Source organism: Streptomyces sp. NPDC034086 (genome assembly GCF_055575515.1).
In genome coordinates this window covers 329,014-442,215 of record NZ_JBVISM010000003.1, presented here as the reverse complement: position 1 = coordinate 442,215, position 113,202 = coordinate 329,014, and the positions used below count along the sequence as shown (strand labels likewise).

Genomic DNA, 113,202 nt, shown 5'->3' with positions numbered 1-113,202 from the left:
CACCGGGTACTCGAGGTACTGCATGCCGCCGTACTTCGGGTCGGTCACGATGTCGGGGAACTTGTCGCGGTACGGCACCATGCCCTCGGCGAAGCCGCGGGCGGAATACAGGTGCGGGATGTCGGAGTAGCAGGCGTGGGTGTACTGGGAGCCTGCTCCGCGGAACCAGGCCCAGTCGTAGCAGGGCACCTTCTGCGCCATGCCGAGCGCGAACATGCCGAGGGCCACGAGGACCACGACGCGGACCGGGTTCAGCCAGAGCCCGGCCGGCCGGGCGCGGCGGCCGGCCGGTCCCCCGATGAACTCGCTGCCGGCCATGGCGACCTCGTCCTGCTGCGTGGGCGGGACGGGCCGGTCCTCGTGCACCTTGGTCATGGCGCCCATCCTGCCGTACCGCGCCGCGCACGGGGGAGGGCCGCCGCACGGTGTGCGACGGCCCTCCGGGTAGGGGACGGGGCCGGGATCAGCCGGAGGCGCCCATGATGCTTCCCCAGCTGGTCGACCCGCCCGGCCGGCCGGGGCGGGGAGTGGTCGGGGACGGCATCGTGCTGGTGCCGCCGTCCGGGAAGCCGCCGGAGGTGGTTCCGGCGTCGGTTCCGGCGTTCTGACCGCCGGTGACCGTCGGGTCGCAGTTCAGGTTCCAGGGCCTCGGCTTGCAGGACGGCTTGCCGTTGCCGGACGGCGACGGGGATACCGACGGAGAGGTGCTGGGCGAGGGCGAGACCGAGACGGAGGGCGACGGTACGGCCGAGGGCGTGGGCTGCGGGGCTCCGGCCGCGTCCGCGATGACGCCGATGTCCTCGGCCTCCGGGAAGTCCTTGACCGGGGTTCCCTTGAGTGCCTCGCGCATGTACTCGGTCCAGATGGCGGCCGGGATGTCACCACCGTGGATGGAGTCGACCCCGCCCACGTGGTTCATGGACATGAGCTCCTTGTTCTTGGAGGTCGGGTCGTTGCGGAAGAGGGCGACCGAGGTGGACAGCTCGGGGGTGTAGCCGACGAACCAGGCCGACTTGTTCTGGTCGGTGGTGCCCGTCTTGCCGGCCGCGGGCCGTCCCAGCTTCTTCGCCTTGGTTCCGGTGCCGTTCTCGACGACGTTGCGCAGCACCTTGGTGATGTTGTCCGCGATGGAGTCGTCCATGGCCCGGGCCTCCTTGGGCGGCTCGAAGCCCGGCAGCGCCTTGCCGTCCTTGACGACCTTCTTCACGGAGAAGGGCTCGCGGTGGGTGCCGGAGGCGGCGAAGGTGGCGTAGGAGTCGGCCATGCGGATGGCGCTGGGCGTCGAGGTGCCGAGGGCGAAGGAGGCGTTGTTGTTCTTGTCCATCGACTCCTCGAGGATGCCGGTGGCCTTGGCGACCTCGCGGACCTTGCTGTGGCCGACGTCGAAGACGAGCTGGGCGAACGGCACGTTGATGGACTTCTCCATCGCCTCGTTGAGGGTCACGTAGCCGTAGGGGTACTCGCTCTCGTTCTTCTGCCGGAACGGCGTCCCGTCGTTGGCGAGCAGCGGCTTGCCGTCCCGGTTGTTGATCACGGTGCGGTCGTTGGCGTTGTACTTGCTGTCGACCGAGATGCCCGAACCCTTGGAGTTCTGCGTGCCGTACTGCATGGCGGCCGCGAGGACGTACGGCTTCCAGGTCGAGCCGACGGGCACGCCGGAGGTGTTGGCGTTGTTGGCGAAGTACTTGTGGTCCCAGCCGGGGCCGCCGTACAGGGCGACGATCGCGCCGGTCCTCACGTCCACGGAGGCGGCACCGACCTGCACGAAGGTGTCGTACTGGGGCCGCTTCTTCTCGTCGAGGAAGTCTTTGCGCGTGTCCTCGACCGCCTTGACCAGGGCGTCCACCCTGGGCTTCTCGAAGGTGGTGGTGATCGTGTAGCCACCGAGCGCCATCTTCTCGGCCGTGATGCCGGTGGTCTTCATGACGTACTGCTTGGCCACCTCGACCAGGTACCCGGTCTGGCCGGACATGCCGCGGGCCTGCTCGGAGTCCACCCGGGCGGGGAACTCCCGGTACTTGTCCCGCTCGGACTGCGCCATGCGTCCCACCGCGACCTCGCGGTCGAGCACCCACGCCCAGCGCAGCCGGGCGCGCTTCTCGTTGGCCTCGGGGGTGGCGGCCGGGCCGATGCCGCCGTCCGGGTTGTAGAGGTTGGGGCCCTTGAGCATGGCGGCGAGGAAGGCGCTCTCGGACGGGTTGAGGTCCTTGGCGTCCTTGCCGAAGTAGGCGCGGGCGGCGGCCTGGATGCCGTAGGCGTCACGGCCGTAGTAGGCGGTGTTGAGGTAGCCGGCGAGGACGACGTCCTTCTCCTCGGTGACGCCCAGCTTGATCGCGATGAAGAGCTCGGTGACCTTGCGCTTGAGGGTCTGCTCGGAGTCGAGGTACGTGTTCTTGACGTACTGCTGGGTGATCGTCGAGCCGCCCTGGGTGGAACCGCCCGTGGCCATGTTCACCACGGCCCGTGCGATGCCCATCGGGTCGACGCCCTTGTCCGTCTCGAACGACTCGTTCTCCGCCGCGATCACCGCATTCCGCATGGACAGGGGAATCTGGTCGATCGGGACGATCTGCCGGTTCGTGCTGCCGCCGGTGGCGACCATCTGGGTGCCGTCCGCCCACTGGAAGACGTTGTTCTGCGCCTTCGCGGCCTTGTTCGCGTCCGGGGTGCCCACGCTGGCGATACCGATTCCGGCGCCCGCGAAGATCACCGCGAAGAAGCCCAGGAAGGTCCCGGAGACCAGCTTCCAGGACGGTACGAAACGCTTCCAGCCGGCCTTGCCCGCGCGCGGGTAGTCGATGAACCGGCTGCTGCCCTTGTCGCCCCTGCCTCCCTTCCCGCCTGCGCGTCCGCGTCCGGCAGCGGCCCGCTGGGCGGCTCGCCGGGCATCGGAACGGCCTCCGTGCGCACCGTGCTCCGCGTACGGTCCGCCGGGCGGTGCGGCGGGGGCGCCATGACCGGGCCCGGCGCCCCTGCCGGGGTGCTGCGGTGCGGCTCTGCGGGACGCGGCGCGGCCGCCGCCCTGGGGCTGCGGCGGTTTACGGCGGTGCTCGCTCATCGAACGACTACTCCTCGGGCAGGCGAGTGGCCTGGAAGCGGCAGGTGATTCCGGTTCCCCCCGGTGGTCCTTCCGCACAGCCTACGCACGGCCAAAACCCAACCAGTGCCGAAGTTCACCCCAAATCAGGCAACTTGCGTCGCGCGAATCGGTGATGTGACGCCGGTCACCACGTCACCGCTTGTCGCCGGGAGCGGGCCGTTCTATCGTCTGGATGTATCGAGCCGATACATCAGCTCGACATAAACTCCGGGGCAGAGAGGGGCAGGCGGATGAGCAGGCGCTCAGGCATCCTCGAGTTCGCCGTCCTCGGCCTGCTCCGTGAATCCCCCATGCACGGTTACGAGCTCCGCAAGCGGCTCAACACCTCGCTGGGAGTGTTCAGGGCGTTCAGCTACGGGACTCTCTACCCCTGCCTCAAGACTCTGGTCGCAAACGGCTGGTTGATCGAAGAACCGGGGAACGCCCCGGAAGACGCTCTCGCCGCTTCACTCGCAGGGCGCCGCGCCAAGATCGTCTACCGGTTGACGGCAGCAGGTAAGGAGCACTTCGAAGAGCTCCTGTCCCACACCGGCCCAGACACCTGGGAGGACGAGTCCTTCGCCGCCCGCTTCGCCTTCTTCGGCCAGACCGAACGAGACGTGCGCATGCGGGTGCTGGAGGGCCGCCGCAGCCGGCTGGAGGAGCGCCTGGAGAAGATGCGCGCCTCGCTCGCCCGTACACGGGAGCGCCTGGACGACTACACGCTCGAACTCCAGCGGCACGGAATGGAATCCGTGGAGCGTGAAGTGCGCTGGCTCAACGAGCTCATCGAGAGCGAGCGGGCGGGACGGGATCGGCGACGATCCGGGCCGCCCGACGAAACTGCAAAGTGAGGCCTGTATTTCGCAGGCCTCGTTCCGAGAACAAACAGGGAGCAACCGGAATGGGTTCGGTTCGCGTAGCCATCGTAGGCGTGGGCAACTGCGCCGCCTCGCTGGTGCAGGGCGTCGAGTACTACAAGGACGCCGACCCGGCGTCGAAGGTCCCCGGTCTGATGCACGTCCAGTTCGGCGACTACCACGTGCGTGACATCGAGTTCGTCGCCGCGTTCGACGTCGACGCGAAGAAGGTCGGCCTCGACCTCTCGGACGCCATCGGCGCCAGCGAGAACAACACCATCAAGATCTGCGACGTCCCGAACTCGGGCGTGACCGTCCAGCGCGGCCACACCCTGGACGGCCTGGGCAAGTACTACCGCCAGACCATCGAGGAGTCCGCCGAGGCTCCGGTCGACGTGGTCCAGGTCCTCAAGGACCGCCAGGTCGACGTCCTGATCTGCTACCTCCCGGTCGGTTCCGAAGAGGCCGCGAAGTTCTACGCCCAGTGCGCCATCGACGCCAAGGTCGCCTTCGTCAACGCCCTCCCGGTCTTCATCGCCGGCACCAAGGAGTGGGCCGACAAGTTCACCGAGGCCGGTGTCCCGATCGTCGGCGACGACATCAAGTCCCAGGTCGGCGCCACCATCACGCACCGCGTGATGGCGAAGCTGTTCGAAGACCGCGGTGTCCGTCTCGAGCGCACCATGCAGCTCAACGTCGGCGGCAACATGGACTTCAAGAACATGCTCGAGCGCGACCGCCTCGAGTCGAAGAAGATCTCCAAGACGCAGGCCGTCACCTCGCAGATCCCCGACCGTGAGCTCGGCGAGAAGAACGTCCACATCGGCCCGTCCGACTACGTCGCGTGGCTCGACGACCGCAAGTGGGCCTACGTCCGCCTCGAGGGCCGCGCCTTCGGCGACGTCCCGCTGAACCTCGAGTACAAGCTCGAGGTGTGGGACTCCCCGAACTCCGCCGGTGTCATCATCGACGCCCTGCGCGCCGCGAAGATCGCCAAGGACCGCGGCATCGGCGGCCCGATCCTCTCGGCCTCCAGCTACTTCATGAAGTCCCCGCCGGTCCAGTACTTCGACGACGAGGCCTACGCGAACGTCGAGAAGTTCATCAAGGGCGAGGTCGAGCGCTAGTCACCCCAGGGGTCCTCGGACACCTGGTCTTCGACCGCTCTTCCACCGAGGGTCCCCGGGCAAAGTGTCCGGGGACCCTCGGTGTGTGTGACCCTTGCCCTCATGCCCGTCGTAGGTGATCTGCGCATACTCCTGCGCCTGAGGGACTTCCGGAACCTGCTCGCCGTACGGCTGTTCTCCCAGGCCGCCGACGGCGTCTACCAGGTCGCGCTCGCCACCTACGTGGTCTTCTCCCCCGAGAAGCAGACCTCCCCCGCGGCCATCGCCTCGGCCATGGCGGTACTACTGCTGCCCTATTCGGCGATCGGACCCTTCGCCGGGGTGCTGCTGGACCGGTGGCGCCGGCGTCAGGTCTTCCTCTACGGCAACCTGCTGCGGGCCCTGCTCGCCGGTGTGACCGGCCTGCTGATCGTCGTCCAGGTCCCCGACTGGCTCTTCTACGCCTCGGCCCTGTCCGTGACCGCGGTCAACCGCTTCGTCCTGGCCGGGCTCGCCGCGTCCTTGCCCCACGTCGTCCGCGCCGACCAGCTGGTCACCGCCAACGCGCTCTCTCCCACCGCCGGCACGCTCGCGGCGGTCGCCGGCGGGGGTCTGGCCTTCCTCGTCCGGATCCTGGCCTCGGGGTCCAACGCCCTCGTCGTGCTGCTCGGAGCCGCCCTCTACCTGTGCGCGGGACTGGTCGCCCTGCGCCTGGCCGTCGGGCTCCTCGGCCCCGACCACCGGAGCGGGCCCGACCATCCCACGTTCGCCGAGGGGATCGCCCTGACCGTGCGCGGCATGGCCGAGGGCCTCCGGCACCTGGCGGGCCGCCAGGAGGCCGCGCGGGCACTGACCGCGATGACCCTGATGCGGTTCTGCTACGGCGCGCTGACGGTGATGCTGCTGATGCTCTGCCGCTACTCCTGGTCGGACAACGAGTCCGACGGGCTGGCCCTCCTCGGGATCGCCGTCGGGGTCTCCGGGGCCGGGTTCTTCGCGGCGGCCCTCGTCACGCCCTGGCTGGTGAACCGGCTCGGTCCGCTGGGCTGGATCGTCGTCTGCTCGGCGGCCTCGGCCGTGCTGGTACCCGCGCTCGGGCTGTTCTTCGCTCCCGAGCCCATGCTCGCCGCCGCCTTCGTCCTCGGCCTCGCCACCCAGGGGGCCAAGATCTCCACCGACACGGTCCTGCAGTCCCGGGTGGACGACGATTTCCGGGGCCGGGTCTTCTCCGTCTACGACGTGCTCTTCAACGTCGCCTTCGTCGGGGCCGCCGCGGTGGCGTCCCTCATGCTGCCCGCCGACGGCCGCTCCGTCGCCCTGCTCGTCAGCGTGGCCCTGACCTACGCGGCCACGGCCGGAGTCCTGCGGCGGGGCGGCGTTTCACGTGAAACATCGCCCCGCTGACATGCACGGGAGAGCCGGCGCCCACGCGGCGCAGCGCTGTTGCCCGAGGCCGATGTTTCACGTGAAACAGCGCTGCGGTGGATCACACGTCAGGCCTGCGGAGCCTGGTCCGCCCACCATTCCTTGAGGGCCGCGACCGCCTCCTCGCGGTCCATCGGCCCGTTCTCCAGCCTCAGCTCCAGCAGGTGGGCGTACGCCTTGCCGACCATCGGGCCCGGGCCGATCTCCAGGATCTGCTGGATCTCGTTCCCGTTGAGGTCGGGCCGGATCGCGTCCAGCTCCTCCTGTTCCTGGAGCTGCGCGATCCGCTCCTCCAGGCCGTCATAGGTCCGGGAGAGGGCATTGGCCTTGCGCTTGTTGCGCGTGGTGCAGTCCGACCGGGTCAGCTTGTGCAGCCGGTCCAGCAGCGGACCCGCGTCACGGACGTAGCGCCGGACGGCCGAGTCGGTCCACTCCCCGTCGCCGTAACCGTGGAACCGCAGGTGCAGCTCCACCAGCCTGGACACGTCCCTGACCATGTCGTTCGAGTACTTCAGCGCCGTCATGCGCTTCTTGGTCATCTTCGCGCCCACCACCTCGTGGTGGTGGAAGGAAACACGGCCGTCGCTCTCGAAGCGGCGGGTGCGGGGCTTGCCGATGTCGTGCAGCAGGGCAGCCAGGCGCAGCACCAGGTCCGGTCCGTCCTCCTCCAGGTCGATGGCCTGCTCCAGGACGATCAGGGAGTGGTCGTAGACGTCCTTGTGCCGGTGGTGCTCGTCGCGCTCCAGCCGCAGGGCCGGCAGCTCCGGCAGGATCCGGTCGGCGAGGCCGGTGTCCACCAGCAGCCCCAGGCCCTTGCGGGGGTGTGCGGACAGCAGCAGCTTGTTCAGCTCGCCCTGCACGCGCTCGGCCGAGACGATCTCGATCCGGTCGGACATCGCCTTCATGGCCGAGACGACCTCGGGGGCGACCTCGAAGTCCAGCTGCGCGGCGAACCGGGCGGCGCGCAGCATGCGCAGCGGATCGTCCGAGAAGGAGTCCTCCGGCGTGCCCGGCGTCCGCAGCACACCGGCGGCCAGGTCCTCCAGGCCGCCGTGCGGGTCGACGAACTCCTGCTCCGGAAGAGCGAGGGCCATGGCGTTGACGGTGAAGTCCCGTCGGACCAGGTCCTCCTCGATCGAGTCGCCGTAGGAGACCTCCGGCTTGCGCGAGGTGCGGTCGTACGCCTCGGAGCGGTAGGTGGTCACCTCGATCTGGAACCCGTCGCGCTGGGCCCCGACGGTGCCGAAGGCGATGCCGACGTCCCAGAGCGAGTCCGCCCAGGGCCGCATGATCTTGAGGACGGCCTCGGGACGCGCGTCGGTGGTGAAGTCGAGGTCGTTGCCGAGACGCCCGAGCAGCGCGTCGCGGACGGACCCGCCGACCAGGGCGAGGCGGAAACCCGCCTCCTGGAACCGGCGGCCGAGCTCGTCGGCGACAGGAGCGACCCGCAGCAGTTCACTGACCGCGCGGCGCTGCACCTGACTCAGGGCACTGGGGTTGTCTTCATTGGCGTTCGGCACAACAGAAAAGGGTACGTGGCCCGCCCGGCGCGGGCTCCCCCGTTTCACCGGCACCCCGCCGAGGGCCGCGCCGAAGCGGAACCGATCATGTGGAGCAAGGCGCGGCACTCGCGCACAGCGCTCCTCGTTACCATGCGTGGACGCAGAACCGACGACCACTGACACTTCGAGGGACGGGCGAACGCGTGGCCGAGGCGGCAGAGATCCAGGGGACGGCCTCCGTCCCTGCCCGGCGCCGCTGGCTGCGGCGGGCAGTCGTCCTGCTCAGCGGGACGCCGGTACTGGCCGCCCTGATCTACGCCCCCGCACCGCCCGCCCAGGCGGCCGAGTCCTCGGTCGACGTCCAGCTGACGGAGGTCTCGCCGAGCGCTCCGGTCAAGACCGACACGCTCACGATCACCGGCACCGTGGTCAACAACGGCTCGGAGACGATCAAGAACGCCCATGTGGGCCTGCGGGTCGGACCCAGGCTGGGGGACCGGTCGGCGATCGGTGAGGTGGCGGACCGCAAGGGCTTCCGGCCCGGTGTGGACCCCGGTGAGATCGACTCGGCCTTCGCCGTGAAGATCGACTCGCTCACCTCCAAGGTGGGCCGGCAGTTCACCATCAAGGTGCCGGTCAACAAGCTCGACCTCGGCGCGGACGGGGTGTACCAGCTCGGGGTCTCCCTGTCCGGGTCGACCGACGGCCGCCCGCACGAGCAGGTTCTGGGCATCCAGCGGACCTTCCTGCCCTGGCAGCCGGACCCGGCCGCCAAGCGGTCCTCGCTGGCCTACGTGTGGCCGCTGATCTCCACCACGCACGTCACGGCGGAGACCGGCTCGGACGAGCTCCAGACCCCCGTCTTCCTCGACGATTCCCTCGCGGACGAGCTGCGGCCGGGCGGCCGTCTGGAGCGGATGGTCGCGCTCGGCAAGGACCTGCCGGTCACCTGGGTGATCGACCCCGATCTGCTCACCGCGGTCGACGCCATGACCAAGGGCTACCGCGTCCGCAGCCCCGGTCCGAACGGCAAGCCCGTACAGGGCCGGAACAAGGCCGTCGCCGAGCAGTGGCTGAGTGCCCTCGAAGCGGCCGTACAGGGCAAGAAGGTCGTCGCGCTGCCCTTCGCCGACCCGGACATCGCCTCCCTCGCCCACCGGGGCAAGGACGTCTCGGGCACGCTGGGCCAGCTGAGGCCGGCCACGGACAAGGCGAAGCAGGCCGTCGAGACGGTGCTGCACGTCACCCCGTCCACCGACTTCTCCTGGCCGGTGGACGGTGCCATCGACCCCGCAATCGTCAACGTCGCCACCTCGGCCGGCGCCCACCACGTCCTCGCCCGCAGTGACAGCCTCCAGGAGACCGGCGCCCTCGGCTACACCCCCTCGGCCGCCCGTCCCATCGGGGCGGGCACCACCGCCGTGGTGGCCGACGCTGATCTCTCCACCGCCTTCGAGGGCGATATGGCCACCGCCGGGAACTCCACGCTCGCCGTCCAGCGGTTCCTGGCCCACAGCCTCGCCCTGAACCTGTCGAACAGTGACGAGCAGCGCAGCTACGTGGTCGCACCCCAGCGCCGGCCGACCGCCAGCCAGGCGGATTCGATGGCCGTCGCCCTGCGCGGGCTCCAGGCGGCCCGCTGGACGCAGCCCTCCGACCTGGAGGCGGCGGCCGCGGCGAAGCCCGACCCGGGCGCCGCGACCCAGGTCCCGGGCGCGGGCCAGTACCCGGAAGCCCTGAGCAAGCAGGAGCTCCCGGTGTCCGCCTTCGAGAAGATCCGCACCACGCAGACGACCCTCGACCACTTCAAGGTCATCCTCTCGGCGCCGGACCGCGTCGAGATCCCCTTCGGCAACACCATGAACCGGGAGATGTCCACCTCCTGGCGCGGCCGCCCCGAGGAGGCCGCCGGCTACCGCGAACAGGTCCAGTCGTACCTGGTCGGGCTGACCGACAAGGTCAAGGTCATCCCCAAGTCCAACGCCACGCTGTCCGGCCACAGCGCGACCATCCCGGTCAGCGTCCAGAACAGCCTGGTCCAGGACGTCCAGAACCTCGTGCTGCGGGTGAAGTCCGCCAACCCCACCCGTCTGATGTTCGGTGACAGTGGTGAAACGGAAGAGGAAGTCACCGTTCAGGGCGGACACAGCCAGACGGTAAAGTTCACCGCCAACGCCACCGCGAGTGGTCCGGTCGAGGTCACAGCACGCCTTTTCACCAAGGACGGCGTGCCGTACGGCAAGGAACGCAAGTTCACGGTCGAGGCCACCGAGATCACCCCCACCGTCATGCTCGTCATCGCCGGCGGTGTGCTCCTCCTCGTTCTGGCGGGCATCAAGATGTACGCCAGCCGCAAGCGCGTCGCCGCGCGCGCGGCCGCCGAGGAGAGCACGCAGCCGAGTGACGAGTCCACGGACACCGGACCGCAAAGCGCTGAGGGGTCCGGCACGGGTGAGACAGTGGACCGTTGAGCGATGCCGTGGCCGGTCGGCCTGGGGACGATGAGGTGGGGTTGCGATGAACGCGCCGTACGACGGTGACCGCGCGCGGGGCACTGGTGGGCCCATGCCCTCCCAGGGCACTGCCCCGGGCGCTCCGGTGCCCGGACAGGTTCCGGCGCCCGCGCCCGCGCCGGACCACGACCCGTACGTCCAGGACGCCTACGACTACGACCCCTACCGGTCGCAGGACCTGTCGGCCCAGGACCCCGTGACCGAGGCCCTCTACGACCGGGCCTCGCACCCCCCGCCGCCGCCGGGCACCTACCAGGAGCCGGGTCCGCTCTACGCGGCCCCGCAGGCACCCTCGCACGGCCCCGACCCGCGCGTCTGGGCCCAGACCCCGCCGCCCGAGCCGGACGGCCCCTCCCGCCACCTGCCCTACGGTGACCACGCGACGACGACGCAGTTCGTCGGAGTGGACTCGCTCGTGACCAGCGCGTCGGAGGAAGACCCGGAGACCGACGCCTTCACGCACCTCTACCGGGACCAGCAGGCGGTTCCCGGCGCCCCGGCCGAGGAGGCCCCGGTCGCGGCCCCCGCGCCGAGCAAGCCCGCGGGCAAGGCCGCCGGCCTGCTGAAGTCGAGCGCCCTGATGGCAGCCGGCACGATCGTCTCCCGCATCACCGGCTTCGCCCGCACCCTGGTGATCGCCGGCGCCATCGGCGTCGCGTCCCTCAACGACTCCTACCAGGTCGCCAACACCCTGCCGACGATGATCTACGTCCTCGTCGGCGGCGGCGCCCTCAACGCGGTCTTCATCCCCCAGCTCGTACGGGCCATGAAGAACGACGCCGACGGCGGCGAGGCCTACGCCAACCGCCTGCTGACCCTCGTGGTGGTCCTGCTGGGCGCGGTCACCACCATCTGCGTGTTCGCGGCCCCGCTCTTCATCGGCATGATGTCGCAGAAGATCGCCGACAACCCGCAGCGCATGGACATCGCGGTCGCCTTCGCGCAGTACTGCCTGCCCACCATGTTCTTCATGGGCGTGCACGTGGTCCTCGGTCAGATCCTCAACGCCCGCGGCCGGTTCGGCGCGATGATGTGGACCCCGGTCCTCAACAACATCGTGGTCATCGCCACCTTCGGCGCCTTCATCTGGGCCTTCGGCGGCTTCACCGCCACCGGGGTCTCCGAGGCGACGATCACCCCCGAGGGCGTCCGCCTGCTGGGCCTCGGCACCCTGCTCGGCCTCGTCGTCCAGTCCCTGGCGATGCTGCCCTACCTGCGCGACGCCGGCTTCAGGATGCGGCTGCGCTTCGACTGGAAGGGCCACGGCCTGGGCAAGGCCGCCGGTCTGGCCAAGTGGACGTTCTTCTTCGTCCTCGCCAACCAGCTCGGCCTGGTCGTCGTGACCCAGCTCGCCACCTGGGCCGGTGAGATCGCCGACAAGCAGGGCCACGGCGGTACCGGCATCACCGGCTACAACTACGCCCTGCTGCTCTGGCAGATGCCGCAGGCCATCATCACCGTCTCCGTCATGACGGCCGTGCTGCCCCGCATTTCGCGCTCGGCCCACGACGGCGACGCCGCGGCGGTCCGCGACGACATCTCCTACGGCCTGCGCACCTCGGCCGTCGCGATCGTGCCCTGCGCCTTCGCCTTCCTCGCACTCGGCGTCCCGATGGCGACGCTGCTCTACGCCAGCACGGGCGCCGACGACGCCACCAACATCGGTTTCATCCTCATGGCCTTCGGCCTCGGCCTGATCCCGTACTCCGTCCAGTACGTGGTCCTGCGCGGCTTCTACGCCTACGAGGACACCCGGACCCCGTTCTACAACACGGTCATCGTGGCCGCCGTCAACGCGGGCGTCTCCGCCCTGGCCTTCTTCGTCCTGCCGGCGCGCTGGGCCGTCGTCGGCATGGCCGCCGCCTACGGCCTGGGGTACGCGGTCGGTGTCGGCGTGGCCTGGCGCCGCCTGAAGGCCCGCCTCGGCGGAGACCTCGACGGCGCCCACGTGATGCGTACGTACACCCGTCTGATCGGCGCCTGCGTCCCGGCCGCCGCCGTGGCGGGCGCCGCCGCCTACGGGGTCACCCGGTGGCTGGGCAACGGAGCCCTCGGTTCCCTCGCCGCCCTGGTCGCGGGTGTCATCGCCCTCGGCGCCGTGTTCCTCCTCGCCGCCAAGCGGATGCGGATCGAAGAGCTCAACTCCATGGTCGGAATGGTCCGCGGACGTCTGGGGCGCTGATGCGCACAACCGTCACCCCCCTTCGTGTGTCGTGCATAGCGGCGGACTGTGGGCACAATTGGCATGGCTTCGCAGACTGGCCGACAGCGCGCAACGGATGGGGAGGCAGGGACGACGGTGGCGGAACGTAGCACGGCTGCCGTCGACGTGGCCGACAACAGCGGCGAGCAGCCGCTGGCCGCAGATGCGGCCAAGGCCACGGCCGACGGGGTGGACGCCCAGAACGGAAAAGCCTCGGACGGACCCATGCCCGAAAAGGACGGCGAACGCAGAAGCGCGGCGCCCACGGCCGCACCGGAACTCCACAGCGGGCACAAGCTCGCACGGCGCTACCGCCTGGAGGAGTGCGTCACCCGTTTGGACGGGTTCAGCAGCTGGCGGGCCATGGACGAGAAGCTGCGCCGCGCGGTGGGGGTCCACCTGCTGCCCGCCGACCACCCCCGGGCCCGCAGCGTCCTGGCCGCCGCCCGCTCCTCCGCCCTGCTCGGCGACCCGCGCTTCGTCCAGGTCCTCGACGCCGTGGAGGAGAACGACCTCGTCTACGTCGTCCACGAGTGGCTGCCCGACGCCACCGAACTGACCTCCGTCCTCGCCGACGGCACCCTCGAACCCCACGAGGCCTACCAGCTGGTCAGCCAGGTCTCCCAGGCGATGGCCGCTGCCCACCGCGAGGGCCTGGCCCACCTGCGCCTGACACCCAGCGCGATACTGCGCACCTCCTCGGGCCAGTACCGCATCCGCGGCCTCGCCGTGAACGCCGCCCTGCGCGGCATCACCAGCGACACCCCGCAGCGGGCCGACACCGAGGCCATCGGCGCCCTGCTGTACGCCGCCCTCACCCAGCGCTGGCCGTACGAGAACGACGCCTACGGGCTGCGCGGCCTGCCCAAGGGCGTCGGTCTGCTCGCCCCCGACCAGGTCCGGGCCGGCGTCCACCGGGGGCTCGGCGAACTCGCCATGCGCGCCCTCGCCAACGACGGGGCCACCGCGTCCCGGCAGGAGCCGCCCTGCACCAGCCCGGAGGAGCTGGCCAAGGCCGTCGCCGCGATGCCCCGCATCCGCCCGCCCGAGCCCGTCTTCACCGCGCCGCCGGAGTACCAGCACACCACCTACCAGCAGGGCACCTACGGCAGGCCCGTCCCGGCCGGCCTGCCCTCCACGCAGGCGGTCGCCTCCGTCCCCCCGCCACCGCTGCAGAGCCGCACCGGCCGGGCCCTGAAGTGGGGCGTCGCCGCCCTGCTGATCGTCGCCCTGGGGCTCGGCAGCTGGCAGCTCGCCGACACCCTCCTCCGCGGCAAACCGGACGGCGGCGAGAACACCCAGACACAGCAGCAGGGCCCGAACGACACGGCTCTGAAGAAGGAACCCGTCCCGCTCTCCATCAAGGACGCCAAGGAGTACGCGCCGGACGGCACCCCGCAGAACGCCACCACCGTCGGCATGACGTACGACGGGGACAGTTCCAGCTACTGGCGGACCAAGAGCTACGCCGACGGCCCCGAGTTCAAGATCAAGGACGGCGTCGGGATCGTCTACGACCTCGGTTCCGAGCAGGACGTGAGCGAAGCGTCGATAGCGCTGAAGTACCAGGGCGAACGCAACACCCTGGCCCTGTACGCCACCGACACCCTCAACCCCCAGGGCAAGGTCGGCTCGATGAAGAAGATCGCGGGCACGACCACCAAGAGCAACAACGTGAAGCTGACCGTTGAGAAGCCGGTCAAGACGCGCTACGTCCTCCTGTGGATCACCGCCATGCCCTACGCCCCCGACGAGGACTACAGCAAGGCCGGCTACAAGCAGGGCATCACGGACGTGAAGTTCAAGGGCTGACGCGAAGCAGGGAGGGGGCTCACCGTTGGACGACTCCGCGACCGGCGAGCGCAGCGACCAGGATCTCCTGGCCCTGCACGTCGCGGGCGATCCCGACGCCTTCGGCGAGCTCGTACGGCGCCACCGCGACCGGCTCTGGGCCGTCGCACTGCGCACGCTCGGCGACCGCGAGGAGGCCGCCGACGCCGTCCAGGACGCCTTGGTCTCCGCCTACCGGGCCGCCCACACCTTCCGGGGCGATTCCGCCGTCACCACCTGGCTGCACCGGATCACCGTCAACGCCTGCCTCGACCGGGCCCGCAAGGCCGCCTCCCGTCGGACCGCCCCCCTCGACGACACGGACCGCCTGGAGCGGCTCCTGGAGCCCCACGAGTCCGCCGAGGCCCCCGCTGAGCGCCAGGACCTCCACCGCCAGCTCCTGGCCGCCCTGGCCACCCTCCCCGCGGAGCAGCGGGCAGCCCTCGTCCTGGTCGACATGCAGGGGTACCCCGTCGCCGAAGCCGCCCGCGTCCTCGACGTCCCCACCGGCACCGTGAAGAGCCGGTGCGCCCGCGGCCGGGCCAAACTCCTCCCGATGCTCACTCATCTGCGCGCGAACGCCGGGGATAACGGCACCTCGGAGCGGGGAGGGAACCGGACGCCGGGGACAGCCGTCCCACCTGCGGCAGACCCCAGGAATCCCCAACCGGATCCAGACGCTGTGAAGGGCGGAGGTGGACGACCGTGAGCCCCACGAGCGGCACGACCGGCACTGCCGGGACGACCTGGCACCCGGAGGTCTCGGAGATCTCCGACCTCACCGAAGGGCTGTTGCCCCCCTCCCGCACCGCCCAGGTGCGCCGCCATCTCGGCGGCTGTGCCCTGTGCGCCGACGTCCTCGCCTCCCTGGAGGAGATCCGGTCCCTCCTCGGCACCCTGCCGGGGCCGCCGCGCATGCCGTCCGCCATCGCCGGCCGGATCGACGCCGCCCTCGCCGCCGAGGCGCTCCTCGACTCGACTACCTCCCGGACCGAGGCAGCCGCCCCCGACCCGCGTCCCGTCGGCGATGTTTCACGTGAAACATCGCCGATGACCGCCAGCCCCTCCGATCGCTCCGGCCGCTCCGATCGCTCCGGCCGGACCGAGGCCCACCGGCCCACTGGTCACCCGTCCGGCCCAACCGGTCCCGGCCGTCGCCGCGCCCGGCGCCGTATCGCCGTCCTCAGCGGCCTCGCCGGGGCAGCCGCCTGCGCGCTCGGCGTCTTCCTGTTCACCGGGCTGGGCGGTACCGGCTCGCACGACACCGCCACGCGCAACGACACCGCGAGGGCCTCCGCAGGCTCCTCTACCCCCGGGGGGTACACGGCTCAGGGGCTCCGCCAGAACGTCCGGCAGCTCCTCGCCGGGGAAGCCGCCGGAAACGCCCCGAAGACCGCCCCGGGCGAGACCGACAAGTCCCTGGGGCTGGAGGACACCTCCCCCGGCCTGGCACCCGCCGACCGGCTCGCCTCACCGCAGTCCGAGCCGGACCGCACACCGGTCCCGCCCTGCGTCCAGCGGGGAACGGGCCGCACCGAGGCACCCGTCGCCGCCGAACGCGGCAGCTACCAGGGCACTCCCGTCTACCTCGTCGTACTGCCCCACCCGGGTGACCCGGCCCGGGTGGACGCCTACCTCGTGCCTGCGGGCTGCGCCGACCATGCGGTGCCGTCCCCGGCCAAGCCCCTGCTGACCAGCACGTATCCCCGCAACTGACGGGCTCGCGGGGTGACGACCCGCCCTTTGGGGGACTGGAGGGGACAAGCGGGGAATGTGCGCGCCGTAGGATCCGTTGGGTGGGGTGAGAGTCCGCACCGGCCCCCGGTAGGCAGCACGAAGTCCGCAGAGACGAGGAAAGAACCCGTGAGCGACGTACGAAACGTGATCATCATCGGCTCCGGGCCGGCCGGTTACACGGCCGCCCTGTACACCGCACGCGCTTCGCTCAACCCCCTGGTCTTCGAAGGTGCCGTCACCGCCGGCGGCGCGCTCATGAACACCACCGAGGTCGAGAACTTCCCCGGCTTCCGGGACGGCATCATGGGTCCGGACCTCATGGACAACATGCGCGACCAGGCGGAGCGCTTCGGCGCCGAGCTCGTCCCGGACGACGTCGTCGCCGTGGACCTGACCGGTGAGATCAAGACCGTCACGGACACGGCCGGCACGGTGCACCGCGCCAAGGCCGTCATCGTCACCACCGGTTCCCAGCACCGCAAGCTCGGCCTGCCCAACGAGGACGCCCTCTCCGGACGCGGTGTCTCCTGGTGCGCCACCTGCGACGGGTTCTTCTTCAAGGACCAGGACATCGCCGTCGTCGGCGGCGGTGACACCGCGATGGAGGAGGCCACCTTCCTCTCCCGGTTCGCCAAGTCCGTCACGATCGTCCACCGCCGTGACAGCCTGCGCGCCTCCAAGACCATGCAGGACCGCGCGTTCGCCGACCCGAAGATCAAGTTCGCCTGGGACAGCGAGGTCGCCGAGATCCACGGCGAGCAGAAGCTCTCCGGCCTCACCCTGCGCAACACCAAGACCGGTGAGACGTCCGAGCTGCCCGTGACCGGCCTGTTCATCGCTGTCGGACACGACCCGCGCACCGAACTGTTCACCGGCCAGCTCGACCTGGACGACGAGGGCTACCTCAAGGTCGACGCCCCCTCGACGCGTACCAACCTCACCGGGGTCTTCGGCGCCGGTGACGTGGTGGACCACACCTACCGTCAGGCCATCACCGCGGCCGGCACCGGCTGCTCCGCCGCCCTCGACGCGGAGCGCTTCCTCGCGGCCCTCGCGGACGCCGAACCGGCGACCGCGACCGTCTGATCCCGCCCCCTCCCCACACCCCACACCCCGTAGAAGAGAAGGAGGCCGCTGTGGCCGGCACCCTCAAGAACGTGACCGACGCGGACTTCGACGAAGTCGTCCTGCGCAGCGACAAGCCCGTGCTGGTCGACTTCTGGGCCGAATGGTGCGGCCCGTGCCGCCAGATCGCGCCTTCGCTGGAGGCCATCGCCGCCGAGCACGGCGAGGAGATCGAGATCGTCAAGCTCAACATCGACCAGAACCCGGCCACGGCTGCCCGGTACGGCGTCATGTCCATCCCGACGCTGAACGTCTACAAGGGTGGCGAGGTCGCCAAGACCATCGTCGGCGCCAAGCCCAAGGCCGCCATCCTGCGTGACCTCGAAGGTTTCATCCAGGCCTGACAGGCATGAAGGCCTGACAGGCCTGAGGACCCAGGCGCTCCGCTCATCGGTAGCGGGGTTTCACGTGAAACGGGGCCGCCCCACCAGGGGCGGCCCCGTTCCGCGCCGGCTGCTCACAGCGGGCGCAGTGCCGGTTCCTTGCGGGCCCTGGCTCCACCCAACAGGCGGTCCAGGGCCAGCTCCACGTCTTCCTTCCACGACAGGGTCGTGCGCAGCTCCAGCCGCAGCCGGGGGTGGGCCGGATGCGGGCGTACGGTCTTGAACCCCACCGACAGCAGGTGGTCGGCCGGCAGCAGACAGGCGGGCCGCTCCCACCGTGCCTCCCCGAACGCCTCGATGGCCTTGAAGCCTCGCCGAAGCAGGTCCTTCGCGACCGTCTGGACCATCACCCGGCCCAGCCCCTGCCCCTGATACCCCGGCATGATCCAGCCCGTGATCAGCTGTACCGCGTCCGGAGACACCGGGCTCGTCGGGAAGGACGCGGCCCTCGGCACATACGCGGGCGGGGCGTACAGCACGAACCCCACCGGGACCTCGTCCACGTAGACCACCCGGCCACAGGATCCCCAGTCCAGGAGGACGGCGGAGATCCAGGCCTCCTTCTCCAGCTCCGGAGTTCCCGCCTTCACGGCGGCCTCACCGGTGACGGGATCCAGCTCCCAGAACACGCAGCTCCGGCAACGCCGGGGCAGGTCCTGGAGGTTGTCCAGCGTGAGCGGTACCAGCCGACGACCCATGACCACATCGTAAGCACTGCCCCCTGCTTCTTCGAGTGTGGACATCTCGAAGAAGCAGGGGGCAGTGAGGGGAACGACCCGGGTACTACTCCCCGGAGAGACCCTGTTCGAGAACGCGGCCCTCGCCCGGTGCCAGGGTCCCCAGGATCCGCTCCAGGTCCTCCATCGATGCGAACTCGACGGTGATCTTGCCCTTCTTCTGGCCCAGGTCCACCTTCACCCGGGTCTCGAACCGGTCCGACAGACGCGTCGCCAGCTCACTCAGCGCCGGAGACACCCGAGTCCCCGCCCGCGGGCCCTTGGGCTTCACGGCGCTCGCCGGCTCCGAGCCCATCAGCTGCACGATCTCCTCGACCGAACGCACCGACAGGCCCTCGGCCACGATCCGCTGGGCAAGACGGTCCTGCTCGTCCGAGTCCTCCACCGACAGCAGCGCCCGCGCGTGCCCGGCAGACAGCACTCCCGCGGCCACCCGGCTCTGCACCTTGGGCGAAAGCTTCAGCAGACGCAGGGTGTTCGAGACCTGCGGACGGGATCGACCGATCCGGTCCGCCAGCTGGTCGTGGGTGCAGTTGAACTCCCGGAGGAGCTGGTCGTACGCGGCGGCCTCCTCCAGGGGGTTCAGCTGGACCCGGTGCAGGTTCTCCAGGAGGGCGTCCAGCAGGAGCCTGTCATCGTCCGTCGCCCGGATGATCGCGGGGATGCGATCCATCCCGGCCATACCGCAGGCCCGGAATCGCCGCTCGCCCATGATCAGCTCATAGCGGCCGGGCTCCGTCTCGCGGACCACCACGGGCTGGAGCAGGCCCACCGTCTGGATGGAGGAGACCATCTCCGCCATGGCCTCTTCGTCCAGCTGCTCCATGTTGCGCGGCTGGGACGGGTTGGGCGAGATCGCGTCCAGGGGAAGCGCCGCGAATCTCGCCCCCGGCACTCCCTCGATCGCCGGCCGCGGCGCCCGCTCCTCGACCGGGTGCGATGTTTCACGTGAAACATCGGCCTGCACCAGAGCGGCGAGCTTCGCCGCGGCGACCCCCCGCTCCGAGGGCAGTACCGGCAGCGCCGACGGAGACGTCGACCCCGTACCCATCACCGGCTCCTGAGGAGCGGCCGGGATCAGCGCGCCGAGCCCCCGCCCCAGGCCCCTACGTCGCTCGCTCACTGGATCCCCTCCGCCACACTCTGCGTGCTGTTCATGCCCGCGCCCAGATGGGCGTGCTGGGCGTCGTAATGGATTCCGGCACCCCGCAGCGCCATCTCGCGCGCTGCCTCCAGGTAGGAAAGGGCACCGCTGGAACTCGGGTCGTACGTGAGAACCGTCTGCCCGTAGCTCGGAGCCTCCGAGATCCGCACCGACCGCGGGATGCTCGTGCGCAGCACCTCCTTGCCGAAGTGGGTGCGCACCTCATCCGCCACCTGCGAGGCCAGTCGCGTCCTGCCGTCGTACATCGTCAGCAGGATCGTCGACACGTGCAGGGCCGGGTTCAGGTGGGCCCGCACCAGCTCGACATTGCGCAGCAGCTGTCCCAGGCCCTCCAGCGCGTAGTACTCGCACTGGATCGGGATCAGCACCTCCGCCCCGGCCACCATGGCGTTCACCGTCAGCAGGCCCAGAGAGGGCGGGCAGTCGATGAGGATGTAGTCGAGGGGCTGCTCGTACGCCTGGATCGCCCGCTGGAGCCGGCTCTCACGGGCCACCAGCGACACCAGCTCGATCTCCGCGCCCGCGAGGTCGATCGTGGCGGGGGCACAGAACAGGCCCTCCACGTCCACCACCGGCTGGACGACCTCCAGCAGGGGCCGGCTGTCGACGAGCACGTCGTAGATGGACGGCACCTCCGCGTGGTGGTCGATGCCCAGGGCGGTGGAGGCGTTGCCCTGCGGGTCGAGGTCGATGACCAGGACCCGGGCACCGTGCAGGGCCAGCGAGGCCGCCAGGTTCACGGTCGTCGTGGTCTTGCCGACGCCGCCCTTCTGGTTGGCCACGACCATGATCCGGGTCTGCGCCGGCCGCGGGAGGGCGGTACCGGTGCGCCCGATGGCCTCGATCGCCTGCTGGGCGCCACGGCCGATCGGGGTGTCCTCGATGTCGTCGTTGTCCACGAGGGACGGGGAGGACGTGTCTCCCCCCGCTACCGCCGGGGGTGTTCCCAGGGGGACTCCCCCACCTGGCGATTCAGAGCGGGGACCGGGGACCGGATCGGCCATCGGCCCCGCGAGGTTGGCGTCGGACCGCACGGTGTCACTCTCCTCGGCAGCGGGCTCGCGATGAACAGAGACTGCCATGCCACCCGGGTCGCGAACCAGCGGGGCCCGTTCTCCTGTGGATGAATCCACCGTTGTGGACAACTCCGTCACCCCCGCGTCCTTACGGTCGCGGGGGGCCGCAGCAGCACGGCCGCGGCTGATGATTCCGTGCAGCAGAGAGCGACGTTTCACGTGAAACACGATGCCCGGACGGAGTCTGCAGCCCGCTACGACACTCCGAAATCCATACCTATAGGGCCCAACCCTCCCCGAAGGACACCCCCGGCGGCACGGATCACCGACGCCTGCGCGTCCGCCCCACCCGCGCGGCCTTAGCCCGCTTGGCCGCGAACCTCACTCCGCCGGGGCTTTCGCCCACCTCCACCCGGACCACCGTGGACAGGGGGTCGACGACGCCCTCGCCCACGTGGAGCACCGAGGTCTTCACCACACCGAGCTTGGTCAGCGCCACCTTCGCCGCGACCAGCTCCTCCTCGGCGGTGTCACCCTTCAGGGCCAGCATCTCCCCGTAAGGACGCAGCAGGGGCACACCCCATCCCGCCAGCCGGTCCAGCGGAGCCACGGCACGGGCGGTCACCACGTGCACCGGCTGGAGCTTGCCGAGTACTTCCTCGGCCCGGCCGCGCACCACGGTGACGTGGTCCAGCCCGAGCAGCTCCACGGCCTCCTGGAGGAAGGTCGTCCGGCGCAGCAGGGGTTCCAGCAGAGTGATCTTCAGGTCCCGCCGCACCAGGGCGAGCGGGATACCGGGCAGGCCGGCACCCGAGCCCACGTCGCACACCGTGACGCCCTCGGGCACCACCTCGGACAGCACCGCGCAGTTCAGCAGGTGCCGCTCCCACAGCCGGGGAACCTCACGCGGCCCGATCAGGCCCCGCTTGACCCCCGCGTCCGCCAGCAGCTCCGCGTACCGCACCGCTTCCGGGAAAAACTCACCGAACACCGCGCGCGCCTGTTCGGGCGCCGGGGGCGCCTCTTCAGGCGCTGCGGGAAGCTCCGCTGCCTCCGTCACGGGGACCGTCCTTCCGTACAGAACCGCTCACGCCAGAACCGTGTCGTTCAGCCGTGTCGTTCAACTGCCAGGCTTACAAACTTCGGCCCCGCCTGCGACACAGGCGGGGCCGACGCACCACATTCCGGTCAGGCCGGGAGCACAACGACGAAGCGCTGCGGCTCCTCGCCCTCGGACTCGCTCTTCAGACCGGCGGCCGCCACGGCGTCGTGGACGACCTTGCGTTCGAAGGGGGTCATCGGGGCCAGCTTCAGCGGCTCGCCCGAGGCCTTCACGTCCGCTGCGGCCTGGGCGCCCAGCGCCGCCAGTTCCTCGCGCTTCTTCGCCCGGAAGCCCGCGATGTCCAGCATCAGCCGGCTGCGGTCGCCGGTCTCCCGGTGCACGGCGAGACGGGTCAGCTCCTGGAGGGCCTCCAGGACCTCGCCCTCGCGGCCCACGAGCTTCATCAGGTCGCGGCTGGAGGAGTCGCTGACGATCGACACCGCGGCACGGTCGGCCTCGACGTCCATGTCGATGTCGCCGTCCAGGTCGGCGATGTCCAGCAGACCCTCAAGGTAGTCGGCCGCGATCTCACCCTCCTGCTCGAGGCGGGTCAGGGTGTCGCCACTCTCAGCGGCGGCGGTGGTGGTGCCTTCCGTCACGGGAGGGACTCCTTCTACTTCTTGGAGGGCTTGCTGGGGGGCGTCTGACGCTTCGACTTCGACTGCCGCTTCGGCTGCTGCCGCTTGGTGGCGACACCGCCGCTCGCCGCGTCCGAGTCGGCCGTGGCCTCAGAACTCTTGATCACGGAACCGTCCGGCTGCGCGGCCATGCCCTGCTTCGTCAGCGCGGTGATGAACTTCCGCTCGTTGTCGTTGCGGTCCGGACCCTTGGCCACGATCGCCGCGACGATCTTCTTCTTGCTGCGGCCCTTGACGTTGCCGTGGGTGCTGACGTGCTTCAGCAGGCGGGTCAGGTACTGGTCCTGGGCCTTGCTGCCCGGCGTCGGGTTCTGGTTGATCACGTACATCTGCTGGCCCATGGTCCACACGTTGGTGGTCAGCCAGTAGACGAGGACACCGACGGGGAAGTTGATGCCCATCACGGCGAAGATCACCGGGAAGATGTACATGAGCATCTTCTGCTGCTGCATGAAGGGCGTCTTGACCGAGAGGTCGACGTTCTTCTGCATCAGCTGGCGCTGCGTGTAGAACTGCGACAGCGACATCAGGATGATCATGATGGCGGTCACGACGCGCACGTCGGTGATCGAGGCGTTCAGGCTCGCGACCTTGTCGGCGGAGTCCGTGAACTTCGCGGCCAGCGGGGCACCGAAGATGTGGGCCTGCCGGGCGCTCTCCAGCAGCGACTGGTTGATGACACCGACGGTCTTGCCGTTGGCGATGCTCGCGAGCACGTGGTAGAGCGCGAAGAAGAACGGGGACTGCGCCAGGATGGGAAGGCACGAGGAGAGCGGGTTGGTACCCGTCTCCTTGTACAGCTTCATCATCTCTTCGGACTGACGCTGCTTGTCGTTCTTGTAGCGCTCCTGGATCGCCTTCATCTTCGGCTGGAGCGCCTGCATGCCCCGCGTCGCCTTGATCTGCTTCACGAAGAGCGGGATCAGGCAGATGCGGATCAGGACCACCAGGGACACGATGGACAGGCCCCAGGCCCACCCACTGTCCGCACCGAAGACCGCCCCGTACAGCTTGTGGAACTGGACGATGATCCACGACACGGGTGTGGTGATAAAGCTGAACAGACTGGCAATCGTGTCCACTAATCAGGCTCCTTGAGCATTGCGAGATCTACGCAACGCACTGCGCAGCTGCTCGTGCCAACGCGGGCGTTTCCGGGGTGGGACATGATCCACACCGCCCGGGGACCACGGATTGCACCGCAGGATCCGCCAGGCGGTCAGAGCCGTCCCCTTCACCGCACCATGCCGGTCGATGGCCGTGAACCCGTAGTGCGAACACGACGGGTAATAGCGGCACACCGGCCCGAGCAGCGGACTGATCGTCCACTGGTACAGCTTGATCAAAGCGAGCAGCGGGTACTTCATCGAGCCACGCCTCCCAGCAGCCGCGCCAAGGCGGCGTCCAGGTCGCGGGCCAGCTCGTCGACACCGGCGTCAGCGGCTCCGGGCAGGGCCCGCACCACCACCAGGCTACCGGCGGGCAGCTGTGCCAGCCGATCACGCACGAGATGACGGAGCCGGCGCTTGACCCGGTTGCGGACGACGGCGATGCCGACAGCCTTGCTGACGACGAAACCCGCACGCGGCGAGGGATCTGCATCCCCCGGCTCGTGCGGGTCCGTGGCACCGCTTGTACGTAGGTGGACGACGAGGAACGGGCGACCGGCCCGGCGTCCTCGACGCACCGCGCTCGCGAAGTCCTCGCGCCGCCTCAGCCGATTTTCGGGAGACAGCACGACGTCACGACCTGCGCGTTGTTACGCGGAAAGGGCGGCGCGGCCCTTGCTGCGACGGTTCGCGAGGATCGCGCGACCGGCACGGGTACGCATCCGGAGACGGAAGCCGTGGGTCTTGGCACGACGGCGGTTGTTCGGCTGGAAGGTGCGCTTGCTCACTCGGGGGCTCCAGAGAATGAATCGTTGTGGCGGTACATCGCCTGGCTGTCACCGTGCGCCCACGAGGAACTCGCGTGTTCGCCCGAGTGGACACCGCTAAACGATCACAATGCGTGATCTTCGCCCATCGGTAGGCAGGCGGCAGCAGCCATCGACAACTCGACCTCGTTACGGTACGCGCGGCTACGCCATCCGGTCAAACCGAGCGCCCCTGCCCCACACTGTGCACAGGCTGTGGACAACGACTTGAACCCTGGCCACCGGCCTGACTACCGTTGACTGATCCCGGATTTTTTGTCCCGACCGTCCCAAAGAACCACACATTCGTGGGACGGGACCTGTGAGAGAGCGTGCTCTGTGGCTGACGTACCTGCCGATCTTGCCGCAGTGTGGCCACGCGTGCTCGAGAAGCTGCTCGGGGAGGGCCAGCAGGGGATCGAACCCAAGGACAAGCAGTGGGTGGAACGATGCCAGCCGCTGGCCCTCGTCGCCGACACCGCCCTGCTCGCCGTCCCCAACGAATGGGGCAAGCGCGTCCTCGAGGGCCGTCTCGCCCCCCTCATCAGCGACGCGCTGAGCCGCGAGTGCGGCCGCCCGATCCGCATCGCCATCACGGTCGACGACTCCGCGGGCGAGCCCGCCCCGCCGGCCCCGCCCGCCTCCTCCCCCCGCGAGGGCTACGAGCCGTACGGCGGCCAGCGCCCCGGCGCCGGCGAGGACCTGCCCGCTGCCCGCCCCGCCTACCCGGACTACCAGCAGCCGCGCCAGGAGCCCGGCTCCTGGCCCCGCGGCGGCCAGGACGAGTACGGCTGGCAGCAGCAGCGCCTGGGAGGCTTCCCCGAGCGCGACCCGTACGCCTCGCCGCAGCCCGGCTACCTCCAGCAGCCCGACCAGGGCTACGACCAGGGCGGCTACGAGGGGCAGAAGTACGAGTCCCAGAAGTACGACCCCCAGAAGTACGAGCAGCCCTCGTACGAATCCCAGCCGTACGAGCCGCAGGGCTACGAGCAGCAGCAGTACGAGCAGTCCGCCCCGCGCTCCGCGCCCGGCCGCCCCACCCCGGCGCCGCCGCCGTCGGCGCCCTCCGGCGGCTCCACCTCGGGCCCGCTCGAGCCGACCGCCCGGCTGAACCCGAAGTACCTCTTCGACACCTTCGTCATCGGCGCCTCCAACCGCTTCGCGCACGCCGCCGCGGTGGCCGTCGCCGAGGCGCCGGCGAAGGCGTACAACCCGCTGTTCATCTACGGGGAGTCGGGGCTCGGCAAGACGCACCTGCTGCACGCCATCGGGCACTACGCGCGGAGCCTCTACCCCGGCACCCGCGTGCGGTACGTGAGCTCGGAGGAGTTCACCAACGAGTTCATCAACTCCATCCGCGACGGCAAGGGCGACGCCTTCCGCAAGCGGTACCGCGAGATGGACATCCTGCTCGTCGACGACATCCAGTTCCTCGCGAGCAAGGAGTCGACGCAGGAGGAGTTCTTCCACACCTTCAACACGCTCCACAACGCCAACAAGCAGATCGTCCTGTCCTCCGACCGGCCGCCCAAGCAGCTCGTCACCCTGGAGGACAGGCTCCGCAACCGCTTCGAGTGGGGCCTGATCACGGACGTCCAGCCGCCCGAGCTGGAGACCCGGATCGCGATCCTGCGCAAGAAGGCCGTCCAGGAGCAGCTCAACGCCCCGCCGGAGGTACTGGAGTTCATCGCCTCCCGCATCTCGCGCAACATCCGCGAGCTGGAGGGGGCGCTGATCCGCGTCACCGCCTTCGCGAGCCTCAACCGGCAGCCGGTGGACCTGGGGCTCACGGAGGACGTCCTCAAGAACCTGATCCCGGGCGGCGAGGACAGCGCCCCCGAGATCACCGCCTCCGACATCATGGCGGCCACCGCCGACTACTTCGGGCTGACCGTGGACGACCTGTGCGGGTCCTCCCGCAGCCGCGTCCTGGTGACCGCGCGGCAGATCGCCATGTACCTGTGCAGGGAACTGACGGACCTGTCGCTGCCCAAGATCGGGGCCCAGTTCGGCGGCAGGGACCACACCACCGTCATGCACGCGGACCGCAAGATCCGCGCCCTGATGGCGGAACGGCGCTCCATCTACAACCAGGTCACCGAGCTCACGAACCGCATCAAGAACGGCTGACTCGGGCCCCGTGGAGGCCTGCTGGCGGCCCCTCACACCTCACGACAGGGCGCTTCCGGCGTGGACCGGGGGCGCCCTTCTTCGTCCGTGCGCCCCTGCTCTGTTCGAATGCGCCCCCGGGAGGGGCCGTCATCCACAGATTCCCCCGGTTTCTTCCGTCCACAGCCTGAGGACAGGCGGCGTCGCCCACAATCTGTCCACAGGTCTTCGGGTTGAGACCCCATCAGGCCAGGTCAGATGCCTGTGGAATTGTGCGCAAGCGTCATCCACAGCCTGTGGACAGAAAAACCGTCCACAGGCTCGTCCACTCCTCTGTCCACCGCCGGCCCACAGGTTCCCGCATCCTGTGCACAGGTTCCCGGCGGTTCTCCACACCGTTGTCCACTGTTCGGCAACGGCACACCCGCGCTCACCGCCCCGAGTGAAAGCGGTCACACGGATGTCGACGTTTGCTCTGTGGACTTCTGGGGAAAAGCTGGGGACACACCTGTGGAGTAGTGGGGGTCTCCTGGGGACGGCCTGTGCAGAACTTTTCGTTCTCCACAGAGACACCGGGTTGTCCACCGGTGCCACCCACAGGGTGTGGGGATAAAAAACGCGGGTTGACCTGCGAGAACGGGCTTATCCACCGTTTCCACAGGCCCTACTACTACCCCCATGGAGAGTTAGGCCGGTTTCGGTTTTCAAGCAGGGCCTGTGCACAACTCGTCTCCCGGCCGCCCCGCCTCCTCGCTCCCGACTTGACCGCCGGCCGCGACGACTGTCGGCGCCGTACGTCAGACTGGTCCCCGGCATCGGTCGAGGCATCGACGGGCCGACGACGAAGGCCGGCAGACGAGCGAGCAACAGCAGGAGGCGGTTCCGGTGAAGATCCGGGTGGAGCGCGACGTACTCGCGGAGGCGGTGGCCTGGGCTGCACGCAGCCTCCCGGCCCGGCCGCCGGTGCCCGTACTCGCGGGCCTGCTGCTGAAGGCCGAGGACGGCACCCTGTCCCTCTCCGGCTTCGACTACGAGGTCTCGGCCCGCGTCTCCGTCGAGGCGGACGTGGAGGAGGACGGCACCGTCCTCGTCTCCGGCCGGCTGCTCGCCGACATCTGCCGCGCCCTCCCCAACCGCCCGGTGGAGATTTCCACAGACGGTGTACGGGCGACCGTGGTCTGCGGCTCCTCCCGGTTCACACTCCACACCCTGCCTGTGGAGGAGTACCCGGCGCTGCCCCAGATGCCGACCGCGACCGGCACCGTGCCCGGCGAGGTCTTCGCCTCCGCCGCCGCCCAGGTGGCCATCGCCGCCGGCCGTGACGACACGCTGCCCGTGCTCACCGGTGTCCGCATCGAGATCGAGGGCGACCGCGTCACCCTGGCCTCCACCGACCGCTACCGCTTCGCGGTCCGCGAGTTCCTGTGGAAGCCGGAGAACCCGGACGCCTCGGCCGTGGCCCTGGTGCCCGCCAAGACCCTCCTGGACACCGCCAAGTCCCTGACCAGCGGTGACACCGTCACCCTGGCGCTCTCCGGCTCCGGCCAGGGCGAGGGCCTCATCGGCTTCGAGGGCGCGGGCCGCCGCACCACCACCCGGCTGCTCGAGGGCGACCTGCCGAAGTACCGCACCCTCTTCCCGACGGAGTTCAACTCCGTCGCCGTGATCGAGACCGCGCCGTTCGTCGAGGCCGTCAAGCGCGTGGCCCTGGTCGCCGAGCGCAACACCCCGGTCCGCCTCAGCTTCGAGCAGGGCGTGCTGATCCTGGAGGCCGGTTCCAGCGACGATGCACAGGCTGTGGAGCGCGTCGACGCGAACCTCGAGGGCGACGACATCTCGATCGCCTTCAACCCGACCTTCCTGCTGGACGGCCTGAGCGCGATCGACTCGCCCGCCGCGCAGCTCAGCTTCACCACGTCGACCAAGCCCGCCCTGCTCAGCGGCCGGCCCGCGGTGGACGCGGAGGCCGACGAGGCCTACAAGTACCTGATCATGCCGGTCCGCCTCTCCGGCTGACCGCTCCGCCGTACGCCGGCACCGGGCCCGGTCTCGCAGCCGCGAGTGCCGGGCCCCGCGCCGTCCGGAGCGGCCCGGCGCCACGGCCCGGCGTAGGCTCGGATCCGGCGGGCGGCCCGGAATGGCCACCGGAGACCACCGGTGCCGGGAAGCCCCTGTACAGACGGCCCCAACGCTTAAGGAACCCACCTGATGGAGCTCGGTCTCGTCGGTCTCGGCAAGATGGGCGGCAACATGCGCGAGCGCATCCGCCGCGCAGGCCACACCGTCATCGGATACGACCGCAACCCGGATCTCGCCGATGTCCACAGCCTGCGGGAGCTTGTGGACGGCCTGCAGGCCCCCCGCGTCGTGTGGGTGATGGTCCCGGCAGGAGCGGCCACGCAGTCCACCGTCGACGAGCTGGCCGAGCTGCTCTCCCCCGGCGACATCGTCGTCGACGGCGGCAACTCGCGCTGGACCGACGACGAGAAGCACGCCGAGGAGCTGAAGGCCAAGGGCATCGGCTTCGTCGACTGCGGCGTCTCCGGTGGCGTGTGGGGCCTGGAGAACGGCTACGCGCTGATGTACGGCGGCGACGAGAAGCACGTCGCGGCGGTCCAGCCGATCTTCGACGCGCTCAAGCCGGAGGGTGACTTCGGCGCCGTGCACGCCGGCAAGGTCGGCGCGGGCCACTTCGCGAAGATGGTCCACAACGGCATCGAGTACGCCATGATGCAGGCCTACGCCGAGGGCTGGGAGCTCCTGGAGAAGGTCGACTCGGTCACCGACGTCCGCGAGGTGTTCCGGTCCTGGCAGGAGGGCACGGTCATCCGTTCCTGGCTGCTGGACCTCGCCGTCAACGCGCTGGACGAGGACGAGCACCTGGAGGGCCTGAAGGGCTTCGCCCAGGACTCGGGCGAGGGCCGCTGGACCGTCGAGGCGGCCATCGACAACGCGGTCCCGCTGCCGGCGATCACCGCCTCGCTGTTCGCCCGGTTCGCGTCCCGTCAGGACGACTCGCCGCAGATGAAGATGATCGCCGCACTGCGCAACCAGTTCGGCGGCCACGCGGTCGAGAAGAAGTAGCACCACCCAGCACCACAGAGCACAGCAGCAGGAAGCCGGGGGAGGTCGGCGCCGTATGCATGTTTCGCATCTCTCATTGGCCGACTTCCGCTCGTACGCCCGGGCCGAGGTACCCCTCGCCCCGGGCGTCACGGCTTTCGTGGGCCCCAACGGCCAGGGCAAGACGAACCTGGTCGAGGCCATCGGCTACCTCGCCACCCTCGGCAGCCACCGCGTCTCCTCGGACGCCCCGCTCGTGCGGATGGGCGCCGACCGGGCGATCATCCGGGCCGCCGTCACGCAGGGGGAACGCCAGCAGCTGGTCGAGCTGGAACTGAACCCGGGCCGCGCCAACCGCGCCCGCGTCAACCGGTCCTCGCAGGTCAGGCCCCGCGACGTGCTGGGCATCGTGCGCACCGTGCTGTTCGCCCCCGAGGACCTCGCGCTCGTCAAGGGCGATCCCGGGGAGCGGCGCCGCTTCCTCGACGAGCTCGTGACGGCCCGCTCGCCCCGGATGGCGGCGGTCCGCTCCGACTACGAGCGGGTGCTCAAGCAGCGCAACACCCTCCTGAAGTCCGCCGCGATGGCCCGCCGGCACGGCGGCCGCTCCATGGACCTCTCCACCCTCGACGTCTGGGACCAGCACCTCGCGCGCGCGGGCGCCGAGCTGCTCGCCCAGCGCCTCGACCTGATCGCCACCCTGCTGCCGCTCGCCGACAAGGCGTACGAGCAGCTCGCGCCCGGCGGCGGCCCGCTCGGGCTCGCGTACAAGTCCTCGGCCGGCGAGCCGGTCGACACCGGCGCGGCGCGGACGCGCGAGGAGCTCTACGAGGTGCTGCTCGGCACCCTGTCCGAGGTCCGCAAGCAGGAGATCGAGCGCGGGGTGACCCTGGCCGGCCCGCACCGCGACGACCTCCTGCTGCGCCTGGGCGAGCTGCCCGCGAAGGGGTACGCCAGCCACGGCGAGTCCTGGTCGTACGCCCTGGCCCTGCGCCTGGCCTCGTACGAGCTGCTGCGTTCGGAGGGGGCCGAGCCGGTGCTGGTCCTGGACGACGTCTTCGCGGAGCTGGACGCGCGCCGCCGGGAGAGGCTCGCGGAGCTGGTCGCGGGAGGCGAGCAGGTGCTGGTGACGGCGGCGGTGGACGATGACGTTCCGGGCGTGCTGACGGGAATGCGCTTCGGGGTGTCCGGCGGTGAGGTGACCCGGCTGTGAACGAGGCGGAGCGGCACGAACGCAAGACCCCGGAGCCATCCGGGGTGGACCTGGCCCGCCAGGCCCTCGCGGCCGCGCGCGAGCAGGCCCGCGCGCGGGGCAACGCGGTGAGCGGGCGGGGACGCCGGCAGCAGCCGGGGCTGCGCTCGGGCGCCCGGGCCGACGGCCGGGACCCCATGCCGCTGATGGCGGCGCTGGACCGGCTGCGCACGGAGCGGGGCTGGGAGATGCCGATCGCCGTGGCCGGGGTGATGGAGCGCTGGGCGGAGATCGTCGGCCCGGAGATCGCCGCGCACTGTGAACCGGAGCGCTACGAGGAGCGTGAACTCCTCGTGCGGTGCGATTCCTCGGCCTGGGCCGCGCAGCTGAAGCTGCTGGCCCCGCAGCTGGTGGCGCGGCTGAACGCGGACCTCGGCCAGGGCACGGTCCGGCTGATCAAGGTGCAGGGCCCCGGCGGCCGTCCCAAGCGGTACGGGCCGTGGCGCGCCCCGGGCAGCAGCGGGCCGGGCGACACCTACGGCTGAGCGGGCCCGCGTCCTGCCTCCGGCCGGTACCCGGCCGAGGCGGTTCCGGCCGCCGCCCACGGGCCCGCGTACGCCCGCACGACGGCCGGCCGGGGGCTGCGCGCGGCCCCGGAGCGGCCCCCCGACGGCCCCCTCGGCCTTCCCGAGGCCTTCCTCCGGCGGCCTCGCGGAGCCCGGTGCGGCGGCGCCGGCGGAGCCTGTCGGCGCGGGCGGCGCGGGTGGTGTCCCCCACGGTAGTGGAAGGTTGACAGCCCGAAGCGCTGGATGCCCGCGTGAGCCTCTTTGAGCCCCTGCCCGGATATGGGGAGTCGGAAGGTGGAGGTTCAGGGCGGCACATGCGTACTCAGGTACCGGCAAACCCCCATTCATGTCAGTGGTACCGGTAGACTGGAGGGAATCCCGCCCGTTCGCGGGATCACACATACAACGCAGATCGACGCGGCCGCTCCGCCGGTGCACCAGCTGGTCCGGAGTACGGGCTGCGCTGTGCCAGAAAGGGCGCTTCGTGGCCGATTCCGGCGACTCCAACGAGAAGAATTACGACGCCAGTGCGATCCAGGTCCTCGAGGGCCTGGACGCGGTCCGCAAGCGGCCGGGTATGTACATCGGCTCGACCGGTGAGCGCGGTCTGCACCACCTCGTCTACGAGGTCGTCGACAACTCGGTCGACGAGGCGCTGGCGGGCCACGCGGACACCATCGACGTGACGATCCTCGCCGACGGCGGGGTGCGCGTGATCGACAACGGCCGCGGCATCCCGGTCGGCATCGTGCCGTCCGAGGGGAAGCCGGCCGTCGAGGTCGTCCTGACGGTCCTGCACGCGGGCGGCAAGTTCGGCGGCGGCGGCTACGCCGTCTCCGGCGGTCTGCACGGCGTCGGCGTCTCCGTCGTGAACGCCCTGTCGACCAAGGTCGCGGTCGAGGTCAAGACGGACGGCTACCGCTGGACCCAGGACTACAAGCTGGGCGTGCCGACGGCTCCGCTGGCCAGGAACGAGGAGACCGACGAGCACGGCACGTCGGTGACGTTCTGGGCCGACGGCGACATCTTCGAGACCACCGAGTACTCCTTCGAGACGCTGTCGCGGCGCTTCCAGGAGATGGCCTTCCTCAACAAGGGCCTGACCCTGACGCTGACCGACGAGCGCGAGTCGGCGAAGGCCACGGCGGGCGCCGACGACCCGGACGCGGACGCGGCCGAGCCCCAGGCGCGCACGGTGAAGTACCACTACGAGGGCGGCATCGTCGACTTCGTGAAGTACCTCAACTCGCGCAAGGGCGAGCTGATCCACCCGACCGTCATCGACATCGAGGCCGAGGACAAGGAGCGGATGCTCTCGGTCGAGATCGCGATGCAGTGGAACTCGCAGTACACGGAGGGCGTGTACTCCTTCGCGAACACGATCCACACGCACGAGGGCGGTACGCACGAGGAGGGCTTCCGTGCGGCGCTGACGGGCCTGGTCAACCGGTACGCGCGCGACAAGAAGCTGCTGCGCGAGAAGGACGACAACCTCGCCGGCGAGGACATCCGCGAGGGTCTGACGGCGATCATCTCGGTCAAGCTGGGCGAGCCCCAGTTCGAGGGCCAGACGAAGACCAAGCTGGGCAACACGGAGGCCAAGACCTTCGTGCAGAAGGTCGTCCACGAGCACCTGAACGACTGGTTCGACCGCAACCCGGTCGAGGCCGCGGACATCGTCCGCAAGTCGATCCAGGCGGCCACGGCGCGCGTCGCGGCCCGCAAGGCCCGTGACCTGACCCGCCGCAAGGGGCTGCTGGAGAGCGCCTCGCTGCCGGGCAAGCTGTCCGACTGCCAGTCGAACGACCCGACCAAGTGCGAGATCTTCATCGTCGAGGGTGACTCCGCCGGCGGCTCCGCGAAGTCCGGCCGCAACCCGATGTACCAGGCCATCCTGCCCATCCGCGGCAAGATCCTGAACGTCGAGAAGGCCCGGATCGACAAGATCCTCCAGAACACCGAGGTCCAGGCGCTGATCAGTGCCTTCGGCACGGGTGTGCACGAGGACTTCGACATCGAGAAGCTCCGCTATCACAAGATCATCCTGATGGCGGACGCCGACGTCGACGGCCAGCACATCAACACCCTGCTGCTGACCTTCCTGTTCCGTTTCATGCGGCCGCTGGTCGAGGCGGGCCACGTGTACCTGTCCCGCCCGCCGCTGTACAAGATCAAGTGGGGCCGCGACGACTTCGAGTACGCGTACTCGGACCGTGAGCGCGACGCCCTGGTCGAGCTCGGCAAGCAGAACGGCAAGCGGATCCGGGAGGACTCGATCCAGCGCTTCAAGGGTCTGGGCGAGATGAACGCCGAGGAACTGCGCGTCACCACCATGGACGTGGACCACCGCGTGCTCGGCCAGGTCACGCTGGACGACGCGGCGCAGGCCGACGACCTGTTCTCGGTGCTGATGGGTGAGGACGTCGAGGCCCGGCGCTCCTTCATCCAGCGCAACGCCAAGGACGTTCGCTTCCTCGACATCTGAGTCGGCTCAGCTGACCGCCTGAAAGGACTTCTGACCAGCAATGGCCGACGAAACCACCCCCACCGCAGAGAATCCCGCGGAGGAGCAGCCCGTGCTGCGCATCGAGCCCGTCGGGCTCGAGACGGAGATGCAGCGCTCCTACCTCGACTACGCGATGTCCGTCATCGTCTCGCGTGCGCTGCCCGACGTGCGGGACGGCCTCAAGCCGGTGCACCGCCGTGTGCTGTACGCGATGTATGACGGCGGCTACCGGCCCGAGAAGGGCTTCTACAAGTGCGCCCGCGTCGTCGGTGACGTCATGGGTACGTACCACCCGCACGGTGACTCCTCGATCTACGACGCCCTGGTCCGCCTGGCCCAGCCGTGGTCGATGCGCATGCCGCTGGTGGACAGCAACGGCAACTTCGGCTCTCCGGGCAACGACCCGGCGGCCGCGATGCGCTACACCGAGTGCAAGCTGATGCCGCTGGCCATGGAGATGCTCCGGGACATCGACGAGGAGACCGTCGACTTCACGGACAACTACGACGGCCGCAACCAGGAGCCGACGGTCCTGCCGGCGCGCTTCCCGAACCTGCTGATCAACGGCTCGGCCGGTATCGCGGTCGGCATGGCCACCAACATCCCGCCGCACAACCTGCGCGAGGTCGCGGCCGGCGCCCAGTGGGCGCTGGAGCACCCCGAGGCCTCGCACGAGGAGCTGCTGGACGCGCTGCTCGAGCGGATCAAGGGCCCGGACTTCCCGACCGGCGCGCTGGTCGTGGGCCGCAAGGGCATCGAGGAGGCGTACCGGACCGGGCGCGGCTCCATCACGATGCGCGCGGTGGTCGAGGTCGAGGAGATCCAGAACCGCCAGTGCCTGGTGGTCACGGAGCTGCCGTACCAGACCAACCCCGACAACCTCGCGCAGAAGATCGCCGACCTGGTGAAGGACGGCAAGATCGGCGGCATCGCCGACGTCCGCGACGAGACCTCGTCCCGGACGGGCCAGCGCCTGGTGATCGTGCTCAAGCGCGACGCCGTCGCCAAGGTCGTGCTGAACAACCTGTACAAGCACACCGACCTCCAGACGAACTTCGGCGCGAACATGCTGGCGCTGGTGGACGGGGTGCCGCGCACCCTGTCGATCGACGCGTTCATCCGCCACTGGGTGCAGCACCAGATCGAGGTCATCGTCCGGCGCACGCGCTTCCGTCTGCGCAAGGCGGAGGAGCGGGCGCACATCCTGCGCGGCCTGCTCAAGGCGCTGGACGCGATCGACGAGGTCATCGCCCTCATCCGGCGCAGCAACACCGTCGAGATCGCGCGCGAGGGCCTGATGGGCCTGCTGGAGATCGACGAGATCCAGGCCAACGCGATCCTCGAGATGCAGCTGCGGCGCCTGGCGGCCCTGGAGCGGCAGAAGATCGTCGCCGAGCACGACGAGCTCCAGGCCAAGATCAACGAGTACAACGCGATCCTGGCCTCGCCGGAGAAGCAGCGCTCGATCGTGAGCGAGGAACTCGCGGCGATCGTCGAGAAGTACGGCGACGACCGGCGTTCCAAGCTGGTGCCCTTCGACGGGGACATGTCCATCGAGGACCTGATCGCCGAAGAGGACATCGTCGTCACCATCACGCACGGCGGCTACGTCAAGCGCACGAAGACCGAGGACTACCGCTCGCAGAAGCGCGGCGGCAAGGGCGTGCGCGGCACGAAGCTGAAGCAGGACGACCTGGTCGACCACTTCTTCGTCTCCACCACGCACCACTGGCTGCTGTTCTTCACGAACAAGGGCCGCGTCTACCGGTCCAAGGCGTACGAACTCCCGGACGCCGGCCGTGACGCGCGCGGGCAGCACGTGGCGAACCTGATGGCCTTCCAGCCGGACGAGAAGATCGCCCAGGTGCTCGCGATCCGCGACTACGAGGCGGCGCCCTACCTGATCCTGGCCACCAAGGGCGGCCTGGTGAAGAAGACGGCGCTCAAGGACTACGACTCCCCCCGCTCGGGCGGCGTCATCGCCATCAACCTCCGGGAGACCGGTGCCGACGGCACCGACGGCACCGCCGACGAGCTGATCGGCGCGGAGCTGGTGTCCGCCGAGGACGACCTGCTGCTCATCAGCAAGAAGGCGCAGTCGATCCGCTTCACGGCGACCGACGAGGCGCTGCGTCCGATGGGCCGTGCCACCTCGGGCGTGAAGGGCATGAGCTTCCGCGAGGGTGACGAACTGCTCTCCATGAGCGTTGTCCGGCCGGGTACGTTCGTCTTCACCGCCACCGACGGCGGTTACGCGAAGCGGACGGCGGTGGACGAGTACCGCGTCCAGGGCCGTGGCGGTCTGGGCATCAAGGCGGCGAAGATCGTCGAGGACCGCGGCTCGCTGGTCGGCGCGCTGGTGGTCGACGAGACGGATGAGATCCTCGCCATCACGCTCGGCGGTGGTGTGATCCGTACGCGCGTCAACGAAGTCAGGGAGACCGGCCGTGACACCATGGGCGTCCAGCTGATCAATCTGGGCAAGCGCGATGCCGTGGTGGGCATCGCCCGCAACGCCGAGGCCGGTCAGGAAGCTGACGAGGTCGACGAGATCGAGTCGGAGACCGAGTCGGAGATCGACGCCGCGGCGGCCGACGCACCGGCCGCCGGGGTGGCCGAGGGCACGGAGCCCTCGGCCGGGGAGCACGAGGAGTAAGTCGTGAGTGGAGCCACGGGCGCCGGACCGGCCAAGACTGGAGCGAACGGTGCCCGTGGCCCCGCCGCGGACTCCCAGGGGGGAACCGTGACGGACACCCGAGAACCGGAACCCAAGCCGAAGGCGCAGGGCAAGACGCAGGAAAAGGCGCAGGAAAAGGCGCAGGACAAGGCGCAGGACAAGCAGGACAAGGCCAAGGACCAGGTGAAGAGGCAGCAGCCCCAGAAGGCCCCGCAGGCCTACGCGGCGCCCTCGGGCCCCGGGGCGCAGCGCGGGGCCTCCCAGGCGGTCCGTACGGCCCCCAGGACCCGCAAGGCGCGGCTGCGGGTGGCGAAGGCCGACCCGTGGTCGGTGATGAAGGTCAGCTTCCTGCTCTCCATCGCCCTGGGCCTGTGCACCGTCGTCGCGGCGGCGGTGCTGTGGATGGTCATGGACGCCATGGGCATCTTCTCGACCGTCGGCGGCACCATCAGCGAGGCGACCGGCTCGAACGAGGGCAACGGGTTCGACCTCCAGTCGTTCCTGTCGCTGCCGCGCGTGCTGATCTTCACGTCGGTGATCGCGGTGATCGACGTGGTGCTGATGACGGCGCTCGCGACGCTGGGTTCCTTCATCTACAACCTGTCGGCGGGCTTCGTGGGCGGCGTGGAGCTCACGCTGGCCGAGGACGAATGACCCGCTGACTGACCTGCGGCGGAGGCCGCCGGCAGCGGATTTTGGCTCGACCGCGTCTGTGCGCTAATCTTCAGGAGTCAGCGCGCAGCGCGGATGGGGCTATAGCTCAGTTGGTTAGAGCGCATCCCTGATAAGGATGAGGCCACAGGTTCAAATCCTGTTAGCCCCACAGAGTCGAAGACCCCCAGGCCAAGGCCTGGGGGTCTTCGTCGTTGGGCCGTGCGGGGGAGTCCCAGGTAACCGATCGGTATCGGTCGGTGTGTATTGTTGGCCGCCAGAAGTCCCCAACGTCTACGAAAGACGAGGTCGCGCCGTGAAGAAGCTGCTCCTGGTCGCACTGGCCGCCATCGGCGGGCTCCTCGTGTACCGCCAGATCCAGGCGGACCGCGCCGAGCAGGACCTGTGGACGGAGGCAACTGACTCCGTGCCCTCCGGTTCCGGTGTGTGAGCCCCACGATTGATTCCGCGAAGCCCCGGCCGCCGCTGCTGCCGGGGCTTCGTGCCGTTCCGGGGGCGTCCCGCGGGCCCGCTCCCCGGTGACGTTCGGTTTCGCGAAGATGTGACGTGCTGGAGCGAATTCGGGGGTGGGTGGGATGGTTCGGGTGCGGCGGACGCCGCGGGCGCCGCTGGCCGGGGCGGCGGCCCTGGGACTGGCGGCCTGGCTGGTGTGGCTGCCGGGGACGGCGTACGCGGTGCCGGCCGCCGGGCCGGCTGCCGGACCGTCAGGCGGGCCTTCCGGCGGGGCTTTCGGGGCCGGGCGGGCGTTGCCGGAGTACCGGCCCGCCCCGGGCGCCGCGCCGGTCCGGGGCACGCCCTCGACGGCGGACGCCCCGCTCCTGGACGCCGGCACGTTCTACGCGGACACCCTCGCCCCGGGCGAGCGCTTCTACCGGCTCGGCCTGGACGACGCCTCCACCGTCTACGTCTCCGCCGTGCTGCACCCGCCCGTCGGCGCGAAGGCCGGCTACGGCGACGACCTCGAGGTCGAGATCATGACCAGCGCCGGCCGGGCCTGCCCGCCGGGCCCCGGCCGGGCCTCCTTCGGCTACGACGCCGTCCCGCTCGGCGCCGTCGGCCAGCGGCGGCTGGCGGAGGACGCCGAGTGCCAGGGCGCGGGCACCTACTACGCGAAGGTCACCCGGAGCGCGGGCAAGGACTCCGACCCGGCGGCATGGCCGGTGGAACTCCTCGTCATGCGCGAGCCGGCCCCGGCCGCGGGCACCGCCCCCACCGCCGCGCCCAGCGTCCGGCCCTCGGCCTCCCCGGCCCTGCCGGGCGCGGACCCGGTGCCCCGTACCGGGGGCACCGGCTTCAACGACGCCCGCGCCCTGGACTCCGGGGTGTGGCGCGACGACCTGCGCCCCGGGCAGACCCGCTTCTACCGGGTGCCGCTGGACTGGGGGCAGCAGCTGGGGGTCGGCGCCGAGATCGCCAAGGCGCGGATGACCAAGGACTACGGCTCCGCCTCCAACGGCCTCACCGTCTCGCTGTACAGCCCGTACCGGGCGCTCGTGGAGTCCGGGGACACCTCGTACGACGGCAGGCAGGCGGCCGTGACGCTGCCGAAGACCGCGCCGGTGGCGTACGGGAACCGCTTCTCCGACGTGGCCGCGGTACGGCCCGTGGGGCTCGCCGGGTGGTACTACGTCGCCGTGACCCTGGGCGGGAAGGTCGGGGAGTTCACCGAGGACGCGACCCCGGTGCCGCTCACGCTGCGGCTGGCCGTCACCGGCGGTCCGGCCGCGGCGCCGGCGTACGGGGAGAGCCTGGCGGCCGCCGGGTTCGGGGTCGGCCGGGCCGAACGGGCCGCCGCGAAGGAGGGGCTCACCGCCCCGGAGGCGGCGGCCGCGCGGGACACGGCCTCGGCGATGCGGGTCGTGGCCGGCGCGGGGTTCGGGACGGGGACGGTGTTGCTGCTCGTGCTCGCGGTCTGGACCCTCCTGGCCCGGCGCGGGACGGCCCGGGGGACCTAGGCCGAAAGAGACGGCCTAGAGCCGCGTCAGCGCCCAGACGCCGACCGCGAAGCACAGCAGGGCCGCCGTGAGGAGGCCGGCGGTGACCTTCGCCGGGGGCGGGGCGATCCCGCCGGAGCGGGCCGGTGAGGGCGCGGGCGGAGCGGCGGCCGGGGCGGCCGGGGGCGCGGGGGACGGGAACGGCGGGGTCGCGGCGACCGGGGTCGCGGCGGGTGGTGCCAGGTGGAAACCGCTCGTGTCCCGGGACCCCTCGGCCCCGTACGCGGCCGGCGGTGGTCCGAACCCCGCCGGGGCCGCCGCCGGGGCCGTCGCGGGCCCCTGGGGGCCGAAACCGGCCGGCAGTGGCCCGAGTTGGTCGAACACCTCCACCGGATCCTCGTCGGCGGCGGGCTCGGGCAGCAACTGGGCGGCCTCGGCAAGGGCCTTGCGCGCCCCCGTGGCGGTCCGGAAGCGGCTGTCGGGGTCGGGGTGCAGGAGGTTCGAGATCACGCCCCACAGCGGCGCGGGGACGCCTTCGGGGGAGTCGGGGGTGCCGTGCGCCCGCCAACGCTCCACCAGCGCCGCCGAGTCGGGCTTGCGGCCCCGCAGCAGGTACAGGGCGACCAGTCCGACGGCGAAGAGGTCGGCGGGGAAGTCGGGCTCGGCGCCCCGCAGTTGCTCGGGCGCGAAATAGCCGGGCGTACCGACGACGTGGTCCGTCTCCGTGAGCCGGGGCTCACCCTTGCGCATGGCGATGCCGAAGTCGGACAGCCGCAGGTGCGGCCGCCCGGTTCCGGTGGCCTCCATCAGGATGTTGGCCGGTTTGATGTCGCGGTGGACGACGCCCTCCGCGTGCACCGCCGCCAGCCCCGACAGGAGCTGGTCGAGCAGGACGCACACGAATCGCGGCGGCAGCGGCCCGTAGTCCCCGATCACGTGGGCGAGGGAGCCGCCCGCGACGAGGTCCATGGTGAACAGGACCTTGTCGTCGTCCGCCGCCCAGCTGGCCGGGGCGAGGACGTGGGGGTGGTCGATGCGCAGGGCCTGCTCGCGCACGAACCGCAGCAGCATGTGCGCGTCGCCCTGGAGGAGGACCTTGGCGGCGACGTACCGCCGGCGGCGCCGGTCCCAGGCCCGCCAGACGGCGCCCGCGCCCCCGCGCCCGATCGGATCGACCAGCTCGTACCGGCCGGCGAAGACCTCACCCATCGCTGCGCCCGTCCCCCGTCGACCCGTGTGTGTCAGTTCTGGTGTGCCTCGTAGTGGGACACCGCCTCGGAGGTGCGGCCCGCCCCGTAGACCCGGAGGAACTCTGCCAGTTCGGGATGGGTGGGTGCGAGCGTGTCCGCCGCCTCGATGATGTCGCCGGCCGCGGCGACCGAGCGCAGCAGCGACTGGATCTCGCGGACGACCCGCTTGACGGTGGGGGCTCCCGAACCCGTGCTGGTCTGCCCGCTGTTGCTGAGGACGGAGCCGCCCTGGGTGTGCTTGATCTCGTCCATCCGGTCGGTGGCCTCGGCGGCGCTGACGCTGCCGTCGGCCACCTGGCCCGCGAGGTCCTGGAGGGCCTGGACCCGCTGGACCACGGCCGGGTTGCCGATCTTGGCGCGCTGCCCGCTCATCAGCTGGGACAGCATCGGCGCCGAAAGCCCGAGCACGGCAGCGAGGCGGGCCTGGTTGAGACCGAGGTCATCTATGAGCCGCCGGAACAGTGCGCCGAGCGGCTCCCCGTACCAACTGCGCTGGAGTTCCCGGGCTCTGGCCGTGGCCTCCTGCTGTACTGCGTCCACTCTTCCTACTCCCCTTCGCTGGTGCGAACCTCGCGAGCATCTTACGGAGCGTGGTCGCGGGGCGGGAGTCCCCATCATTTTGCGGGATGCGGGGGTGCACCGGGTACTCTGTCCTGCGGAACGGACACTCTCTTCCCGGGGAGGTCCGCGTCCGGTTGCTCGGGGCCTTAGCTCAGTTGGTAGAGCGCTGCCTTTGCAAGGCAGATGTCAGGAGTTCGAATCTCCTAGGCTCCACTTCACAAAGACCCCCTGACCAGCGTGAATGCCGGTCAGGGGGTCTTTTGCGCATGCGCGGTCAGGCTCCGGGGCGCGGTGTCAGCGCGTGCGCGCGGGGCGCGGGAGGGCGGCCGCGAGGGCGGTGGCGGCCAGCAGGAGGGCGGCGCCGACGGCGAAGGCCAGCTGGTAGCCGGAGGTGAGGGCCTCGGGCCGGGCACGGCCGGCGGCGGTCAGGTCCCCGGTGCGCGAGGCGGCCAGGGTGGAGAGGACGGCCACGCCGAGGGCCATGCCGATCTGCTGGGTGGTGTTGAACAGGCCCGACGCCAGCCCGGCGTCGCGCTCGCCGGCCCCCGACATCGCCAGCCCGGTGAGCGCGGGCAGGGCCAGGCCGAAGCCCGAGGCCAGCAGCATCACGGGCAGCAGGTCGGTGACGTAGTCGGCGCGCACCGGGAGGCGGGTCAGCAGGGCGAGACCGGCGACCAGCAGGGCGAGACCGGTGAGCAGGACGCCCCGCTCCCCGAAGCGGGCGATCAGCTTCGCCGCCCCGCCGAGGGAGACGCCGCCGATGGCCAGCGCGGCCGGCAGCATCGCGAGGCCGGTCTCCGCCGCCCCGTAGCCCTGGACCTGCTGGAGGTAGAGGGCGACGAGGACCTGGAAGGAGAACAGCGCGGCCACCATCAGCATCTGGACCAGGTTCGCGGCGGCCACGGTGCGCGAGCGGAGGATCCGCAGGGGCATCAGCGGGGTGCGGGCCGTGGCCTGGCGCAGCAGGAAGGCGGCGACCAGGACCAGGGAGAGCGCCCCGAGACCGAGGGTGTGCGCGGAGGCCCAGCCGTGCTCCTCGACGCGTACGACGGCGTAGATGCCCGTCATGAGGCCGGCGGTGACGAGTGCCGCGCCCGGTACGTCGGCCCCGGCGCGCAGTCCCAGACCCCGGTCGGCGGGCAGCGCGGGCAGGGCGGCCAGCAGGGTGGCGATCCCGATGGGCAGGTTGATGAAGAAGATCCAGTGCCAGTCGAGGGCATCGGTGAGGACGCCACCCAGCACCTGACCGAGGGAGGCTCCGGCCGCTCCGGTGAAGGAGAAGACGGCGATGGCCCTGGCGCGTTCGCGGGGCTGGTCGAAGAGGGTGACCAGGATTCCGAGGCCGACGGCGGAGGCCATGGCGCTGCCCACGCCCTGGAGGAAGCGGGCCGCTATGAGCAGGGCGGGGGAGCCGGCGAATCCGGCGAGCAGCGAGGCGGCCGTGAAGACGGCGGTGCCCGCGAGGAACATCCGCTTGCGGCCGATGAGGTCGCCGAGCCGGCCGGCGAGCAGGAGCAGGCTGCCGAAGGCGATCAGGTAGGCGTTGACGACCCAGCTGAGGCCCGCGGGGGTGAAGCCGAGGTCGTCCTGGACGGCCGGCATGGCCACGGTGACGATGCTGCCGTCGAGGACGGTCATCAGCATGCCGGTGGAGAGCACGGCGAGGGCGGTCCGGCGCGAGCGCGGCGGGCGCGGAGGGCGCGGCCGGCCCTCCCGGGCGGTCGGGGCGGGGGGTTCCGTAACGGCGGTGGTCATGGGTCTCTCCGGTCGTCGGCGGGCCTCGGTGAGCCATCGGCGGTCCACTGATGCGACCGTAGCAGATAGTTTTGTTGCAGACTATTTTCTTCGGATCGAATTGCTAGGCTGGTCCCATGACCGCGATGGGATCCCCCGGGACCGAGCCCGACCTGTCCTTCCTCCTGGACCGCACCAGCCACGTCCTGCGCACGCGCATGGCCGCCGCCCTCGGCGGAATCGGACTGACCGCCCGGATGCACTGCGTCCTGGTGCACGCGCAGGAGGAGGAGCGCACGCAGGCCCAGCTCGCCGAGATCGGCGACATGGACAAGACGACGATGGTCGTGACGGTCGACGCCCTGGAGAAGGCCGGGCTGGCCGAGCGCCGGCCCTCCACCAAGGACCGGCGGGCCCGCGTCGTCGTGGTCACCGAGAAGGGGGCCGCCCTGTCGGTGGAGAGCCGGCGGATCGTCGACCAGGTCCACGCCGACGCCCTCGCCGACCTCTCCGAAGAGGACCGCGCGTGTCTGCTGCGGGTCCTCGGCCGCCTCGCGCAGGGGCCGCTGGGCGTGCCCGCCGAGGGCCCCCGCCCGGCCCGCCGGGCCCGGCAGCGGTAGCCGCCGGGGCGGGGTCCCCCGTACGGACCGGTCACGGGGCCGAACGGCAGAGGGTGACCGACAGTGGGGTGAGGCCATGAGGCCAGGGGGCAACAGCACGCCGGAGGCGCACGCGATGGGACTCTTCGATTTCCTGAAGTCGGACAAGAAGAAGCAGGACGAGGCCGCCGAGAAGGCGAGACGGCAGACGGAGCGGCAGGGGCCGAAGACCGGCTCCGACGCGGGCTCCCCGTACGCGGACTCCTACGCGGACGCCGCCTCCGCCACCAGGGCGGCGGCCGAGCGGATGGCCGCCGCCGCGCCGCCCAAGGCGCCGCCCGCGGCGGCCCCACCGACGACGCCCGCCACGCCGAGCCCCGCCTCGGCCGCGCACAAGGCCGTGCCGGTTCCCCCCAAGTCGGTGTCGCCCAAGCCGGTGCCGCCGAAGTCCGCGCCCGCCAAGTCCGCGCCGGCCAAGCCCGCGCCTGCCAAGCCCGCGCCCGCCGCCAAGAAGCGCACGTACACCGTCAAGCCGGGCGACTCCCTCTCCGCCATCGCCCGCCACGAACTCGGCAACGAGGCCCGCTGGCGCGAGCTGTACGCGATGAACCGGGGGGTGGTCGGCTCGAACCCGGACCTGATCCGCCCCGGGATGGTGCTGACCCTGCCCGGCTAGGCCGGGTCGTCACCGCTGCCTGACGAACGAAGGGGCCCGGATCCGCCGAGCGGATCCGGGCCCCTTGCGCGCGCGGGCGGACGTCAGGTGTTCTTGCCGCCGTTCGCCTCGCGCTCCTTCTCCGCGAGCTCCTTCTCCGCCAGCTCCTCGTCGAGGCCGCCGGCCGGCGCCGCGTCCTGGGCCGACAGCTCGGTGGCCGCCGGGGGTTCCACCAGCCAGTCCGGGTTCGACTGCTGGTCCCACCACTTCCACGCCGCGAAGGCGCCGCCCGCCAGCAGCCCGACCAGCGCGGCGCCCTTGACCCACCGGCCGTACCGCGCCCGGCGCTCGTGCCGGCGGACCAGCCGTCGCACCTCCTTGGCCGACACCTGCCCGCGCAGCGCCGCGAGCGCGGCCGTCGAGCGGGACGCGGCCTCCTCGGCCACCGGCCGGCTCGCGGCGATCGCGCTCTCGATCCGGGGCGCCGTGTAGTCGGCCGCCTGGCGCGCGGCCAGGCGCGTGTGGTGGGCGGCCTTCACCGCGGCCCGGTCCACGTTCGGGGGTACGTGCGTGCGCGCCGCCTGCATCCTCGGATGGAGGTGGCTGTCGTACGCCGCGCGCGCGTGCATCGAGGCCTGGCCGGCCGCGTGGGAGACCTTCGGCGCCAGTCGCTCGTTCGCCTCGTGGGCGTAGTGGGCGGCCGCGTCCATGGCGGTTCCCGCGTACGGCGCCACCACTTCCGCTGCGTGCTTCACGGCGTCCCTGGCGTTCTCGGCGGCCAGGCGCACGCTGTCCTTGCGGGTCACGGGATCCTCCTCCTCGGTGGCGGACACAGTTCACCTTTCCACCCTTTGTCGGATCATGCCTGTCACCGCGCTGCCGGCGCATGCGTGACAGGGCATACGGGTGGAGGATTTCCGTGGAGTTCTGCCCTCCGTGGGAGGATCGGGCCGACAGTGATGACGAGGGAAGGCAGACCCGTGGCCGAGAAGCTCTACGCCACCCTGAAGACCAACAAAGGCGACATCGAGATCGAGCTGCTGGAGAACTTCGCTCCCAAGACGGTCCGGAACTTCGTCGAGCTCGCCACGGGCGCGCGTGAGTGGACCCGCCCCACGGACGGCCAGAAGACCACCGCCCCGCTCTACGACGGCACCGTCTTCCACCGCGTCATCAGCGGCTTCATGATCCAGGGCGGTGATCCGCTCGGCAACGGCACGGGCGGCCCCGGCTACCAGTTCGCCGACGAGTTCCACCCCGACCTGGCCTTCACCAAGCCCTACCTGCTGGCCATGGCCAACGCCGGCCCGGGCACGAACGGCTCGCAGTTCTTCATCACGGTCGCCCCCACGGCCTGGCTGACCCGCAAGCACACCATCTTCGGGGAGGTCACCGACGCGGCCAGCCGCAAGGTGGTGGACGCCATCGCCTCCGGCGCCACCAACCCGCGCACCGAGCGGCCGCTCGACGACGTCATCATCCAGTCGGTCTCCGTCGAGCGGCGCTGACCGGCGGGGCGGCGGGGCGGGAACCTTCGGACCCCGTCCGTCCGTACTCGGTGTGTACTGGACCGGCGGGGCGCACGCCCCGCCCGCCGCCGACCGAGGGGACCGATGGACACCGACCGGCTGCCGGGCTGCTACCGCCACCCGGACCGCGACACGGGCATCAGCTGCACCCGCTGCGAGCGGCCCATCTGCCCCGAGTGCATGATCAGCGCCTCGGTGGGCTTCCAGTGCCCCGAGTGCGTCAGGGGCGGCTCGGGGACCGGGCACTCCCCCGCGGCCAACGCCCCGCGCACGGTCGCGGGCGGACTGGTGACCGCCGATCCCCAGCTCGTCACCAAGGTCCTCATCGGGATCAACGCGGCGGTGTTCCTCGCCGTCCTGGCGGTGCCGGGGCTGGCGCTGCGGCTGGAGCTGCTCGGCCGCTACGTCGAGTACGCCGGGGCGCCCGTCGAAGGGGTCTCCACCGGGCAGTACCACCGGCTGCTGACCTCGGTGTTCCTGCACGTCGAGTGGTGGCACGTCGTCAGCAACATGCTCGCCCTGTGGGTGATCGGCGGACCGCTGGAGGCGGCCCTGGGCCGCGCCCGCTACCTCGCGCTCTACCTGCTGTCGGGGCTGGGCGGCAGCGCCCTCGTCTATCTGCTGACCGCGCCGAACACCCCCACCCTCGGGGCCTCCGGCGCCGTCTGCGGCCTGCTCGGCGCCACCGTGGTGCTCGCCCGCCGGCTCCGCTACGAGCTGCGGCCGGTGCTGATGACGCTCGGGCTCATGCTGTTCGTGACCTTCGCGCCCATCGGCCTGTCCGTGTCGTGGCAGGCGCACATCGGCGGCCTGGTGACCGGCGCACTGGTCGCCCTGGGGCTGCTCGTGCCCGCCACGGGGCGCGGGCGGGCACTCGTCCAGACGGTGGCCTGTGCGGCGGTGTTCCTGCTGGCCGTGGCGCTGGTGATCGTCCGGACGGCCGCACTCACCTGATCACACCGGCGTCAACTCTCCACAGAGTTATCCACAGATCTTCTGTCTTTTCCTCAGGTGTGGATGACGCTGTGGATAACTCATGGGGAGAGCTTGCGCCGACCGGCTGCGCCGGTATGGTGCGTGGCGCTACTTCCACTGGGTGGAGACACCGAAACCGGCCGCGATGAAACCGAAGCCGACCACGATGTTCCAGTTGCCCAGCGCCTCCACCGGCAGCTGGGTGTCGGTCACGTAGAAGACCACGATCCACGCGAGACCGATGAGGAAGAAGGCCAGCATGACCGGGGCGACCCAGCTGCGGTTGGTCAGCCTGATCGCCTGCGCCTGCTTCGCCGGCGGCGGCGTGTAATCGTCCTTCTTGCGGATACGTGACTTCGGCACGAGGGGCTCTCCTGTCGATGCGCTGGGGGACCTTGCCTGCCCCGGGCGTCCGTTAGCGTAGTGGACCTCTGGCGTTGAAGGAGAAGGGTACGTTGCGCGATTCCGACGACTCCTCCACGGGTGCCCCCCGCCGCCGGGCCAGGCCCGCCCGGCTGCTGACGGCCGCCGTCTTCGCCCTCGCCGGGCTCATCTTCGTCACCAGCTTCAACACCTCCAAGGGTACGAACATCCGCACGGACGCCTCGCTCCTGAAGCTGTCCGACCTCATCCACGAGCGCAGCGCCAAGAACGCCGAGCTGGAGAAGAGCGCCGCCGGCGCCCGCGCCCAGGTGGACGCCCTCGCCGAACGCGACAACGGCAGCACCAAGGCAGAGGAGGCCAGGCTCGCCGCCCTGCGCGCCGCCTCGGGCACCGAGGAGCTCACCGGCAAGGGCCTGACCGTCACCCTCAACGACGCGCCGCCCAACGCCACCGCGCGCGTCCCCGGAGTCCCCGAACCGCAGCCCAACGACCTGGTGATCCACCAGCAGGACCTCCAGGCCGTGGTGAACGCCCTGTGGCTGGGCGGCGCCGGCGGCATCGAGGTGATGGGCCAGCGGCTGATCGCCACCAGCGCGGTCCGCTGCGTCGGCAACACGCTGATCCTCCAGGGCCGGGTGTACTCGCCCCCCTACAAGATCTCCGCCGTCGGCGACCCCGGCGCGCTGCGCAAGGCCCTCGCGGCCTCCCCGGCCATCCAGAACTACCAGCTGTACGTCAACGCGTACGGGCTCGGCTGGAAGGTGGACGAGGAGAAGAGGCTGACACTGCCCGGCTACTCGGGCACAGTGGACCTCCACTATGCGAAGCCGCTGGAGTCCGCCGCGTCCTGACGTCGTACTGCGCCTGGTGGTGCGGACGTTCAGCGAGGTGTGCCTGACGGCCGGGACGCTGATCGTGCTGTTCGTGGCGTACGTCCTGCTGTGGACCGGCGTCAAGGCCGACCGGGCGGCGCAGGACGAGCGGGACCGGCTGCACGACCGCTGGGCGGCGGCCGGGGCGGCCGCTCCGGCTCCGGTCCCGGCTCCGGCTCCGGTCCCGGCTCCGGCTCCGGCTCCGGAGGAGTCCCCGGCACGGCAGGGGCCGGCGTCCTACCCGCCCGGCCGCGCCTTCGCCGAGCTGTACGTCCCCCGCTTCGGCAAGGACTGGAGCCGGCCCGTCCTGGAGGGCACCGACCCCGGACCGCTGAAGAAGGGCCTGGGCCACTACACCGGCTCGGCCCGCCCCGGCGGGGACGGCAACTTCGCGGTGGCCGGACACCGGCGCACCTACGGCGACCCCTTCAAGGACGTCCCCCAGCTGCGCCCCGGGGACACCGTGACCGTCCGGGACGCGACCGGCTGGTACACGTACACCGTCCGGGCCGCTCCGCTGCGGGTCCTGCCCACCGAGACCGGGGTGGTCGCCCCGGTGCCGCGCCGCTCGCCGTTCGCCACCCCCGGCAAGTACCTCACCCTGACCACCTGCGAACCCGAGTGGGGCCACAGCCACCGGCTGGTCGTCTGGGCGGAGCTCACCGGAACCCGGGCCGCCGCCCCCGCCGGAAACGGGTGATTGGCCCGCCGGCCCCCGCCGCGGCCCCCCGGCCCTTAGGCTGGTGCGGTACCGCCCCCGCGGTACGAGGAACCAACGTGGACGACGAAGGAAACAGACGGAATGTACGGCTGGATCTGGCGGCATCTGCCGGGCAACGCGTGGGTGCGCGCGCTGATCTCTCTCGTACTGGTCCTGGCGGTGGTGTTCGTGCTGTTCCAGTACGTGTTCCCGTGGGCCGAGCCGCTCCTTCCGTTCAACGACGTGACGGTGGACGAGGGATCGGGAGCCACTCCGTGAGCGCGCGCATTCTGGTTGTCGACAACTACGACAGCTTTGTCTTCAATCTGGTCCAGTACCTCTACCAGCTCGGCGCCGAATGCGAGGTGCTGCGCAACGACGAGGTGGAGCTCGCGCACGCCCAGGACGGCTTCGACGGCGTCCTCCTCTCGCCCGGGCCCGGTACGCCGGAAGAGGCGGGCGTCTGCGTGGACATGGTCCGGCACTGCGCCGGCACGGGCGTCCCCGTCTTCGGCGTCTGCCTCGGCATGCAGTCCATGGCGGTCGCCTACGGGGGCGTGGTGGACCGCGCGCCCGAGCTGCTCCACGGCAAGACCTCGCCCGTGGTCCACGAGGGCGTCGGCGTCTTCGCCGGACTGCCGTCGCCCTTCACCGCGACCCGCTACCACTCCCTCGCGGCCGAGCCGCGGACCCTGCCCGACGTGCTGGAGGTGACCGCGCGCACCGAGGACGGGATCATCATGGGCCTGCGGCACCGGGAGCACGATGTGGAGGGCGTCCAGTTCCACCCCGAGTCGGTGCTGACCGAGTGGGGGCACCGGATGCTCGCGAACTGGCTGGTGCGCTGCGGTGACGCCGGCGCCGTCGAGCGGTCGGTGGGGCTGGCCCCGGTGGTGGGCAAGGCCGTCGCGTGACGGCGGTCGCGCCGTCCGTGCCCAGCGAGGGCCGGGCCGCGCGGCGCAAGGCAGCGCAGGAGGCCGCGAAGCGCTCGCACGCACGCGCCCGCAGGCGCGGCGGGAGCGGCCGGGGCCGCAGGCGCGCCCGCCCGCGCTCCGGCGGTCCGGTGGTGGTGCTCAGCAGGGCCGCAGGCGAGCTGTTCATCACCGCCGGGGTGGTGATGCTGCTCTTCGTCACCTACCAGCTCTGGTACACGAACGTCCTGGCGGAGCGGGCGGCGGACGGCGCCGCGGGCTCGCTCGAGCAGACCTGGGAGCGCCCTGCGGGGACGGGTGCGCCGCCCCCGGCGGCCGCCTTCGAGCCCGGCCAGGGGTTCGCGATCATGCACATCCCGAAGCTGGACCTCAAGGTGCCGGTGGCCGAGGGGATCAGCAAGGCGAAGGTCCTCGACAAGGGGATGGTCGGCCACTACGGCGAGGGCGCGCTGAAGACGGCGATGCCCTCCGACCGGCAGGGCAACTTCGCGGTCGCCGGACACCGCAACACGCACGGGGAACCGTTCCGCTACATCAACCAGCTGGTTCCGGGGGACGCGATCGTCGTGGAGACCCGGGACGCCTACTACACGTACCAGGTGACCTCCGCGCTGCCGCAGACCTCCCCGGCCAACGTGGCCGTGATCAAGCCGGTGCCGGAGGGCTCCGGATTCACCGGACCCGGCCGGTACATCACGCTGACGACCTGCACCCCGGAGTTCACCAGCACCTACCGGATGATCGTATGGGGCAGGATGGCCGATGAACGCCCCCGAAACCAGGGCGCCCCGCCCGCACTGACCAGCCCGTAAGGACGAATCCGCAGTGTCTCGTGCCCGTCGCCGCTCCGCGCAGCAGCCCGCCGACCGCAGTGTGGTCGCCGGGGCCCTGAGCCTGCTGGGAGAGCTCCTGATCACGGGAGGCCTGGTCCTGGGCCTGTTCGTGGCGTACTCGCTCTGGTGGACCAACGTCCTCGCCGACCGGCAGGCCTCCGCGCGCGGCGACGAGATCCGCCAGCGCTGGCAGGGCCCCGCGCCCTCGGCGAGTGCTCCCGCGCAGCCGGGTGCCCTGGACACCGAGGACGGGATCGGCTTCCTGCACGTACCGACGATGAAGAACGGCGAGGTGCTGGTCAAGCAGGGCACGGCGCCGGACGTCCTGAACGACGGCGTGGCCGGCTACTACACGGAGCCGGTGAAGTCCGGGCTGCCCTGGGACGCCCAGGGCAATTTCGCGCTGGCCGCGCACCGCGACGGGCACGGGGCGAAGTTCCACAACATCGACAAGGTGAAGAACGGCGACTCGATCGTCTTCGAGACCAAGGACACCTGGTACGTCTACAAGGTCTTCGCCGAGCTGGCCCAGACCTCGAAGTACAACACGGGTGTGATCAACCCGGTCCCGAAGGAGTCGGGGAAGACCTCCCCGGGCCGTTACATCACCCTGACGACCTGCACGCCGGTCTACACCTCGAAGTACCGGTACATCGTCTGGGGCGAGCTCGTGCGGACGGAGAAGGTCGACGAGAAGCGCACCAAGCCGGCCGAACTGCGCTGATCCCGTAGCTGTTTCCGGCAGCTGTTTCCGGCAGCTGTTTCACGTGAAACAGTCCGGTCGCGGCGGCGGGGCGGGGACCGGCGTCCTAGCGGCGGTTGCCGCCGGTCAGGCCTCCGAAGAGGCCTCCGCCGTCCTGCTGGCCGCCGTCCTGCGGCTTGGCGGTGCGGACGTTGATCACCGTGCCGCCCGGCACCTGGCTGCCGACGGGCGGGTTGGAGTCGATGACCACCGCGTTGTCATCGGTCGAGCCGGCCAGGACCGCGCCGAAGACGAGGTTGCTCGCCTGGAGCGTCAGCTTGGCCTGGGCCACCGTCTGCCCCGTGAGCGGGGGTACCACCGTCGGCGCCGCCGAGGCGGCCTTGGAGATGCTGACGTTGACCGGGGTGTCCTTGGCGAGCTCGATGCCGGGCTGGTACTGCTGCGCGACGATCGTCTGGGGCGGGGCTCCCGGCGAGTCCACCTCCGTGGTGCTGCCGAGCTTCAGCTTGGCGTCCGAGAGCGCCTTGGCCGCGGCCGCCTTGCTCAGGCCCTTGAGGTCGGGGACGACGCCCTTGGCGACTTCCTTGGCGACCTGGAGGGTGATCACCGAACCCTGGTCCGCCTGGCTGCCGCTCTTGGGGTTCTGCTCCACCACGGTGCCGGGGGAGGCGTTGTCGTTCTCGACGAGCTTCTTCTCGACCTGGAACTTCTTGCTCTTGAGCGTCGATTCGGCATCCTCGAACTTCAGGCGCAGGACGTCGGGGACCGCCACCTTGACGGGGCCCGTGGACACCTTCACCTTGATCGTGGTGCCCTTGTCGACCTTGGTGTCGGGGGCCGGGTCCTGCGAGCAGACGTTGCCCTTGGGCTGGTCCGCGCAGGGTTCCTCCCCCGCCTTCTCCACCGGGAGGCCCATGTTCTTGCCGCTGCCCTGCGCCTGCTCGAAGGTCTGGCCGACGAGCTTGGGCACGGCCGGGCGGTTGTCGGCGGTCTCGCTGAAGAGGGTCCGGCCGATCAGGATCGCGCCGACCAGGACGAGAACGGCCGCCAGGGCCAGCAGGATCGTCGAGGCGCGGCTCTTCTTCTGCTGGCGGCGGCCGTGACCCTGGTCGTAGCCGCCGTGGCCCTGGTTGTCGTACCCGTAGCCGCCGTCGCCGCCCCCGGGGGGCATCGGCGGCATCATCGAGGTCTGGCCGGCGTCCGGGGAACGCAGGGCCGTGGTGGGCTGGTCGTAGCCCTGGTGTCCGTAGCCGCCCTGGTCCGGGTAGCCGTAACCGGCGGCGCCCATGGCGGCGGTCGCGGCGACGGGCTGGCCCTCGAGGCAGGCCTCGATGTCGGCCCGCATCTCGTCCGCGGACTGGTAACGGTAGTCGGGGTCCTTGACCAGGGCCTTGAGGACGATGGCGTCCATCACCGGCGTGATCTCGGGGTCGAAGTTCGACGGCGGCTGGGGCTCCTCGCGCACGTGCTGGTACGCGACGGCCACCGGGGAGTCGCCGACGAAGGGGGGCCGGACGCACAGCAGCTCGTAGAGCAGGCAGCCGGCGGAGTAGAGGTCGGAACGCGCGTCGACCTGCTCGCCCTTGGCCTGCTCCGGGGAGAGGTACTGGGCGGTGCCGATGACGGCGGCCGTCTGCGTCATGGTCATGCCGGAGTCGCCCATGGCCCGGGCGATGCCGAAGTCCATGACCTTGACCTGGCCGGTGCGCGTGAGCATGACGTTGGCGGGCTTGATGTCGCGGTGGACGATGCCGGCGCGGTGCGAGTACTCGAGGGCCTGGAGGATGCCGATGCACATCTCGAGGGTGCGCTCGGGGAGCAGCTTGCGGCCGGAGTGCAGCAGCTCGCGCAGGGTCGAGCCGTCGACGTACTCCATCACGATGTACGGGATGGAGATGTTGTCGACGTAGTCCTCGCCGGTGTCGTAGACGGCGACGATCGCCGGGTGGTTCAGCGACGCGGCCGACTGGGCCTCGCGGCGGAACCGGGCCTGGAAGGACGGGTCGCGGGCGAGGTCGGCACGCAGGGTCTTGACGGCTACGGTACGGCCGAGCCGGGTGTCGTGACCGAGGTAGACCTCGGCCATGCCACCGCGGCCGAGCACGTGGCTCAGCTCGTACCGGCCGCCGAGGCGACGCGGCTCTTCCATAACGTTGCAGCCCTCTCCGTCAGTCCCGACCGCACCGGCGTGTGGTCCGGCGGTGTGCTGTTCGCGGCAAGGCTACCGGCCGATCGTCGGTGATCGGTTCGTGACCACAGGCTGATATCGGACCGGTACCGAGCGCTCGGATCCTGTCTCGGCTCATCCCTTGTTCTTCAGGACGGCTTCCATGACGGCCTTGGCGACCGGCGCGGCCAGGCCGCCGCCGCTGATGTCCTCACGGTCGGCGCTGCTGTCCTCGATCACGACGGCCACGGCCACCGGGGAGGTGCCGTCGGGGAGCTCGGCGTAGGAGATGAACCAGGCGTAGGGGCGCTTGGCGTTCTTCTCTCCGTGCTGGGCGGTACCGGTCTTCCCGCCCACCTTGACGTTCTTGATCTGCGCCTTGGTTCCGGTGCCGTTCTCGACGACGTTGACCATCATCTGCTGGACCTTCTGCGCGGTCGCGGCGCTGAGGGGCCGGCTCATCTCCGACGGCTCGTGCTTCTCGATCGTGTCGAGGTTGGGCGCGGTCAGCTCCTCCACCATGTACGGCTTCATCAGCTTGCCGTCGTTGGCGATCGCGGCGGTGACCATGGCCATCTGGAGCGGGGTGGCCGCGGTGTTGAACTGGCCGATGGAGCTCTGCGCGTTGCCGTCCCGGCCCATGGTCTTGTCGTAGACGCTGGCGAAGGCGCGGACCGGGGTATCGATCTTGTCGTTGTTGAAGCCGAACTTCTGGGCCGTGTCGACCATCTTGTCGCGGCCGACCTTGTCGCCGAGGTTCGCGAAGACCGAGTTGCAGGAGACCTGGAGGGCGAAGTTCAGCGTCGCCTTCTCGCAGCCGGTCGCGTGGTTGACCATCGGGGTGCGCGTGCCGGGCAGGATGTACGGCTCGGGGGTGTCCGTCGGGGCGTTGATGTCGGTGACCACGCCGTGCTCCAGCGCGGCGGCGGCCGTGACCACCTTGAAGGTGGAGCCCGGCGGGTACGTCTCGCGCAGGGCGCGGTTGACGAGCTTCTTGTCCTCGGAGTCCTTCAGCTCGACCCAGGCCTTCTCGTCGGCCTTGGAGTTCCCGGCGAAGCTGGACGGGTCGTACGAGGGGGTGCTGACCAGGGCCAGGATGGCGCCGGTGCGCGGGTCGATCGCGGCGACGGCCCCCTTCTTGCTGCCGAGCTGCTCGAAGGCGGCCTTCTGTGCGGCGGCGTTCAGGGTGGTGATGACGTTGCCGCCCTGCTTCTTCTCACCCGTGAACATGCCGATGGTGCGGTCGAAGAAGAGCCGGTCGTCGTTGCCGGTGAGGATGCCGTCGTCCAGCGACTCCAGCTGCGTGGAGCCGAAGGCCTGCGAGGCGTAGCCGGTGACGGGCGCCCACAGCGGGCCGTCGGTGTAGGTCCGCTTGAACTTGTAGTCGCTGCCGTCGGTGACGGCGGACCCGGTGATCGGCTGGCCCTGGACGATGATGTTGCCGCGTTCGGTGGCGTACTGGGCGATCTGGACCCGGCGGTTCTCCTTGCGCGTGCTGAGTTCCTCGGCCTGGACGTACTGCAGCCAGTTGGTCCGGATCAGCAGCGCGAGGACGAGCAGCCCGCAGAACAGCGAGATGCGGCGCAGGGGCTTGTTCATGACGGGCGGACCACCTGGGTCATCTCGGAGTCGGGGGACGGGGCGGGGGCCGGGGCAGGTCGGCGTGCGGTGTCGCTGATCCGGATGAGGATGGCGATGAGCACCCAGTTCGCGAGGACGGAGGAACCGCCGGAGGCGAGGAAGGGCATGGTCATGCCGGTGAGGGGGATGAGGCCCATGACTCCGCCGGCGACGACGAAGATCTGGAGGGCGAAGGCGCCGGAGAGCCCGATGGCGAACAGCTTGCCGAAGGGGTCGCGGGCGGCGAGCGCGGTGCGCACGCCCCGCTCGATGATCAGGCCGTAGAGCAGGAGGAAGGCCATGACGCCGGTGAGGCCGAGTTCCTCGCCGACCGTCGAGAAGATGAAGTCGGAGTTGGCGGCGAAGCCGATCAGGTCCGAGTTGCCCTGGCCCCAGCCGGTGCCGAGCACCCCGCCGGAACCGAAGCTCATGATCGACTGGCCGACCTGCTCGCAGGCGCCGGAGGTGCTGTAGCAGGCGAAGGGATCCAGCCAGGCGGTGACGCGGGCCTTGACGTGGCTGGCCGTGGCGCCGACGACGGTGGCGCCGCCGACCGACATGAGCAGACCGATGACGATCCAGCTGGTCCGCTCGGTGGCCACGTACAGCATGATCACGAACATGCCGAAGAAGAGCAGCGAGGTGCCGAGGTCGTTCTCGAAGACGAGGACGAGCAGGCTCATCGCCCAGATCATCAGGATCGGGCCGAGGTCGCGGCCGCGCGGCAGGTAGAGGCCCATGAAGCGGCGGCTGGCCAGGGCCAGGGCGTCGCGCTTGACCATCAGGTAGCCGGCGAAGAAGATCGCGATGACGATCTTGGCGAACTCACCGGGCTGGATCGAGAAACCGCCGACGCTGATCCAGATCTTGGCGCCGAAGACGTCCGCGCCCAGACCCGGGATGACCGGCAGGATCAGCAGGACCAGGGCCCCGGCCATCGAGATGTACGTGAACCGCTGGAGCACGCGGTGGTCCTTGAGGACCAGCAGCACGACGGAGAACAGGGCGATGGCGAGCCCCGTGTACATCATCTGGCGCGGCGCGGACTCCGAGAAGGTGCCGAAGCTGCGCTTGGCGAGGTTCTGCAGCCGCTCCGACTGGTCCAGGCGCCAGATCAGGACGACGCCGAGCCCGTTGAGCAGGGTCGCGATCGGCAGCAGCAGCGGGTCGGCGTACTTGGCGTAGCGGCGTACGACGAGGTGGGAGATCCCGGCGAGGACGGCGAAGCCGAGTCCGTAGAGCAGCATGCCCGGGGGCAGCTCGCCGTGGATCGACAGGCCCACGTTGGCGTAGGCGAAGATCGGGATGACCACGGCGAAGGCGAGCAGCAGGAGCTCGGTGTTCCGCCGGCTCGGCGCCTCGATGGCGCCGATGGTGGTCGTGTTGGTGACAACGCTCATGGTGTGGCAGGCCCCCTGTGCCCGCGTATGTCTACTGCTTTTCGCACTGACCGACGACAGCTTGCTCCGCGGGAGTCAGGCTGGGGCCGGGCGTCTGGTTGCCCTGGGCTTCGGAAGCACGGCGGGCCTCGTCCTGCTTGCAGGCGGAGACCTGGGTTCCGAGCTCTTCGATCTTCTTGCGCGCGCCCTCGAGGCTTTCCTCGCTGATGGTGGCCTCGACCTGCTTGCGCTTGAAGGGCGGCAGGTACTTCAGTTCGATCTCGGGGTGGTCCGTCTCCACCTGCGACAGGTGGATCCAGGCGAGGTTCTGGCTGATGCCGCGGTACAGCGCGACGTGGTCGCCCTTGACGCCGACGTAGTACTGGGTCTGCGTCCAGCGGTGCGCCGCGTACAGGCCGCCGCCGACGACACCGGCCACGAGCAGCAGGATCAGCGTGCGCGTGGTCCACTTGCGCCCTTTGCCGCGCCGCTTGCGCGGGTGGTCGTACGTGTCCTCGTACGAGCCGTCGGCGTCGTAGGCCTCGGCTTCGCCGAAGCTGCCCAGTGCGCCGCCCTGGCTCTGGTCGGGGTATCCGTAGCCGGGGGCTTCGCCGCTGCCGGGAGGCCCGAAGGCACCGGAGGGCGGCGGGGCCTGGCGGCCGAGGCCCGAGGCACGGCCGGCCGGGGTCTGCATGGCGTTGCCGTCGAAGAGCTGGTGCTGGTTCTCGGCCACCGCGCCCACGACGACCGGGGTGTCGTTGAGCTGGGCGGCCATGGTGTCGCCGCTGTCGGTGTCGAGGACGTCGGCGACGATGCAGGTGATGTTGTCCGGACCGCCGCCGCGCAGGGCGAGCTGGATCAGGGACTGCACCGTCTCGTGCGGGCCGTGGTAGTCGGCGAGGGTCTCCTCCAGGGTCTGGTGGGAGACCACGCCGGACAGGCCGTCGGAGCAGATCAGGTAGCGGTCGCCGGCCCGGACCTCGCGGATGGAGAGGTCGGGCTCCACGACGTCGCCGCTGCCGAGCGCCCGCATCAGGAGGGAGCGCTGCGGGTGGGTCGTCGCCTCCTCCTCGGTGATCCGTCCCTCGTCGACCAGGCGCTGCACCCAGGTGTGGTCCTGGGTGATCTGCGTGAGGACGCCGTCGCGCAGCAGGTAGGCGCGGGAGTCGCCGACGTGGACCAGGCCGAGGCGCTGGCCGGTCCACAGCAGGGCGGTGAGCGTGGTGCCCATGCCCTCGAGCTGGGCGTCGTCCTCGACCATCACGCGCAGCTGGTCGTTGGCGCGCTGCACGGCGATGCCGAGGGCGGTGAGGATGTCGGAGCCCGGGACGTCGTCGTCGAGCTGGACGAGCGAGGAGATGACCTCGGAGCTGGCGACCTCGCCGGCTGCCTGGCCTCCCATGCCGTCGGCGACGGCGAGGAGCCGGGGACCGGCGTAGCCGGAGTCCTCGTTGCCCTCGCGGATCATCCCCTTGTGCGATCCGGCGGCGAACCGCAGGGACAGACTCATGCGCACCTGCCCTGTCGACGCCTCGGGGTACAACCGGTCTCGAGCCACACTGCCCACCCTCCGGTCGGGAGCGCGCTCGGGTCCGTGCCCCCGGTGGGACGGACCGCCGCGGCTCGCTCGCTCCGCTCGCTCATTCTCGTACTACTTCCGCAGCTCGATGACGGTCTTGCCGATGCGGATCGGGGCGCCCGGCGGAATGGGCGTCGGGGTGGTCAGCCGGGTCCGGTCGAGGTACGTGCCGTTCGTGGACCCGAGATCCTCGACGATCCACTGGCCGTCACGGTCGGGGTAGATCCTGGCATGCCTGCTGGAGGCGTAGTCGTCGTCCAGCACGATCGTGGAGTCGTGGGCACGGCCCAGCGTGATCGTCTGGCCGGCGAGGGCCACCGTGGTGCCCGTGAGGGTGCCCTCGGACACGACGAGCTTGGTCGGCGCGCCCCTGCGCTGGCGCTGCTGGGGCGGCGCGGACTGCCGCCCCGTCTGCTGCGGCGCGCCCGCGGCGGCCCCGCCGCGGCGTGAGCCGCGCTGGGTGACGCGCGTACCGAAGAGGTCGCTGCGGATGACCTGAACGGCCACGATGACGAACAGCCACAGAACGGCCAGGAAACCCAACCGCATGACCGTCAGGGTCAGCTCTGACATTGCCCCCGCTTCACCCTTCGGCTTGCCGGTAAATGATGGTGGTACTGCCCACGACGATCCGCGAGCCGTCGCGGAGCGTAGCGCGGGTGGTGTGCTGTCCGTCCACCACGATGCCGTTGGTGGACCCGAGATCCTGGATCGTCGGGGGTGTTCCGGTCCGGATCTCACAGTGCCGGCGGGAGACGCCGGGGTCGTCGATCCGCACATCGGCCTCGGTGCTTCGGCCGAGTACGAGCGTGGGGCGCGAGATCTGGTGGCGGGTGCCGTTGATCTCGATCCAGCGGCGTACGGCGCCAGGGGCACCGGGAGCCGCGGGCGCGCCGCCGGAGCGGGCGCCGGGGCCGCCCGGGGGCGGGCCCGGCGGCATGGGCGGGGCACCGGCGGGCGGGTAGCCGTATCCGCCCGGCCGGCCCTGGGCGGGCTGCGGGGAGTCCTGGGAGGTGCTGGAGGCGAGGGTGCGGCTGCGGACCCGGTAGAGGCCGGTGTCCAGGTCGTCCGCCTTCTCCAGGTGCACCTTGATGGGGCCCATGAAGCTGTAGCGCTGCTGCTTGGCGTAGTCGCGCACGAGGCCCGCGAGTTCGTCGCCGAGCTGGCCGGAGTAAGGGCTCAGGCGCTCGTAGTCGCCGGCGCTGAGCTCCACGATGAAGTCATTGGGTACGACGGTCCGCTCGCGGTTCCAGATGGTGGCGTTGTTGTCGCACTCCCGCTGGAGGGCACCGGCGATCTCCACCGGCTGGACCTCGGACTTGAAGACCTTGGCGAAGGTGCCGTTCACCAGACCTTCGAGTCGCTGCTCGAAACGCTTCAGGACTCCCATGGGGCACCTCCTCCGTCGTTGTCGCCCTGTACTGCTTACTGATCGTATCCACGCGTGGCGGATTCGGGTGGTTCCCCTTCGGTCCTGCGCGCAGGAGTGTTGGTGCTCACAAGGGATCGTAGGGGTGCTCCGGGGACAGTGTCCCGCACCGGGAGCGGACAGCGGGAGTGGCCGTCCCGGTCGTCGTGGGGAGGGGCGGGGAAAGCGATTTCAATCCGCCCCGTCTGACGTGCTAATGTTTCGACGTCGCCAGGGGAACGGCCCGAAAGGGAAGAACCACTGGGGCGCCGCTCGGGCGAGTGGCGGAACGGCAGACGCGCTGGCTTCAGGTGCCAGTGTCCTTCGGGACGTGGGGGTTCAAATCCCCCCTCGCCCACATCGGGGAAGCCCCGATCCGGTATCCGGATCGGGGCTTCTCGCATGTCCGGCTCCATCGTCCGGCGTCCCCTCCGCGCGACTTTCGTCGTGCCGGGCGCGACGAAAGGGGGAGGCCGGTGGCGCGGGCCGGTGTCTAGGGTCGGGCGTGTGGATGCCAAGGCGAGGACACGGGCGGGCTGGGACTGGCTGAAGGGGCCGGAGCCCTGGACCCGGCGCACGCTGGCCGCGGACCTCTCGATCGCCACGGTGATGGCGCTGCTCGGCATCGCCGTCGACGAACTCAGCAACAGCCCGGAACTGAAGACGGTCCTCGGCGTCGTGACCGTGGTGTCGCTGACGCTGCTGCGGCGGCGGCTGCCGGCGGCCACGCTGGTGCTGGGCTCCGCGGCGAGCGGGCTGCTGCCCGGGGTGTTCCTCGTGACGGTGCTGCTGGGCTGGTCCGCGGGCCGGCGGATCATCGGCGTGGGCCGGGCGCTCGGGGCGTTCCTGCTGGCCTTCCTCGCCGCGGTCTGCCTGACCCTCGTCGACCAGAGGGCGCAGACGCGGCCGTTGCTGGTGGTCGTCTTCTCCACGCTCCTGTTCCTCGCGGCGACCGTCATGCCGGGCCTGGCCAGCCGCTACTGGCACCAGCGCCGGACGCTGCTGAGCGCGCTCCAGGAGCGCAACGACCGGCTGCTGCGCGAGCGGACCATGGTCGCCGGGCAGGCCAGGCTGCGCGAGCGGCAGCGGATCGCCCAGGACATGCACGACAGCCTGGGCCACCAGCTGGCCCTGATCTCGGTGCACACCGGGGCGCTGGAGGTGGACCCCGCGCTCACCGACCGCCAGCGCGAGGCGGTGGGAGTGCTGCGGCAGGCCTCGGTGGCGGCCATGCACGAGCTGCGGGAGGTCGTGGGGATCCTGCGTGACGGCGTCGAGGCGCCGGCGCCGGCGGAGGAGGCGCAGCCGGCCGCACGGGGGGTGGCCGGCATCGCGGGCATCGTGGAGGCGGCACGGGCCGCGGGGACCGACGTACGGCTGGGCACGGCGGGGAAGCCCCGGCCGCTGGTCGCGGCCTGCGACCACGCGGCGTACCGGATCGTGCAGGAGGCGCTGACCAACGCCTACAAGCACGCTCCGGGGTCGGCGATCACCGTGGAACTCCGGTACGAGGACGACTCGCTGGTGGTGGAGATCGCGAACGGCCCGGCGGCCGGCGCGGGTTCGGGCAGCGAGGTCGTCTCGGGCGGACAGGGGCTGACGGGGCTGCGGGAGCGGGCCCGGCTGGTCGGCGGCATGGTGCACGCGGGGGCGACCGACGGCGGCGGGTTCCGGGTGGCGGGAGTGCTGCCGTACGGGACGGAGCCGGCCGGGCTCGTCGAGGACGTGGCCGACGACTTCGGCCAGCGGTCCCAGGCCAGGGCGCTGGCAATGAAGGACGCGCCGCCGATGGACTGGGCCGCGCTGGACCGCGAGCTGACGGCGCCGGTGCGGACCCGGTCCGGCGGTGTGGCGATGGGCTGCGGGATCGCCGTGGCGGCCATGGTGCTGCTGGTCATCGTGATGGGGGCCGCGGTGGTGATGCTGGTGGGCTCGGCGGGCAGGGCGATGATCAGCCAGGAGGAGTACGACGCGGTGCGCGTGGGCGAGTCCGAGCAGGCGGTGCGGTCGCGGCTGCCGGACGGGGACAGCGTGCTGACGTCGGGGATGGACCGCAAGGGGCCGCCGCGGCCGGAGGGGTCGGACTGCCTGGCGCTGCTCTCCAGCGATTCCTCGAAGCTGACCGAGGACACCGTTTTCCGGTTCTGCTTCCGGGACGGCAAGCTCGTGGACAAGCAGGCGTACGAGGTCGAGCAGTAGGAGCGCGGGTGACAGCCAAGGTGATCAGAGTGGTGATCGCTGACGACGAGCCGCTGATCCGGGCCGGGATCAGGATGATCCTGACCTCGGCTCCGGACATCGAGGTCGTCGCCGAGGGGTCCAACGGCCGGGAGGCGGTCGAGCTGGCGCTGTCCCACGCCCCGGACGTGCTGCTGCTGGACATCCAGATGCCGGTGATGGACGGTCTGACGGCGCTGGCCGAGGTCGTGCGGGCCGCCCCGGCGGTACGGGCGCTGGTCCTGACCACCTTCGGGGAGAAGGAGAACGTCCTGCGGGCGCTGAGCCAGGGCGGTGCCGGGTTCCTGCTGAAGGACTCGGCGCCGGGTGAGCTGATCGGTGCCGTGCGGGCGGCCGCGGCCGGGGACGCGTACCTCTCGCCCGGCGCGACCCGGCACGTGGTGGACCAGCTGGCGGCCGGTCCGGCGGCGGGACGCGGCGAGGAGGCCCGGCGGCGGGTCGCGGAGCTGAGCGAGCGGGAGCGCGGCGTGCTGGCGCTGCTGGGGGAAGGCCTGTCCAACGCGGACGCCGGGCGCAGGCTCCACATGAGCGAGGCGACGGTGAAGACGTACGTGAGCCGCATCCTGGCGAAGCTGGCGTGTGAGAACCGGGTTCAGGCCGCCCTGCTGGCCAGGGACGCCGGGCTGTAGGTACGGTCTGCCGGACTTGACCGGCCACGTGGTGGCCGGTGTGGCGCGAACAGGGCGGGGCAGCGCGGATGGTGGCGATGGCGGGGCAGTACGCGGCGGCTGAGGCGGCGGGCGCGGAGGCGGGCGGTCCGGCGGGGCGGTCCGGCGGGCGGATCCCGCGCGTCGAGGGCTTCGCGCCGCGGAACGTGGCGGGCTCGCCCAAGGAGGCCGGGAGGGCGCTGCGGCTGCGCGTACCGCGCGCGGCGCACGCGCGGTTCGAGGCTCCCGCCGGGCGCCCGGACGCCGTGCGCGCGGTGGAGGAGTCCAACGTGGGGCGGGTCGCCGAGCTGACCCCGATACGGGTGGGCCGGATGGCCGCGAACCCCTTCGCCTTCCTGCGCGGGGCGGCCGGACTGATGGCGCACGACCTGTCCGGCGGCCCGGTGACCGGGGTGGGCGCGCAGATCTGCGGCGACGCCCACGGGGCCAACTTCGGACTGTACGGGGACGCGCGGGGCCGGCTGGTGATCGACCTGAACGACTTCGACGAGACCGTCTTCGGGCCCTGGGAGTGGGACGTGAAGCGGCTGGCGACCTCCCTGGTGCTGGCCGGACGGGTGGCGGGGGCCGACGAGGACACCTGCCTGGCGGCGGCGCGGGACGCGGTGGGCGCGTACCGGCGCACGATGCGGCTGCTGGCGAAGCTGCCCGCGCTCGACGCGTGGAACGCCATCGCCGACGAGGAGCTCGTCTCGCACACCGACGCGCGGGACCTCGTGGGGACGCTGGAGCGGGTCTCGGAGAAGGCCCGCAACAACACCTCCGCCCGGTTCGCGGCCCGGTCGACGGAGGTGCTGGCCGACGGCGGGCGACGCTTCGTGGACGCGCTGCCGGTGCTGCGCCGGGTCGGGGATGAGGAGGCGGCCGCCGTGGCCGCCTCCCTGGGTCCGTACCTGGCGACCCTGTCGGGGGACCGGCTGCCGCTGCTGGCCCGGTACGCGATCCACGACGTGGCGTTCCGGGTGGTCGGCACGGGCAGCGTGGGCACCCGCTCGTACGTGGTGCTGCTGCTGGACCACCGGGGGGAGCCGCTGGTCCTCCAGGTGAAGGAGGCGCGGCCCTCGGTGCTGCTGCCGTACCTGCCCGGGCTCGGCTTCCACGCGGCGCCGGAGGAGCACGAGGGCCGTCGGGTGGTGGCCGGGCAGCGGCGGATGCAGGTGGTCTCCGACATCCTGCTGGGCTGGACCACCGTCCAGGGGCGTCCGTACCAGGTCCGGCAGTTCCGCAACCGCAAGGGCAGCGTGGACCCGGCGGCGCTGGCCGTGGACCAGTTCGACGACTACGGCCGGATGACCGGTGCCCTGCTGGCCCGGGCGCACGCGCACAGCGCCGATCCGCGGCTGCTGGCGGGGTACTGCGGCAAGAACGAGGAGCTGGACGAGGCGATCGCCGGCTTCGCCGTGGCCTACGCCGACCGGAGCGAGGCCGACCACGCGCACCTGGTGGCGGCGGTGCGCTCGGGACGGATCGCGGCGGAGTTCGGGGTCTGAGCCGTCCGCTCCGGCCGGGCGGCGGCCCGGCGCGTGTTTCACGTGAAACACGCGCCGGGGCGGGCCGTAGGCTGGCCGGGTGAGCGAGCAGACCGAACACACCGCGCCCGAAGAGCCCGCCGTTCCCGCTGACGAGCGGCCCGAGGCGCGGCTGGAACGCGCCGTGCGCGCCGCCGAGCAGGCACTGATCGAGTTCGAGATCGCGGTGGAGACCTTCCGGGTGGAGGTCGAGAACTTCTCCCGGCTGCACCACCAGAAGCTCGGGCCGATGTACTCGCGCCTCGACGAGCTGGACGCGCTGATCGCGGAGGCCAAGGCGGCCCGCAGCGGCGATCCCGAGGACCTGCGGCGGGCCCAGGAGGCCCGCTCGCTGGTCATGCCGATGCCGGGGGTGGAGGAGCTGTTCCACGACTGGCTGGGATCGGACGGGCTCTCCGACGACGCCGCCGCGATGCTCACCGACCGGCCGGTGCGGCCGCCGCAGCGGGTACGGCCCACCGAGGAGGTGCGCCGCCTGTACCGCGAGCTGGTCCGCAAGGCCCACCCGGACCTGGCGCAGGACGAGGCCGAGCGGACCCGCCGCGACGCGTTCATCGCCCGGGTCAACGCCGCCTACGGGCGCGGTGAGGAGCGGCTGCTGCGCGAGCTGGCCGAGGAGTGGGAGGCCGGTCCGCCGCCCGAGGAGGCCGGGCCGAGTGAGAGCGAGGAGCTGTACGCCCGCCTGGAGTGGCTGGCCCAGCGCAAGGAGCTGCTCTCGCTCGTGGCCAAGGAGCTGGAGGACAGTGCGATCGGCGCCATGCTGCGGATGGCTCCGGACGACCCGGACCGGCTGCTGGAGGAGATCGCGGAGCAGCTGCTGGCGCAGGTCTCGGAGCGCGAGGCGGAGCTGGCGTCGTACAGCGCCGGATGAGGCCGGCCCGGCCGGGGCGTCGGATAGGTTGGCAGACCAGATCCGTGAAGAGAGAAGGCGACTGTGATGAACCTCGGACCGCTTCCCTCGGTGGACGCCGCGTCGGTGCCCGCCGATGGTTTCGTCCTCGACGTCCGTGAGGACGACGAATGGGAGGCCGGGCACGTCGAGGGGGCGCTGCACGTCCCGATGAGCGACTTCGTGGCGCGCTTCGGCGAGGTCACGGAGGCGGTCGCGGACGGCCGCACGGCGTACGTGATGTGCCGGGTGGGCGGCCGGAGCGCGCAGGTCACCCAGTACCTGGTGCGCCAGGGCATCGAGGCCGTGAACGTGGACGGCGGGATGCAGGCGTGGGACCGTGCCGGGCGTCCGATGGTGACGGACAGCGGGAAGCCGGCCTTCGTGCTCTGACCGCCCTCCCTCCGCGTTCCGGGGTGTCAGCCGAGGGGGTGGGCGGCCAGCAGGTCGCCCAGGGCCTCCTCGTGCGCGGCGGCCGGGCCGAGCTGGAGCTCCAGCTGCTTGGCCCAGGCGTGGTAGCGGTGCAGCGGGTAATCGGTGTCGGCGCCGAAGCCGCCGTGCAGGTGCTGGGCGGTCTGCACGACCCGGCGTACGCCCTCGGAGGCCCAGATCTTGGCGACGGCGACGTCCCCGGCGCTGGGCAGCGGCCCGCCCGCCCCTCCGGTCGCGGCGTCGAGCCGCCAGGCGGCCTGCCAGAGGGTGGCTTCCATGGCGCGCAGGTCGATGTAGCGGTCGGCGGCCTGTACCGCGACGGCCTGGAAGGTGGCGATGGGGAAGCCGAACTGCTCCCGCTCGCCGGTGTACCGGCTGGTCATGGTGAGGACGGCCTCGCCGAGACCCAGGGCGAGGGCGCAGGTGCCGGTGGCCAGGAGCTGGCGGAGCCGGTCCCAGGCGCCGGGTGCGTCGATCACGTGGGCGGCGGGTGCCCGGACCCCGTCCAGGGTGAGTTCGGCGAGCCGCTCGCCGCTGGTGGAGTACTGGTCGGCGAGCGTGAGCCCCGCAGTGGTGCGGGGCAGGAGGGCCAGGACGGCCTCGCCCCCGCCGCTGTGGGCCGGTACGGCGATGCTGTGGGCCGGTACGGCGATCCAGTCGCAGCCGTGGGCCCAGGCCACGGCGGTCTGCACTCCGTCCAGGAGCCAGTCGGTGCCCTCGCGGCGCGCGGTGACGGCGAGTTCGGCGGGGTCGTGACCGGTGCGGCCGTGTGCGGCGGCGGTGAGGACGAGGGTGCCGCTTGCGGCGCCGGGCAGCAGGGCGGCCGCCAGCCCGGGGCTGCCGTGGGCCTGGACGGCCATGGCGGTGGCGCAGTGCTCCAGCAGCGGCACCCGGGCCAGCACCTTCGCGGCTTCGCGCAGGACGAGGCACAGGGCGATGGTGTCGAGGCCCGCACCGCCGTGTTCCTCCGCGAGGACGAGGCTCAGCAGGTCGGAGGCGGCGAGCCTGTTCCACAGCGGCCGGTCGAACCCGTCCGCGACGGCGCCGGACGTGAGGGCCGGGCTGGGGACGGCGTCGGGGGCGACGTCGGCGAAGACGGCCCTGGCGGCCTCGACGGCGGCCTGCTGTTCCTCGGTGAAGGCGAAGTCCACTGCCTGTCCTCCTGTGCGCGTCCACTGCCGATCTGACGGTGCGTCAAGATAGAGCAGGGGAGGGCAATTGGACAGGCCCGCGGCGCCCCTGAGGGCGCCGCGGGGACAGGGGCCTACCGGTCGAAGTCGATCTCCACGTCCTCCGTCATGGCGTGGGACTGGCAGGCCAGTACGAACCCCGCCTCGGTCTCCTCCGCCTCCAGTGCGAAGTTGCGGTCCATCCGCACCTCACCGGAGACCACGAAGGCCCGGCAGGTGCCGCAGACCCCGCCCTTGCAGGCGTACGGGGCGTCCGCGCGGTTGCGCAGCACGGTGTCCAGCAGGGACTCGCCGTCCTGGACGGGCCAGGTGCCCGACCGGCCGTCGAGCCGGGCGGTCACCCGGCCGTGGGCCGGGGCCGCGACGGTGCGGGCGGCGACCTGCGGAGCGGTGTCCTCGACGTGGAAGATCTCCTCGTGCACCCGCGTCCGTGCGACGCCCAGCGCGGCCAGGGCCCGCTCGGCGCCGGTCACCAGTCCGTAGGGCCCGCACAGGAACCAGCCCGTCACCTCCGCGACCGGCAGCAGCGCGGGAAGCAGGGACACCAGGCGGGCCTCGTCGAGCCGTCCCGAGGGCAGCCCGGCCTCCTGCTCCTCGCGGGACAGGACGGTGACCAGCTGCAAACGGTCGGGGTAGCGGTCCTTGAGGTCGGCCACCTCCTCCAGGAACATCGTCGAGGCCGCCGTGCGGTCGCTGCGCACCAGGCAGAACCGGGCGTCGGGCCGGGCCGCCAGCAGCGAGGCGGCGATCGACAGCACCGGGGTGATGCCGCTGCCGCCGACGATCGCCGCGTAGTGCGCGGCCGGCGGGGCGGCGGCCGGGTCCAGCACGAACCGCCCGGCCGGGACCATCACGTCCAGCTCGTCCCCGGCGGCGATCTCTTTGTGCGCGAACGTGGAGAACTCGCCGCCCTCCACCAGGCGGACGCCCACCCGCAGCCGGTCCGGTCCGGGGCCGTCGGGCGCCGGGGCGGCGGAGCAGATCGAGTAGGTCCGGCGGACCTCGGTGCCCTCGGCGGCGCGGCGGCGCAGCGTCAGGTGCTGTCCGGGGAGATGGCGGTAGTCCTCGCGCAGGTCCTCGGGGACGCGGAGGGTCAGTGCCACCGAGTCGTCGGTGAGCCGGTCGACTTCCGCCACCGTCAGCGGGTGGAACGCGCCGTGGCGGGGTGCGGCCATCTACAGCTCCTTGAAGTGGTCGAACGGTTCGCGGCAGGCCACGCAGCGGCGCAGCGCCTTGCACGCGGTGGAGGAGAAGCGGCTGAGCAGCTCGGTGTCCGTCGAGCCGCAGTGGGGGCAGCGGACCGACAGCGTGAGCGGGACCGGTCCGCCGGCGGCGTGCGGGCGGGGCGGGGCGATGCCGAACTCCGCCAGCTTGCGGCGGCCTTCCGCGCTGATGTCGTCGGTGGACCAGGCGGGGGCCAGGACCGTGGTGACCCGCACCTCGGGTATGCCGTGGGCGGTGAGGACCCGCTCGATGTCGGCGGACATCGCCTCGATGGCCGGGCAGCCGGTGTAGGTGGGGGTGAGGACCACCTCGGCGTGGCCGTCCTCGTGCATCCGCACCCCGCGCAGGACGCCCAGCTCGGCCAGGGTCAGCACGGGCAGTTCGGGGTCGGGGACGGAACCCGCCAGCTCGGCCAGCTCCGCCTCCAGGCGGGTGGTTCCGGCCCCGGCGCTCACCATGACGCTCCGGGGTGGCTGCGGTGCAGGTGCTGCATCTCGGCGAGCAGCCGCCCGAACGGCTCCGTGTGCAGCCCCTCGCGGCCGGCTCCGGCGGCCCAGGCGCCGGTACGCGGCCCCTCGGGCGGAGTCAGCCCCGCCCGGTCCAGTACGTCGCCCAGCGCGGCCAGCCAGCGGGCCTCCAGGGCCTCCATGGCGGCCCCGTCCAGGCCGAGGCCCTCGACCGGCCGGAACATCTCCCCAGTGAACTTCCACAGGGCGTCGAGCGCCGTGCGCATCCGGGTCCGGCTCTCCTCGGTGCCGTCGCCGAGGCGCAGCGTCCACTGCTCGGCGTGGTCCCGGTGGTAGGCGGTCTCCTTCACGGCCTTGGCCGCGAGCGGGGCGAACGGCCCGTCCCCCGCGGCCAGCTCCGTGTACAGCTCGTGCTGGTAGAAGGAGAAGTAGAGCTGGCGGGCGATGGTGTGGGCGAAGTCGCCGTTGGGCTGTTCGACCAGCTGGAGGTTGCGGAAGGAGCGCTCCTCGCGGAGGAAGGCCAGCTCGTCCTCGTCGCCCGCCATGGACAGCAGGAGACGGGCCTGCCCGAGCAGGTCCAGGGCGATGTTGGCCAGGGCGACCTCCTCCTCCAGGACGGGGGCGTGGCCCGCCCACTCGCCGAGGCGGTGGGAGAGGATCAGCGCGTCGTCGCCGAGGGCGAGGGCGGCCGCGGTGCGGGTGTCGGTGCCTGCGCTCACAGGTGGCGCACCCCCTCGGGGATCTCGTAGAAGGTGGGGTGCCGGTAGGGCTTGTCGGCCGACGGGGCGAAGAACGGGTCCCGCTCGTCCGGCGAGGAGGCGGTGATCCCGGTGGAGGGCACCACCCAGATCGAGACGCCCTCGTTGCGCCGCGTGTAGAGGTCGCGTGCGTTGCGCAGGGCCATCTCCGCGTCGGGGGCGTGCAGGCTTCCCGCGTGCGTGTGCGAGAGGCCGCGGCGCGAGCGCACGAACACCTCCCACAGGGGCCAGTTCTGCGTCATGCCTGTACCTCTCGTCCGGTGCTGGTGTGCTTCGCGGCGTAGGCGGAGGCGGCCTCGCGGACCCAGGCGCCTTCCTCGTGCGCCCTGCGCCGCTGGCCGATCCGCTGTTCGTTGCAGGGGCCGTTGCCCTTGAGGACGTCCCAGAACTCGGCCCAGTCGATGGCGCCGAAGTCGTAGTGCCCGCGCTCCTCGTTCCACTTGATGTCCGGGTCGGGCAGGGTCAGGCCCAGCGACTCGGCCTGCGGGACGGCGATGTCCACGAAGCGCTGGCGCAGCTCGTCGTTGGAGTGCCGCTTGATCCGCCAGGCCATCGACTGCGCCGAGTGCGCCGACTCGTCGTCCGGCGGGCCGAACATCATCAGGGAGGGCCACCACCAGCGGTCGACCGCGTCCTGTGCCATGGCGTGCTGGGCCTCGGTGCCCCGCGAGAGGGCGAGGAGCAGCTCGTAGCCCTGGCGCTGGTGGAAGGACTCCTCCTTGCAGATCCGGACCATGGCGCGGGCGTAGGGGCCGTAGGAGCAGCGGCAGATCGGCACCTGGTTGGTGATCGCCGCGCCGTCCACGAGCCAGCCGATGGCGCCGACGTCGGCCCACGTGAGGGTGGGGTAGTTGAAGATCGAGGAGTACTTCTGCTTGCCCGAGTGCAGCTTGTCGAGCAGCTCGTCGCGGCTGGTGCCGAGGGTCTCGGCGGCGCTGTAGAGGTAGAGGCCGTGGCCCGCCTCGTCCTGCACCTTGGCCATCAGGATCGCCTTGCGGCGCAGGGAGGGCGCGCGGGTGATCCAGTTGGCCTCGGGCTGCATGCCGATGATCTCGGAGTGGGCGTGCTGCGCCATCTGGCGGACCAGGGAGGCGCGGTACTCCTCGGGCATCCAGTCCCGAGGCTCCACGCGCTCGTCCGCCGCCACCGCGGCGTCGAAGTCGGCACGGAGCTGTGCGCCGAGGTCCGCGGACTGCCCGTCCACCGCGCCGTCCACCGTGCCTGACGTGCCCGTTTCCGGGGTCACTGCGACCATCCCGGTCCCCTGTCAGAGTGTGCCGTCCGCCCGACCGACCGATCGTTCGGTTCATCCTCTTCAATGGTGAGACGGCGGCCCGTAGGGTGTCAACCTCTGTGGGCAACCCTGTGGACGCCGGATGATCGGGACGGGATGGATTCGAACGAGCGCGAGCCTGCGGAAGGAGCACTTCCGCCGACCGCAGCGGCGGTGCCCGCGGCCCCGTCGCGCGCGCCCGGGCTGGCCGGCCTCTCCGCCCCCCACCGGGTCCTGGCGGCGCTGGCCGCGGCGGCCCTGGGCGTCGGCGCCTGCCTGCACCTGGGGCTGGTCTTCCTGCACGTCGCGCCGTCCAACACCGTCAGCAAGCAGCACGCGCGGCTCGTGGACGGCTGGATCTATCCCGAGTTCGAACAGAACTGGAAGCTGTTCGCGCCCAACCCGCTCCAGCAGAACATCGCCGTCGAGGTCCGCGCCCAGGTCCGCACCGCCGACGGCGCCCTGGTCACCCGCGACTGGCGCGACCTGTCCGCCGAGGACGGTGCGGCGATCCGGCACGGCCTGCTGCCGAGCCACACCGAGCAGAACGAACTGCGCAGGGCGTGGGACTTCTTCACCGGCTCCCACGACGAGGACAACAAGCCCGACGGCGAGCGCGGGGAGCTGTCCGAGCAGTACCTGAAGCGGATCGCCCTGGCCCGGCTGACGGCCGGGCGGCCCGCCGGGACACCGGCCGCCGAGCCCGCCGGGACGCCCGGCGGCGGGCGGATCGTACGGATCCAGCTGCGCTCGGCGACGCGGTCCGTGGCCGCGCCGCCCTGGAGCGAGGAGAAGACCGACACCCAGACGTACTACCGGGAGCTGCCGTGGTGGAACGTGTGACGGGCGCCCTCGCGGGGGCGGTCGCCAAGGCCACCGGACAGGCACTGGGCCCGTACCAGAGCGCCGTCGTGCGCATCGGCTTCGCCGCGACCTGGCTGTTCTTCCTGCTGCGGGAGTTCCCCAACCGGCACGAGCTGTACGGGCCCGACGGACCGTGGAGCTGGCAGCTGGCCGAGCGGCTGATCGCCTCGAACCGCGCCTTCACGGTGCTGATGTGGTCGGACTCCGCGCTGTGGTTCGAGACCGTGTACGCGCTCTCCGTGCTCGCGAGCGCGCTGCTGCTGCTGGGCTGGCGGACGCGGGCGACGTCGGTCCTCTTCATGGTCGGGGTGCTGTCGCTGCAGAACCGCAGCGTCTTCATGGGCGACGGCGGGGACAACGTCATCCACCTGATGGCCGTCTACCTCGTGCTGACGCGCTGCGCCCAGGTCTGGTCGCTGGACGCGCGCCGGGCCCGGCTGCGCGGTTCGGCCACGGCCGGGGCGGCGGGGCCGGTGCTGTGGACGGTGCTGGGAGCCCTGTTCGCGTACGGGGCGCTCGCCGGACACCTCGGCGCGCCCTGGCTGGCCGCCTTCTCGGTGCTGTGGACGGGAACGGCGCTGTGGTGGCTGGCCGACCGCCACGCACCGCAGGGCGAGCGGCGGGCGACGCTCGACGTCCTCGCGAACCTGCTGCACAACGCCGGGATGCTGGTGATCGCGGCGGAGGTCTGCCTGATCTACGCGACCGCCGGCTGGTACAAGATCCAGGGCTCGCGGTGGCAGGACGGGACCGCCCTGTACTACCCGCTCCGCCTCGACTACTTCACCCCCTGGCCCTGGCTGTCGGACGTGATGGCGGGCAGCGGACTGGTGGTGATGCTGCTGACGTACGGGACCGTCGCGGTGCAGGTGGCCTTCCCGTTCGCGCTGTTCAACCGACGGGTCAAGAACGTGCTGCTGGCCGTGATGATGCTGGAGCACGCCGGGATCGCGGTGCTGCTGGGGCTGCCGTTCTTCTCGCTCGCGATGATCGCCGCCGACGCGGTGTTCCTGCCCACGGGACTGCTCGTGTGGACCGGTGCGCGCGTGGCCGGGGCGTGGGCGGCGGCCCGGGCGCGGGCGGCGGGCGGGGCCGTGCCCTTCGCGGCGGCTCCGGCGGCGGGCGTCGTAGGGTCGGGGCATGAGTGAGCGGCAGGGTTCCGGTGAGGTCCAGCGGGAGTGGCGGGAGTGCGCCGACCGGGGTGACGTGGTGCTGCTCGACGGGTTCCACGCGCTGAAGCACGCCCTGCGCTTCGGCGCCGAGGTGCTGGCGGTGGTCGCCGACGACCCCGGGGCCGTACGGGAACTCGCCGCCGGGCTCGCCCCGGACGTGGAACCGGAGGTGGCCCGGCTGGTACGGCGGGCCCCGCTCGGGGAACTGCTGCCCCGCGTGCACCCCACCGGGGTCGCCGCGCTCGCCGTACGCCCCGGCCGGGAGGCGGGACGCGCCGCGCTGGCGAGGACGCCCCGGACGGCCCCCGTCGTGCTGCTGGACCATCCGCGCAACCTGGGCAACGTCGGCGCCGTGGTCCGCCTCGCCGCCGGCTTCGGGGCCACCGGCGTAGTGACCCGGGGCGACCTGGACCCCTGGCACCCGAACGTGGTCCGGGCCGGGGCCGGGCTGCACTACGCGACCACCGTGGACCGGATGGAGCTGGAGGAGCTGCCCGCCGGGCCGGTGTACGCGCTCGACCCGGAGGGCGAGGACATCCGCGCCCTCACGCTCCCGGACGACGCCCTGCTCGCCTTCGGCTCCGAGCGCCACGGCATCTCGCCCGAGCTGCGGGCGCGCGCCGACCACCTGGTCTCCCTGCCGATGCGTCCCCAGGTCTCCAGCTACAACCTCGCCACCAGCGTGGCCATGACCCTCTTCCACTGGGGCGGCCCCGCCGCCCGGTGACAGCGGGGCGCGGCGCCGCGTACGGGCCCGGCCGGCGGGCGGGCCCGTACGCGGTGGCCGGCGGTCGCCGTCAGGCCTGGCGGCGGACCTCCACCACGCGGAAGCGGTTCGCGACGAACGCCCCGTCGCACAGCGCGGCGTTGGCCGCCGGGTTCCCGCCGGAGCCGTGGAAGTCGGAGAAGGCCGCGGTCTGGTTGACGAAGACCCCGCCGGTCAGGTTCAGCGACAGCTGCGCCGACTCCTCCAGGCAGACCTCCTCCACGGCCCGCTCGGTGTCCGCGGAGGTGGTGTACGCCCCCACGGTCATGGCGCCCTTCTCCCGCACCGTACGGCGCAGCAGGTCGAGGGCGTCCGCGGTGGAGTCCACCGCCACCGCGAAGGAGACCGGGCCGAAGCACTCGGAGAGGTAGGCCGCCTCCGGGTCGGGCTTCCCGGCGTCGAGCTTCACGATCACCGGGGTGCGCACGACCGCGTCGGGGAACTCCGGGTTCGCCACCTCGCGGGAGGCCAGCGCGACCTCGCCGAGACCGGCCGCCGCCTCCAGCCGGGCCTTGACGTCCGGGTTCACCAGCGCGCCCAGCAGCGCGTTGGCGCGTGCGTCGTCGCCGAGCAGGCCGCCGACCGAGGCGGAGAGGTCGGCCACGACCTCGTCGTACGACTTGTGGCCGGCGTCCGTCGCGATGCCGTCGCGGGGGATCAGCAGGTTCTGCGGGGTGGTGCACATCTGGCCGCTGTACAGCGACAGCGAGAACGCCAGGTTGGACAGCATCCCCTTGTAGTCGTCGGTGGAGTCGACGACGACGGTGTTGACGCCCGCCTTCTCCGTGTAGACCTGGGCCTGGCGGGCGTTGGTCTCCAGCCAGTCGCCGAACTCGGTCGACCCGGTGTAGTCGATGATCTTGATCTCCGGGCGGACGGCCAGCGTCTTGGCGATGCCCTCGCCCGGCCGCTCGACGGCCAGGGCGACCAGGTTCGGGTCGAAGCCCGCCTCGGCCAGGACCTCGCGGGCCACCTTCACGGTCAGCGCCAGCGGCAGCACGGCGCGCGGGTGCGGCTTGACCAGGACGGCGTTGCCGGTGGCGAGGGAGGCGAACAGGCCGGGGTAGCCGTTCCAGGTGGGGAAGGTGTTGCAGCCGATCATCAGCGCGATGCCGCGCGGCACGGCCGTGAAGGTCTTGCCGAGCTCCAGCGGGTCCTTCTTGCCCTGCGGCTTGGACCAGGCGGCCCGCCCGGGAACCCGGGTCTGCTCCTCGTACGCGTACGCCACGGCCTCCAGGCCGCGGTCCTGCGCGTGGGGGCCGCCGGCCTGGAAGGCCATCATGAAGGCCTGGCCGCTGGTGTGCATGACCGCGTGCGCGAACTCGTGCGTCCGCGCGCCGATGCGGGCCAGGATCTCGATGCAGACCAGGGCCCGCGTCTCCGGTCCGGCGTCGCGCCAGGCGCCCATGCCGGCCCGCATCGCGGGCAGCAGCACGTCCGGGTCCACGTGCGGGTACTCCACGCCCAGCTCCGGGCCGAACGGCGAGACCTCGCCGCCCGCCCAGCCGTCGGTGCCGGGCTGCCCGAGGTCGAAGCGGGAGCCGCGAACGGCCTCGAAGGCGGCGAGCCCGTCGGCCGGGGCGCCCTCCCCGTAGGCCTTGGGGTGCTCGGGGTGCGGGGACCAGTAGGCGCGGCTGCGGATGGCATCCAGCGCCTGGTCCAGGGTGGTCCGGTGCTTCTCGGTCAGCTGGGGGACGGTGAGCTCGGCGGCCATCAGGGACCAACTCCTCGTTGAGCCGGGCGGGATCAGGCTGGTTCGCAGACTGGGATCGGGCGGGGGCGGGTGAAGAAGAGCAGACTGGAGTTAGAGTAACCGAACGATCGGTCGGTACAAGAGGGCCCGGCGGACCTGTGGACAACCGCGTGCGGGAGGATCAGGACATGACAGCAATCGAGCGGGCCCGCACCGTGGCGGTCATCGGCGCCGGGACCATGGGCCAGGGCATCGCGCAGGTCGCCCTCCTCGCGGGTCATCCCGTACGCCTCTACGACTCCGCGCCCGAGCGGGCCCGCGAGGCCGTCCGGACCGTGGCCGGCCGGGTCGAGCGGCTGGTCGCCAAGGGCCGGCTCGACCGGGCCGAGGCCGACGAGGCCGTCCGCCGGCTCGATTGCGCCGACGCCCTGACCGGGCTCGCCGGCGCCGCCCTGGTGATCGAGGCGATCGTCGAGGACGTGGCCGTCAAGCGCGCGCTGTTCACGGCCCTCGAAGCGGTGGTTCCGCAGGACGCGCTGCTCGCGACCAACACCTCCTCCCTCTCCGTCACCGAGCTCGCCGCCGGTCTCGCGCACCCCGGGCGCTTCCTCGGCCTGCACTTCTTCAACCCGGCCCCGCTGCTCCCCCTCGTCGAGGTGATCAGCGGCCACGCGACCGACCCGGCCGCCGCCGAGTGCGCGTACCGCACCGTCCTGGGCTGGGGGAAGACGCCGGTCCGCTGCGCCGACACCCCGGGGTTCATCGTCAACCGGATCGCCCGCCCCTTCTACGCCGAGGCCTTCGCGGTGTACGAGGAGCAGGGCGCCGACCCCGCCACCATCGACGCGGTCCTGCGCGAGAGCGGCGGCTTCCGGATGGGCCCCTTCGAGCTGACCGACCTGATCGGCCAGGACGTCAACGAGGCCGTCACCCGCTCCGTCTGGGACTCCTTCTTCCGCAGCCCCAAGTTCACCCCCTCGCTCGCCCAGCGCCGGCTGGTCCAGTCGGGCCGTCTCGGCCGCAAGACAGGACACGGCTGGTTCCCGTACGCCGGGGACGCGCAGCCGCCCGCCCCGCACACGGCGGGCCCCGAGGAGGCGCCGGAGAAGGTCACCGTCGTCGGTGACCTCGGCCCGGCCGCCGCCCTGGCGGACCTCATGGAGGAGGCCGGCATCCCGGTCACCACCACCGGGCACGGGGGCCCGTACATCCAGCTGCCCGGCGAGGGCCAGCTGGTGCTCGCGGACGGCAAGACCTCGGTCGAGTTCACCGACGTCGTCTACTTCGACCTCGCCCTCGACTACCGCCGGGCCACCCGGATCGCGCTGTCCGCCGGCGAGGACACCACCGGACGCACCCTCGCCGAGGCGATCGGGCTCTTCCAGAAGCTCGGCAAGGAGGTCTCCGTCATCGGTGACGTCCCCGGCATGATCGTCGCCCGGACCGTCGCGATGCTGATCGACCTCACCGCCGACGCTGTGGCGCGCGGGGTGGCCTCCGCCGAGGACATCGACACCGCGATGCGGCTCGGCGTCAACTACCCGCTGGGCCCGTCCGAATGGCACGCGCGGCTCGGCCGCGACTGGGCGTACGACCTGCTGCACCACCTCGACGAACGCTGCCCGGGCGGGCGTTACGCCCCCTCGTTGGCCCTGTTCAAGCTGGGCTACGCCGCCGGTGAGGACGAGGACGGGGACGGGGAGGGCGCCGCGTGACCACGGCCAGGCGGGACACCTACACCCCGGAGACGCTCCTGTCCGTCGCCGTCCAGGTCTTCAACGAGCGCGGTTACGACGGCACCTCGATGGAGCACCTCTCCAAGGCGGCCGGCATCTCCAAGTCCTCGATCTACCACCACGTCGCGGGCAAGGAGGAGCTGCTCCACCGCGCCGTCAGCCGGGCCCTGGACGGCCTCTTCGCGATCCTGGAGGAGCCGGGCGCCGTACGGGGCCGCGCGGTCACCCGGGTCGAGTACGTCACCCGCCGCACGGTCGAGGTCCTGGTCGCGGAACTGCCGTACGTCACCCTCCTGCTGCGGGTGCGCGGCAACACCCGCACCGAGCGCTGGGCGCTGGAGCGGCGCCGCGAGTTCGACCACCAGGTCGCGGAGCTCCTCAAGGCCGCCGCCCACGAGGGGGACCTGCGCGCCGACGTGGACATCCGGCTCGCCACCCGCCTGCTGTTCGGGATGGTGAACTCGCTGGTCGAGTGGTACCGCCCGCACCCGGGCACCACCCCCGACCAGCTCGCGGACGCGGTGGTCAGCATGGCCCTGGACGGCCTGCGCACGACCCCGGCCGCGTAGTACGGCCGGCGGCCCGGCCCGGTGGCCCCGGCCGCGCGGGTGCGGGGCCGGGGCGGACGCGCGTCCTGCCGTGGAGCGAGGGGCCGGTCAGTCCTCGGCCAGGGCCGGGCCGCCGGGCGGTCCGGGGTCCAGCAGATCCGTTTCCTCGAACACCAGCAGCGTTCGCGTCGACAGCACCTCCGGGATGGCCTGGAGCCGGGTCAGCACCAGCTCCCGCAGGGTGCGGTTGTCCGGGGTGTGGACCAGCAGCAGGACGTCGAAATCCCCGCTGACCAGGGCGATGTGCGCCGCGCCCGGAAGCTCGCGCAGCTTCTCGCGCACCGTCCGCCAGGAGTTCTGGACGATCTTCAGCGTGATGTACGCCGAAGCGCCCTGGCCCGCCCGCTCGTGGTTGACCCGGGCCGTGAAGCCGCGGATCACCCCGTCGTCGATCAGCCGGTTGATCCGCGCGTAGGCATTGGCGCGCGAGACGTGCACCTGTTCCGCCACCGACCGTATCGACGCCCGGCCGTCCGCCTGGAGCAACCGCATGATCGAACGGTCGATGGGGTCCAGGGGGCGGGGCGGGACGGGCGGGCCCGACGGTGCGCCCCCCGGTGGGACCGGTGCGGAACCCGCTCCGGCCATTTGTTCATCCGGCATTGCCCCCTGCCTCCCTCTCCTGGACGTCCTGCACCCATCCCAGGGCCCCGGCGCCACTTTGTCCACAGCCTGGAGCCGCCTGTAGCCAAATTGCGCCAACGACCGAACAATCGGTTGGTGAGGCGCCTCACACGTGGCGTCCCCTGCCCGCTTCCCACGAGGAGGTGTACGCCGCCATGACGGTCCAAGAGCTGCCCGGTGCCGGTGCGTCGCACCAGGTCACCCCGCCGCCCGCCTGGAGGCCCCGTACGGAAGCCGCCCCGCTGCTTCCGGACCCCGAGCCCTACCGGGTGCTGGGCACTCCGGCGGCGGAGGGGCTCGACCCCGCCCTGATGCGCCGGTACTACACCGAGCTGGTGCGGGGACGCCGGTACAACGCGCAGGCCACCGCGCTGACCCGGCAGGGCCGTCTCGCCGTGTACCCCTCCACCGTCGGGCAGGAGGCCGCCGAGGTCGCGGCCGCCCTGGTCCTCGAGGAGCAGGACTGGCTCTTCCCGAGCTACCGCGACACCCTCGCCGCCGTGGCGCGCGGACTGGACCCCGTCCAGGCGCTGACGCTGCTGCGCGGCGACTGGCACACCGGGTACGACCCCCGCGAGCACCGCATAGCCCCCCTGTGCACCCCCCTCGCCACCCAGCTGCCGCACGCGGTCGGCCTGGCGCACGCCGCGCGGCTGCGCGGTGACGAGGTCGTCGCGCTCGCCATGGTCGGCGACGGCGGCACCAGCGAGGGCGACTTCCACGAGGCGCTGAACTTCGCCGCCGTGTGGCAGGCCCCGGTGGTCTTCCTCGTCCAGAACAACGGCTTCGCGATCTCCGTACCGCTCGCCAAGCAGACCGCCGCTCCCACGCTGGCCCACAAGGCCGTGGGCTACGGGATGCCCGGCCGGCTGGTCGACGGCAACGACGTCGCCGCCATGCACGAGGTCCTCACCGAGGCGGTGAAGCGGGCCCGCTCGGGCGGCGGGCCGACCCTGATCGAGGCCGTCACCTACCGGATGGAGGCCCACACGAACGCGGACGACGCCACCCGGTACCGCACGGACGCCGAGGTCGAGGCCTGGAAGGCGCACGACCCGGTGGACCTGCTGGAGCGCGAGCTGACCGCGCGCGGGATCCTGGACGCCGAGGGCGTCCAGGAGGCGCGCGACGCGGCCGAGGCGATGGCGGCGGACCTGCGCGAGCGGATGAACGCCGACCCCGTCGTCGACCCGATGGACCTGTTCGCGCACGTCTACGCGGAGCAGACCGGCCGGCTGCGCGAGCAGGCCGCCGTGCTCCGCGCCGAGCTGGAAGCGGAGGGAGAGTGATGACGACCGTTGCCGCGAAGCCCGCGACGATGGCGCAGGCGCTCACCCGTGCCATGCGCGACGCGATGGCCGATGACCCCACCGTCCACGTGATGGGCGAGGACGTCGGCGCGCTCGGCGGTGTCTTCCGCATCACCGACGGGCTCGTGAAGGAGTTCGGCGAGGACCGCGTCACGGACACCCCGCTCGCCGAGGCCGGGATCCTGGGCACCGCCGTCGGCATGGCCATGTACGGGCTGCGGCCGGTCGTGGAGATGCAGTTCGACGCGTTCGCCTACCCGGCCTTCGAGCAGCTCCTCTCGCACGTGGCGAAGATGCGCAACCGCACCCGGGGCGCGATGCCGCTCCCGATCACCATCCGCGTGCCGTACGGCGGCGGGATCGGCGGCGTCGAGCACCACTGCGACTCCTCCGAGGCCTACTACACGGCCACCCCGGGGCTCACCGTCGTGACCCCGGCGACGGTCGAGGACGCGTACGGGCTGCTGCGCGCGTCGATCGCGAGTGACGACCCGGTGGTCTTCCTGGAGCCGAAGCGGCTCTACTGGTCCAAGGCGCAGTGGTCGCCGGAGGCGCCCGCGGCCGTCCCGGGCATCGGGCAGGCCCTGGTGCGCAGGGCCGGCACGAGCGCCACCCTGATCACGTACGGTCCCTCGCTGCCGGTCTGCCTGGAGGCGGCCGAGGCGGCCCGCGAGGAGGGCTGGGACCTGGAGGTCGTGGACCTGCGCTCGCTCGTCCCCTTCGACGAGGAGACCGTCGTCGCCTCCGTACGCCGCACCGGGCGCGCGGTGGTGGTCCACGAGGCCGGCGGCTTCGGCGGGCCGGGCGCGGAGATCGCCGCCCGGGTGACGGAGCGCTGCTTCCACCACCTGGAGGCGCCGGTGCTGCGGGTGACGGGCTTCGACATCCCGTACCCGCCGCCGATGCTGGAGAAGTACCACCTGCCCGGTGTGGAGCGGATCCTGGACGCCGTGGCCCGCCTGCAGTGGGAGAGCTGATGCCGCAGGTATTCGAGTTCAGGCTGCCCGACCTCGGCGAGGGGCTGACCGAGGCGGAGATCGTGCGCTGGCTGGTGGCCGTGGGCGACGTCGTCGCCATCGACCAGCCGGTCGTCGAGGTCGAGACGGCCAAGGCGATGGTGGAGGTGCCCTGCCCGTACGGCGGCGTGGTCACCGCCCGGTTCGGCGAGGAGGGTGAGGAGCTGCCGGTCGGCGCTCCGCTGATCACCGTGGCGGTGGGTGCGGAGCCGGCGTCCGCCGGCGCAGCGCAGGCCGCGGGAGCGGATGCCGAGGCCTCTGCCGACGCGCCCCGGCCGTTGATCGGGTACGGCTCGGACCACGCGCGCCCGGCGCGTCGGCGGCGGGTGCGACCCGTCACCGCCGCGGTGTCGGCGCCGGCGCCCGTCCCGGTTCCGGCGCCCGTCCCGGTCGCTGTGGCACCGGTCGCGGCGGCCGCCCCGGTGGTGTCCGCCGGGCCCGTGCCCGTGATCTCGCCGCTGGTGCGCAAGCTGGCCCGGGACAACGGGGTCGACCTGCGGTCGCTGCGCGGATCGGGGCCGGAGGGCCTGATCCTGCGGGCCGACGTGGAGGCCGCGCTGCGGGCCCCCGAGCCCGTGGCCGTGCCCGCCGTTACCGCCGCGCCCGTGTCGGCGCCGGCGGGGGAGCGGATCCCGCTCAAGGGGCTGCGGGGGGCGGTGGCGGAGAAGCTCTCGCGCAGCCGGCGCGAGATCCCCGAGGCCACCTGCTGGGTCGACGCGGACGCCACCGAGCTGATGGCTGCGCGGGCCGCGATGAACGCCGTGGACGGCCCCCGGATCTCGGTGCTGGCGCTGCTGGCCCGGATCTGCACGGCCGGGCTCGCCCGGTACCCGGAGCTCAACTCCACCGTGGACCTCGCGGCCAACGAGATCGTCCGGCTCCCGGCCGTGCACCTGGGCTTCGCCGCGCAGACCGACCGCGGGCTGATGGTCCCGGTGGTCCGGGACGCCCACACGCGCAGCCCGGAGTCCCTGTCGGCGGAGTTCGCCCGGCTGACCGAGCTGGCCCGGGCGGGGAAGCTCGCCCCCTCGGACCTGACCGGCGGCACGTTCACCCTGAACAACTACGGGGTGTTCGGCGTGGACGGCTCCACGCCGATCATCAACCACCCCGAGGCGGCCATGCTCGGTGTGGGCCGGATCATCCCGAAGCCGTGGGTGCACCGGGGCGAGCTGGCCGTCCGCCAGGTCGTGCAGCTGTCCCTCACCTTCGACCACCGGGTCTGCGACGGCGGCACGGCGGGCGGCTTCCTGCGGTACGTGGCCGACTGCGTCGAGAACCCGGCGGTGCTGCTGCGCGGCCTCTAGGCCGACGGGCCCGAGGCCCGGACCGCGGCGCCACGGCCCGGGCCTGCGGAGCCCGTCGGGCCGGCGGAGCCCGCCCGGGCCGGAGGCGGTGTCCGGTTCAGCGGGCCGCCGGGAGGGCCGGGGCGGTCCAGGCGGTGTGCCGCAGCATCGCGCGGACGCTCGCCCCGGAGGGGGCCAGCCGCAGCGCCGTGTTGCGGGCGCTCACCGCGAGGGGGTGGGCCAGCCGGTGGCCCAGCCGGCCGGCCCGGCGGGCCGCCCGGGCCACCGCGTCGGCCCGCGGCCGCCGCACGGCGTCGTAGCGGGCCAGGGCCGTCTCCACCGACGGCCCGGTGGCCAGCTCCGCCGCCAGCACCACCGCGTCCTCCAGCGCCTGGCAGGCCCCCTGGCCGAGGTTCGGGGTCATCGCGTGCGCGGCGTCCCCGAGCAGCGCCACCCGCCCGACGGCGTACGCGGGCAGCGGGGTCACCAGCTCGTGGACGTCATGGTGCAGCACGTCCTCGGGCCGGGTCGCCGCCAGCAGCTCCGGCACCGGGCTGTGCCAGCGTCCGAAGCGGTGCCCGAGCGCCGCGAGCGGGTCCGCGGGCCGCAGGCCCGGCGGCGCCGCGAGCACGGCGTGCCATTCGGCGCGGCCGTCCGCGAACGCGATGTGCCCGAACTCCGCCCCCCGGCCCCAGGTCAGTGCGAAGTCGCTGTCCGTCCGCACGGGTGCCCGGGTGATGGCGCGCAGCACCGTGGACCCGCTGTAGCGCGGGCCCGGGTGACCGGGGAAGAGCCGCGCGCGGATGCCGCTGCGCACCCCGTCGGCGGCCACGACCAGGTCCGCGCCCGGACGGGCGGGTGTCCCGTCGAGGGTGCCCACGCCCGTCCGCAGGCAGGACGGCGGCAGGGCCTCGCGCAGCAGCCGGTGCAGGGCGGCGCGCGGCAGGCCGGTCATCAGGACGGCCTCCCCGTCCAGGCGGGAGAGCCACCGCCCGTCCGGAGTGCGGGTCCCGCCGGTGTACTGGCGGCGCGCGGCCCTCCGTACGTCCGGGCCGACGCCCAGCGCGTCCAGCGCGCGGATCCCGTTGGCGGCGAGGGAGATCCCGGCCCCCGCGTCGTCGAGCACGGGGGAGCGTTCCAGCACGGTGACGTCCCAGCCGGTGCGGTGCAGTCCGATCGCCGCCGCCAGTCCGCCGATGCCCCCGCCGATGACCAGTGCCGTCCGGCTCATCACACGCCTCATTTCTACACCTGTAGAAGCCTTGGGGACGCAGCGTACCCGGGGCCTTCTACAGCTGTAGAAGCAGGGGTGTACAAAGAGGGGGTGAGCGAAGAACGACGAACCCTGCTGGCCGACGCCGCCATCGAGGTCCTGGCCGACCAGGGCATGCGCGGGCTGACCCACCGGGCCGTGGACCGGGCGGCCGGGCTGCCGCCGGGCACCACCTCGGCCTACCTGCGCACCCGGGCCGCCCTGCTGACCGCGCTCGTACGCCGCCTCGTGGCCCGGGACCAGGCCGAACTCCAGGCCGCCGGGGAGCGGACCCCGCTCCCCCGCACCCCGGCCGAACTGGCCGACGCGCTCGCCGCGCTGACCACCGCCCGGCTCACGGGGGAAGGACGCCGGCGGTCCCTGGCCCGCTACGCCTGCGCCCTGGAGAGCGTCCGCGACCCGGAGCTGCGCGAGATCCTCGTCCCCCGCGAGAACGCCGGACGCGACACCGTACGGGCCTTCCTGGCCGCGTACGGCGTCCCCGACCCGGAGGCCCGCACGCTCACCCTGCTGGCCTGCGTGGACGGCCTGGTCCTCGACCGCCTGCCGACCGGCGACGAGGTTCCCCGCGAAGCCCTGGAAGGGCTCGTCGCGGCGGCCCTGCGCTGAAGCCGCGGTGCGGATCCGGGGCGGTGCGGCGTCAGACCGTCAGGAGCAGCTTGCCCACGTGGCTACTGGCCTCCATGACCCGGTGGGCCTCGGCCGCCTCCGCCATCGGGTACGCCGCGTGGACCACCGGGCGGACCCGGCCGGCGGTGATCAGGGGCCACACGTGCTCCCCCACGGCCGCCATGATGGCCGCCTTCTCCTCCAGCGGGCGGGTGCGCAGCGTGGTCGCCGTGATCGCCGCCCGCTTGGCCAGCAGGGTGCGCAGGTCCAGCTCCGCCTTGACCCCGCCCTGGAGGCCGATCACCGCGAGCCGGCCGTTCACGGCCAGTGCGTCCAGGTTCCGCGCCAGGTACTTGGCGCCGATGATGTCCAGGATCACGTCCGCCCCGGCCCCGCCGGTCGCGGCCCGCAGCTCCTCCACGAAGTCCTGCTCGCGGTAGTCGATCAGGATGTCCGCGCCCAGTTCCGCGCAGCGTGCCAGCTTCTCCCGGCCGCCCGCCGTCACCGCCACCCGCGCGCCGACGGCCTTGCCCAGCTGGACGGCCATGGTGCCGATCCCGCTGGAGCCGCCGTGCACCAGCAGGGTCTCGCCCGGACGCAGCCCGGCCACCATGAAGACGTTGGACCAGACCGTCGCGACGACCTCCGGCAGCGCGGCCGCCGTCACCAGGTCCACCCCCTTGGGCACCGGCAGCAGCTGCCCCGCCGGGACGGCCACCCGCTCGGCGTACCCGCCGCCGGACAGCAGGGCGCACACCTCGTCACCCACCGCCCAGCCGGAGACGCCCGGCCCGAGTGCGACGACGCGCCCGGAGCACTCCAGGCCGGGATGGACGGAGGCGCCCGGCGGGGGGTCGTAGAAGCCCTGCCGTTGCAGGACGTCGGCGCGGTTCACGGCACTCGCCGCGACCTCGACGAGCACCTCCCCCTCGCCCGCCACCGGATCGGGTACTTCGGCCCAGACCAGGGCCTCGGGGCCGCCGGGCCGCTCGATCGTGATCGCATGCATGGCGCGGAATCTACCGGGCCTACTCCACCGGGCCCAGGGTGACCTGCGGACCGGCCGGGGGTACCGCCCGCACGATGGTGATCACGCGGTCGGTCAGCTGGAGCGGGCTCGCGTGCGGGTCGTCGTACGGGAGCAGCCGGTGGCCGCGCAGGACGCTGACGACGAGGTCACCGGTGTCGCGGACGCTGCGGCCCGCCTCGGCCTTGGTGACGGGCCGTTCGATCAGGTCCAGGCCGCTGCCCTGCTGGATGAGGTCCTCCATCACGGTGCCCGCGCTGGGGCTGAGCACCGACAGGCCCAGCAGCCGTCCCGCCGCGCTGGCGCTGGTGATGACCGCGTCCGCGCCGGACTGCTTCAGCAGCGGTGCGTTCTCCTCCTCGCGCACCGCCGCCACGATCTTGGCACCCCGGTTGAGCTGCCGGGCCGTCAGGGTGACCAGAACGGCGGTGTCGTCGCGCTGGGTGGCGATGATGATCTGACGGGCCTTCTGGAGTTCGGCCCGCAGGAGTACTTCCGAGCGGGTGGCGTCGCCGACGACGCCGGTGAACCCCTCGGAGTTGGCGATGTCGATCACCTTGGCACTGGGGTCCACGATGACGACCTGCTCCCTCGGGAGGCCGGTCGCCAGCAGCGTCTGCAGGGCGGAACGGCCCTTGGTGCCGAAGCCGACGACGACCGTGTGCTCACGCAAGTTCTTCCTCCAGCGGTTGAGCCGCCACTCTTCGCGGGTCCGTTCGGTCAGGACCTCCAGGGTGGTCCCGACCAGGATGATCAGGAACAGCACGCGCAGCGGGGTGATCAGCAGGACGTTGACCAGCCGCGCGCTGTCGCTGTGGGGGACGATGTCGCCGTAGCCCGTGGTCGACAGGGTCACGGTCGCGTAGTAGACGCTGTCGAGGAGGTCGACCTTCCCGTTGGCGTTGTCGTGGTAGCCCTCGCGGTCCAGCCAGACGATCAGCACCGTCAGGCACAGGACGAAGAGGGCCATCAGCAGGCGCCGGGAGACCTGCCGCAGCGGTTGTTCGACGACCCGCTTGGGGAGTTTGACGCGGCGTGAGGCGAGCTTCTCGTCGGCGCCCCGCGCCATGGCGTCATGGCCGTGGAGTTTCACGTGAAACATCCTCCCGCAGCCCAGGGCAGATCGAGGATCTCGAGGTCCTGCCCCGACCGGGCCCCGTGCGGCGGTACGACGGCCAGCGCGTCGGCGCCCGCCACCCCGCGCAGCATCGCGGGGCCGTTGTAGCGCAGCGGTACGGCGTGTTCGTCGGTCAGCAGCACCGGCACCAGCCGGGTGTCGTACGGGTGGCCGGGCACGTCGCCCTCCACCGGCACCGTGTAGCGGGGCCGCTGGCGGCGGCCGGCGAGGGCGCGCAGCAGCGGTTCGGCGAGGGTGAGCAGCCCGGACACGGCGGCGAGCGGATTGCCGGGCAGGCCCACCACGTGCCGGGCCTCCTCCCGCTCGCCGAGACGGGCCAGCACCATCGGATGCCCGGGGCGCACGGCGACCCCGTCCACGAGCAGTTCGGCCCCGGCGCGCTCGAGCACGGGGTGGACGTGGTCGACGGGGCCGGAGGCGGTGCCGCCGGTGGTGACGACGACGTCGGCGGTGGAGCCGGTGACCGCCTCCAGCAGGGCCTCGGCCCCGGCCGGGTCGTCGCCGAGCCGGCGCGTGCCGGTGACCTCGGCGCCGAGGCGGGTGAGCCAGGGGCCGAGCATGGGGCTGAGGGCGTCCCGGATCAGGCCGTCGTGCGGGCGCCCCTCGGTGAGCAGTTCGTCTCCGAGGACCAGGATCTCCACGCGGGGCCGGGGCCGGGTGACCAGCTCGTCGTACCCGGCGGCGGCGGCGAGGCCGAGCACGGCCGGGGTGACGAGCGAGCCGACGGGCAGCAGCAGGTCGCCCGAGCGGCACTCCTGGCCGCGCGGCCGGATGTCCTGCCCGGTGGTGACGGGCCGGTCGGCGTACAGCTGGGTGCCGGACTCGCGGGCGTGCTCGCTGCGGATCACGGCGGTGGTGTCGACGGGGACACGGGCGCCGGTGGCGATCCGTACGGCTTCCCCGTCGGCGAGCGGCGCGGGCGGCTCGTTCCCGGCGAGGATCCCTTCACCGGGCAGGACGCGCCAGGGGCCGGGGCCCGCGACGGCCCAGCCGTCCATGGCCGAGGTGTCGAAGGACGGCAGGTCGCTGAGGGCCTCCAGGGGCGCGGTCAGCACCTCGCCGAGCGCGTCCGCGAAGGACACCCGGTGGGTGCGGGCGGGCACGGCGGTGCCCGCCCGTGCGGCGGTCTCGCGGGCGCGCAGCCAGGGGGCCGCGCGGTGGCCGCCGGCGCCGCCGGGGTCGGGGTGGCGGCTGACCAGGGCGAGGGCCTCGTCCAGGGCGCCGTCGGCGTCGGTACGGGTCATCCGGAGCCGGTCTCCTCGGGGTGGGGGTTCTGGGCCTCGGCGGCCCAGCGCAGTGCCAGGTCGGCGGCCTTGCGGGAGGCTTCCGCGACGGCCTGGACGGGGTCGGCGCCGGAGGCCTCGGCGCGGGCGGCCGCGTAGCCGACGAGGAACGTCGTCAGCGGGGCCGCGGGCCGGGCCACGCCGTGGGCGGCGTCACGGGCGAGGTCGAGCAGGGTCGCGACGTCGACGGTGACGTCGTCGATCCCGAGTTCGGTCTTGGCGGCGGTGATCCAATGCTCCAGCACGTTCCCATGCTCCCTGATCCGGGCGCGGGCCGCTGCCAGGTCTTCCCAGGTGTCGCAGTCGAAGGAGGCCAGGGGTGCGGCGGAGGTCATCCGGGTCAGGTCGAGTTCGGCGGTGAGGGCCCGCAGTGGGAGGCCGTGCAGGGTGCCGTGCTCGGTGGCGAGCAGGGCGATCTCACGGCGCAGGGGCTCGGTGCGGTAGGCGGCGACGAGGGGCTGGTCGCGGCCGTCCGCGTCCCGCAGCAGGGCGCCGTCACCCGGGCCGTCGGCGGCGGCCCCGAGCAGGGCCCGGACGGTGTCCCGGTCCAGGAAGGGCAGATCGGCGGAGAGCACGAGGACCAGTCCGGCGGTGGTCCGGCGGATCCCGGCGTCCAGCGCGGCCACGGGGCCGCCGCCGGGCGGGTCCTCGCGGGTCCAGAGCACGGGGCGGGCCGTCGCCGTCCGGGCGCCGACCACGACGGTCCGGGCGGCGTCCGCGCAGGCCGCCAGGACGCGGTCGAGGAGGGTGCGGCCGCCGACGTGGAGGGTGGGCTTGTCCGCCCCGCCGAGACGCCGGGCGGCGCCGCCGGCGAGGACGATGGCGTCGTAGCTCATGCCCCTGAGTATGCGCGGCCCATCTCGCGCGGGTCACCGCCCACTTGGGTGCGGCCGGACTCCCGCCCCGCGAGGACCGCCCGGGAACGGACGCGGGCCCCGTCCGGCGGTGGCCGGACGGAGCCCGTGGCAGCGGCGGGGCGGCCGGTACGGTGCCCCGGCCGGCACCGCGCGAGCGGTGCGGGGATCAGAGATAAGGGCCGGAGCGGACCGCGCCGTGGGGGCCGTCCTCGCCGTCCTCGTCGTGCGAGCCGCCCGGCGGGAGGGCCCGGCGCATCTGTTCCAGCTGGGCCCGCGCCGCCATCTGCTGCGCGAACAGAGCCGTCTGGATGCCGTGGAAGAGGCCTTCCAGCCAGCCCACCAACTGTGCCTGCGCGATGCGCAGTTCCGCCTCCGAGGGAACCGTCTCCTCGGTGAACGGCAGGGAGAGCCGCTCCAGTTCCTCGACCAGCTCCGGCGCGAGGCCGTCTTCGAGTTCCTTCACCGACGCCGCGTGGATGTCCTTCAGACGGACCCGGCTGGCCTCGTCCAGAGGTGCGGCGCGCACTTCTTCCAGAAGTTGCTTGATCATGCTGCCGATGCGCATGACCTTGGCGGGCTGTTCGACCATCTCCGTCACCGGGACCTCGCGCGACTCGTCATCGGTGCCGCCGACCGCCATCCCGTCCTGGCCCACGATCAGCACGTGCGGGGGGCTGTCCTGCGACCGTTCACTCCTCGGCATCTCCATGCCGTCATTCTCTCGCACACCTGCGTCTCCCCACGGTGTGCCCCCGTACGGGCGTGATCCACCCTGTACGGGGGCGGTGACCTCAGCCGGCCGCCCGCCGGGCCAGCGCCCCGCTCGACCTGGTGACCAGCGTGGCCAGCAGCGCCGCGCCCAGCGGGACGAGGACCAGCAGGCCGGCCAGCGTCTCCCACGGCACCGCGATCGGTACGTACAGCTCGGTGTCGAGCGCCGAGACGTTGCCCGCTTCGATGCCGTACCGGATGAGCCGCAGCTCCTCCCGTTCCTGGGTGAGCCGCAGCCCGACCGCCGGCAGGATTCCGGCCGCGGAACCGAGGACCACGCCCATCAGGGCCACGACCCCGCACTGGAAGCCGCTGAGCGTCCGCCGTACGCGCGGGGCCGCGCCGACCGCCGCGAGGGTCTTCAGGTCGGCCTCCGAGTCGGCCTGGGCCAGGCCCGTCGCGATACCGGCGGCACCGATGGTGACCAGGCCCGCGAACAGGCCGAGGATGAGCAGCCCCAGGGTGTGCTGCTCCTGGTAGCCCTCCTCCAGACCGAGTTCGGCGTCGGCGCCCATCCGGTCGATCTCCCCGTCCATCCGCTGCCGTTCCTCGGTGGCCGCCTTGCGGTCGAGGCTGAAGTACGAGCCGACGGGGGCCGTCGTGAACCCCGCGGCGCGGGCGGCGGCGGGCGGCAGGACCAGTTCGACGCCCCAGGCCGTGGCGGTGTCGGGCGCCTGGTGGACGGCGAGGACCTTGTCCTGGCCGGGCGGTTCGGCGCGCCGCTCCGCGGCCTTCTCGGCGGCGGCCGTCTCGGTGACGACCCGCAGGGTGACCTTCCCGTCCTTGACCTGGTTCCGGTTGAAGGAGACGGGCCGGCCCTCCTTCAGCGCGGCCGCGGAGCCCGCGTCGGTGACCGCCAGGACCTGCAGCAGCCTCTCGTCGGCGACGACGGTCTGGAAGGGGGTGCGGAAACGCTTCTCCGCGCAGCGCGGGTCCTGCCGCAGCTCTCGCAGCCGGTCCGGCGGGAAGGAGGCCGCCCCGTGCTCGGCTTCGGAGATCGGACAGCGCTGTTCCTTCGGGACGATGACCTCGACCCGTCCGCACGCCTGTGCCGCGCCGCTGGGGGAGCAGTTCGGGTTGCCCACGACCAGCCGGTCCACATCGGCCCGTACCGCCACGGGCAGGGTCTTGGAGAGGGTGTCGCGCAGGGCCGGTACGTCCTTGTGGCCGCTGTTGTCCCGGGTCGTCAGATATCCGGCCCCGGTGGGGAGTTCGGCGACGTACTCGTGCCGGTACTGGACGTCACGGCTGTGCTGGTAGGTCGAGACCGCCACCGTCCCCGCGACGGCGGCCAGCACGGCCGCCACCGCCGGGGCCGTGCGCCCCCGGTTGCGGACGGCGTCGCGCAGGGCGAGCCGGGGCGACAGCGGCAGCCATCGCCCGAGCCGTCCGAACACGCCGACCAGCAGCGGAGTGAGGGCGACGACGCCGAGCTCGGCGAGCGCACTGCCGCCCATCACGAAGGTGGTGCTGACCCGGTAGCGGCTCCCGTACACCACGATCACCGTGCCGCCGGCGATGGCGAGCACCCCGATGAGGGGCAGTACCCGGCCGGTGCGGCGCACCCCGCGCCGGCCGGTGAGGGAGGACAGCACCGTCTGCCGGGAGGCGGTGACGGCGGGGGCGACCGCGGCCAGCAGGCCGGTCACCACGGCGAGCAGGGCGATGCCCAGCAGTTCCAGCGGGCGCGCCTCGAAGCCGCCGAAGCGGGCGCCCAGCTTCTCCTCCAGCAGCGGCCGCAGTCCGAGCGTGAGGGCCACGCCGGTCAGCGTGCCGATGACCGCGGCCACCGCGCCGAGCACGATGCCGCCGGAGAGGACGACGGCCCGGACGTGCCGCCGGTCGCCGCCGTTGGCGCCGACCAGTCCCAGCTGGCGGCGTGAGCGCCGGGCGCCGACCGCGAAGGCGGGTCCGGCGAGGAGGCAGATCTCCAGCATGGCGAGGCCGACGACGGTGACGAGCACGGACCGCTCGGTCACCCCGCCCGCCTCCGGCAGGGTGAACTGCTCCTTCGGCTGCTGCGTGAACAGCGGTACCTCGGAATCGGCCGGCGGGTGCAGGGCGACGGCGCGGGAAAGGACGAGTGCGCCCCGCTTGTTGGCCTCCGTGACCATGTTCCACGTGAAACCATCGCCGCCCACCGAGACGAGGTAGGAGGACCGGGGAGTGATCCCGGGTGCTCCGGTGGCCTTGAGCGCCTTGTCGAGCGGATCGAGCAGGGTGCCCGGCAGGGCGAGCAGTTCGGGATGCAGGAGCTTGTCCGGGACCTCGTACGCACCCACGATCCGGTACGGCACCGGGGAGCCGCGCGGGGTCGTGGAGGAGCCCACGGACAGGCCCGAGGCCTTCAGGAAGGCATGGGTGGCGATGACCTCGCCCGGGCCCTCGGGCAGGCGCCCCGGGCCGAGCGTGATCAGGCCCCGGGTCAGGGGGTCGCGCACGTTCAGCTCGCGCAGGTCGGTCGCCAGCAGTCCGTGCGCGGTCTGCGTCTTGGCGAAGCCCCTGCTGTCCTCGACGGCCCGCACTCCGGGCGGGAGCGCCGACTTCAGCGGCTGCCGGTCCTCCTCCCGGCCGGGCCGGTACTTGTCGTAGCCGCCGACCGGCGCGTACTGCTCGCCGTTGGGGTGCTGGTAGATGGCCGCGTCCAGTCCGGAGGGGCTGATCCGGGCGTCGGCGGCGCCGATCTCGCGGGTCAGCAGCTGGTCGGTGGAGAGCTGGGCACTGCGGAAGGTGAGGTCGATGGCGCTCATCCCGATGACGGGCAGGGCGAGCATCGCGAGGACGAGGGCGCTGCGGCCCTTGGCGCGCCACGCGTCGCGGCGGGCGATGCGCAGGGCGGCGATCCAGGAGTGGTACCAGGCGGTGAGGGGGAAGGTCACAGGCCGGCCGTCCGCCCGGAGAGCAGCGAATCGGCCTGGCTGCGCAGGGTCTCGTCGACGACGCTGCCGTCGCGCAGGAAGACGACCCGGTCCGCCCAGGCGGCGAAGCGGGGTTCGTGCGTGACGAGGACCCCGGCCGCGCCCGCGTCGCAGCGCGCGCGCAGCAGCGCGAGCACGGACTCGCCGGTCTCGGAGTCGAGGGCACCGGTGGGCTCGTCGGCGAGGACCAGGCGGCGTTCGCCGACCAGGGCGCGGGCGATGGCCACGCGCTGCTGCTGGCCGCCGGACATCTCGTCGGGGAAGCGGTCGGCGACCTGCGGCAGGCGTATCTCGTTCAACGCGGCGAGGGCCGCGCGGCGCGCCTTCCGGGCGGAGGTCCCGTCGAGTTCGAGGGGCAGGGCCACGTTCTCGGCGGCGGTGAGGGCCGGGATCAGGTTGTAGTCCTGGAAGACGTAGCCGATGCTGCGCCGGCGCAGTGCGGCCAGCTGCCTGCGGGAGGCGGTGGTGATGTCGACGCCCTCGACCAGGACGCTGCCGCTGGTGGGGGTGTCGAGTCCGCCCGCGAGCGTGAGCAGCGTGGACTTGCCGGAGCCGGAGGGGCCCATGACGGCGATGAGTTCGCCGGGGTGGACGGCGAGGTCGACGCCGCGCAGGGCGTGCACCTCCGTGGCGCCGCTGCCGTGGGTGCGTACGAGGCGGTTCAGCTGGAGGACGGGGTGTGAGCCGTGGTGGTGCTGGTGTGGGCCGGGCATGAGGGATCCCCCCTGGGATGTTCGTTCAGCCGCGCCGCGTGCGGGCGGCGGGGCTGGTGGGGCTGGTGGCGCCGGTGGCGCCCGGGCTGCCGGCGGCCGAGGACACCGCGGGCCCCGCGCCGGACGCGCTGCCGACGCCGGTCGGGCCGGAGGCGCTGCCGACGCCGGACGCGCTGCCGACGCCGGACGGGCCCGGTGTTTCGGGTCCCCGGCCGGCCGTGTCCGCCGGGCCGAGCGCGGCCAGCCGGACGAGCCGGGACTCGCAGTGGTCGAGCCAGCGCGCCTCCGCCTCGGTCTGGAAGATCAGCTGCTCCAGGACCAGCAGCCAGGCCAGGTCGTCGCGTTCGCGCGCCTGCCCGCTCTCGATGGCGCCGAGGGCCCGGGCCTTGAGCCGGGTGTAGTCCTGCATCGCCTTGAGGGTGGCGTGCCGCTGGGCCTGGATGACGGCGCGGATGTCCACGCCGGGCGCGCCCACGGCCATGGCGAGTTTGATGGACAGCTCGTCACGGGGCGGGTTGGTGCGGTCGACGGGGCGCTCGTACCAGTCGCGCAGTTCGGCGAGGCCGCCTTCGGTGATGGCGTAGAGGGTGTGGCCGGCCTCGTCCTCGCCGCCGGGGGCGACGAGTCCGTCGCGCTCCAGACGGGCCAGGGTCGTGTAGACCTGCCCGACGTTGAGCGGCCAGGTGGAGCCGGTGCGGGATTCGAATTCGGTACGCAGCTGGGAGCCGTAGCGGGGGCCCCGTTCCAGCAGCGCGAGAAGGCCGTGACGGATCGACATACTCAGTATGTATACCGAGTATGCTCGCTGGTGCAAGCGTGCCCGGAAGTCAACTCGCCGCCCCGCCCGCCCCGAACGGCCCGGCGGGGACCCGCTACCGGCCCCGCCGCAGCCGCATGCCCATGTACCCGAGGCCCAGCCCCATCAGGGCCAGCCCGGTGCCCAGCGGGAGGAGGTCCGCGGCCAGGTCGGCAGCCCGTTCGTTCTGGTCGGTGCCCAGCGCGGTGAGGGGGACCGCCGGGCTCGGGGCCGCGCTCGGCGGCGGCGTGGCCCGCCCCGGCCGCTCGGGCAGGGGGCGTGCCGCGGGGACCCGGTGCGCCGGGCGGACCGGGCGCACCGGACGGGAGGCGGTGGTGGAGCCGGGGCCGGCCGGCTCGTCGGCGGGCCGCCCGGGGTGCTCCCGCCCGACCCCCGCGGGGCTGCCGGCGAGCTCCTCGTGCGCTTCCTCGGGCACTTCGTCCGCCCGGCCGGGGAATCCCGGCGCGGAGACGGCCGGCACGGCGGCGGCCGGCACGGCGACGGCCGGGGCGGCGCTCGCGGGCGCGGTGGCCAGCAGCGCGGCGGCGGCCAGCGAGGCCCCTGCGGTCCAGTTCGACAGGCGGAGGCGTGGAGTCACGGGGTGCCCCTCCCCTTCCATGCGGCCCGGACGCCCGATGCCGGACGTCGCACTCAGGCTTGCATAGTGGGGCGAAGCGGGCATTCCGGGTGGCCCGTCAGGGTGCCCGGGCCGCCAGGACCACCGGTACCGCCTACTGCGGGTTCCCGGTGGACACGACCAGCGTGAACTCCGTGCCCTCCTTGGCCACGTCGGTCCCGGAAGCCGGCAACTGCTCCAGCACGGTGTCCTGGCCGTAGACGGCCTCGTCGCGCTCCTGGATGGCGAACCTCCAGCCCGCGGCCTGGATGCATTCCTTGACCGAGCGCAGGTTCTTGTACCGGAAGTCCGGGGCCACGACCTTGGTGGCGTCCTTGTAGGACTTCGTCGGGCTCTTGCACTTCTCCACGTCGATGGTGCGCGACGGGTCCGGACCCTTGTGGCCGGCCACCGCGGAACCGGACGCGGACGCCGAAGCGGACGGGGACGCGCCCTTGCCCTTGTCGTCGTCGTCCATGTTCAGCACCGCGACCAGGCCGCCGATGGCCAGCAGGGCCACCGCGACGGCTCCGGCCACGACCGGCGTGTTCCGCTTGCCGCCGCCCGAGGAGGCCGCCGGGGCGGGCGTCGGCGAGATGGTGAACGGCGGCGGGGTCTGCGGCGCGTACTGCTGCTGCGCCACGGGCGCCGGGGTGTGCGGGTAGGCGTAACCGCCCTGCTGCTGCGCCTGCTGCGGAGCGTACGGGGACGGCGGCGGGGTCTGGGCCTGGTACGGCTGCTGGAGCGACTGCGGCGGCGGCGACTGGAAGCCGGAGTCCACCGGCGGGAAGACGGCCGAGCCGACGCCCGCCCCGCTGCCGCCGACGGCGGCGTTGGGGACGATGGCCGGGGCCCCAGTGTGACCCGCGGACATCACGCGCATGATCTCGTCGCGCATGGCCGCGGCCGTGGGGAAGCGCTCGTTCGGGTTCTTCTTCAGCGCCCGCGCGACCAGCGCGTCCATCGCCGGGGTGATCGACCGGTTGACGGCCGACGGAGCCACCGGCTCCTCCTGGACGTGCGCGTACGCGATGGCCAGCGGCGAGTCCGCGTCGAAGGGGATCCGGCCCGTCAGCAGCTGGAACAGCATGATGCCCACGGAGTACAGGTCGGAGCGGGCGTCCACGCCGCGCCCCAGCGCCTGCTCGGGCGAGAGGTACTGGGGGGTGCCGACGACCATGCCGGTCTGCGTCATCGAGGTGACGCCCGACTGCATGGCACGGGCGATGCCGAAGTCCATCACCTTGACCACGCCGCGCTTGGTCATCATCACGTTGCCGGGCTTGATGTCGCGGTGCACCAGGCCCATCTCGTGACTGGTCTCCAGCGCCGCCAGCACGTCGGCCGTCACCTTCAGGGCCTTGTCCGCCGGCATGGCGCCGTACTGGCGCACGTCCGCGTCGAGGACCGAGCCGAGCGGCTGCCCCTCCACGTACTCCATGACGATGTACGGCATGACCGCCTCGTCGCCCCCGCCGGAGCCGAAGGTGACGGTTCCCTCGCCGGTGTCGAAGACCGAGACGATGTTGGTGTGCGACAGTTTCGCAACAGCCTGCGCTTCGCGCCGGAAGCGCTCGCGGAAGGACGCCTCGCGCCCGAGTTCGCTGTGCAGGGTCTTGATCGCGACCTGGCGGTCGAGCGCGGAGTCGTACGCGAGGTAGACCGAGGCCATGCCCCCCTCGCCCAGCAGATCCCTTAGCTGGTAACGGCCACCGGCCAGCGAGCCGCCTGCGTACCGGCCCTGCGTGCCGTCCTGGCTCATGACTGTTGCTTCCCCTCGGGCTGTTTCCCTACGCGTCTGGCTGAGCGCATGTCGCGCCCAGTCTGCCGGAGGGCAAGCACACGTCAAGCCGGTGCCCGCTGCGTGACCACGGGCCTACGGGGCGTCTGTAGCCGAACGGTGACCGGTTCGGAGGCTGTAGCGTTCATCGGAGCACCCGATGGGACCCACCGCTAGAGCGGACGAGAGAGACGACGGCGAGGACTGATGGCACCCGAACCCGAGGGAAACGGCGCCGGGATGGCCGACGGTCCTGAGCACTGGGGCGCGGGCGGTCTCGTGGGGGACGGCCGTTACCGGCTGACCCACCGCCTGGGCCGCGGCGGCATGGCGGAGGTGTTCGCGGCCGAGGACGTACGGCTGGGCCGCACCGTGGCCGTCAAGCTGCTCCGCGCCGACCTGGCCGAGGACCCGGTGTCCAAGGCCCGCTTCACCCGTGAGGCGCAGTCGGTCGCCGGCCTCAACCACCACGCCGTCGTCGCCGTGTACGACTCGGGCGAGGACCGGGTCGGCCCGAACGTGGTCCCGTACATCGTGATGGAGCTGGTCGAGGGCCGCACCATCCGCGAGCTGCTGATCAGTGCCGAGGCCCCGGGCCCGGAACAGGCGCTCATCATCGTCTCCGGCGTCCTCGAAGCGCTCGCGTACTCGCACCAGCACGGCATCGTGCACCGCGACATCAAGCCCGCCAACGTCATCATCACCAACACCGGCGCGGTGAAGGTGATGGACTTCGGCATCGCCCGCGCCCTGCACGGCGCGCAGTCGACGATGACCCAGACCGGCATGGTCATGGGCACCCCGCAGTACCTGTCGCCCGAGCAGGCCCTCGGCAAGGCCGTGGACCACCGCTCCGACCTGTACGCCACCGGCTGCCTGCTCTACGAACTGCTCGCGCTGCGGCCCCCCTTCACCGGCGAGACCCCGCTGTCGGTGGTCTACCAGCACGTCCAGGACGCGCCGGTGCCGCCCTCGCAGCTGCCCGAGGGCGGCTCCATCCCGCAGGAACTCGACGGTCTGGTCATGCGGTCGCTGGCCAAGGACCCGGACGACCGGTTCCAGAGCGCCGAGGAGATGCGCGGGCTCGTCCAGTACGCGCTCCAGATGCTCCAGGACCAGGGCGCGAACACCGGCACCTGGAACACCGGCCCCGTCACCATGACGCTCCCGCACGGCCAGCCGGGCGGCGCGCCCACCTCGGCGATGGGGCCCGCGCAGAACGGCGGCCCGCGCCAGCAGTACCCCGCGCACGCCACGACCTCGCAGTTCCAGCAGCCGATGGTTCCCCCGCTGAACCCGGACGACGGCACGGCGTTCCCCGGCGGCGGCAACCGGGGCCACGGCGGCGGCCAGGGCGGTCACGGCGGGTACGACGGCTACGACGGTTACGACGACCGCCGCCGCGGCGGTGCGTGGAAGGCGTGGCTCTTCGCGGTGCTGGCGGTCCTCGCGATCGCCGGCGGGGTCGCGTACGCCATCAAGACCGGCGGTCTCGGCGGCGGCGGTGGCGGGGGCGGCAACAAGCCGAAGACCACCGTGAGCACGCCCGGTGCCTCGCAGAGCAGCGGCGGCAGCACGGAGGAGACCCCGTCGGCCACCCCGAGCGCGGAGACGGGCCGCTCGCACACCGACGAGACCTACCAGCCGACCCCGGGCCGCACCAAGTACACGCCGAGCAGCACCCCGACGACGCCGAGCAGCACGCCGTCGGCGCAGAAGACGACACCGCCGGTGGAGCCGACCACGAAGCCCACGCCCCCGACGGACCCGCCGACCAAGCCGACGGCGCCCACGGGCGGCGGAGGAAGTCCCGCCAGCGAGGAATGACAGCACAGGCGAAAGGGCCCGGAGGAAGGAATTCCGCCGGGCCCTTTTCCTTGGTGAGGGCAGGTCACGAGGCGTGCTGGTACGGCCGGTCCGCTGAGCCCGCGCGGCTTTCCGGCACCGGGTTCCCGGTGAGGGTGTGCACGGATACGAGCTGGGGTTCGATGCGCAGGTGGACGGGGTCGAACACCTTCCCGTCCACGAAATGCGGAGCCGGTCCGAATAGTTCCAGTTCCGCGGTGGACGGCTCGACGAGTTGGGCCGTACCGGTGAACTGCACCGTCCACAGCGCGGCCTCGCCGGAATGGAAGTTGTCCGCCCCGTAGGCGACGACACTGCCGGCGCACGCCCGGTGGTAGCCGAAACCGGCGTGCATTCTCAGTACGACCCTGCCGTCCACCACGATGTGACGGGCGACGGCGAGGAAGGGGAGGGCGCGCATGCTGGTGGCGACCCGGCCGTACGGCACGCGGCGCAGCAGTTCGACGGCGTGGAGCTCCTCTGGGGACATGGAGCCACTGTCGGGCACCCGCGGAGCGCCCGGACAGGGGAGCACGCCCCCGATGACCGAGGACGTTGGTCCCGAATCGCCCCCGCCATCCCGGCGCACACGCCACGGCACACCCGGGTGCGGCGCGCTCGGGAACCGCTCGACGGGCGGTGCGGGCGCGGTCGAGCGGACCCGCCCCGCCGTCCCGGCCGGTGCGGGCCGGTCCCGGGGCGGCGCCGGAGGCGCCCTAGCGGCGCTCCGCCTGGAGGCGGGCCACGTACGCGGCGGCCTGCGAGCGGCGCTCCATGCCGAGCTTGGACAGCAGGCTGGAGACGTAGTTCTTGATGGTCTTCTCCGCCAGGTGCAGCCGCTCGCCGATGACCCGGTTGGTGAGGCCCTCGCCGATCAGGTCGAGGATCTTGCGCTCCTGCTCGGTGAGGTGCGAGAGCCGGTCGTCACCCTTGCCGTTGTTGCCGTCGCGCAGCCGCTCCAGCACGCGCGCGGTGGCCACGGGGTCCAGCAGCGACCTGCCGGCCGCCACGTCGCGCACGGCGCTGAGCAGCTCGTTCCCGCGGATCGCCTTGAGGACGTAGCCGGAGGCGCCCGCCATGATCGCGTCGAAGAGCGCCTCGTCGTCGGCGAAGGAGGTGAGCATCAGGCACTTGACGTCCTCGTCCTGCGAACGCACCTCGCGGCAGACCTCGACACCGCTGCCGTCCGGGAGGCGTACGTCGAGGACGGCGACGTCGGGGCGGGTGGCGGGGATGCGGACCAGCGCGTCGGCGGCGGTGCCGGCCTCACCGACGATCTCGATGTCCTCTTCGACCGACAAAAGCTCATGAACGCCCCGACGTACCACTTCGTGGTCGTCCAGGAGAAATACCTTGATTTTTCCGTCTTCGCGCACAAACTCATCTTCACACACTCACCTCTTCCCTGGCGCAGTTACCCGGGATAACGTGCCGTTGTTCCGGCCCCCTGCAAGGCTGTGACCAGTGGATGTTCCCCAGGCGGCCGATTTACTTGGATATCCAAGCAAAATCGCAGGTCAAACGGGGTTTCGCAGTTATGCGTCGCACTGGGTAACGTGCTGTGCGCAGGGCACTCGCCGGGGCACCTGTCACGCCTGAATCCGTCACATGCCGTGCACCCACCCCGTGTGCGGGTACGGATACAGGTGAGCCGCACTGGTCCCCGGAGAACCCGGGTGCCGGACCGACGGAGGAGCACACGTGACCGTGGAGAGCACTGCCGCGCGCAAGCCGCGACGCAGCAGCGGCACCAAGCGGGCGGCCGGCGCGGCGAGCGCCCGCAAGGCCGCCGCTGCCACCGCACAGCCGCACGACGCCGAGCCTCAGCTCGTACAACTGCTGACGCCCGAGGGTGAACGGGTCGAGGTCGAGGGCAACCCCGACATCGCCGAGTTCGCCCCCTTCGTCGCGGACATCACCACCGAGGACCTGCGGGCGCTGTACCGCGACATGGTCCTCACCCGCCGCTTCGACGGCGAGGCGACCGCCCTCCAGCGCCAGGGCGAGCTGGGCCTGTGGGCCTCGCTGCTGGGCCAGGAGGCCGCGCAGATCGGCTCCGGCCGGGCGCTGCGCGACGACGACTACGTCTTCCCGACCTACCGGGAGCACGGCGTGGCCTGGTGCCGCGGCGTCGACCCGACGAACCTGCTCGGCATGTTCCGCGGTGTGAACCACGGCGGGTGGGACCCGAACACCAACAACTTCCACCTGTACACGATCGTCATCGGCTCGCAGACGCTGCACGCCACCGGCTACGCCATGGGCGTGGCCAAGGACGGCGCCGACTCGGCGGTCATCGCGTACTTCGGCGACGGCGCGTCCAGCCAGGGCGACGTGGCCGAGGCCTTCACCTTCTCGGCCGTCTACAACTCCCCCGTGGTGTTCTTCTGCCAGAACAACCAGTGGGCGATCTCCGAGCCGACCGAGCGCCAGATGCGCGTGCCGCTCTACCAGCGCGCGCAGGGCTTCGGCTTCCCCGGCGTCCGCGTCGACGGCAACGACGTACTGGCCTGCCTGGCGGTCACCCGCTGGGCGCTGGACCGCGCCCGCCGCGGCGAGGGCCCGACCCTGGTCGAGGCGTTCACGTACCGCATGGGCGCCCACACCACCTCCGACGACCCGACCAAGTACCGGCTCGACGAGGAGACGGCGGCCTGGGAGGCGAAGGACCCGATCCTGCGCCTGAGGACCCACCTGCTGGCTTCCGGGGGTGCCGACGAGGCCTTCTTCGAGGAGCTGGAGGCCGAGAGCGAGGCCCTCGGCAAGCGGGTGCGCGAGGTCGTGCGCGCCATGCCCGACCCCGACACGATGGCGATCTTCGAGAACGTCTACGCGGACGGGCACGCGCTCGTCGACGAGGAGCGCGCCCAGTTCGCCGCCTACCTCGCGTCCTTCGAGGAGGGTCACTGATGGCTGTCGAGAAGATGTCGATCGCGAAGGCGCTCAACGAGTCCCTGCGCAAGGCCATGGAGACGGACCCCAAGGTCCTGGTCATGGGCGAGGACGTCGGCAAGCTGGGCGGTGTCTTCCGCATCACCGACGGACTCCAGAAGGACTTCGGAGAGGAGCGGGTCATCGACACCCCGCTCGCCGAGTCCGGCATCGTCGGCACCGCCATCGGCCTGGCCCTGCGCGGCTACCGGCCGGTCGTGGAGATCCAGTTCGACGGTTTCGTCTTCCCCGCGTACGACCAGATCGTCACGCAGCTCGCGAAGATGCACGCCCGCGCGCTCGGCAAGATCAAGCTGCCGGTCGTCGTGCGCATCCCGTACGCCGGCGGCATCGGCGCCGTCGAGCACCACAGCGAGTCCCCGGAGGCGCTCTTCGCGCACGTCCCCGGCCTGAAGGTGGTCTCGCCGTCGAACGCGAGCGACGCCTACTGGATGCTCCAGCAGGCGATCCTCAGCGACGACCCGGTGATCTTCTTCGAGCCGAAGCGCCGCTACTGGGACAAGGGCGAGGTCGACACCGAGGCCATCCCCGGCGAGCTGCACAAGGCGCGCGTCGCCCGCTCCGGCACCGACCTCACCCTGGCCGCGTACGGCCCGATGGTGAAGGTCTGCCTGGAGGCCGCCGCCGCGGCCGCCGAGGAGGGCAAGTCGGTGGAGGTCGTGGACCTGCGCTCGATGTCGCCCGTCGACTTCGACGGACTCCAGGCGTCGGTGGAGCGGACCCGCCGGCTCGTGGTCGTCCACGAGGCGCCGACCTTCCTGGGCATGGGCTCCGAGATCGCCGCCCGCATCACGGAGCGGTGCTTCTACCACCTGGAGGCCCCGGTGCTGCGCGTGGGCGGTTTCCACGCCCCGTACCCGCCGGCCCGCCTCGAGGACGAGTACCTGCCCGGCCTGGACAGGGTGCTCGACGCCGTCGACCGCTCGCTGGCGTACTGAGGAGAGCCCCGCCATGACGATCCGCGAATTCAAGATGCCCGACGTGGGCGAGGGCCTCACCGAGGCCGAGATCCTCAAGTGGTACGTCCAGCCGGGTGACACGGTCACCGACGGGCAGGTCGTCTGCGAGGTGGAGACGGCGAAGGCGGCCGTGGAGCTGCCGATCCCCTTCGACGGGGTGGTGCACGCGCTGCTCTTCGAGGAGGGCGTGACGGTCGACGTCGGCCAGGTCATCATCTCCGTCGAGACCGGTGACCCGGCGGGCGCCGCGGCCGAGGCCCCGGCCGCGGCGGCAGCCGCCGCCCCGGCGGGACCGGAGGCCGCCGGGGAGCCGGCGGCCGCGGCCCGCCAGCCCGTCCTGGTCGGCTACGGGGTCTCGCAGGCCTCGACCAAGCGCCGCCCGCGCAAGGCCCCCGCGGCCGCCGTCGCGGGGCAGAACGGGACGGCCGCCCCGGCCGTGCCCGCGGTTCCCGCCGCCGCCCCGGCCGTGGTTCCGGCGCAGCCGGCCCCCGCCGCCGCGCAGGCTCCGGGAGCCCCGGCCGGCGCCCAGCGGAACGGCACCGCGCTGCCGTCGGCGGAGCGTCCGCTGGCCAAGCCGCCCGTGCGCAAGCTCGCCAAGGACCTCGGCATCGACCTGGCCGCGGTGGTCCCCACCGGCGACGGCGGGGTCGTGACGCGGGAGGACGTGCACGCCGCCGCGGCGGCCGCGCTCGCCCCGCAGGCCGCTGCCCCGGTGACGGCCCCGGCGGCAGTGCCCGCGGCGGCACCCGCACCGGCCGCGGCCACGGCCGGGACGGCGCCGGCGTTCGAGGCGGGAGCACGGGAGACCCGTATCCCCGTCAAGGGCGTCCGCAAGGTCACCGCCCAGGCCATGGTCGGCTCCGCCTTCACCGCGCCGCACGTCACGGAGTTCATCACCCTCGACGTGACGCGCACGATGAAGCTGGTCCAGGAGCTGAAGGAGGACCCGGACCTCGCCGGTCTGCGGATCAACCCGCTGCTCCTGATCGCCAAGGCCGTCCTCATCGCCGTCCGCCGCAACCCGGAGGTCAACGCCTCCTGGGACGAGGCGGCCCAGGAGATCGTGCTCAAGCACTACGTCAACCTGGGGATCGCGGCGGCCACCCCGCGCGGCCTGATCGTCCCGAACATCAAGGACGCCCACGCCAAGAGCCTGGCGGAGCTGTCGACGGGCCTGTCCGAGCTGGTCGCCACGGCCCGCGAGGGCAAGACCTCCCCGGCCGACATGCAGAACGGCACCCTCACCATCACCAACGTCGGCGTCTTCGGCGTCGACACCGGTACGCCCATCCTGAACCCCGGCGAGTCCGCGATCCTCGCGGTCGGCGCGATCAAGCTCCAGCCGTGGGTCCACAAGGGCAAGGTGAAGCCGCGTCAGGTCACCACCCTGGCGCTGTCGTTCGACCACCGGCTCATCGACGGCGAACTCGGCTCCAAGTTCCTCGCCGACATCGCGGCGGTCCTGGAACACCCGCGCCGGCTGATCACCTGGTCGTAGCGCACACGACCGGGCCGTGAGCGGTCCGGCCCGGTCGAGGCCCGTGCCGCCCGCCCGCGGCGCACGCGCCGGCACCCGCCGACGGCCGGTCCCCATCCCGGGGGACCGGCCGTCGGGCGTCGGGGCCCCGGCGGGCGGGAAACCCCTGGCCAACGCCACATCCCGGTGTGATCATCTGGCTGATGAGATTTCGCGCTGCCACAGCAGACCCCGCCGACCTCGACCGCGCCCTGGCCCACCCGGCCGACGGCCCCGTCACCGCACTGACCCCCGACCGGATCCGCGAGGAGCTCGCGGCGGGCCGGATGCGCCCCGAGTGGACCTGGTTCGCCGAGGACGCGGACGGCCGGATCCTGGCCCGCGCCCTGTGGTGGGGGCGCGCCGACAGCGAGCGGCCCGTCGCCCTCGACTGCCTCCAGGTCGCCGGCGCGGTCGCCGACCCGGCCGCCCTGGCCGCCGGCCTGCTGGAGGCCGGTCACGCCGCCTTCGGCAAGCGCCCCGGCTACCACGTCTCCCTGCCGCGCGACTGGCGCGCCGACCCCGGCCTGGCCGCGGCGGTGGCGTGGCGGCAGGAGGCCGCGCACCGGGCCGGACTGACGCGGGAGATCGAGCGGCTGCGCTACGAGTGGACCCCGGCCGCCGGGACACCGGAGCCGACGGGCCGGCTCGTCTTCCGCGAGGGCGGCGACGAGGAGTTCCTCGACGTCTTCGCCCGGCTCTCGCGCGGCAGCCTCGACCTGGCCACGCGGCACGAACTCGACAGCATGAGCGAGGAGGAACTGGCCCGCGAGGACTTCGCGTTCTACCGCGACTGCCCCGGCGAGCGCTCCTGGTGGCGCCTGGCCCACCTCCCCGACGGGACCCTCGCCGGGATGGCCCTGCCCTCCGCGACCCCCTACCACCGCAACGTCGGCTACCTGGGGATCGTCCCCGAGCAGCGCGGCAAGGGCCTGATCGACGAGGTCCTCGCCGAGATCACCCGTTTCCACGCCTCGGAGGGCGCCGAGCGCGTCACGGCGACCACCGACACCGTCAACCTCCCGATGGCCGCGGCCTTCGACCGGGCCGGCTACGAGGTCACCGAGATCCGTCTCGTCCTGGAGGCACCGCCCGGGAACTGAGGCGGTAGCCTCCCGGGATGCCGATCGCCGAGTTGCAGGTGTACGACGTGGAGGAGGCCGACGTCACCGGTGGGGTGTGCCTCGTACGGTGCGTCGGCGGGGTGGCGCGGGCCGGACAGGTGTACGCGGCCGGCCAGTCGCGGGTCTGGCTGCGTGCGATAGAGCGGCACGGGCGCGACGTCGGCTCCTTCGGCGCCGGGCACACCGCCCGGGTCCGCCTCGCGGGGGCCGTCGTCGCGCTGCTCGGCCGCGGCCAGGTGCTGACCTGCGTACCGCCCGACGGGCACGGCCTGGCGGAGCTGGAGGCCTGGCTGGCCACCGGGCCGCCGCTGACGGACGAGCCGCGCCCGCGCACCCTGCGCGGCCTCGCGGTGGGCGGGATGCAGGACGCGCTGCTGCCGGACGGGACGCGGCTGCGCTGGGGCCGGGTGGCGCAGGCGGCGGCGTACCGCTGCGCGGCGGCGGAGGGCGCGTCCGATCTGGTCCGGGGGATCGAGCTGGCCTTCGTACGCGGCTACCTGCTGCGGGAGTTCGGGCCCGGGCCGGGCGGCGACCCGGCCGCGGTGTGCCGGGATTCGCTCGCGCTCGTCGACCTCACTCCGGCGGAGGCGGCCGCGCGGGCGCGCGTCTGGCGCGAGCTGCCGCGCGCGGAGATCGTGCACCTGCGCCACCTCAAGATCCTGCTGCGGTGGACGGGCGCCGCCCGGCCGTATCTGGTGGACGGCGATCCGTCGGCGGTGGCGCTGGACGCCTGGTCGCGGATCCGTCCGGTCCTGCCGTAGACCCGGTCGGGGCGGGGGTCGTCATCCGGCCCGGTAGGCGCGCAGGAAGGCCGAGACCCCGCCGGTCAGCAGCCGCTCGGTCTCCTCCTCGGACAGGGGCAGGAGGCCGTAGTGGGACTCCTGCACGATCTGCTGCGCGGACAGTGCCGTGAAGTGGGTGCCCGCCAGTTCGGCGTCGCCGTGCACGTCGATCAGCCCGGCGGCCGCGAGGCCCTCCATCGCCTCGGCGAGGGCGCGGGCGACCGGGCGCGGTCCGGCGTCCTTCCACGCCTCCAGCACCTCGGCGGGCACGTGGTTGACCTCGGCGTGGATGTGCCGGACCAGCGCGAAGTGGTCGGAGTGCTCGGACATCGTGCGGACCAGCGCGCGGGCGAGGGCCGTCAGATCGCGTTCCAGATGGTCCGGATGGGGCGGCCGCGCGGGGTCGAGCAGGGCGCGCACCTTCGCGGTGTGGGCGTCGCGCACCTCGCCCGAGGTCCACGTGACGACGGTGGCGAAGAGCTCCGCCTTGCCCCCGGGGAAGTGGTTGTAGAGGGTCCGGGTGGAGACGCCGGCGGCCTCGGCGAGCGCGTCGACGGAGGCGCGCGCGTACCCCTCGCGGCCGAAGAGGGGGCAGGCCGCTTTCGCCAGGGCGATCCGCTTCGCGAGCTTTCGCGGCGGGACGTCGCGCTGTACGTCTTCTGTCCGGGTGCCGTTGCTGGCGGCCACGCCTGCCTCCTTCGTCCTTACAACGACCGTTGCAGCTATTGCAACGGCCGTTGTAGCTTGCCGGGGTGGAGGCCGCACCGGGCGGCGCTCCGCTGTCCAAGGGAGATCATCATGTCTGCCGCCGAAACAGTCCCGGACGAGCCGCTGCGCGCGGCCGTCACCCAGAGCCCCGCCGGGAACCCGCCCGGACGTCCGGACCGGCGCGGGCGTGCCCCGCGGGCCGCCGCCGCCACGCCGCCCCACGAGGCCCGGGGGAGCCGGACGCCATGACCGCAGCGACCCCCGCGTCCTCCTCGACCGACCGCCCCGCGGCCCCGCCCGCCGGGGCGGGGCCGTTAGGGAGGACCGTCGCCGTCGTCATCACCGGCTCGGTGATGGCGGTCCTCGACATGACCATCGTCAACGTGGCCCTCGGCCGGCTCTCCGACGCCTTCCACGCCCCGCTGGAGACCATCCAGTGGACCGCCACCGCCTACACCCTCGCACTGGCCGCCGTGATACCGGCCGCGGCCTGGGCCATGGGCCGGATCGGCGCCAAGCGCACGTACCTGACCGCCCTCGTCCTCTTCACCCTGGGCTCCCTGCTCGCCGCCTGCGCGTGGAGCGCGGGCAGCCTGATCGCCTTCCGCGCCCTCCAGGGGCTGGGCGGCGGACTGCTGATGCCCGTCGGCATGACCATGGTCATGCGGACCGCCGACCGGGCCCGGCTGGGACGGGCGATGGCCCTGCTCGGGCTGCCGATCCTGGTCGGACCGGTCGCCGGCCCGGTCATCGGCGGCCGGCTGATCGACTCCGCCCCCTGGCAGTGGATCTTCCTGATCAACCTGCCCGTCGGAGCGGCCGCCCTGCTGCTCGCGGCGAGACTCCTGCGGCCCGACGGCCCCGCCGACCCGGCGTCGGCGCCCCGGCTGGACGCCGCCGGGCTGCTGATGCTCTCCCCGGGCCTCGCCCTGCTGCTGTTCGGGCTGTCCCGGGGCGGCGAGGGCGGCGACTTCACCGCCCCCGGCGTGCTGCTGCCCACCGTCGCCGGCGCGGCCCTCGCCGCCGGCTTCGTACGGCGTGCCCTGCGGGTCCGCGAGCCGCTGCTGGACCTGCGGCTGCTGCGCGACCGGACCTTCGCCGCCGGGATCGCCACCCTCGCCCTCTTCACCTGCGGCTACTTCGGGTCGATGCTGCTGGCCCCGATGTACTGGCAGCAGGCGCGCGGCATGAGCGCCGGCGCGGCCGGGCTGCTCGTCGCCCCCGTCGGGCTCGCCGTCGGCCTGGTCATGCAGATCGCCTCGCGGCGCGTCGACAAGGTCTCGCCGCGCGGCCTGATCGCCGCCGGCGCGGTCGTGGGGGCCCTCGGCATGCTCGGGTCGGCCCTGCTGACCGGCACCCCCGGGGCTCCGGTCTGGCAGGTGGTCGGCGCGGCGGTGGTCATGGGCGTCGGCTCCGGCATGGTGCTGATGCCGGCGATGACCACCGCGAGCCGGGACCTGCCCGGCGGGCGGATGGCCTCCGCGAGCACCGCCCTGAGCATCAACTCCCAGCTGTGGGCCTCCGTGGGGACGGCCCTGCTCTCCGTCCTCCTCGGCGGGGCGGGCCCCGGCCCGTCCGGCTTCCGCCTCGCGTACGGGGCCGCGGCGGTGCTGCTGGCGCTGTCCGTGGTCCCGGCGCTGCGCCTGCCGGGCCGGCGGGCGTAGCCCCCTGGCCCCGCCCGGCCTCAGGCCTTCGCGGCGTTGCCGAGCACCTTGGAGGGGGTGATGCGCACGACGACGCGTACGGCCCCGTCGGAGGTGTCCCGGTACTCCTCGCCGCCGCCCGGGCCCAGGTACTCCTCGGCGATGCGGACGGCGACCGTCCGGCCGGTGTCCTCGGTGAGGGTGGCGGTGCCGCGTATCTCCGCGTACAGGTACGGGTTGGCCAGGTCGAAGACGGTCAGGCCGACCCGCGCGTCACGGGCGATGTTCCGCTCCTTGCGGCGGCCGCGCTCGGTGGAGACGAGCAGGTCGTCACCCTCCCGGGAGACCCACACCACCGAACTCTGCGGGCTGCCGTCCGGGTTCAGGGTGGCCAGGACCGCGGGGTGGGGGGAGTCGAGGAGCCGGCGTACGGCTTCGTTCAGGACAAGGGTCATGGAGGCGAGGGTAACGGGCACCCGTACCGGCGCCGAGGTCCTCGCGGCGGGGCCCGGCTACTACCCGAAGTCGGTCATTCCCAGGGGATGTTGAGGTACGGGCTCGCCGGATCCGTGGTCAGGGTGAGGTGGGTGGCGAGCGAGGAGCCGTACCAGCGCCCGAACTCCTCCTCGTCGAAGTGCAGGCAGCGCCCCAGCGCGTACCCGGCGGAGAACTCCTCCCACGACCGGTACGCGCCCCGGGCGGCCGCGCCCGCCCGGAGCACCGCCCGTTCGGCGTCCTCCAGGGTGCCGTACCGGGTGGCGACGCCCCAGCGGGCCATCTGGGAGGCCCGGCCGTGGTCCCAGGCGTGCACCGAGCGCACCCAGCCGTCCTCGGGGAGCAGCCCGTCGGCCCGGAACCGCTGCTCGTAGCGGGCTATCCGGCCGATGAGCCGCCGCACCCCGGCGATCTCCCCCTCGACCTCCGCGACGGGACGCGGGGCGGCGACCGTCACCCCGTCGGGGGTGAGCTGCGGTTCGGCGGCGATCTCGGCGCCGCGCCGCAGGCTCGCCTCGGCGGCGTGGCGCCAGTGCTCGACGTCGACGGGGCCGGCGAAGCCGGAGGCGAGGACGCGGCGCACGCGCAGCGCGTACTCCCAGACCGGGCTGACGATCTCGGCGTTCAGCATCCGCTGGAGCACCTCGAGCCAGCCGGCGGTACCGGTGACGCCCCACGCCTTGCGCAGGCGCTCGCGCTCGTGGGTGTAGCCGTTGCCGTGGTGGGCGAGGGCGTTCCAGAACTCCCCGTTGGAGACGGCGAGGTGGGCCCCGACGGCCAGCCCGTGCGCGACGGGCCCGTGCAGCGGCCCGCCGGCGTGCAGGGCGTGCAGGGTGCCGGGGGTGAGGCCCCAGGTGGCCGCGGCGTCCCAGTGCGCGCGCCAGCGGGCCCGGTCGGCGGGGGTGGTGGTCAGGTACGCCTCGGCGGGCGTGCCCGGGTTCACGGCGAGGTGGGCGGGGTCCCGGTGGTCCCAGGCGTTCGCGAACCAGGCGAGGCTCTGGCGCAGGAACACGGTGTGCGCGTCGGGGACGGGCAGCACGCCCCGGGTGTACACGGCGAGCCCGGCCGGGCCGGGGTGGAAGCGGGCCGCCCGCGGATCGGCGTCGACCTGGGCCCTGGGCTGGGGCAGGAACAGCTCGGCGCGGGCGAGGGCGTCCAGGTACGCGGACCAGTCGCCGCGCCGCTTCGCCCCGTACAGCTCCCTCTCGATCGCACTCGGCGCTGTCCAGCCATCCATACGGGGACCCTATACGGGCCTCGGGAGCCCGCCCCGGCCGCACGGTGGCGGTGTGCGGCCGGAGGGAGGGGCGTGGGGAACCGCCGGGTACGCCCCGGGCGTTCGGGCCCGCCCTTTGAGACGTCCGTGAGACTCCGGGCGGCCTTCCCGCTCGTAACGTCGGTGGAGTCCGCCTCTGACGCAAGGGGGCAGAGGCCCACCCGCGAGGGTGTCGGGGATAGTGAGGGGAAAACATGATGCGACGGATGCGTACCGCACTGCTCGGGGGAGCGGTCGGCCTGGGCGCGCTGATGTTCGCCGCGGTTCCGGCTTCGGCGGCGCCCGCGCCGGCCGGGACGACGGGGAAGGTCGTACTGGCGGCCGACGCGGGCACCGCCCAGGTGGCCCGGGCCGCCGACTGCCGTTACGGCGGGTGGATCGAGTACTCCGACGGCACGGTGGTGCACGTCTACATCTGCGGTGAGTGACGTCCGGGGGTGAAGGACCGCTCCGGGAGGCCCCGGCCGACATGGCCCAGGCCTCCCGGAGCAGCCGGAACACCCTCGTCCGCCGCTGCCCCGCTCCTATCATCGTCAGCCCGGACCGTGCTCCACGGGTCCGAGCCGAGCCGGTGACCGAGGGGCGGGGGCCGCCACATGGGAAGAGCACCAGCCGAGCCCGCGTTAGCCAACGCCGGGCAAGCGGCCGTCAGGGACGCGGTGACGGCGCTCCTCGCGGGGGCGGGGCGGGGCGTCGTGGTCGACGTCGTCGGACCCTTCGGGTCCGGGAAGAGCACCCTGCTGACCGCACTCGCGGACGGGCTGCCGGTCGTCAGGGCCCGGCGGGACGACCCGGGCGACGAGCTGAGGGCCGCCCTGCGCGAGGCGTCCGGCGGCGCGCGGCCCGTCGTCCACGTGGACGACGCCGACGCGCCCGGCTTCATGGGCGTGCTGCGCGAGGAACTCCGCCGGGCGGGGCCCGGGGTGCACGTCGTGCTCGCCAGCGGACACCCGTTACCCGGCACGTCGACGGTCCCGGTCCCGCGGTGGACGGACGAGGAGGTCCGCGACCTGGCCGTCGCGCTCGGCGTCACCGCCGGGCTCGACCTGGTGGTCGCGCTGGCCGGGGGGCTGCCCCTGGTCGCGGGCGGGCTCAGCCGCGCGCTGCTCGCGCCGACCCCGCCGGACGTGCCGGGAGCCGTCGCCGACCGGGCGCTGCGCGAGGTCCTGGCCGAAGTCCCCCTGGACCGGCACCTGTCCGACGTGCTCGAAGCGCTGGCCGCCGTGGGCCGCGGGGACGAGGAACTGCTGGCCGGCCTGGTCGAACCACCGGACGGGCAGGACTGGTTCGCCGCGCTCACCGACCTCGCGCTGATCACGGCCACCGCGTGCGGGCCGGCGGTCGTCGAACCGTTCCGCACCCTCCTCGACCTCCGGTACCGCTGGCGCCGCCCGGTCGCGCACCGCGCCGCGATCACGCGGGCCGCTTCCCGCAACCTCCGCCTGCTGGACGCCACCGCCGACGACCGCCGCCGACGGGCCCTCGCGGTGCATGCGCTGTACCTGACCGACGACCCGGTCGTCCGGAGCACGCTGTTCCCGCCCGCGCCGGACGTGCCCGTCGTACGAGAGGCCCGGCCCGGTGACCACGAGCGGATCGCCGCGCTCGCCCACCAGTGGGCGCGCGGCGGCGGCCACAGCACCGCCCGTACCGGCCGGCTGCTCGACGGCTGGCTCCGGCACACCCCCGAGGGGTTCCGCGTGGTGTGCGACCCGGACGACCGGCCGGTGGGCATGAGCTACACACCGCTGCTCACCGACCTGGCGCTGGCGGTGATCGAGCCGGTGACCCGCCAGCACACCGACCGGCTGGCGGCCGGGGCCGGTGGGACGGGCGGGACGGACGGGGCGTTCATCGGGATGGCGGCGTGCGAGGACGGGCACCCGGGCGCGCACGCCGCACGGCTGCGCCGGATCCTGGCCGAGGGCATCGGGCAGCGGCGGATGGTGGTCGCCACGCCCTCGCCGGACTACCAGCAACTGGTGCGCAGGCTCGGCTTCGGCTTCGTCGGCACGGCCCGCCGCGAGCCCTCCGACGGCGGGCCGGGCGCGGAGATCCACGAGCTGGCGTTCCCCACCCCCGACGGCCTCGCCGCATGGCTGGGCCGCGTCGCCGCCACCGGTCCGGCCGGGCCCGTACCGCCGGACCTGCGGTGGTGCGCGGCCGAGGTCCGCAAGGCGCTGGAGGCCCTCCACGACCCGGCCCGCCTGGCCCGGAGCGCCCTGCTGGCCCTGGTCGCCACGGCGACCCCGCAGGGGCTGCGCGGGGCGCTGGCCGACGCCACGGCGGAGCTGATCGCCTCCGACGACCCGCCCACCGCCCAGGCGGGACGGATCCTGGACGCCTACTACGTACGCCGCCGCGCCGACCACGTGGGCGTCGCGCACCGCCTGCACCTGAGCCGCGCCACGTACTTCCGCCGGCTCGACCTCGGCCTGACCCGCGTCGCCGAGCGGATCCTCGCCGGGTACCGCGCGTCCTGAGAGCCGGCCCCTCCACGGCGGGACGGTGACGGGATCAGTCGCGCTTCGGGGCGGTCGGTTTGTGGCCCGGGTAGACGTGGTCCGGAGTGACGATGCCGGTGATCGCCTCACCGAAGAGGGTGCTCGGTTCCTGACCGTCGTGCAGGACGTCGGTGTTGAGGATGACGACGAGCGTCGCCCGCTCCTGCGGCAGGTAGACGCCGAGGCTCTCGTAGCCCGGCAGCGACCCGTTGTGCCCGATCCAGCCCTGGACGTCGAAGACGCCCAGGCCGTAGCCCGCGCCGGGAATGCCGGTGGAGGTGGTCTTCAGGCGCTCCGCCTGGGTCGCGGGCTTCAGGAGGGTTCCGGTGGCCAGGGTCTTCGCCCAGCTGCGCAGGTCCTCCATGGTGGAGATCATCGCGCCCGCCGCCCACGCCCAGGACGGGTCCCAGTCCGTCGAGTCGACGATGTCGCCGGAGGCCGACTGGTCGGTGTAGCCCTGCGCGTGCGGCTCGGGGAAGGCCGCGTCCGTGGGGAAGAGGGTGTGGCGCAGCCCCGCCGGTTCGATGACCTGCTCCCTGATGACCTGCTGGAGCGGCCGGCCGGTGACCTTCTCGATGACCAGGCCCAGCAGGACCAGATTGGTGTTGCAGTACTGGAACTTCGCGTTCGGCTCGAACTGGACCGGGTGCCTGAACGAGTAGTCCAGCAGCTGCCGCGGGGTGAAGGGGCGCGTGCCGTCGCTGGTGAGCGCCTTGTCGAACTCCTCGTCCTCGCTGTAGTTGAAGAGGCCGCTGCGCATGCCGGCCAGCTCGCGCAGGGTGATGCGGTCGCCGTTCGGCACGCCGGGGACGTACTTCCCGATGGGGTCGTCCAGTCCGGCCCTGCCCTGGTCGACCAGCCGCAGCAGGGCGGTGACGGTGAAGGTCTTGGTCTGGCTGCCGATGCGGGTGTAGAAGTCGGTCCGCATCGGCGCGCCGCTCTTCTTGTCGGCCACCCCGAACGTCCTGACGTAGCTGCCCTTGCCCGGCGCCCACAGCCCCACGATCACGCCCGGCACCTTCGCCTCGCGCAGGGTGTCCTGGATCGCCGCGTCGAGCTTCGCGGCGACCGCCGGGGTCAGTTCGGGGAAGTCCCGGCCGGTGTCCGGCGAGGGCGCGGACGGGGCAGGGGCGTACGGGGCGGCCGGCGCGGCGGCGGCCCGGGCCGGGGCCGGCGACCCGTACGCGGGGCCGGCGGCGGCCGGGGCGAGGAGCACACCGGCGGCGGCCACGGCCGTGCAGGCCCGGCGCAGCCGGATACGGGCGGTCGGCGTCATGGCACGGCCTCCTGTCGTCCGAGGAACCCGAGACCCCGAGGTTGCGACAAGGCGACAACGTACCCAGCCTAGGACCGCCGCCGCCGCTCCGCCCGGCGGACGCGGGGGCGCGGTACGGGGGGTACGGGGGGTGCGGGGCTGGTGCGGGGGGTGCGGCGCGGACGCGTCGGAGCGGGACGGGGCAAGGGGGGCGCCGCGTCCCGCTCCGAAGGTGATCGAGTATCCGATCGGGCGCCGCCGCGGTCCTTCCTGAGCCGCGGCGACCCGGTTCATGCTGGTCGCCGCCGCTGACGTACCGCTGACGTTCCGCTAACGCCCCCCGCGGCGCGGTCCGCTCAGTAGGCTGGCCGCCAGGGCGACTCGGCGGTGGCGGGGGGCGGTCATGCGGGGCGGAACGGTCGCGGTGGTCGGCGGGAGCATCGCCGGATGCGCCTTCGCCTCGGCGGCGGTACGCGCCGGGGCCGAACGGGTCGTCGTACTGGAGCGCACGCGCGGGCGGCTCGCGGACCGGGGGCTCGGCCTGTGCGTGCACGACGAACGCGCCGCCGAACTGGCCGCCGCCGGGGCGCTGCCCGGCGGGATCCCCGCGCACCGGCTGCTGCGGCGGCGGTGGGTGGTGCGCGACGCGGGGGCCGGGCCCGGCGGACGGCTCGTCTGGGAGCAGCCGTTCCCGTTCCACTCGTACCACTGGGGGCTGTTGTGGCGCGGGCTGCGCGAGGCGACGCCGCGGGAGGTCGTGTACCGGCAGGGCGTGACCGTCGCGGGCGTGGCCGGGGCGGGCGCGGCCGGGGACGCGGACGCGGCCGAGGTGCGGCTCGGGGACGGCTCCGTCGAGCGGTACGACCTGGCCGTCGGCGCGGACGGGTACCGCTCGGTGGTCCGGGAGGCGGTGGCGCCGGGAGCACGGCCGCGCTACGCCGGGTACGTGTGCTGGCGCGGCAACGTCGACGCGGCCGCGCTGGCGGGCGACGGCTCGCACCCCGACGCGGTGACCACGGTGTGCTACCCCGGCGGGAGCTGCGTCATCTACCGCATCCCCGGCCCCGGCGGGCCGCGCGTCAACTGGGTGCTCTACGCGCCGCCCCCGCGGGACGGGCGGCTGCGCCTCGACGACCCGACCAGTTTCCCGCCGGGCGCGCTCACCCCGGGCCTGCTGGAGCACCTGCGGGCCCTGCTGGAACGGGAGTTCCCGCCGTACTGGGGCCGGGCGCTGGCGCTCACCGACCCGGCGGACACCTTCGTGCAGCCCATCTACGACCTGGAGCCGGCGAGCACCACCGCCGGCCGGCTCCTGCTCGCCGGGGACGCGGCGACGGTGGTGCGCCCGCACACCACCAGCGGCGCCGCCAAGGCGCTCCAGGACGCCACCGCCTTCGGGGCCGCGTGGGCCGGGGCGGACACGTGGGAGGAACTGCTGCGGGCCTACCGGGCGGCCAGGGAGCCGGCCGGCCGGGAACTGGTCGCGCTGGCACGCCGGCTGGGGCGGGCCCAAGTGGAACGGACCCCGGACTGGGCGCGGATGAGCCGGGGCGAGGCGGAGGCGTGGTGGCGGGCGCAGCTCGCGGGGGCGCCGGGCATCGGCGGCCAGGCACTGCCGCGCTGACCCCGGGCCTCCGCCCGGTCCCCCGCTTCCGCGGCTGCGCCCCGGGCCCCGGTTTGGGGG

The 113,202-nt window shown here is 72.3% G+C and carries 101 protein-coding genes, 3 tRNA genes and 1 pseudogene (1 of these 105 only partly in view); 57 read left to right on the top strand and 48 right to left on the bottom strand.

Annotation, left to right across the window (positions count from 1 at the left end):
• Positions 1–375, bottom strand: the beginning of a protein-coding gene (locus tag ACZ514_RS11980) for a glycosyltransferase family 87 protein (protein ID WP_468164064.1). Its footprint begins 1,110 nt before the window's first position; 375 of the gene's 1,485 nt are visible here — the first part of the coding sequence; the start codon lies at positions 373–375; its stop codon lies beyond the left edge, outside the window.
• 88 nt (positions 376–463) lie between these two features.
• Positions 464–3,058: a transglycosylase domain-containing protein gene (locus tag ACZ514_RS11975; RefSeq protein WP_468164062.1), complete on the bottom strand. Its 2,595-nt coding sequence runs from the start codon at positions 3,056–3,058 to the stop codon at positions 464–466.
• Between the two features lie 272 nt (positions 3,059–3,330).
• Between ACZ514_RS11975 and ACZ514_RS11970 the strand changes: the two genes are divergently transcribed.
• The 3 genes from ACZ514_RS11970 (at position 3,331) to ACZ514_RS11960 (ending at position 6,449) form a co-directional block, all read left to right on the top strand.
• Complete coding sequence (locus ACZ514_RS11970; RefSeq protein WP_249766869.1) at positions 3,331–3,933, top strand: PadR family transcriptional regulator; 603 nt, start codon at positions 3,331–3,333, stop codon at positions 3,931–3,933.
• A 50-nt stretch (positions 3,934–3,983) separates the two neighbouring features.
• Positions 3,984–5,066: an inositol-3-phosphate synthase gene (locus tag ACZ514_RS11965; protein WP_468164060.1), complete on the top strand. Its 1,083-nt coding sequence runs from the start codon at positions 3,984–3,986 to the stop codon at positions 5,064–5,066.
• 102 nt (positions 5,067–5,168) lie between these two features.
• Positions 5,169–6,449: an MFS transporter gene (locus tag ACZ514_RS11960; protein ID WP_469124634.1), complete on the top strand. Its 1,281-nt coding sequence runs from the start codon at positions 5,169–5,171 to the stop codon at positions 6,447–6,449.
• Between the two features lie 89 nt (positions 6,450–6,538).
• Here ACZ514_RS11960 and ACZ514_RS11955 read toward each other — a convergent pair whose 3' ends face one another.
• On the bottom strand, positions 6,539–7,990 hold the full coding sequence (locus ACZ514_RS11955; RefSeq protein ID WP_467885370.1) for a CCA tRNA nucleotidyltransferase: 1,452 nt from the start codon (positions 7,988–7,990) through the stop codon (positions 6,539–6,541).
• A gap of 185 nt (positions 7,991–8,175) precedes the next feature.
• Between ACZ514_RS11955 and ACZ514_RS11950 the strand changes: the two genes are divergently transcribed.
• From ACZ514_RS11950 to trxA, 7 genes are all read left to right on the top strand, one after another.
• Positions 8,176–10,443 (top strand): DUF6049 family protein, encoded by a 2,268-nt coding sequence (locus ACZ514_RS11950; protein ID WP_468164054.1) that lies wholly within the window; start codon positions 8,176–8,178, stop codon positions 10,441–10,443.
• A 46-nt stretch (positions 10,444–10,489) separates the two neighbouring features.
• On the top strand, positions 10,490–12,667 hold the full coding sequence (gene murJ, locus ACZ514_RS11945) for a murein biosynthesis integral membrane protein MurJ (RefSeq protein ID WP_469124633.1): 2,178 nt from the start codon (positions 10,490–10,492) through the stop codon (positions 12,665–12,667).
• A 117-nt stretch (positions 12,668–12,784) separates the two neighbouring features.
• A complete protein-coding gene (locus ACZ514_RS11940; RefSeq protein ID WP_469124632.1) occupies positions 12,785–14,500 on the top strand; it encodes a protein kinase family protein in 1,716 nt (571 codons plus the stop codon).
• A 25-nt stretch (positions 14,501–14,525) separates the two neighbouring features.
• Entirely contained in the window at positions 14,526–15,227 is a 702-nt protein-coding gene (gene sigM, locus ACZ514_RS11935; protein ID WP_468698668.1) for an RNA polymerase sigma factor SigM, read from the top strand.
• Positions 15,224–16,234, top strand: coding sequence for an anti-sigma factor family protein (locus ACZ514_RS11930; protein WP_469124631.1), 1,011 nt, complete (start codon positions 15,224–15,226; stop codon positions 16,232–16,234). Before sigM ends, ACZ514_RS11930 begins: the two co-directional genes overlap by 4 nt.
• Before the next feature lie 147 nt (positions 16,235–16,381).
• The gene (gene trxB, locus ACZ514_RS11925; RefSeq protein ID WP_468164044.1) at positions 16,382–17,341 is read left to right on the top strand and encodes a thioredoxin-disulfide reductase; all 960 of its coding nucleotides are present in this window, start codon (positions 16,382–16,384) and stop codon (positions 17,339–17,341) included.
• Between the two features lie 50 nt (positions 17,342–17,391).
• Complete coding sequence (gene trxA / locus ACZ514_RS11920; protein WP_468164041.1) at positions 17,392–17,724, top strand: thioredoxin; 333 nt, start codon at positions 17,392–17,394, stop codon at positions 17,722–17,724.
• A gap of 113 nt (positions 17,725–17,837) precedes the next feature.
• Here trxA and ACZ514_RS11915 read toward each other — a convergent pair whose 3' ends face one another.
• The 9 genes from ACZ514_RS11915 to rpmH all read right to left on the bottom strand — a co-directional run bounded on the left by ACZ514_RS11915 (position 17,838) and on the right by rpmH (position 24,318).
• On the bottom strand, positions 17,838–18,461 hold the full coding sequence (locus ACZ514_RS11915) for a GNAT family N-acetyltransferase (RefSeq protein ID WP_468164039.1): 624 nt from the start codon (positions 18,459–18,461) through the stop codon (positions 17,838–17,840).
• 85 nt (positions 18,462–18,546) lie between these two features.
• Positions 18,547–19,623: a ParB/RepB/Spo0J family partition protein gene (locus ACZ514_RS11910; RefSeq protein ID WP_468164037.1), complete on the bottom strand. Its 1,077-nt coding sequence runs from the start codon at positions 19,621–19,623 to the stop codon at positions 18,547–18,549.
• Positions 19,620–20,747, bottom strand: a complete 1,128-nt coding sequence (locus tag ACZ514_RS11905) for a ParA family protein (RefSeq protein ID WP_468164035.1) — start codon at positions 20,745–20,747, stop codon at positions 19,620–19,622. Before ACZ514_RS11905 ends, ACZ514_RS11910 begins: the two co-directional genes overlap by 4 nt.
• 256 nt (positions 20,748–21,003) lie before the next feature.
• Positions 21,004–21,741, bottom strand: coding sequence for a 16S rRNA (guanine(527)-N(7))-methyltransferase RsmG (rsmG, locus tag ACZ514_RS11900; protein WP_468164033.1), 738 nt, complete (start codon positions 21,739–21,741; stop codon positions 21,004–21,006).
• Positions 21,742–21,869: 128 nt separating this feature from the next.
• Entirely contained in the window at positions 21,870–22,382 is a 513-nt protein-coding gene (locus ACZ514_RS11895) for a Jag family protein (protein ID WP_468164031.1), read from the bottom strand.
• Between the two features lie 14 nt (positions 22,383–22,396).
• Positions 22,397–23,503, bottom strand: a complete 1,107-nt coding sequence (gene yidC, locus ACZ514_RS11890; RefSeq protein ID WP_468164029.1) for a membrane protein insertase YidC — start codon at positions 23,501–23,503, stop codon at positions 22,397–22,399.
• A 3-nt stretch (positions 23,504–23,506) separates the two neighbouring features.
• Positions 23,507–23,788 carry a membrane protein insertion efficiency factor YidD gene (gene yidD / locus ACZ514_RS11885; RefSeq protein ID WP_007265231.1) on the bottom strand — a complete coding sequence of 94 codons (282 nt, stop codon included), beginning with the start codon at positions 23,786–23,788 and terminating at the stop codon, positions 23,507–23,509.
• Positions 23,785–24,159 (bottom strand): ribonuclease P protein component, encoded by a 375-nt coding sequence (gene rnpA / locus ACZ514_RS11880; RefSeq protein ID WP_468164027.1) that lies wholly within the window; start codon positions 24,157–24,159, stop codon positions 23,785–23,787. The genes yidD and rnpA overlap by 4 nt, the downstream gene beginning before the upstream one ends.
• A 21-nt stretch (positions 24,160–24,180) precedes the next feature.
• Positions 24,181–24,318, bottom strand: coding sequence for a 50S ribosomal protein L34 (gene rpmH, locus ACZ514_RS11875; RefSeq protein ID WP_018547628.1), 138 nt, complete (start codon positions 24,316–24,318; stop codon positions 24,181–24,183).
• A gap of 357 nt (positions 24,319–24,675) precedes the next feature.
• On the opposite strand from rpmH, the gene dnaA reads away from it, so the two are divergent.
• The 11 genes from dnaA (at position 24,676) to ACZ514_RS11820 (ending at position 39,076) form a co-directional block, all read left to right on the top strand.
• Complete coding sequence (dnaA, locus tag ACZ514_RS11870; RefSeq protein WP_468698653.1) at positions 24,676–26,466, top strand: chromosomal replication initiator protein DnaA; 1,791 nt, start codon at positions 24,676–24,678, stop codon at positions 26,464–26,466.
• 864 nt (positions 26,467–27,330) lie between these two features.
• Positions 27,331–28,461, top strand: coding sequence for a DNA polymerase III subunit beta (dnaN, locus tag ACZ514_RS11865; protein WP_388932817.1), 1,131 nt, complete (start codon positions 27,331–27,333; stop codon positions 28,459–28,461).
• 192 nt (positions 28,462–28,653) lie between these two features.
• Complete coding sequence (gene gnd / locus ACZ514_RS11860) at positions 28,654–29,529, top strand: phosphogluconate dehydrogenase (NAD(+)-dependent, decarboxylating) (RefSeq protein ID WP_468164023.1); 876 nt, start codon at positions 28,654–28,656, stop codon at positions 29,527–29,529.
• Between the two features lie 55 nt (positions 29,530–29,584).
• On the top strand, positions 29,585–30,721 hold the full coding sequence (recF, locus tag ACZ514_RS11855; protein WP_468164021.1) for a DNA replication/repair protein RecF: 1,137 nt from the start codon (positions 29,585–29,587) through the stop codon (positions 30,719–30,721).
• Positions 30,718–31,245 (top strand): DciA family protein, encoded by a 528-nt coding sequence (locus ACZ514_RS11850; RefSeq protein WP_468164019.1) that lies wholly within the window; start codon positions 30,718–30,720, stop codon positions 31,243–31,245. Before recF ends, ACZ514_RS11850 begins: the two co-directional genes overlap by 4 nt.
• A gap of 484 nt (positions 31,246–31,729) precedes the next feature.
• Entirely contained in the window at positions 31,730–33,751 is a 2,022-nt protein-coding gene (gene gyrB / locus ACZ514_RS11845; RefSeq protein WP_467885914.1) for a DNA topoisomerase (ATP-hydrolyzing) subunit B, read from the top strand.
• A 40-nt stretch (positions 33,752–33,791) separates the two neighbouring features.
• On the top strand, positions 33,792–36,428 hold the full coding sequence (gene gyrA, locus ACZ514_RS11840; protein WP_468164017.1) for a DNA gyrase subunit A: 2,637 nt from the start codon (positions 33,792–33,794) through the stop codon (positions 36,426–36,428).
• 3 nt (positions 36,429–36,431) lie between these two features.
• Positions 36,432–37,103 carry a DUF3566 domain-containing protein gene (locus tag ACZ514_RS11835; RefSeq protein ID WP_469124630.1) on the top strand — a complete coding sequence of 224 codons (672 nt, stop codon included), beginning with the start codon at positions 36,432–36,434 and terminating at the stop codon, positions 37,101–37,103.
• A 95-nt stretch (positions 37,104–37,198) separates the two neighbouring features.
• Positions 37,199–37,272, top strand: a tRNA-Ile gene (locus ACZ514_RS11830).
• Between the two features lie 144 nt (positions 37,273–37,416).
• Positions 37,417–37,551 (top strand): DLW-39 family protein, encoded by a 135-nt coding sequence (locus tag ACZ514_RS11825; protein ID WP_208809277.1) that lies wholly within the window; start codon positions 37,417–37,419, stop codon positions 37,549–37,551.
• A 145-nt stretch (positions 37,552–37,696) separates the two neighbouring features.
• Positions 37,697–39,076 carry a hypothetical protein gene (locus ACZ514_RS11820; protein WP_468164013.1) on the top strand — a complete coding sequence of 460 codons (1,380 nt, stop codon included), beginning with the start codon at positions 37,697–37,699 and terminating at the stop codon, positions 39,074–39,076.
• Positions 39,077–39,091: 15 nt separating this feature from the next.
• Here ACZ514_RS11820 and ACZ514_RS11815 read toward each other — a convergent pair whose 3' ends face one another.
• Positions 39,092–40,264, bottom strand: a complete 1,173-nt coding sequence (locus ACZ514_RS11815; RefSeq protein WP_469124629.1) for a serine/threonine-protein kinase — start codon at positions 40,262–40,264, stop codon at positions 39,092–39,094.
• A 32-nt stretch (positions 40,265–40,296) separates the two neighbouring features.
• A complete protein-coding gene (locus ACZ514_RS11810) occupies positions 40,297–40,845 on the bottom strand; it encodes a helix-turn-helix domain-containing protein (RefSeq protein WP_362456741.1) in 549 nt (182 codons plus the stop codon).
• Between the two features lie 161 nt (positions 40,846–41,006).
• On the opposite strand from ACZ514_RS11810, the gene ACZ514_RS11805 reads away from it, so the two are divergent.
• Positions 41,007–41,079 (top strand) — tRNA-Ala (locus tag ACZ514_RS11805).
• 81 nt (positions 41,080–41,160) lie between these two features.
• On the opposite strand, the gene ACZ514_RS11800 is transcribed toward ACZ514_RS11805, so the two are convergent.
• Positions 41,161–42,621, bottom strand: a complete 1,461-nt coding sequence (locus tag ACZ514_RS11800; protein ID WP_469124628.1) for an MFS transporter — start codon at positions 42,619–42,621, stop codon at positions 41,161–41,163.
• A 116-nt stretch (positions 42,622–42,737) separates the two neighbouring features.
• Here ACZ514_RS11800 and ACZ514_RS11795 point away from each other — a divergent pair, with 116 nt between their 5' ends.
• On the top strand, positions 42,738–43,220 hold the full coding sequence (locus tag ACZ514_RS11795) for a MarR family winged helix-turn-helix transcriptional regulator (RefSeq protein WP_469124627.1): 483 nt from the start codon (positions 42,738–42,740) through the stop codon (positions 43,218–43,220).
• Between the two features lie 115 nt (positions 43,221–43,335).
• Positions 43,336–43,875 carry a LysM peptidoglycan-binding domain-containing protein gene (locus tag ACZ514_RS11790; protein WP_469124626.1) on the top strand — a complete coding sequence of 180 codons (540 nt, stop codon included), beginning with the start codon at positions 43,336–43,338 and terminating at the stop codon, positions 43,873–43,875.
• Between the two features lie 83 nt (positions 43,876–43,958).
• Here ACZ514_RS11790 and ACZ514_RS11785 read toward each other — a convergent pair whose 3' ends face one another.
• Positions 43,959–44,660 carry a DUF5324 family protein gene (locus tag ACZ514_RS11785; RefSeq protein WP_468164003.1) on the bottom strand — a complete coding sequence of 234 codons (702 nt, stop codon included), beginning with the start codon at positions 44,658–44,660 and terminating at the stop codon, positions 43,959–43,961.
• Positions 44,661–44,834: 174 nt separating this feature from the next.
• On the opposite strand from ACZ514_RS11785, the gene ACZ514_RS11780 reads away from it, so the two are divergent.
• Both ACZ514_RS11780 and ACZ514_RS11775 read left to right on the top strand, forming a co-directional pair.
• Positions 44,835–45,362 carry a peptidylprolyl isomerase gene (locus tag ACZ514_RS11780; protein ID WP_468164001.1) on the top strand — a complete coding sequence of 176 codons (528 nt, stop codon included), beginning with the start codon at positions 44,835–44,837 and terminating at the stop codon, positions 45,360–45,362.
• 105 nt (positions 45,363–45,467) lie between these two features.
• Positions 45,468–46,337 (top strand): rhomboid family intramembrane serine protease, encoded by an 870-nt coding sequence (locus tag ACZ514_RS11775; protein WP_469124625.1) that lies wholly within the window; start codon positions 45,468–45,470, stop codon positions 46,335–46,337.
• A gap of 129 nt (positions 46,338–46,466) precedes the next feature.
• On the opposite strand, the gene crgA is transcribed toward ACZ514_RS11775, so the two are convergent.
• Complete coding sequence (gene crgA, locus ACZ514_RS11770; RefSeq protein ID WP_388932855.1) at positions 46,467–46,721, bottom strand: cell division protein CrgA; 255 nt, start codon at positions 46,719–46,721, stop codon at positions 46,467–46,469.
• A 92-nt stretch (positions 46,722–46,813) separates the two neighbouring features.
• On the opposite strand from crgA, the gene ACZ514_RS11765 reads away from it, so the two are divergent.
• The 6 genes and pseudogenes from ACZ514_RS11765 (at position 46,814) to ACZ514_RS11740 (ending at position 50,803) form a co-directional block, all read left to right on the top strand.
• Positions 46,814–47,593, top strand: a complete 780-nt coding sequence (locus ACZ514_RS11765; protein ID WP_468163997.1) for a DUF881 domain-containing protein — start codon at positions 46,814–46,816, stop codon at positions 47,591–47,593.
• Positions 47,562–48,314: a class E sortase gene (locus ACZ514_RS11760; protein ID WP_469124624.1), complete on the top strand. Its 753-nt coding sequence runs from the start codon at positions 47,562–47,564 to the stop codon at positions 48,312–48,314. The genes ACZ514_RS11765 and ACZ514_RS11760 overlap by 32 nt, the downstream gene beginning before the upstream one ends.
• A 102-nt stretch (positions 48,315–48,416) precedes the next feature.
• Positions 48,417–48,593, top strand: coding sequence for a hypothetical protein (locus tag ACZ514_RS11755; protein ID WP_030011120.1), 177 nt, complete (start codon positions 48,417–48,419; stop codon positions 48,591–48,593).
• Positions 48,590–49,228 (top strand): aminodeoxychorismate/anthranilate synthase component II, encoded by a 639-nt coding sequence (locus ACZ514_RS11750; RefSeq protein ID WP_468698632.1) that lies wholly within the window; start codon positions 48,590–48,592, stop codon positions 49,226–49,228. Before ACZ514_RS11755 ends, ACZ514_RS11750 begins: the two co-directional genes overlap by 4 nt.
• 152 nt (positions 49,229–49,380) lie before the next feature.
• Positions 49,381–50,058: pseudogene (locus ACZ514_RS11745) on the top strand (class E sortase); the annotation flags it as partial.
• Between the two features lie 13 nt (positions 50,059–50,071).
• A complete protein-coding gene (locus tag ACZ514_RS11740; protein WP_469124623.1) occupies positions 50,072–50,803 on the top strand; it encodes a class E sortase in 732 nt (243 codons plus the stop codon).
• Between the two features lie 85 nt (positions 50,804–50,888).
• Here the strand turns inward: ACZ514_RS11740 and pknB are convergent, their stop codons facing one another.
• The 6 genes from pknB to ACZ514_RS11710 all read right to left on the bottom strand — a co-directional run bounded on the left by pknB (position 50,889) and on the right by ACZ514_RS11710 (position 58,917).
• On the bottom strand, positions 50,889–52,931 hold the full coding sequence (gene pknB / locus ACZ514_RS11735; RefSeq protein ID WP_468698628.1) for a Stk1 family PASTA domain-containing Ser/Thr kinase: 2,043 nt from the start codon (positions 52,929–52,931) through the stop codon (positions 50,889–50,891).
• A gap of 153 nt (positions 52,932–53,084) precedes the next feature.
• Positions 53,085–54,548 (bottom strand): peptidoglycan D,D-transpeptidase FtsI family protein, encoded by a 1,464-nt coding sequence (locus tag ACZ514_RS11730; protein WP_468698626.1) that lies wholly within the window; start codon positions 54,546–54,548, stop codon positions 53,085–53,087.
• Complete coding sequence (locus tag ACZ514_RS11725; protein ID WP_405979778.1) at positions 54,545–55,969, bottom strand: FtsW/RodA/SpoVE family cell cycle protein; 1,425 nt, start codon at positions 55,967–55,969, stop codon at positions 54,545–54,547. The genes ACZ514_RS11730 and ACZ514_RS11725 overlap by 4 nt, the downstream gene beginning before the upstream one ends.
• 31 nt (positions 55,970–56,000) lie before the next feature.
• Positions 56,001–57,458: a PP2C family protein-serine/threonine phosphatase gene (locus ACZ514_RS11720; protein WP_468163984.1), complete on the bottom strand. Its 1,458-nt coding sequence runs from the start codon at positions 57,456–57,458 to the stop codon at positions 56,001–56,003.
• Positions 57,459–57,599: 141 nt separating this feature from the next.
• Complete coding sequence (locus tag ACZ514_RS11715) at positions 57,600–58,100, bottom strand: FHA domain-containing protein FhaB/FipA (RefSeq protein WP_388932877.1); 501 nt, start codon at positions 58,098–58,100, stop codon at positions 57,600–57,602.
• 10 nt (positions 58,101–58,110) lie between these two features.
• On the bottom strand, positions 58,111–58,917 hold the full coding sequence (locus ACZ514_RS11710) for an FhaA domain-containing protein (RefSeq protein WP_468163982.1): 807 nt from the start codon (positions 58,915–58,917) through the stop codon (positions 58,111–58,113).
• A gap of 293 nt (positions 58,918–59,210) precedes the next feature.
• Between ACZ514_RS11710 and ACZ514_RS11705 the strand changes: the two genes are divergently transcribed.
• From ACZ514_RS11705 to ACZ514_RS11680, 6 genes are all read left to right on the top strand, one after another.
• Positions 59,211–59,293: transfer RNA gene (locus tag ACZ514_RS11705), tRNA-Leu, on the top strand.
• 149 nt (positions 59,294–59,442) lie between these two features.
• A complete protein-coding gene (locus tag ACZ514_RS11700) occupies positions 59,443–61,134 on the top strand; it encodes a sensor histidine kinase (protein WP_469124622.1) in 1,692 nt (563 codons plus the stop codon).
• 8 nt (positions 61,135–61,142) lie between these two features.
• Complete coding sequence (locus ACZ514_RS11695; protein ID WP_468163977.1) at positions 61,143–61,802, top strand: response regulator; 660 nt, start codon at positions 61,143–61,145, stop codon at positions 61,800–61,802.
• Positions 61,803–61,879: 77 nt separating this feature from the next.
• Positions 61,880–63,331 carry a DUF2252 domain-containing protein gene (locus tag ACZ514_RS11690; protein ID WP_468163975.1) on the top strand — a complete coding sequence of 484 codons (1,452 nt, stop codon included), beginning with the start codon at positions 61,880–61,882 and terminating at the stop codon, positions 63,329–63,331.
• A gap of 79 nt (positions 63,332–63,410) precedes the next feature.
• On the top strand, positions 63,411–64,241 hold the full coding sequence (locus ACZ514_RS11685; RefSeq protein ID WP_469124621.1) for a J domain-containing protein: 831 nt from the start codon (positions 63,411–63,413) through the stop codon (positions 64,239–64,241).
• A gap of 66 nt (positions 64,242–64,307) precedes the next feature.
• A complete protein-coding gene (locus tag ACZ514_RS11680) occupies positions 64,308–64,652 on the top strand; it encodes a rhodanese-like domain-containing protein (RefSeq protein ID WP_468163971.1) in 345 nt (114 codons plus the stop codon).
• 26 nt (positions 64,653–64,678) lie between these two features.
• On the opposite strand, the gene ACZ514_RS11675 is transcribed toward ACZ514_RS11680, so the two are convergent.
• The 6 genes from ACZ514_RS11675 to paaA form a co-directional block, all read right to left on the bottom strand.
• Positions 64,679–65,842, bottom strand: a complete 1,164-nt coding sequence (locus tag ACZ514_RS11675) for an acyl-CoA dehydrogenase family protein (protein WP_469124620.1) — start codon at positions 65,840–65,842, stop codon at positions 64,679–64,681.
• Positions 65,843–65,955: 113 nt separating this feature from the next.
• Positions 65,956–67,056: a 2Fe-2S iron-sulfur cluster-binding protein gene (locus ACZ514_RS11670; RefSeq protein WP_468163967.1), complete on the bottom strand. Its 1,101-nt coding sequence runs from the start codon at positions 67,054–67,056 to the stop codon at positions 65,956–65,958.
• Entirely contained in the window at positions 67,057–67,563 is a 507-nt protein-coding gene (paaD, locus tag ACZ514_RS11665) for a 1,2-phenylacetyl-CoA epoxidase subunit PaaD (protein ID WP_468163965.1), read from the bottom strand.
• Complete coding sequence (paaC, locus tag ACZ514_RS11660; protein ID WP_468163963.1) at positions 67,557–68,291, bottom strand: 1,2-phenylacetyl-CoA epoxidase subunit PaaC; 735 nt, start codon at positions 68,289–68,291, stop codon at positions 67,557–67,559. The genes paaD and paaC overlap by 7 nt, the downstream gene beginning before the upstream one ends.
• On the bottom strand, positions 68,288–68,572 hold the full coding sequence (gene paaB / locus ACZ514_RS11655; RefSeq protein ID WP_053675581.1) for a 1,2-phenylacetyl-CoA epoxidase subunit PaaB: 285 nt from the start codon (positions 68,570–68,572) through the stop codon (positions 68,288–68,290). The genes paaC and paaB overlap by 4 nt, the downstream gene beginning before the upstream one ends.
• Positions 68,569–69,585 carry a 1,2-phenylacetyl-CoA epoxidase subunit PaaA gene (paaA, locus tag ACZ514_RS11650; RefSeq protein WP_468163961.1) on the bottom strand — a complete coding sequence of 339 codons (1,017 nt, stop codon included), beginning with the start codon at positions 69,583–69,585 and terminating at the stop codon, positions 68,569–68,571. The genes paaB and paaA overlap by 4 nt, the downstream gene beginning before the upstream one ends.
• Positions 69,586–69,777: 192 nt before the next feature.
• On the opposite strand from paaA, the gene ACZ514_RS11645 reads away from it, so the two are divergent.
• From ACZ514_RS11645 to ACZ514_RS11635, 3 genes are read left to right on the top strand one after another with little or no spacing between them, the layout of a single operon-like run.
• Positions 69,778–70,446, top strand: coding sequence for a DUF5819 family protein (locus ACZ514_RS11645; protein ID WP_469124619.1), 669 nt, complete (start codon positions 69,778–69,780; stop codon positions 70,444–70,446).
• Positions 70,431–71,615, top strand: a complete 1,185-nt coding sequence (locus ACZ514_RS11640; RefSeq protein ID WP_468698605.1) for an HTTM domain-containing protein — start codon at positions 70,431–70,433, stop codon at positions 71,613–71,615. The genes ACZ514_RS11645 and ACZ514_RS11640 overlap by 16 nt, the downstream gene beginning before the upstream one ends.
• Positions 71,608–72,366 carry a TrmH family RNA methyltransferase gene (locus ACZ514_RS11635; protein WP_468163955.1) on the top strand — a complete coding sequence of 253 codons (759 nt, stop codon included), beginning with the start codon at positions 71,608–71,610 and terminating at the stop codon, positions 72,364–72,366. The genes ACZ514_RS11640 and ACZ514_RS11635 overlap by 8 nt, the downstream gene beginning before the upstream one ends.
• 70 nt (positions 72,367–72,436) lie before the next feature.
• Here ACZ514_RS11635 and paaN read toward each other — a convergent pair whose 3' ends face one another.
• Positions 72,437–74,119, bottom strand: a complete 1,683-nt coding sequence (paaN, locus tag ACZ514_RS11630) for a phenylacetic acid degradation protein PaaN (RefSeq protein WP_469124618.1) — start codon at positions 74,117–74,119, stop codon at positions 72,437–72,439.
• A 167-nt stretch (positions 74,120–74,286) separates the two neighbouring features.
• On the opposite strand from paaN, the gene ACZ514_RS11625 reads away from it, so the two are divergent.
• Entirely contained in the window at positions 74,287–75,813 is a 1,527-nt protein-coding gene (locus ACZ514_RS11625; RefSeq protein ID WP_469124617.1) for a 3-hydroxyacyl-CoA dehydrogenase, read from the top strand.
• A complete protein-coding gene (locus ACZ514_RS11620) occupies positions 75,810–76,403 on the top strand; it encodes a TetR/AcrR family transcriptional regulator (protein WP_468163949.1) in 594 nt (197 codons plus the stop codon). The genes ACZ514_RS11625 and ACZ514_RS11620 overlap by 4 nt, the downstream gene beginning before the upstream one ends.
• A gap of 87 nt (positions 76,404–76,490) precedes the next feature.
• Here ACZ514_RS11620 and ACZ514_RS11615 read toward each other — a convergent pair whose 3' ends face one another.
• Complete coding sequence (locus tag ACZ514_RS11615) at positions 76,491–77,045, bottom strand: Lrp/AsnC family transcriptional regulator (RefSeq protein WP_468163947.1); 555 nt, start codon at positions 77,043–77,045, stop codon at positions 76,491–76,493.
• Positions 77,046–77,221: 176 nt separating this feature from the next.
• On the opposite strand from ACZ514_RS11615, the gene pdhA (ACZ514_RS11610) reads away from it, so the two are divergent.
• From pdhA (ACZ514_RS11610) to ACZ514_RS11600, 3 genes are read left to right on the top strand one after another with little or no spacing between them, the layout of a single operon-like run.
• Positions 77,222–78,355, top strand: coding sequence for a pyruvate dehydrogenase (acetyl-transferring) E1 component subunit alpha (pdhA, locus tag ACZ514_RS11610; protein WP_468163945.1), 1,134 nt, complete (start codon positions 77,222–77,224; stop codon positions 78,353–78,355).
• The gene (locus ACZ514_RS11605; protein WP_468163943.1) at positions 78,355–79,353 is read left to right on the top strand and encodes an alpha-ketoacid dehydrogenase subunit beta; all 999 of its coding nucleotides are present in this window, start codon (positions 78,355–78,357) and stop codon (positions 79,351–79,353) included. Before pdhA (ACZ514_RS11610) ends, ACZ514_RS11605 begins: the two co-directional genes overlap by 1 nt.
• Positions 79,353–80,699, top strand: a complete 1,347-nt coding sequence (locus ACZ514_RS11600; RefSeq protein ID WP_469124616.1) for a dihydrolipoamide acetyltransferase family protein — start codon at positions 79,353–79,355, stop codon at positions 80,697–80,699. Before ACZ514_RS11605 ends, ACZ514_RS11600 begins: the two co-directional genes overlap by 1 nt.
• 97 nt (positions 80,700–80,796) lie before the next feature.
• Here ACZ514_RS11600 and ACZ514_RS11595 read toward each other — a convergent pair whose 3' ends face one another.
• The gene (locus tag ACZ514_RS11595) at positions 80,797–81,909 is read right to left on the bottom strand and encodes an FAD-dependent monooxygenase (protein WP_469124615.1); all 1,113 of its coding nucleotides are present in this window, start codon (positions 81,907–81,909) and stop codon (positions 80,797–80,799) included.
• Positions 81,910–82,002: 93 nt separating this feature from the next.
• Between ACZ514_RS11595 and ACZ514_RS11590 the strand changes: the two genes are divergently transcribed.
• Positions 82,003–82,560 carry a TetR/AcrR family transcriptional regulator gene (locus ACZ514_RS11590; protein WP_468163937.1) on the top strand — a complete coding sequence of 186 codons (558 nt, stop codon included), beginning with the start codon at positions 82,003–82,005 and terminating at the stop codon, positions 82,558–82,560.
• Between the two features lie 31 nt (positions 82,561–82,591).
• Here the strand turns inward: ACZ514_RS11590 and ACZ514_RS11585 are convergent, their stop codons facing one another.
• The 10 genes from ACZ514_RS11585 to ACZ514_RS11540 all read right to left on the bottom strand — a co-directional run bounded on the left by ACZ514_RS11585 (position 82,592) and on the right by ACZ514_RS11540 (position 94,441).
• The gene (locus ACZ514_RS11585) at positions 82,592–83,569 is read right to left on the bottom strand and encodes an NAD(P)H-quinone oxidoreductase (RefSeq protein ID WP_469124614.1); all 978 of its coding nucleotides are present in this window, start codon (positions 83,567–83,569) and stop codon (positions 82,592–82,594) included.
• 19 nt (positions 83,570–83,588) lie between these two features.
• Complete coding sequence (locus ACZ514_RS11580) at positions 83,589–84,689, bottom strand: potassium channel family protein (protein WP_468163933.1); 1,101 nt, start codon at positions 84,687–84,689, stop codon at positions 83,589–83,591.
• On the bottom strand, positions 84,677–85,969 hold the full coding sequence (locus ACZ514_RS11575; protein WP_468163931.1) for a molybdopterin molybdotransferase MoeA: 1,293 nt from the start codon (positions 85,967–85,969) through the stop codon (positions 84,677–84,679). The genes ACZ514_RS11580 and ACZ514_RS11575 overlap by 13 nt, the downstream gene beginning before the upstream one ends.
• Positions 85,966–86,844, bottom strand: a complete 879-nt coding sequence (locus ACZ514_RS11570) for an NTP transferase domain-containing protein (protein WP_468163929.1) — start codon at positions 86,842–86,844, stop codon at positions 85,966–85,968. Before ACZ514_RS11570 ends, ACZ514_RS11575 begins: the two co-directional genes overlap by 4 nt.
• A gap of 187 nt (positions 86,845–87,031) precedes the next feature.
• Positions 87,032–87,574, bottom strand: a complete 543-nt coding sequence (locus tag ACZ514_RS11565; RefSeq protein ID WP_468163927.1) for a bacterial proteasome activator family protein — start codon at positions 87,572–87,574, stop codon at positions 87,032–87,034.
• 82 nt (positions 87,575–87,656) lie between these two features.
• The gene (locus ACZ514_RS11560) at positions 87,657–90,410 is read right to left on the bottom strand and encodes an FtsX-like permease family protein (protein ID WP_469124695.1); all 2,754 of its coding nucleotides are present in this window, start codon (positions 90,408–90,410) and stop codon (positions 87,657–87,659) included.
• A 101-nt stretch (positions 90,411–90,511) separates the two neighbouring features.
• Positions 90,512–91,267 (bottom strand): ABC transporter ATP-binding protein, encoded by a 756-nt coding sequence (locus ACZ514_RS11555; RefSeq protein WP_468163925.1) that lies wholly within the window; start codon positions 91,265–91,267, stop codon positions 90,512–90,514.
• A 25-nt stretch (positions 91,268–91,292) separates the two neighbouring features.
• Entirely contained in the window at positions 91,293–92,045 is a 753-nt protein-coding gene (locus tag ACZ514_RS11550) for a PadR family transcriptional regulator (protein WP_469124613.1), read from the bottom strand.
• 94 nt (positions 92,046–92,139) lie between these two features.
• Positions 92,140–92,661 carry a hypothetical protein gene (locus ACZ514_RS11545; RefSeq protein ID WP_469124612.1) on the bottom strand — a complete coding sequence of 174 codons (522 nt, stop codon included), beginning with the start codon at positions 92,659–92,661 and terminating at the stop codon, positions 92,140–92,142.
• Positions 92,662–92,794: 133 nt separating this feature from the next.
• Positions 92,795–94,441 carry a Stk1 family PASTA domain-containing Ser/Thr kinase gene (locus tag ACZ514_RS11540; RefSeq protein WP_468163919.1) on the bottom strand — a complete coding sequence of 549 codons (1,647 nt, stop codon included), beginning with the start codon at positions 94,439–94,441 and terminating at the stop codon, positions 92,795–92,797.
• Positions 94,442–94,666: 225 nt separating this feature from the next.
• Between ACZ514_RS11540 and ACZ514_RS11535 the strand changes: the two genes are divergently transcribed.
• On the top strand, positions 94,667–96,286 hold the full coding sequence (locus tag ACZ514_RS11535) for a protein kinase domain-containing protein (protein ID WP_468163917.1): 1,620 nt from the start codon (positions 94,667–94,669) through the stop codon (positions 96,284–96,286).
• 64 nt (positions 96,287–96,350) lie between these two features.
• Here ACZ514_RS11535 and ACZ514_RS11530 read toward each other — a convergent pair whose 3' ends face one another.
• Together ACZ514_RS11530 and ACZ514_RS11525 are read right to left on the bottom strand one after the other, a co-directional pair.
• Positions 96,351–96,794, bottom strand: a complete 444-nt coding sequence (locus ACZ514_RS11530) for a pyridoxamine 5'-phosphate oxidase family protein (RefSeq protein ID WP_468163915.1) — start codon at positions 96,792–96,794, stop codon at positions 96,351–96,353.
• Between the two features lie 226 nt (positions 96,795–97,020).
• Positions 97,021–97,680, bottom strand: coding sequence for a response regulator (locus tag ACZ514_RS11525; RefSeq protein ID WP_469124611.1), 660 nt, complete (start codon positions 97,678–97,680; stop codon positions 97,021–97,023).
• Between the two features lie 325 nt (positions 97,681–98,005).
• Here ACZ514_RS11525 and pdhA (ACZ514_RS11520) point away from each other — a divergent pair, with 325 nt between their 5' ends.
• The 5 genes from pdhA (ACZ514_RS11520) (at position 98,006) to ACZ514_RS11500 (ending at position 103,616) form a co-directional block, all read left to right on the top strand.
• Entirely contained in the window at positions 98,006–99,214 is a 1,209-nt protein-coding gene (pdhA, locus tag ACZ514_RS11520) for a pyruvate dehydrogenase (acetyl-transferring) E1 component subunit alpha (protein WP_469124610.1), read from the top strand.
• On the top strand, positions 99,214–100,194 hold the full coding sequence (locus ACZ514_RS11515; protein WP_388932973.1) for an alpha-ketoacid dehydrogenase subunit beta: 981 nt from the start codon (positions 99,214–99,216) through the stop codon (positions 100,192–100,194). The genes pdhA (ACZ514_RS11520) and ACZ514_RS11515 overlap by 1 nt, the downstream gene beginning before the upstream one ends.
• Positions 100,195–100,207: 13 nt before the next feature.
• Complete coding sequence (locus ACZ514_RS11510) at positions 100,208–101,713, top strand: dihydrolipoamide acetyltransferase family protein (RefSeq protein ID WP_468163909.1); 1,506 nt, start codon at positions 100,208–100,210, stop codon at positions 101,711–101,713.
• Positions 101,714–101,895: 182 nt separating this feature from the next.
• Entirely contained in the window at positions 101,896–102,834 is a 939-nt protein-coding gene (locus ACZ514_RS11505; protein ID WP_468163907.1) for a GNAT family N-acetyltransferase, read from the top strand.
• A gap of 17 nt (positions 102,835–102,851) precedes the next feature.
• Positions 102,852–103,616, top strand: a complete 765-nt coding sequence (locus ACZ514_RS11500) for a hypothetical protein (protein ID WP_468163904.1) — start codon at positions 102,852–102,854, stop codon at positions 103,614–103,616.
• A 21-nt stretch (positions 103,617–103,637) separates the two neighbouring features.
• Here the strand turns inward: ACZ514_RS11500 and ACZ514_RS11495 are convergent, their stop codons facing one another.
• Complete coding sequence (locus ACZ514_RS11495) at positions 103,638–104,324, bottom strand: TetR/AcrR family transcriptional regulator (RefSeq protein ID WP_468163902.1); 687 nt, start codon at positions 104,322–104,324, stop codon at positions 103,638–103,640.
• A 266-nt stretch (positions 104,325–104,590) separates the two neighbouring features.
• On the opposite strand from ACZ514_RS11495, the gene ACZ514_RS11490 reads away from it, so the two are divergent.
• Positions 104,591–106,009 carry a DHA2 family efflux MFS transporter permease subunit gene (locus tag ACZ514_RS11490; protein WP_469124609.1) on the top strand — a complete coding sequence of 473 codons (1,419 nt, stop codon included), beginning with the start codon at positions 104,591–104,593 and terminating at the stop codon, positions 106,007–106,009.
• A 20-nt stretch (positions 106,010–106,029) separates the two neighbouring features.
• On the opposite strand, the gene ACZ514_RS11485 is transcribed toward ACZ514_RS11490, so the two are convergent.
• Together ACZ514_RS11485 and ACZ514_RS11480 are read right to left on the bottom strand one after the other, a co-directional pair.
• Positions 106,030–106,443, bottom strand: a complete 414-nt coding sequence (locus ACZ514_RS11485; RefSeq protein WP_468163898.1) for a PPOX class F420-dependent oxidoreductase — start codon at positions 106,441–106,443, stop codon at positions 106,030–106,032.
• A gap of 74 nt (positions 106,444–106,517) precedes the next feature.
• Positions 106,518–107,720, bottom strand: coding sequence for a DUF1266 domain-containing protein (locus ACZ514_RS11480; protein ID WP_469124608.1), 1,203 nt, complete (start codon positions 107,718–107,720; stop codon positions 106,518–106,520).
• Between the two features lie 245 nt (positions 107,721–107,965).
• Here ACZ514_RS11480 and ACZ514_RS11475 point away from each other — a divergent pair, with 245 nt between their 5' ends.
• Both ACZ514_RS11475 and ACZ514_RS11470 read left to right on the top strand, forming a co-directional pair.
• Complete coding sequence (locus ACZ514_RS11475) at positions 107,966–108,187, top strand: hypothetical protein (protein WP_468163894.1); 222 nt, start codon at positions 107,966–107,968, stop codon at positions 108,185–108,187.
• A gap of 168 nt (positions 108,188–108,355) precedes the next feature.
• Positions 108,356–110,242 (top strand): hypothetical protein, encoded by a 1,887-nt coding sequence (locus ACZ514_RS11470; protein WP_469124607.1) that lies wholly within the window; start codon positions 108,356–108,358, stop codon positions 110,240–110,242.
• Between the two features lie 34 nt (positions 110,243–110,276).
• On the opposite strand, the gene ACZ514_RS11465 is transcribed toward ACZ514_RS11470, so the two are convergent.
• A complete protein-coding gene (locus tag ACZ514_RS11465; protein WP_468163890.1) occupies positions 110,277–111,539 on the bottom strand; it encodes a serine hydrolase domain-containing protein in 1,263 nt (420 codons plus the stop codon).
• Positions 111,540–111,921: 382 nt separating this feature from the next.
• Here ACZ514_RS11465 and ACZ514_RS11460 point away from each other — a divergent pair, with 382 nt between their 5' ends.
• Entirely contained in the window at positions 111,922–113,142 is a 1,221-nt protein-coding gene (locus ACZ514_RS11460; RefSeq protein ID WP_469124606.1) for an FAD-dependent monooxygenase, read from the top strand.
• Positions 113,143–113,202 lie beyond the last annotated feature (60 nt).

What these genes read in the sequence shown, in the direction of transcription:
- ACZ514_RS11975 (WP_468164062.1), bottom strand. Translation starts at nt 3,058, where the DNA reads ATGAGCGAGCACCGCCGTAAACCGCCGCAGCCCCAGGGCGGCGGCCGC.
- ACZ514_RS11970 (WP_249766869.1), top strand. Translation starts at nt 3,331, where the DNA reads ATGAGCAGGCGCTCAGGCATCCTCGAGTTCGCCGTCCTCGGCCTGCTC.
- ACZ514_RS11965 (WP_468164060.1), top strand. Translation starts at nt 3,984, where the DNA reads ATGGGTTCGGTTCGCGTAGCCATCGTAGGCGTGGGCAACTGCGCCGCC.
- ACZ514_RS11960 (WP_469124634.1), top strand. Translation starts at nt 5,169, where the DNA reads ATGCCCGTCGTAGGTGATCTGCGCATACTCCTGCGCCTGAGGGACTTC.
- murJ (WP_469124633.1), top strand. Translation starts at nt 10,490, where the DNA reads ATGAACGCGCCGTACGACGGTGACCGCGCGCGGGGCACTGGTGGGCCC.
- ACZ514_RS11915 (WP_468164039.1), bottom strand. Translation starts at nt 18,461, where the DNA reads ATGGGTCGTCGGCTGGTACCGCTCACGCTGGACAACCTCCAGGACCTG.
- ACZ514_RS11905 (WP_468164035.1), bottom strand. Translation starts at nt 20,747, where the DNA reads ATGGCAGTCTCTGTTCATCGCGAGCCCGCTGCCGAGGAGAGTGACACC.
- yidD (WP_007265231.1), bottom strand. Translation starts at nt 23,788, where the DNA reads ATGAAGTACCCGCTGCTCGCTTTGATCAAGCTGTACCAGTGGACGATC.
- gnd (WP_468164023.1), top strand. Translation starts at nt 28,654, where the DNA reads ATGGAGCTCGGTCTCGTCGGTCTCGGCAAGATGGGCGGCAACATGCGC.
- recF (WP_468164021.1), top strand. Translation starts at nt 29,585, where the DNA reads ATGCATGTTTCGCATCTCTCATTGGCCGACTTCCGCTCGTACGCCCGG.
- gyrA (WP_468164017.1), top strand. Translation starts at nt 33,792, where the DNA reads ATGGCCGACGAAACCACCCCCACCGCAGAGAATCCCGCGGAGGAGCAG.
- ACZ514_RS11820 (WP_468164013.1), top strand. Translation starts at nt 37,697, where the DNA reads ATGGTTCGGGTGCGGCGGACGCCGCGGGCGCCGCTGGCCGGGGCGGCG.
- ACZ514_RS11815 (WP_469124629.1), bottom strand. Translation starts at nt 40,264, where the DNA reads ATGGGTGAGGTCTTCGCCGGCCGGTACGAGCTGGTCGATCCGATCGGG.
- ACZ514_RS11800 (WP_469124628.1), bottom strand. Translation starts at nt 42,621, where the DNA reads ATGACCACCGCCGTTACGGAACCCCCCGCCCCGACCGCCCGGGAGGGC.
- ACZ514_RS11795 (WP_469124627.1), top strand. Translation starts at nt 42,738, where the DNA reads ATGACCGCGATGGGATCCCCCGGGACCGAGCCCGACCTGTCCTTCCTC.
- ACZ514_RS11790 (WP_469124626.1), top strand. Translation starts at nt 43,336, where the DNA reads ATGGGACTCTTCGATTTCCTGAAGTCGGACAAGAAGAAGCAGGACGAG.
- ACZ514_RS11775 (WP_469124625.1), top strand. Translation starts at nt 45,468, where the DNA reads ATGGACACCGACCGGCTGCCGGGCTGCTACCGCCACCCGGACCGCGAC.
- ACZ514_RS11760 (WP_469124624.1), top strand. Translation starts at nt 47,562, where the DNA reads ATGCGAAGCCGCTGGAGTCCGCCGCGTCCTGACGTCGTACTGCGCCTG.
- ACZ514_RS11755 (WP_030011120.1), top strand. Translation starts at nt 48,417, where the DNA reads ATGTACGGCTGGATCTGGCGGCATCTGCCGGGCAACGCGTGGGTGCGC.
- pknB (WP_468698628.1), bottom strand. Translation starts at nt 52,931, where the DNA reads ATGGAAGAGCCGCGTCGCCTCGGCGGCCGGTACGAGCTGAGCCACGTG.
- ACZ514_RS11730 (WP_468698626.1), bottom strand. Translation starts at nt 54,548, where the DNA reads ATGAACAAGCCCCTGCGCCGCATCTCGCTGTTCTGCGGGCTGCTCGTC.
- ACZ514_RS11725 (WP_405979778.1), bottom strand. Translation starts at nt 55,969, where the DNA reads ATGAGCGTTGTCACCAACACGACCACCATCGGCGCCATCGAGGCGCCG.
- ACZ514_RS11720 (WP_468163984.1), bottom strand. Translation starts at nt 57,458, where the DNA reads ATGAGTCTGTCCCTGCGGTTCGCCGCCGGATCGCACAAGGGGATGATC.
- ACZ514_RS11715 (WP_388932877.1), bottom strand. Translation starts at nt 58,100, where the DNA reads ATGTCAGAGCTGACCCTGACGGTCATGCGGTTGGGTTTCCTGGCCGTT.
- ACZ514_RS11710 (WP_468163982.1), bottom strand. Translation starts at nt 58,917, where the DNA reads ATGGGAGTCCTGAAGCGTTTCGAGCAGCGACTCGAAGGTCTGGTGAAC.
- ACZ514_RS11690 (WP_468163975.1), top strand. Translation starts at nt 61,880, where the DNA reads ATGGCGGGGCAGTACGCGGCGGCTGAGGCGGCGGGCGCGGAGGCGGGC.
- ACZ514_RS11680 (WP_468163971.1), top strand. Translation starts at nt 64,308, where the DNA reads ATGAACCTCGGACCGCTTCCCTCGGTGGACGCCGCGTCGGTGCCCGCC.
- ACZ514_RS11670 (WP_468163967.1), bottom strand. Translation starts at nt 67,056, where the DNA reads ATGGCCGCACCCCGCCACGGCGCGTTCCACCCGCTGACGGTGGCGGAA.
- paaD (WP_468163965.1), bottom strand. Translation starts at nt 67,563, where the DNA reads ATGGTGAGCGCCGGGGCCGGAACCACCCGCCTGGAGGCGGAGCTGGCC.
- paaB (WP_053675581.1), bottom strand. Translation starts at nt 68,572, where the DNA reads ATGACGCAGAACTGGCCCCTGTGGGAGGTGTTCGTGCGCTCGCGCCGC.
- paaA (WP_468163961.1), bottom strand. Translation starts at nt 69,585, where the DNA reads ATGGTCGCAGTGACCCCGGAAACGGGCACGTCAGGCACGGTGGACGGC.
- ACZ514_RS11635 (WP_468163955.1), top strand. Translation starts at nt 71,608, where the DNA reads ATGAGTGAGCGGCAGGGTTCCGGTGAGGTCCAGCGGGAGTGGCGGGAG.
- paaN (WP_469124618.1), bottom strand. Translation starts at nt 74,119, where the DNA reads ATGGCCGCCGAGCTCACCGTCCCCCAGCTGACCGAGAAGCACCGGACC.
- ACZ514_RS11625 (WP_469124617.1), top strand. Translation starts at nt 74,287, where the DNA reads ATGACAGCAATCGAGCGGGCCCGCACCGTGGCGGTCATCGGCGCCGGG.
- ACZ514_RS11615 (WP_468163947.1), bottom strand. Translation starts at nt 77,045, where the DNA reads ATGCCGGATGAACAAATGGCCGGAGCGGGTTCCGCACCGGTCCCACCG.
- pdhA (WP_468163945.1), top strand. Translation starts at nt 77,222, where the DNA reads ATGACGGTCCAAGAGCTGCCCGGTGCCGGTGCGTCGCACCAGGTCACC.
- ACZ514_RS11605 (WP_468163943.1), top strand. Translation starts at nt 78,355, where the DNA reads ATGACGACCGTTGCCGCGAAGCCCGCGACGATGGCGCAGGCGCTCACC.
- ACZ514_RS11600 (WP_469124616.1), top strand. Translation starts at nt 79,353, where the DNA reads ATGCCGCAGGTATTCGAGTTCAGGCTGCCCGACCTCGGCGAGGGGCTG.
- ACZ514_RS11595 (WP_469124615.1), bottom strand. Translation starts at nt 81,909, where the DNA reads ATGAGCCGGACGGCACTGGTCATCGGCGGGGGCATCGGCGGACTGGCG.
- ACZ514_RS11585 (WP_469124614.1), bottom strand. Translation starts at nt 83,569, where the DNA reads ATGCATGCGATCACGATCGAGCGGCCCGGCGGCCCCGAGGCCCTGGTC.
- ACZ514_RS11580 (WP_468163933.1), bottom strand. Translation starts at nt 84,689, where the DNA reads ATGTTTCACGTGAAACTCCACGGCCATGACGCCATGGCGCGGGGCGCC.
- ACZ514_RS11575 (WP_468163931.1), bottom strand. Translation starts at nt 85,969, where the DNA reads ATGACCCGTACCGACGCCGACGGCGCCCTGGACGAGGCCCTCGCCCTG.
- ACZ514_RS11570 (WP_468163929.1), bottom strand. Translation starts at nt 86,844, where the DNA reads ATGAGCTACGACGCCATCGTCCTCGCCGGCGGCGCCGCCCGGCGTCTC.
- ACZ514_RS11565 (WP_468163927.1), bottom strand. Translation starts at nt 87,574, where the DNA reads ATGGAGATGCCGAGGAGTGAACGGTCGCAGGACAGCCCCCCGCACGTG.
- ACZ514_RS11560 (WP_469124695.1), bottom strand. Translation starts at nt 90,410, where the DNA reads ATGCTCGCCCTGCCCGTCATCGGGATGAGCGCCATCGACCTCACCTTC.
- ACZ514_RS11555 (WP_468163925.1), bottom strand. Translation starts at nt 91,267, where the DNA reads ATGCCCGGCCCACACCAGCACCACCACGGCTCACACCCCGTCCTCCAG.
- ACZ514_RS11550 (WP_469124613.1), bottom strand. Translation starts at nt 92,045, where the DNA reads ATGTCGATCCGTCACGGCCTTCTCGCGCTGCTGGAACGGGGCCCCCGC.
- ACZ514_RS11540 (WP_468163919.1), bottom strand. Translation starts at nt 94,441, where the DNA reads ATGAGCCAGGACGGCACGCAGGGCCGGTACGCAGGCGGCTCGCTGGCC.
- ACZ514_RS11535 (WP_468163917.1), top strand. Translation starts at nt 94,667, where the DNA reads ATGGCACCCGAACCCGAGGGAAACGGCGCCGGGATGGCCGACGGTCCT.
- ACZ514_RS11530 (WP_468163915.1), bottom strand. Translation starts at nt 96,794, where the DNA reads ATGTCCCCAGAGGAGCTCCACGCCGTCGAACTGCTGCGCCGCGTGCCG.
- ACZ514_RS11515 (WP_388932973.1), top strand. Translation starts at nt 99,214, where the DNA reads ATGGCTGTCGAGAAGATGTCGATCGCGAAGGCGCTCAACGAGTCCCTG.
- ACZ514_RS11510 (WP_468163909.1), top strand. Translation starts at nt 100,208, where the DNA reads ATGACGATCCGCGAATTCAAGATGCCCGACGTGGGCGAGGGCCTCACC.
- ACZ514_RS11505 (WP_468163907.1), top strand. Translation starts at nt 101,896, where the DNA reads ATGAGATTTCGCGCTGCCACAGCAGACCCCGCCGACCTCGACCGCGCC.
- ACZ514_RS11500 (WP_468163904.1), top strand. Translation starts at nt 102,852, where the DNA reads ATGCCGATCGCCGAGTTGCAGGTGTACGACGTGGAGGAGGCCGACGTC.
- ACZ514_RS11490 (WP_469124609.1), top strand. Translation starts at nt 104,591, where the DNA reads ATGACCGCAGCGACCCCCGCGTCCTCCTCGACCGACCGCCCCGCGGCC.
- ACZ514_RS11485 (WP_468163898.1), bottom strand. Translation starts at nt 106,443, where the DNA reads ATGACCCTTGTCCTGAACGAAGCCGTACGCCGGCTCCTCGACTCCCCC.
- ACZ514_RS11480 (WP_469124608.1), bottom strand. Translation starts at nt 107,720, where the DNA reads ATGGATGGCTGGACAGCGCCGAGTGCGATCGAGAGGGAGCTGTACGGG.
- ACZ514_RS11475 (WP_468163894.1), top strand. Translation starts at nt 107,966, where the DNA reads ATGCGTACCGCACTGCTCGGGGGAGCGGTCGGCCTGGGCGCGCTGATG.
- ACZ514_RS11470 (WP_469124607.1), top strand. Translation starts at nt 108,356, where the DNA reads ATGGGAAGAGCACCAGCCGAGCCCGCGTTAGCCAACGCCGGGCAAGCG.
- ACZ514_RS11465 (WP_468163890.1), bottom strand. Translation starts at nt 111,539, where the DNA reads ATGACGCCGACCGCCCGTATCCGGCTGCGCCGGGCCTGCACGGCCGTG.
- ACZ514_RS11460 (WP_469124606.1), top strand. Translation starts at nt 111,922, where the DNA reads ATGCGGGGCGGAACGGTCGCGGTGGTCGGCGGGAGCATCGCCGGATGC.